This is a genomic window from Nonomuraea sp. NPDC050663 (assembly GCF_044456985.1).
GTDB lineage: Bacteria > Actinomycetota > Actinomycetes > Streptosporangiales > Streptosporangiaceae > Nonomuraea.
Map to the genome: position 1 here is coordinate 821,135 of NZ_JBITGL010000003.1, position 90,395 is coordinate 911,529.

Below are 90,395 nucleotides of genomic sequence, written 5' to 3' on the forward strand. Positions count from 1 at the left end.
GGTGCACGGGGTAACGCTCCGACCCGGAGGAGACGAACGTCGCCGTCAGCCCCGCATCGGCCAGCACCCGCTCGATGACCTCCAGCGCGGCATCGGTCGAGACCGCGCGCTCCCTTCGGGCGCGAACCCCCATCGCCTAGCGGGCGCCGGGCGCGTAGCGGACGGTGAAGGTCGCCTCGAGCAGCGTCTTCTCGCTCAGGGTCAGCGTGAAGTCGTCCTCCAGCAGCCGGCTGCCCGGCTTGGTCAGCAGACCGCCGTCGGAGTTGCTGTTGCCCATGCACGTGCTCCTTTCGAGGGGATGGACGATCTCCACCACAACATCAGTCACGACAAAGGTCAACATCTGGCCGTAATCTTCGCGGACCCCCTGAAAACGCATGCCAGGCGGCCAGCGCGCACACCCCCGCCACCGCCACCAGCAGCACCCGATAGTCGACCAGCGTCACCAGCAACGCCCCCGCCGCCACCGCCACCAGCTGCGCCCCGCCCGAAACCGCGTCGAACGCGGTGGCCACCCGGCCCACCACCTCCTCAGGGCTGCGCCGCTGCAACAACGTCGCCATCGCCACGCTCGTCAGCGTCACCCCGGCACCCGAGGCCGCCATCGTCGCCACCATCACCCCCTCGGCCGCCACCAGCCACAACGCGATCGCCACGCCGTACAGACCGACGCCCGCGCCGATCGCCGCCAGCTCGCCCCACCGGCCGATCGCCGACGCCGCGACCAGCCCGCCGCCGATCGCCCCCACCCCCATCGCCGCCGAGGTCACCGCCGCGAACTCCGGGCTGCGCCCCAGCGCCTCGATCACCGCGAAGATCAACGACTCGGTCGCCCCGCCCACGGCGAACATCACGCTCAGCGCCGTGCCCGCGCGCCGCAACTTCGGATCCAGCCGTAACAGGCGCACCCCGGCGCCGAACTCCTCCCGCCAGCTCGCCCCGCCCCTGACACCCCTGACCCGGCGGGCGTACGGCACCGCCGGCATCAGCGCGAACGCCAGCGCCGCCACCCCGAAGGTCACCATGTCGAAGACCACCACCGCGCCCAGCCCGAACGCGCTGTAGATCGCCACCCCCAGCAGCGGCCCGACCAGCCGCAGCCCCTGCCTGGTCGTCAGCAGCGAGGCGTTGGCCTGCGCCAGCAGCTCCTCGGGCAGCATCGCCTTCAGCAACCCGCCCAGCGCCGCGAACGTCACCGTGTAGGAGCACCCCATCGCCGCCGACACCGCGTACAGCAGCCAGAACGACTCGGCCGACACCGCCGCCAGCGGCAGCAGCGCCAACGCCGAGCACAGGCAGGTCACCACCAGCAGCCGCCGCCGGTCGACCCGGTCGATCAGCACCCCGAACAGCGGCGCGAACAGCAGCGGCAGGGAGAAGAAGAACAACGTCAGCCCGGCCGCGCTGTTGGAACCGGTCAGCTTCTTGGCCAGGATGGCCGGGATCAGCAGCAGCGAGGCGTCGCCCAGCAGGCTGACCGCCATCCCGAAGCAGACCAGCCTGAAGTCCTTGCGCCGAAGGACGGCCCGCATCAGGTGGGCCCGCGCACGAAGCAGCGGGCCCGGCCGAGGTTCCTCAGCGCCCCTCCCCCTAGTGGCGATTTTGTAGTCGAAACCTCACGGAAACACTACAAAGCGGACTGGTCAACCAGCCGGTCTTCTTTACTTTGTAGATTTCCCAGTACGGTCGGCAGCACCCCGCCGTGCGCCACCGCCAGCCTGCGCGTGGCCCTCGTCACCGCCACGTAGAGGTCTCTGGCCCCCTGCGGCTGCGCCAGGATGCCCTCCGGATCGACGACCACCACCGCGTCGAACTCCAGGCCCTTCGACTCGGTGACGGTCAGCACCACCACCGGGCCCTCCACCTCCCTGGCCTGCGGGAACAGCTCGGCCACCGCCTCGAAGGCCCCGTCGGAGACCACCACGCCGACCTGACCCTCGCCGATCGCCGCCGCCTCCTCGGCCACCAGATCCGGCAGCTGCTCCAGACCGCAGCGCACCGCCCGCGGCGCGTCGCCCCCGCTGCGCACCGACTCCGGCGGCTCCAGCGCCGGATCCACCAGATGCAGCACCTCACGCGCCACATCCATGATCTCCACCGGGGTGCGGTAGTTGACCAGCAGCCGCTCCTCGCGCCAGCGGCCCTCCAGATACGGGTCCAGCATCTGACCCCACGCCGAGGCGCCCGCCGCCGAACCGGTCTGCGCGATGTCGCCCACCACCGTCAGCGACTTGGCCGGCACCCGGCGCATCAGCGTGCGCCAGGCCATCGGCGACAACTCCTGCGCCTCGTCGACGATCACGTGACCGTAGGCCCACGAACGGTCGGCCATCGCCCGCGCCGCCGTGCTCAGCACCGCGCCGCCGCCGTCGTTGCGCTCGGCCAGCAAGTCGGCGCTCATCTCCTGATAACCCAGCTCCGCCACCCCCGACACCTCCATGACCTCGCGCGCGAACAGCTCACGCTCGGCCCGCTCGGCCTGCTCACGCCGCTCGGAGCGCTTGCGCGCCGAGTCGTCCTCGCCCAGCAGCTCCGCAGCCTCGTCGAGCAGCGGCACGTCGTCGATCGTCCACGGGAAGGCCGCCCAGTCGGCCTGGCGCCACCCCTCCGGGCCGCGACCGCCGGCCGAACCGGTGAAGGCACGATCCTGCGGCCAGCCGTCGGTGCCGCCCGCCTCGGGCACACGCAGCACATGCCACCAGCGCAACCCCTCCGGCGACAGGCGCTCCAGGGCCTCGGCGTCGCTCAGCAGCTCCCCGATCAGCTGCCCGGGGGTCAGTTCCGGCCACAACGCGTCGAGCGCCCGTCGCACCGGGGCCAGCTCCCACAGGTCACGCGCGTCGGCGGCCACGTCACGCTCACGCTGCTCGGGATCGTCGTCGGCCGGGGCCAGCTCCTCGGCCAGCTCGCGCTCGAACGCGGCGGCCTGCGCCTCCGACATGAAGTTCGTCAGCGCCGTCGCGTCGTCGAACTGCCGCGCCCGGTCGGCCGCCAGCTCGCGCAGCATCTCGGTGACGAACAGCTTGCGCGCCATGTTGTGCGCCAGCCGTACGGCACGCGCCCGCTCCCTGATACGCGCCACCACCTCGCGCGGCACCCGCAGCACCTCACCGTCGAGCACGACCTCCAGCCCATCGCCCTGCGGCAGCCGCTGGCGGTCGGCGACCGCCGCCTCCACCAGCCCGGCCATGAGCAGGTCGCCCTTGACCACCGCGACCTCCGGCGCGTCGTGCGCGACCGCCTTCACCCCCGGGAACAGCTCCCCGACCGTGGCCAGCACCACCTGGGTCTCCCCCAGCGACGGCAGCACCTGGCCGATGTAGCGCAGGAACATCGGGTTGGGCCCCACGACCAGCACGCCCCGCCGCTCCAGCGTGTCGCGGTGGGTGTAGAGAAGGTAGGCCGCCCGGTGCAGCGCCGCGACCGTCTTGCCGGTGCCGGGGCCGCCCTGCACGACCAGCGCGCCGGCCAGTCCCGCGCGGATCACCCGGTCCTGCTCGCTCTGGATCGTGGCCACCACGTCGCTCATGCGGCCCGTGCGGCCCTTGCGCAGCGCCGCCAGCAGCGCCGCCTCCCCCACCAGCGTGCGGCGGTCGCCGTCGCTCATCGCCTCCAGGTCGAACACCTCGTCGTCGAGCCCCACCACCGTGCGCTCGCGGGTGTGGATGTGGCGGCGGCGCACCACCCCGCCCGGATCGCTGGGGGTCGCCACGTAGAACGGCCGGGCCGCCGGCGCGCGCCAGTCGATGAGCACCGACTCGTGATCGTCGTCGCGCAGGCCGATGCGGCCCACGTAGGTGCTCTCGCCGTCGCCGAGATCGATGCATCCGAAGACCAGGCCGTTCTCGACCGCGTGCAGCTGCGCCAGGCGTCTGGCCTGCTCGGCGGCCATGGCCTCGCGCTCCACGCGCTCCCGGGCGATCGTCATCTCCGACCCGGCGGCGTAGGCGGACTTCAGCGCCTGCGAAGCCTTGTCGCGGGCCGCGTCGAGGCGGCCGTAGAGCATCGTCACTTTCGCCTGTTCGAGCTTGACAGCTTGACGGATCGCCATTCTGTGACTAGTCTCCTTCTTAGAGGTTTCGAGGCCTCTATTTCGCGTGCACGCGGGTATGGAAGCGTACCAGCTCCCCGCCGCATCGCCAAACCCGTTCTCCTCAGCACTCCCCCATCGCCGCGCGCACCTCGCCGACCGTCAGGGCAGGCGCCGGAAGCGCATGCGCTCCAGCCGAGCGAAGGCCGTCGAGCGCCAGGGCCAGGTGACGCCGCCACACACCCGGAGCCGTCGCGCGCGTGGCCCTGATCGTCGCCGCCACCCCCCACAGCACGAAGGCCAGGTCGGACAGCTCCACGTCGGCGCGCAGGCCGCCCTCACGCCGCGCCCGCTCCAGGAGCTCGCCCATCAGCGCGAACCCCCGATCCCCTTCCAGCGGCGCGGCGCGCGCGACCAGGTCGTTGTAGCCGAGATCGGCCGACTGCAGCTCGCACACCCCGGTCAGGAACGCGGCGAAGGCTTCCCAGGCGTCGTCCATGACCATTGCCCGCTCGGCCAGCTCAGCCACGGCGCGTACCCGGTCGGCGAACACCGCCTCCACCAGGGCCTGCCGGGCCGGGAAACGGTTGTAGAGCGTGCCGATGCTCACCCCCGCCTCGCGGGCGATCTCCTCCAGCGGCACCTCGAGCCCCCGGTCGGCGAACAGCCGCCGGGCCGCCTCCAGCAGGCGTTCGCGATTGTGCAAAGCGTCCTTGCGCATGACGGCCAGCCTAGCTAACTTGAGGTCACACTCAACTTGAGGAGACCCTCACCTTATGGCGCGCACCATCGTCATCACCGGCGGCACCAGCGGTATCGGCCTGGCCCTCGCCCGCCACCACAGCGAACGCGGCGACCACGTCGTGGCCGTCGGCAGCACCGAAGCGAGCGGTCGGCGGCTGCGCGCCCAGGCGCCACGGGCCCGATTCGTCCAGGCCGACCTCAGCTCGGTGGCCCGCACCCGGGAGCTGACACAACAGCTCGCGGCCGAACACCCCGCGATCGACGCGCTCGTGCTGGCCGCCTTCCGCTACAACCCCGCGCGAGTCCTGACCGCCGAGGGCTTCGAGCACACCTTCGCGCTCTACGTGCTCAACCGCTGGCTCATGGCCTCCGGGCTGCGCGACGCCCTCGACAAGGCCAACGCACCCGTGATCGTCAACCTGTGCGGCGTGGGACAGGGCGGGCGCATCCACTGGGACGACCTCCAGCTGGAACGCCGCTACCGGGCGCTCGACGCCACCCGGCAGGGCGCCAAGGCCGCCGAACTGCTCGGCGCCGGGTATCGCTCGGAACGGATCAGGTACGTGCTGCACAACCCGGTGTTCGTGGACACCACGCTGCACGAGCCGTTCCGGCAGCCCGTGCGGGGGCTCGTGCGCGTCGCGGCAGCGCTGTTCGCCCAGCCGGTCGGCCGGGCCGTACCGCCGATCGTCTCGCACCTCGACCGGCCACCGGCCGCGCCCCTCACCGCCTGGAGGAAGGGGCGACCGATCACGCTCGCGATCGACGCGCGGGAAGCGACACGCCTCGACGAGCGACTCCACGCCCTCACCTCTCCCACCCCGGCCTGACACCCCACCGCCACGCCCCACCCCGCCGCAGCGCCGGTGTGCCACGCCGCCCGGCGCCGCCCGACGCGCCCGACGCCGCGCCTCCACCTCCACGCCCCACCCGAGACCCCGCGCCACGCCTCCGCCTGCCCCGCCCGACCGCCTCCCACCCCCCGCCCGACCGCCTCCCACCCCCCGCCCGACCACCTCCCACCCCGTGATCGGCCGCACGATAGAGTCCCCCACCATGGCCGACTACCTGCACTCGCTGTTCGCCCTCGACGGGCGCACCGCCCTGGTCACCGGCGGCAGCTCCGGCATCGGCTACGCCATCGCCGAGGCTCTCGGCCGGGCTGGCGCCGAGGTGGTCCTGGTCGCCCGCCGCGAACCCCAGCTCGCCCAGGCGGCCGAGCAGCTCCGAGCGCTCGGCGTGCGAGCTCGCTGGATCAGCGGCGACCTCGGCGACAGCGGCGACGTCACCCGCGTGTGCGACACGGCGGGCACCGTCGACATCCTCGTCAACGACGCCGCCAACAACATCCGCAAGCCCATGCACGCCCTCACCGACGACGACTACGCCCAGACCATCGCCCTCAACGTCACCGCCCCCTACCGGCTCGGCCAGCACTTCGGCCCCCGGATGGCCGAGCGGGGATGGGGCCGCATCATCAACATCGGCTCCCAGCAGTCCATCAGCGCCTTCGGCGACAGCGGCGCCTACGGCGTCAGCAAGGCCGCCATCGCCGGGCTCACCCGCTCCCAGGCCGAGGCCTGGTCGAAGCAGGGAGTCCTGGTCAACACCCTCATGCCCGGCTTCGTCCTGACCCCGCTCACCGAGCCCGCCCAGGCCCAGCCGGGACGCGTCGAAGAGCTGGCCGCCCGCCACCTCGTCGGCCGCAACGGCCTGCCCGCCGACTTCGCCGGCGCCGCCGTCTTCCTCGCCTCCGACGCCTCGGCGTTCGTCACCGGCCAGATGCTCTTCGTCGACGGCGGCTTCTCCGTCCACTGAGGCACCCCACTAGCAAGTCCTCACCCTCGGCGCGAATCCCCTCGAAGGGCGCAGAGCCGTACACTGACTCCACTCGTGATCACGTGAAGGGCCGCCCCCATGACCACCGCCGCCTCCCGGCACGACCTCCGCCCGCAGCCGTGAAGGCCACGGCGCTGACCTTCCCGCGCGGGTTCGTCTGGGGCGCGGGCACCTCGGCCTACCAGATCGAGGGCGCCACCAAGGAGGACGGCCGCGGACCGTCGATCTGGGACGGCTTCGCCCCCGCCCACGGCGACACCGGCGAGGTGGCCTGCGACCACTACCACCGCTACCGCGAGGACGTCGCCCTCATGAAGGAGCTGGGCCTGGCGGCCTACCGCTTCTCGGTCGCATGGCCGCGCGTGCAGCCCGACGGGCGCGGCGCGCTCAACACCGGCGGGCTCGACTTCTACGACCGCCTCACCGACGAGCTGCTCGCCGCCGGCATCGCCCCCTACGTCACCCTCTACCACTGGGACCTGCCCAGGGCGCTCGAGGACGACGGCGGCTGGACCAGCCGCGACACCGCCTGGCGTTTCGCCGACTACGCGCGTGCCGTACACGACAGGCTCGGCGACCGCGTCGACACCTGGCTGACCGTCAACGAGCCGTTCGTCCAGGCCAGCCTCGGCTACGGCATCGGCCTGCACGCGCCGGGACGCGTCTCCCCCGCCGAGACCGTCTTCGCCGTCGGCCACCACATGCTGCTCGCCCACGGCCTGGGCGTGCAGGCGCTGCGCGCCGCCGGCGCCCGCCGCATCGGCATCCCGCTCAACCTCTCCCCCGTGCTCACCCCCGACCAGGTCGCCGACCCCTCGGCGACCCTGCCGGAGCCCGACGCCCGCGCCGTCGAGCAGGTCGACGCCGTGCTCAACCGGCAGTTCCTCGACGCGGTCCTGCGCGGCGGGTATCCGGCGGGCCTGCCCGACGCCCATGTACGGCCGGGCGACCTGGAGATCATCAGCGAGCCGATCGACGTGCTCGGCGTCAACTACTACGCCCCCACCATCGTGCGCGCCGAGCCTGGAGCGCCGCCCAACCCCGCCTACCCGGGCGTCGAGGGGGTGCGCTTCTCCGACTCGCACGTCACCGCCACCGCCATGGGCTGGCCGATCGTGCCCAACGGCCTGTCGCTGCTGCTGCGCCAGCTCGCCCGCCGCTACCCGGGCGTCGAGCTCGTCGTGGCCGAGAACGGCGCGGCCTTCTCCGACGTGGTCAGATCGGGCGCCGTCGCCGACGCCGACCGCACCGCCTTCCTCGACGAGCACCTGCGCGCCGTACGGCACGCCATCGCCGACGGGGTGCCCTGCAAGGGCTACTTCGTCTGGTCGCTGATGGACAACTTCGAGTGGGCCGAGGGCTACCGGCGCACCTTCGGCATCATCCACGTCGACTTCGACACCCAGCTGCGCACCGTCAAGGACAGCGGCCGCTGGTATCGCGAGGTCATCCGCCACAACGGGCTGCCGGTCAGCCGCCCCAAACGCCCCACCCTGGAGACGGTGGCGGCACGCGCGGGCGTCTCGCGCGCCACCGTCTCGCGCGTCGTCAACGGCGAGAACTCGGTCAGCCCCGAGATCCGCGAAGCGGTGCTGCACGCCGTCAACCAGCTCGACTACGTGCCCAACGCCGCCGCCCGCAACCTCGTCACCCAGCGCACCGAGACCGTCGCCCTGGTGGTGGCCACCTCGCCCGAACGCGACGAGACGGGCATCGGCACGCTCGTCATGACCGCCGGCCAGGCCATCCAGGCGGCCGGCAAACGCATCACGCTGCTGCTGGCCGACACCGAGCACAACCGCTCCGCCCTCGTCTCGCACGTCGAGTCTGGCCACGTCGACGGCGTTCTGCTGGCCCCGCACGACGGCGCCGACCCCCTCATCTCCCGGCTGTACGGCACGGCGGTGCCGATGGTGCTGCTGGGCAAGCCTGCCTTCTCGTCGCTGGTGCCGTGCGTCGACATCGACAACGCCGGCGGCGGCGCCCTGGCCACCCGGCACCTGATGGAGACGGGACGCACCCGGATCGCGATGGTGTGCGGGCCGATGGAGCAGGCGCGGGTGCGCGACCGGCTGGCCGGCTACCGGGAGGCGATGCGCGAGGCCGGGCTGCAGCCCTTCCTCACCGTCGGCGAGCACACGCAGCACTCGGGCGCCGAGGCCATGCGGCGGGTGCTCGACGACGACCCGGGCGTGCAGGCGGTGTTCGCCTCGTCGGACGTGATGGCCCTCGGAGTGTTGCGTGCCCTGCGGGAGGCGGGTCGTGACGACGTGGCCGTGGTCGGGTTCGGCGATGTGCAGGCGGCCGCCTACGCGGGGCTGAGCACGATCAGCGAGCGCGCGGGCGATCAGGCCCTCACGCTGGCGCGGCTGCTGCTGTCTCGGCTGGAGGGCCGTCCGGTGAGCTCGGCTCTGCTGTCGGCGCAGCTGATCGTGCGCGAATCGAGCCGCGCTTAGCGCCCAACCGACCGCCTTTACTTTGTAGATTACTTACGTCGCACCTGGCGCACGCCCTTGCCCTCGTGCCAGACGTCCATCACCAGCTCGTCACCCTGGACGCGGGTCCAGACGACCTCGGACAGATCGACGCGGAACAGGTGAGGCCCGTCGCCGGGCATCTCGAAGCGGGCCAGGGTCTCGGGGTCGGTGATCTCCTCCGCCCGCCCGCTCAGCTTGACGTCACCCGCCCAGTCGTCGGGTTTGTCCTGATCGGGATCGGGCGAGGTGACGTGCAGCGCCATGCGCGGATCGCGGCGCAGGTCGAGCGCCTTGACCGCGCCCGGCATCGACCCCATCCAGAGCTGACCCTCCTTGATCTCGGTCTCGGTGCCGCTGACACGCGGCGAGCCGTCCTTGCGCAAGGTGGCCATCACCTTGTGCTTGTGCGCGGCCATCAGCCCCCCGACGACGCCCGCGAGCTCCGGAGCCTGCTGTTCGAACTCAGCCCAAGAAGTCATGCCGCCATCCTTCACCACCCCACCGACAAAACCACGACGCCGCGTCAGGCCCGCAGATAGTCGTAGAGCGCCGCCGACCCCGCCAGGCGCAGGAGGCTGAGCCGGTGCAGGTCCTCGCCACGCCGGGCCAGCTCCCTGCGCAGCCGCTGCGGGCTGCCCGCGCTGTCGAGCTCGCGCATCACCGCCTCGACGGCCGGCAGCGGATAGTGCGCCCGCCGCAGCAGCGCGACCGCCTGCGCCTTGCGCACCTCGTGGGCGTCGTAGACGCGGTATCCGGTGACGCGGTCGCGCGAGGGGCGCAGCCACCCCATCGACTCCCACACACGCAGCGCCGACGCGCGCACCCCGACCAGCCCGGCCACCTCCCCCACCCGCATCACCCCAGCCGCTCCCACCCGGCCCGCCCCGGCCCGGCCCGCGCCCACCAGACCCGCGTCGGCCCGACCAGCTCCCGCCCGAGCCGTCTCCACCCGAGCCGAGGTGAGCCCGGCCAGCACCTCGGGCGCCCCCGCATCCGACCGCCCAGCCGGCGCGGCCAGCTCCTCGAAGGCCCCCAGCACCCGCGCCAGATCGGCCCGCTCCCGGCTCAGCTCCGCATGGCTGGCATCCACGAGCGCCAGCGCGTCCTCCAGCCGCCCGGCGTGCACGGCCCGCATGACCTCCCCCGTGCACTGCCACCCGTGCCCCGCCGCCATGCTCCGCACCGTCCGCAACGCGCGCTCGTGCTCGCCGGTGAAGACCCGGTACCCGTTGCCCGCCCGCTCCACGGGCGGCAGCAACCCCTGGTCGGCGTAGTTGCGCACCTGCTGCACGGAGACGCCCGCACGCCTGGCCAGCTCCGACACCCGCACCCTTTCGCCCCGATTGGCGACTTCTGCCTCCACTGATCCAGCCTAGCCCGCGTCCAAGGCGCCAAAAGTCTCACATAGGAGTTCAATGCCACGCTTGAAGGACAGCCCTGACCGAGGAGGAACTCCATGCCCCGCCTGCCGATCCGCGCCCTCGAGGTCACCCGTGTGCGCAGCCTGTCACCCGGCATGGCCCGCGTCACCTTCACCGCCGACGACCTGACCGGCCTGCCGCAGACCGGCCCCGACCAGCAGGTCAAGCTCTACTTCCCGCGCCCGGGCCAGGACGCCCCGACCCTGCCCGACCCCGACGGCGAGCTGATGAGCTGGTACGCCGCCTTCACCGCCATCCCCGAACCGCAACGACCGTGGATGCGCAGCTTCACCCTGCGCGCCCGCGGCCACGACACCGTCGACATCGACTTCGTCCTGCACGGATCCGACGGCCCCGCCTCCCGCTGGGCCATGCGGGCACGGCCCGGCGACCGGCTGGCCATGTTCGGCCCCTCGGCCGACTTCGCCCGCCCCGTCCCCCTCGACCGGGAGCTGGCCGAGTCCGACTGGGTGCTGCTCGCGGGCGACCTGAGCGCCCTGCCCGCCATCGGCACCCTGATGGAGGCCCTGCCGTACGGCAAGCGCGCCGAGGTGTTCGTCGAGGCCGGCGACCCGCGCGACCGGCAGGAGCCGCCCACCCGCGGCGCGGTCACCCTGCACTGGACCGACGGCGGCGCCCTCGTCGACACCGTCACCCGCGCCGAGCTCCCCGGCGGCCGGGTCTTCGCGTGGCTGGCCGGCGAGGCCTCCGCCGTCCGGCGGCTGCGCCGCCACCTGGTCTCCGAGCGCGGGATCGCCAAGTCGGCCGTCGACTTCTCCGGCTACTGGCGCCGCACCCTCACCCAGGACGACGCGCCCACCGGCGAGGACCTGGCCGACGCCCAGGACCTGCTCGCCCGCGCCCAGGAACTGCAGGCCCGCTCGTAGATCACCTGCGGCGGGTGAGGAGTTATCGTGGTCCCACAATGGTTAATGACGCTGTGAACGACCTCGACGCGACGCTGGCCGCCCTGGCCGACCCCACCCGCCGCAAGGTCATCGACCTGCTGCGCGAAGGCCCGCGCCCGGCGGGCGAACTGGCCGCCGCCGTCGACATGAGCGCGCCCGCGCTCAGCCGCCACCTGCGCGTCCTGCGCGCGGGCGGCCTGGTGGAGGCCGAGACCGGCAGCCAGGACGCCCGGCTGCGGCTCTACACCCTGCGCCCTGAACCCTTCGCCGCCCTGCAAGCGTGGCTCGACCAGGTCCAGGCCTTCTGGGCCGAGCAGCTCGGCTCGTTCAAGAACCACGTCGAGCGCACCCGATGAACGCGGTGCAGGCGCGGGTGACGGTCCCGATCGACGTGGCGACCGCCTTCACGGTGTTCACCGACGAGATCGACGCCTGGTACGTGCGCGGCCCGCACAGCTGGGTGGAACCCGCCAAGGCGGTCGGCATCCGCTTCGTCGACGGCTACCTGCGCGAGCTGCACGCCGACGGCGGCCACATCGAGGTCGGCAAGGTGATCGTGTGGGAGCCGCCCAGCCGGCTGGCCTGGGCCGACCTGCTCAACGACGGCTCCATGGAGATCGAGGTCACCTTCGCCGCCACCGGCGAGGGCACCGAGGTGACGCTGGAGCACCGCGGCCTCGACACGCTGCCGAGCGAGGTCGAGCGCCGCATCAGGCGCGGCTACTCGTGGAACATCGCGCTGCGCTGGTTCGCCGACGCCGTGCGCTAGCGCCTGCCGTACTTCTTGTGCACGGCCTGCTTGCTCACCTGCAGCGCGTCGGCGATCTGCGCCCAGGGCAGCCCGGCCACCCGCGCCCGCCGCACGTGCACGGCCTCGATGCGCTCCAGCTCCGCCCGCAGCGCCCGGGTGGCCTGCAGCGCCCGGAGCGGATCTTCGTCCTCGGTCTGCTGGACGAGCGCGGTCAGGTCGTTGCTCATGCGCTAAAGGTAGTCGAGAAGTGCCCTCACCGGGCCTCCACCACCAGGCGCACCCCCAGGCCGATCAGCACGATCCCCGAGACCTGCTCCAGCCTGCGGCGCACGGCCGGGCGGCCGAGGACGGCCTTGGCGCGGGCGACCGCCCAGATGACCAGGCCGTACCACACCGTGTCGACCACGACCCAGATGAGCGCCAGCGCCACCAGCGTCAGCGGCACGTTCTGCCCCTCGGGCACGAACTGCGGCAGGAACGACAGCGCGAACACCGCCGCCTTGGGGTTGGCCAGGCACGTGCCCAGCCCCATGAGGTACGGGCGGCGCCAGCCGGAGGCCACCTCGCCCTGAAGCTCGACGGCGGCGGCGGTGGCGCGGCGAGCCTGCCACAACGCCTGGGCGCCCATGACGAGCAGCACCACCGCGCCCGCGATGCGCATGATGTCGTAGGCCACCTGGGAGGCCAGCAGCAGCGCGGTCAGGCCGAAGGCGGCGGCCAGCGCCCACAGCAGGATGCCGGTCTCGTTGCCGAGCGTGGTGGCCAGCCCCGAGCCGCGTCCCGATCGGATGGTCTGGCGCATGATGATGGCCGTGCTGACGCCGGGCACCATGGCCACCAGCACGCACGCACCGATGAAGGCGAGCAGATACATGCACCCGATCCTGCCGGATCTACTGGTACATCTCCGCTAGTTTTCCGGCCTCCTCGGCCATCAGCGCGCGCAGCTCCGGGGGTCCCAGCACCTCGACCATGGCGCCGAGCCGCAGCAGCACCCAGCGCGCGTGCCTGATCGACTCGATGGGCAGGGTGAGGGTGCGCCAGCCGTCGGCGTCGGGCTCGCTCGCGGCGGCCAGGGCCCGGTGGCCGACCTCCTCGCCGACGGTGTAGCGGAACAGCCCGTCGAGGTCGGGGGCGAGCCTGATCAGCGCCTCCGCGGTGTACATCTTCTGCAGGAACTCGGCGGCGTAGGCCTGCCAGAAGGCGGCCAGGTCGAAGCCGGCGGGCCGTTCGAAGGTGCGCTCCAGCCGTTCGATCTTCAGGATGCGCGAGACCCGGTAGGTGCGCGGCGAGCTGCCCGGGGGCGCGGCCACCAGGTACCAGGAGCCGCCCTTGAGGACGAGCCCGTACGGGTCGATCTCGCGCTCGACCTCCTGCTGGCCCCACCGGCGGTAGATCATGCGCAGCGCCCGCTCCTCCCACAGCGCCTCCGACACCTCGCCCAGGTGCGGGACGTCGTCGGCGCCGCGATACCAGCCGGGCACGTCCATGTGGAAACGTTCGCGCATGCGGGCGGCGTGGGAGCGCGGCTCGGGCGGCAGGGCGGCCAGGAGTTTCAGTTCGGCGTTGGCCGCGAGCCGTCCCAGCCCGAGTTCGGCGGCGGGGCCGGGCAGCGCGGCCAGGAACAGGCCGGAGGCCTCCTCGGCGGTCAGGCCGTTGAGGCGGGTGCGGAAGCCGTCGAGCAGCTGGTAGCCGCCGGCCGGTCCGCGGTCGGCGTAGACGGGGATGCCGGCCGCCGACAGCGCGTCGACGTCGCGGTAGACGGTGCGCACCGACACTTCGAGCTGCTCGGCCAGCTCCGGTGCGGTCATCCGGCCCCGCGTCTGCAACAGCAGCAGGAGGGAGAGCAGGCGGCTGGCTCGCATGAGGTCCATTGTATTTCACACACCGATGATGTTTGTATGAACACATGGAGCGTTTGCTAGCCATCTTGAACACCTTGCGATCCCACGACAGCGTCTCGGTCGCCGAGCTGGCCGCCGAGCACGATGTCTCGGAGATGACGATCCGCCGCGACCTGGACGAGCTGGCCCGCCAGGGCGTGGTGCGCCGCGTGCGCGGCGGCGCGCTGTCGCTGCTGCTGCGCGGCGAGGAGCCGCCGTTCGGCGTGCGCGAGATGGAGGCGGTCGAGGCCAAACGCCGCATCGCCGCCGAGGTCGCCGCACTGATCGCCGACGGGGAGGCCGTCGTGCTCGACGGCGGCACCACCTGCCTGGAGGTCGCCCGCGCCCTCGCCGGGCGGCGGGTGACGGTGATGCCGCTGGCGCTGCAGGCCGTGGGCGTGCTGGCCGGCGCCGAGCGGGTGCGGCTCGTGCTCCCGGGCGGCCAGGTACGGCCCGGCGAGCTCAACGTCACCGGCCCCCTGGCCGAGAGCTCGATCAGGGGGTGCCGCTTCGACACCGCGGTGATCGGCTGCTGCGGGTTGTCGGCCCGTGACGGGCTCACCGCCCACGACCTGCCCGAGGTGGCGGTCAAGCAGGCGGCGATGGCCTCGGCGCGCCGCACGGTCGCCGTGTGCGATTCGGGCAAGTTCTCGCGTGCCTCGTTCGGCTCGGTGTGCGGGCTGTCCGGCCTCGACGTGGTGGTCACCGACGAGGGCGCGCCCCAGGAGGAGCTCGACGCCCTGGTCGCGGCCGGAGTGGCGGTGCGCAGAGTATGAGCGTCTTATCCCGCGAGAGCACCCGCGGCCAGGTGGCCGCCGTCTGCCTGCTGTTCTTGGCCGGGGGCCTGGCGATGGGCGCGTGGACCTCACGCATCCCCGCGATCAAGCACGCCCTGGCCCTGTCGGACCTGCAGCTCAGCGTCGGCCTGCTGGCCATGGCCGCGGGCGGCATGGCGGGCATGCAGGCGACCGGCCCCCTCATCGACCGGCTCGGCAGCCACCGCCTCATGATCCCCTCGGCTCTGGCGCTCGGCCCCGCCCTGCTCGCCCCCTCCCTGGCCGGCGGCCTGCCCATGCTGGTCCTCACGCTGTTCGCCTTCGGCGGCTGCTACGGCGTGCTCAACGTCTCCATGAACGCCAACGCCGTCGCGGTCGAGGCGCTGCGCGGCCGTCCGCTGCTGTCGAAGATGCACGCCGTGTTCAGCATCGGCGGATTCCTCGGCGCCGGATCGGGCGGTCTGCTTGCCGCCGCCGGCGTCACGGTCACCACGACGTTCCTGGCCGCCGGGTCCGTCGTCACCGCGGCGGCGGCCCTGACCGCCCGAGCGGCCCTGCGCACGCCGCCCGCGCCCCGCCGGCAGGGCGGTCCCGCGCCCAGGGGCGTGCTCCTGCTGGGCGTGCTGGCCTTCTGGTGCCTGGTGGGCGAGGGCGCGGCCACCGACTGGAGCTCGGTCTACCTGCACGACACGCTCGGCAGCGGGCCCGGCCTGGCCGCCGCCGGCTACGCCGCGTTCGCGGTGGCCATGACCGCCGGGCGCCTGGCCGGCGACCGGCTCGCCGTACGGCTGGGCCCCGTGCGGCTGGTGGCGGGCTGCGCCCTGCTGGCCGCCACCGGGCTGGGTACGGCCCTGCTGGCCGGTCACCCGGCGGCGGCGGTGGCCGGTTTCGCCCTGTTCGGAGCGGGACTGTCGTGCACCGTGCCGCAGGTCTTCTCCGCCGCCGGGCACCGCGACCCCGCCTTCGCCGGCCGGGCCCTGGCCAGGGTGGTGAGCATCGGCTACCTGGGCTTCCTGGCCGGACCGGTGATCATCGGCGCGATCGCCGAGGTCACCGGCCTGGCCGTGGCGCTGGCCGTACCGGTGGCCGGAAGCCTCGTCGTGGCACTCGCGGCCCCCGCACTGAGGCGGTGACCCGCGCTCAAAAGCTGACCCGCGCTCAGGAGGTGACCGTGAGCAGCCTCTCCAGGGCCGCCAGGTTCGGCAAGTGCGTCAGCAGATGCCGCATGTTGCGCTCGGCGAACCGCAGGTCCTCGCCGATGGACGCCTCCAGCGCCACCCACACCTGCCCGGAGACGTAGTTGTCGAGACTCGTCACCGCCCCCCGGAAGTCGCCGAGCTGTAGCGTTCTGGCGGGGCCGTACCCCTCCACCAGCGCGCGGGCCCCGGCGGCGTTGACGCCGCCGTCGGGGTCGACGCACCAGTTCATCAGCGCCTCGGCCAGCTCCCACGCGGGTGGCTGGCCGCCCGCGTGCTCCCACCCGGTGACCACCAGCCGCCCGTCGCGGCCGTGCCGGGCGTTGCCGGGCCCGAGGCTGTTGTGGGTCAGCACGACCACCTCGGGGGCGGGCTCACCGGCGCCGACCGTCTCCAGCTCGGTCAGGACGGCGACCGCCTTGTCCAGTTCGTCCGACCAGGGCGCGTGCCGGGAGCGCGCCTCGGCGGCCAGGCCCGGCCAGCTCTGACACCGATGACGGTGCAGGTGCCAGGGGCTGACGCGGTCGACCGGCAGTCTCAGCCCGTGCAGGATCGCGAGGATCTCGCCCACCTGACGGCACGCGGCGGCCCCGACCGGCGCCGACAGCGGGGGCCCCGAGTGCGGCCACTCGCACACCCGCCACGAGTGCCCGCCGACCTCCTCGACGAGTGCGCCGGAGCGGCCGCGCACCGGGACGGGCAGCGCCACGCCCCTGTCCAGAGCCGCCTCCTGCAGCGCGACCTCGGTCTCCGCGTCGACGATGGCGTGCCAGGTGTCCATCGTCCGTACGGCCCAGCGGCCCCGCCCGGTGCGCAGCGACCAGCGGCGTCCGCTCTCGTCGGGCCTGGCCAGCGACCGCATGGGCTCGATCACCTCGCCGAGGCCGAAGCGTTCGGCCAGGTCGCGGGCGAGCCGGGGGTCGGCCGTCTCGGCGGTGTCGCGGCGGCGGTCGACCTCCGCCTTCAGCTCGGGCCAGGACGCGAAGCCGTACTGCCCGGCGAGGGAGGCCTGCGCCCGGGCCAGGGTGGTGCCGGGCTCGCTGTCGCGCAGGCCCGACAGGAGGTCCTTGGCCTGACGGCGCAGGTGGTCGAGGTTGGGGTTGTCGGGGAGCGTCTTCATGGGAGCACCTCAGCTCGTCGCCCGGGCTCGCGCGGGCCGGACAGAGCAGGGGCGTGCGTCGCTCAGCCGAGAACATGGACGGGGGTGACTTCGAGCCTTCCGGCGAGCCGCGGCGCGCTCCCCGGCGCGCTGATCCTCACGATAACCGCGCCCGCCGCACCCCTGTCAACCTCCGTGCCGGTTCATCCCCACTGCTGCCAGGCGAGGCGGGCCACCATCGCCACCACGACGCACAGAAGCACGACGCGCACGAACCCGGTGCCCTTGCGCAGCGCCATGCGCGCCCCGAGCTGCGCGCCGCCGATGTTGCACAACGCCATGCCGAGGCCCAGCGCCCACAGGATGTGCCCCTGCCAGGCGAAGACCGCCAGCGCCCCCAGGTTCGTCCCGGTGTTGATGATCTTCGAGGTGGCCGAGGCGGCGACGAAGTCGAGCCCGAGAATCGTGGTGAAGGCGATGATCAGGAACGTGCCCGTGCCCGGCCCGATGACGCCGTCGTAGAAGGCGATCACCACGCCGGTGACGACGATCGCGGCGAACGAACGCCGCGCGGTGCGCAGGTGCGGCTGCGGCACCGCCCCCATCGCCGGGCGGAAGGTGACGAACGCGGCCACGGCCAGCAGCACCACCATCACCAGGGGCCGGAGCACCTCGGCGCTGACCGCGCTCGCCGCCAGCGCGCCCAGCCCGGCGGCGAGGACCGCCGTCGCGCCGGCCGGCACGGCCACCCGGCGGTCGATCTTCGTGGTGAGCGCGTAGGTCACCGCGGCCGAGGCCGTGCCGAAGACCGACGAGAGCTTGTTGGTGGCCATCGCCTGGACCGGCCCGACCCCTGCCACCAGCAGGGCGGGCAGCTGCAGGAGCCCGCCACCGCCCACGACGGCGTCGACCCATCCCGCTCCGGCCGCAGCCACCAGCAGCAACAGGATCTGCTCAAGCGACAGCGACACGCCACTCCCCCGACCCACGGCAAAGAAACCGCAATGAGGGTATAAGGCCACCCGAATCCCACAAAAACGTGGGGCCCGCCACGCCGGAGCGAGGCAGGCCCCACAGGGTCCTACAGGGTCCTCCAGGGCTGAACCGATCAGCTGTAGAAGAGCTTCGAGCCGCGGCTCACGGTCGTGCCGCGCTCACCCCAGTAGGTGCGCACGGTCGCCCGGTAGTAGGTGTCCTCGTAGGCGGTGGCCAGGCTCCGGCAGGTGGAGCCGGAGTGGCCGTAGTAGTTGTTGTTGTCACGGAAGGTGAACGACGGGCCGCCACCGTTGACCGGCGTGACCGTCACCTCGACCCAACGCGCACCCTCCGAGTTGTACGCCTGGGCACAGATGGAGTCGGTGCCGTCGTTGTAGCTGACGGTGCCGTCGCCGACGTTCCACGAGAACGAGGCGGCCGAGGCGGGAGAGGCCAGCAGCATGGTCGCCGCCGCCACGCCGATGCCCGCCACGGCCGTCTTGATCAGGGTCTTCATCACAGCATTCCCTCCGCAGGAACGGATCTCGGTGCCCGTTCGCAGCACTGATCTTGAACCGCGGAGCCGCTCTGACTGAAGACTTTGCGCCCAGTGTTCGCGATCTTGTCATGCTCGCGTCAGAAGGTGAACGCCGCGTGAACCTCAGGAGGCCGCCGCCCGTGCCAGGCTGCGTTTGCGGCTGGCGTAGACGTCGTCGATCACGCCGAAGGAGCGCGCCTCCTCGGCGGTCAGGATGCGGTCACGGGTCAGCTCCTTGCGGATGTCGGCGGCCGGCCGCTCGGTGTGCCGGGCCAGCAACTGCTCCTGCAGGTCGCGCATGCGCAGGATCTCGCGCGCGGCGATCTCCATGTCGCTCGACTGGCCGAAACCGCCCTGGGTGTGCGGCTCGTGCAGCAGGATGCGGGCGTGCGGGAGCGCGGCGCGCTTGCCGGGCGTGCCCGCGGCCAGCAGCACGGCCGCGGCCGAGGCGGCCTGACCGATGCAGACGGTGTGGATCTCGGGCCGGACGAACTGCATGGTGTCGTAGATGGCCGTCATCGCCGTGAACTCCCCGCCGGGGGAGTTGATGTAGAGATTGATGTCGGCGTCGGGATCGATCGACTCCAGCGTGAGCAACTGCGCCATCACGTCGTTGGCCGAGGTCTCGTCGATCGGGACCCCGAGGAAGATCACCCGGTCTTCGAAGAGCTTGGTGTAGGGCGTCATCTCCTTGACGCCGTAGGAGGTGCGCTCGGTGAAGGACGGCACCACGTAACGGGAGTTCATCGCGGCGTCACCCCCGCCGTGACGTCCTTGGCGCTGCGCACGACGTGGTCGACGAAGCCGTACTCCAGAGCCTCCTGGGCGGTGAACCAGCGGTCGCGGTCGGAGTCTTCCTGGATGCGCGACAACGGCTGCCCGGTGTGCCCGGCGATCAGCTCGGCCATCAGCCGCTTGGTGTAGAGCAGGCTCTCGGCCTGGATCTGGATGTCGGTGGCGGTGCCCCTGATGCCGCCCAGCGGCTGGTGCATCACGATGCGGGCGTGCGGCAGCGCGTAACGCTTGCCGGGCGTGCCCGCGGACAACAGGAACTGCCCCATCGAAGCCGCGAAACCCATGGCGACCGTCGCCACGTCGCACGGGATGAACTGCATCATGTCGTAGAGCGCCATCCCGGCGTGCACGGCGCCGCCCGGTGAATTGATGTAAAGCGTGATGTCGCGGTCGGGATCGGCCGCCGCCAGCAAAAGCAACTCGCCGCACAGCCGATTGCAGATGTCGTCGTCGACCTCCTGGCCGAGAACGACGATGCGCTCCTTGAGCAGCCGCTGACCGAGCTGCTCAGGCCAGGCGGCGGTAGGGGTCCCGGACATAATCCGATCCTTTCTCTCGAATTACCTCGACCCTACAGACGGCATTCGAAATGGAAATGCAATTTCGCCGTGCGCGCATTTCTCTAAAAGCACAATATGCCCAGAGTGAATTTCGCTCGACATATGATGGTGAGCGTGAGATGGGGCGAACTGGGCAGGCGCTGGATCTGCCTGATCTTCGGCGGGGCCGTGCTGATGCCGTACATGATGGCCGGCGAGGTGATCACGGCCCTGTACGGCATCGGCGAGGCCGGCAGCCCGCTGCTGGCCGTCCAGCCGCTGGTCTTCCTGGCCGTGCTGCCCCTGGTCTTCGTCACCGGCCTCGTCCTGCCGGTGCGCGCCCTGGCCGCGCCACCCGCCCAGGCGCTGCTCGGCGCCGACATCGCCCCCGTGCCGCGCGGGCAGCGCCGCACCTGGGACGAACGGCGGCGCAGCGCCACCTGGTTCACCGCCCACCTGGGCATCGGCGGCGTGGCCAGCGGCATGACGCTGGCCGTCGTCCCGTTCACGCTGTGGACGCTCGCGGTGCCGTTCGCCGGCGACCGCTGGCGCATGTTCGACCGCCCGATCGGGCCCGGCTGGCACCTGGCCTGGCTGCCCGTGGCCGGCCTGGCCGCCCTGGCGGCGCTCGTGGCGGTCGCCTGGCTGGCCGGAGGGCTGCTGGCCCGCTTCGCCCCCGCCCTGCTCGGGCCCTCGCCCACCGAGCGGCTCAAGGCCGCGGAAGAGCAGACGCGTGTCCTGGCCGAACGCAACCGGCTCGCCGGCGACCTGCACGACTCGGTCGGCCACGCCCTCAGCGTGGTCACCATCCAGTCGGCCGCCGCCGCGCGCATCCTGGACCGCGACCCCGGCGCCGCGCGGCAGTCGCTGGCCGCCATCGAACAGGCCGCCCGCCAGGCGCTGGAGGAGCTCGACCACGTGCTCGGCGTGCTGCGCGCCGACGACACCCGCACCACCCAGCCGCAGCCCGACCTCACCCACCTGCCCGGCCTCATAGCCGGGTCCGGCGCCCGCGTCGAGGCCGACCTCGGCGACCTGACGCACGTGCCCGCCCTGGTCAGCCGCGAGGCCTACCGCATCGTGCAGGAATCGCTCACCAACGCCCTCAAGCACGGCACCGGCCCCGTACGGCTCGCGGCCGCCGTCCACGACGACCACCTCGACCTGCAGGTGAGCAACCCCATCGGCCGCCGCCGCGCGCCCGGCGGCGGACGCGGCCTGCGGGGCATCACCGAGCGCGTCCACCTGCTGCGCGGCAGCGTCGAGGCAGGACCGCACGAGGGCGGCTGGCAGGTCCGGGTCAGCCTGCCGCTACGGTCGACGCCATGACGCTCAAGGTAGTGATCGCCGACGACGAGGACCTCATCAGGACCGGCCTGCGCGTCATCCTCGACTCCGAGCCCGGCCTGACGGTCGTCGGCGAGGCCGCCGACGGCGCCGAGGTCATCGGCGTCGTGCGCCGCGAACGGCCCGACGTCGTCCTCATGGACGTGCGCATGCCCGGCGTCGACGGCATCCAGGCCACCGCCCGGCTGGTCGCCATGGACCGGCCGCCGAAGGTGCTCGTGGTCACCACCTTCGAGAACGACGACTACGTCTACGAGGCGCTGCGCGCGGGGGCCAGCGGCTTCCTGCTCAAGCGCACCAGGCCCGACGACCTCGTGCAGGCGGTGCGCGTGGTGGCGGCCGGCGAGACGCTGCTGTTCCCGGCGGCCATCCGCCGCCTGGCCGGCGCCCATACGGCCCGGCGGCCCGCCCTGACGGGCCTGACCGAACGGGAGGGGGAGGTGCTGCGGCTGGTGGCCAGAGGCCTGTCGAACGCCGAGATCGCCGCCGAGCTGGTCGTCAGCGGCGAGACGGTCAAGACCCACGTCGGCAACGTGCTCGCCAAACTGGGCGCCCGCGACCGCACCCAGGCCGTCATCGCCGCCTACGAGTCCGGCTTCGTCAGCCCCAGCTGAGCCGTGGCTCAGCCGGACTCTGGCGACGATCGCCCCGGTATGGAAGGCTCGGCCACCGTGACCCCTCCAGAAGGACCCGACGAGCGGGCGGCCACCCGGCATCAGCAGGCCGTCGAAGGGCTGCGCAGCCTGGGCAATCTGTGCCTGATCGCCGGCGTGGGCCTGCTGGCCGGAGCCTGGCTGGTCACCAAGGGCGACCCGCCCCTCGGCCTGATCATCGTGTGCTGCACCACGGCGCTGGTGGGAATGGGCTTCCGCATCGAGGCGGTCACCCGCGAGCGACGCTGAGCCGGCGCACCTCCGGGGTGAGGATCCGCGCCGCCGGGAGCACCGAGGCGGCCGCCGCCGACGACCCGCTCTGGGCGAGGTAGAGGTCCACCAGGTGCAGCCCCACCGCGTATCCCGCCATGTCGGGGATGCCGCGCGGCTCCCCGCCGAACCGCGTGATCGCCGAGTCCCCCAGCACGTACGCGGGCGTGTGCATCATGCCCTCCAGGTCGATGGCCGCCATCGTCAGCTCCAGCGCCCGGTCGAACCTCGCCCCGGTCACCATGCCCGACCACGGCCCCATCGCCTCCGGCCCCGACAGCTCACGCACGAACGCCTCCGCCAGCCCCTCGGCCACCAGGTGCTCGCCGACGGTCACCGTCACCGGGTTCCACTCCACGTTCATGTACCGCACCTGATGGTGGAACTCGTGCACCGCGCAGTGCTTGATGCGCTCGCGCACCCCAGGCCCCGGCCAGGCCAGCAGGTACAGCCACCCGGGCGAGGAGCCCATGCCGTAGTAGCCGCCCGAGGTGCGCATCAGGTGCTCGTCGTCCGGGTCGCCCAGGACGAACATCACCTGCAGCTCCTCCGGGTGTTTCACGCCGGGCACCACCGCCTTCAGGTGCTCCAGCGCCCGCCCGATCTCCTCCTCGATCTCGCCCGGCAGCCCCGCCAGGTCCTCGATCGCGGCCAGGTAGCGCGGGTCGTCGCGGTCGACGCGAAAGCCGCCGCCCTGGTGGTGGATGTCGACGTGGTCGCCCGGCATCGGGATCAGCTCCCTGATCGGGGCGAGCATCTCGCGCAGTGCCTGCGGCCGCTCCTCCAGCGGGCGCCGCAGCAGGTCCGCCGTCGCGGACAGGGTGTCGTGAATGATGAGCTTCATGGCGGAGACGCTAGGACCTCACGCCGCGTGAGGCTCAAGCGCTTTCGCTAGATCTCGCCGTCCGGGTCCTCCTCGCCCGGCGGCAGTCCCGGCGAGGTGCCGCCCGGCGTGCTCTGCGAGGGCGTCGGCGACGGTTCGGGCTGCGGCTGCTGCGACTCGGGCGTCGGCGGGGGCGTGGGCTCGAACACCGTCGGCGGCAGCGGACGCCGCACCGGCTCGGTGTCGTCCAGCCCCCGGAACAGCAGGATCGCGATCACCACTCCCAGCAGCAGCAACGCCAGCAGCACCGCCAGCGCCAGCAGCACGCGCCGCCGCGTCTCGGTCGCCGGGCGCGGCGGCCGCCCGGCGCCCGGCAGCGCGGGCGCCCGGTCGGTCAGCCAGTAGGGCACGTAGTCGGGCCCGTGCACCTCCCCCAGCAAGATGCCGCCGACCATGACCGGCTCCAGGTACCGCTCGGCCCCCGGACGGCCTGGCTGGTACGGCGTGGCCGCCCACGGCGCCTCCCCAAGGTCCGACTCCAGCACCGCCGGCCCCGTCAGCACGGTGCCTCGCCGCGGCGAGGCCTCGCGCACCGCGGTGACGAACCGGTCGCGTGCGGCGCCGTCGAGCGCCGCTCCCCTGGTCAGCAGCGCGATCGACACCGCGCGGCCGTCGTCGGCCTGCCCCAGGTAGACGAACCCGGCGGGCATGCTGTGCAGGCGCGCCTGGATGACGAACGGGCCGAGCCGCGGCGGGTCGCCGTACTGCAAGGGGCTTGCCATATCGCCAATGTTCCCAAGGAAAGCTGTGAATACCGTGCAACGGCCGCGCTTCATGCACGAAACGCGCCAACTTGGGGAAGATGGCAATCATGAACGTCGCCGAACAGCTGCCCAGCGAGACCGACGCGACCGTCCTGCGCAAGGCGCTGGACGAAGTCCGCCGGGTCATCGTCGGCCAGGAGCACATGGTGGAGCGGCTGGCGGTGGCGCTGCTGGCCCGCGGCCACTGCCTGCTCGAGGGCGTCCCGGGCGTGGCCAAGACCCTGGCCGCCTCGACGCTGGCCACCGTCGTGGGCGGCACCTTCGCCCGCATCCAGTTCACCCCCGACCTGGTCCCCAGCGACATCGTCGGCACCCGCGTCTACCATCCCTCCTCCGAGCAGTTCGACGTCGAGCTCGGCCCCGTCTTCGTCAACTTCCTGCTGGCCGACGAGATCAACCGCGCCCCGGCCAAGGTGCAGTCGGCGCTGCTGGAGGTCATGGCCGAACGCCAGGTGACCCTGGCGGGCGTCACCCACCCGCTGCCCAGGCCGTTCATCGTGCTGGCCACCCAGAACCCCATCGAGTCCGAGGGCGTCTACCCGCTGCCCGAGGTGCAGCGCGACCGCTTCCTGTTCCGCGTGCGGGTGCCGCACCCCAGCGCCCACGAGGAGCTGGAGATCCTGCACCGGATGAGCGTCACCCCGCCGGTGCCCGAGCGCGTGCTCGACCCCGACACGCTCATGGGGCTGCAGAAGCAGGCCGAGCAGGTCTCTGTCCACCAGCTCGTCGCCGACTACGTCGTGCGCCTGGTCATGGCCACCCGCGCGCCGTCGGAGTACGGCCTGGGCGACCTGGCCGACACGATCGAGATCGGCGTCAGCCCGCGCGCCACGCTCGGGCTGGTCTCGGCCGGGCGCGCCCTCGCGCTGCTGCGCGGGCGCGACTACATGCTCCCCGACGACGTGCGCGACGTGGCGGCCGACGTGATGGGACACCGGCTCATGCTCACCTTCGACGCCCTGGCCGACGGCATCGACCCCGAGCAGGTGGTGCGGCAGATCCTGCACGCCGTGCCCCCGCCCCTGGTCGTGTGGAACCAGCAACGATGACCAACAGGGCGGAGGTGGCGCTGCGGAGGCTGGAGCTGACCATCACCCGCAAGCTCGACGGCCTCATGCACGGCATGCACCAGGGCCTGCTGCCCGGTCCCGGCAGCGAGTCGGGCGACAGCCGCATGTACGTGCCGGGCGAGGACGACGTGCGGCGCATGGACTGGGCCGTCACCGCCCGCACGACGGTGCCGCACGTGCGCGACCTGGTGGCCGACCGCGAGCTGGAGACCTGGGCGCTGGCCGACCTGTCGGCCAGCATGGACTTCGGCACCGCCGACACCGACAAGCGCGACCTGGTCGTCTCGGCCATCGGCGCGATCGGCTTCCTGTCCAGCCGGGTCGGCGACAGGTTCGGCGTGCTGGTCCTGCACGATGAGTACATCCACCGCATGCCCGCCCGCACCGGGCGGCCCGCGTTGTACGGCCTGCTGCACTCCCTCAGCGACGCGCCGCGCGGCCGCACCGTGCCGGACGCCCCCGACCTGGCCGAGGGACTCGAGGTGCTGGCCTCCACGCGCCGGCGCCGCGGCCTGCGGGTGATCGTCTCCGACTTCCTCGACGCCTACCCCAGCCTCGACCCCGAGATGGAGCGCGCCTGGGAGCGGCCCATGCGCCGCCTGGCCGCCCGCCATCAGGTGCTGGCCGTCGAGGTCATCGACCCCCGGGAGCTCGAATTGCCCGACGTGGGCAGAATCGCGTTCAGCGACCCCGAGAGCGGGAACGTACGCGACGTGCACCTCACACCGAGAGTACGGCAGGCGTACGCGGAAGCGGCCGCCCTGCAGCGCGAGGGCACCCGCATCGCACTGCGCCGCGCGGGCGTGGCCCACCTGGTGCTGCGCACCGACCGCGACTGGGTGCACGACATCGCCCACTTCACCCTCCAGCAACGGCGCATGGTGCACTCCCGCAGGCGGCCGTCATGACCTTCCTCGCGCCCGGATGGTTGTGGCTGTTCGCCCTGATCGCCCTGATCATCGGCGCCTACGTCGCCTCCCAGCTGATGCGCCGCCGCTACACCGTGCGCTTCACCAACCTGGCCCTGCTCGACCTGGTCGTGCCCGCCGGACCCGGCTGGCGCAGGCACGTCGCGCCGGCGCTGTTCCTCGTCATGATGAGCCTGCTGGTGATCGGCGCCGCCAAGCCGGCCTTCGAGGTGAAGGTGCCGCGCGACCGCGCCACCATCATGATCGCGCTCGACGTGTCGCTGTCGATGGAGGCCGACGACGTCACCCCCAACCGCATCACCGCCGCCAAGGCCGCCGCCCAGCAGTTCGCGCTGGAGCTGCCCGACCGCTTCAACGTCGGCCTGGTCTCCTTCGCCCGCTCGGCCAACGTGGTCATCTCCCCCACGACCGACCACCAGGCGGTCGCCACCGCCATCGGCAACCTGACCACCCGCCCCGGCACCGCCATCGGCGAGGCGGTCTTCAACTCCCTCGACTCCATCCGCTCCTTCGACCAGCGTGCCGCCACCGACCCGCCGCCTGCCGCGATCGTCCTGCTGTCCGACGGCGACAACACCTCGGGCCGGGGCGTCAACGAGGCCATCCAGGCCGCCACCCAGGCGCGCGTGCCGGTCTCCACGATCGCGTACGGCACGCAGGAGGGCACCGTGGAGATCGACGGCAGGCCGGTGAACGTGCCGGTCAACAAGGCCACCCTGCAGTCGCTGTCCGACGGGACCACCGGCCGCGCCTACTCCGCGGAATCGGGCACGGAGCTGCGCGAGGTCTACGAGCAGATCGGCACCTCGCTCGGCTACAAGCTGGTCAACCAGGAGATCAGCCAGCGATTCATCATCGCGGCGATCCTGGTCGGCGTGCTGGTGGCGGGCGCGGCGGTCCTGCTGGGCTCTCGCATCCCGTAACGTTTTGGCACGTGAGCGCGCACTACTTCGAGGAGCGGCCGGAGGCGGCCAGCAGGCCGGGCACGGTCGACCTGGTCCTGCCCGACCTGCACCTGAAGCTGGAGACCGACCGGGGCGTCTTCTCCCCCGAGAAGATCGACCTGGGCACCCGGATCCTGCTGGAGTCGGTGCCGGCGCCTCCCCAGGAGGGCGACCTGCTCGACCTGGGCTGCGGCTACGGCCCGATCGCGCTGACGATGGCCTCGCGCGCGCCGCAGGCGCGGGTCTGGGCCGTCGACGTCAACAGGCGCAGCCTGGAGCTCACGGGGCGTAACGCCCAGACCGCCCGCCTTTACAAAGTAAGTCCCGTGCATGCCGACGAGATGCCGCCGGAACCCCGGTTCTCGGCCATCTGGTCCAACCCGGCGATCCGCATCGGCAAGCCCGCCCTGCACGCCATGCTCACCCGCTGGCTCGACCGCCTGACCGGCGACGGGGTGGCCTACCTCGTGGTGCAGAAGCACCTCGGCTCCGACTCCCTGCAGCGCTGGCTCGGCGAGCAGGGCTGGCAGGCCACCCGCCACACCTCCCGAGCCGCCTACCGCATCCTGAAGGTGACCCGATGATCCGCAAGCAGCTCCGGCCCACCGACGTCAAGCGGCTCAACCGCACCTGGCGGCGCTCCACCGAGCACCGCCTGGCGCTGATCCTGGAGTCGGTGACCGGGCCGTTCAACGTCGGATCCATCTTCCGCAGCGCCGCGGCGTTCGGCGCCGACCAGATCTGGCTGGCCGGCAACTCCACCCCGCCGACCAACCCCAAGGCGGGCAAGACCGCCCTCGGCACCGACCGGCTGGTCCCCTGGAAGGACGGCCTGACCGCCGTCCAGGCCGTCCAGGAGGCCCGCGCCGACGGCTACACCGTGCTCGCCGTCGAACTCACCGGCGAGGCCAGACCGCTGTTCCGCGCCGACCTCGCCCGCGACGTGTGCCTGGTCGTCGGCAGCGAGGACCACGGCTGCTCCCCCGCCCTGCTCGAAGCCGCCGACGGCGAGATCTACATCCCGCAGGTCGGCAAGGTCGGCTCCTTCAACGTCGCCGTCGCCGCCGCCATCGCCCTGGCCGAGACCCGCCGCCAGGAATGGCAGACCCTCTCCCCCGAAGGCCTGTGATGCTCAGCCGCCGCTTCAGCTTCCTCGACCACCACGGCCCCCTGGCCTTCGCCCACCGGGGCGGCGCCCTTGAAGGGGCCGAGAACTCCATGGCGGCCTTCGAGCACGCCGTGCGCCTGGGCTACACCTACCTCGAGACCGACGCCCACGCCACGAGCGACGGCGTCCTGCTGGCCTTCCACGACCACACCCTCGACCGCGTCACCGACCGGCGCGGCCGCGTCGCCGAGCTTCCCTACTCGGTCGTACGGCAGGCGCGCATCGGCGGCGCCCACCCGATCCCCGTCCTGGAGGAGCTCATCGGCTCCTTCCCCGAGGCCCGCTTCAACATCGACGTCAAGGAGGCCGGCGCGATCCTGCCGCTGGCCCGCGTCGTGCAGCGCACCAACGCCTACGAGCGCGTCTGCCTGACCTCCTTCTCCGACGAGCGCCTGGCCCGCGCCCGCGCCGCGATGGGGCGCGAGGTGTGCACGGCGCTCGGCCCGCGCGGCGTGGCCGCCCTGCGCGCCGCCGCGGCCACCTCGGGCTACGGTCGGCTGTTCGCGCGCCTGTCGCGCGCGCAGATCCCGTGCGCCCAGATCCCGCTCGGCTTCCGGGGCCTTCGGGTCACCACCCGCGCCCTGGTGCGCACCGCCCACGCCCTGGGCATGCAGGTGCACGTGTGGACCATCAACGACCCCGTCCGCATGGAGCGGCTGCTCGACCTGGGCGTCGACGGCATCATGACCGACAACGTGACGGGCCTGCGCGGCGTGCTCGACCGGCGCGGCCTGTGGGAACACCGCGACAACGCCGCCTAGACGCACGAAGGCCGCCCCCTGCACCCAGGAGGCGGCCTCACGCCACGCTCAGCGAACCGCGGGCACCCGCGGGATTCCGGTCAGCCGGTTCTGCTCACGCAGCGTGCGCAGCCGGTCGACCTCGGAGGTCCACATCGCGCCCTTGGGCGTCGCCCTGGCCTTGCGGCGGGCGATCCGGTCGTCGTAGGCCTTGACCCCGAAGGTCGCGCGCTGGCCCGCCTCGGCGGCCCTCAGCGCCTCGGTGAGCGCCTTGTCCAGGGCCAGCCCGGCCTCACGCAGCTCGACCTCGTCGGCGTGCGCCGCCTGCAGCTCGCGCACCCGCTGCTCGGCCGTACGGGCCTTGTCGAGCGACTCGGGGAAGCTCTGCGAGATCTCCTGATCCGCGTGGAAGCGGACCTCGGCCTCGCGGCTGACCCGCGGACGGAAAAACGCCATGGGACTTCCTCTGCCTTTCACCTTGCCGGTACCAGGGCCGGTACCAGACAAAGCCTAGCCCTCCCCGCAGGCGGCACGTGTCGTGCCCCGGGCGAAGAGGTCACCACCGGCGCGGCGCCTTTACAAAGTAATGTCCCGGTTGGCAGGATGATCACCATGCCTGCCAAGCGACCGCCCGTCCCGCTCTCCCGCGAGCGCATCATCGACGCCGCGCTCCACATCGCCGACAGCCAGGGCCTGCGCAGGCTGACCATGCGCAGGCTCGGCGACGCGCTGGAGGTCGAGGCGATGGCCATCTACCACCACCTGCCCCGCGGCAAGGAGGCGCTCATGGACGCCCTGGCCGAGCACGTCACGGCGGTCCAGGTCGAGCGCGCCGCCACCTGGCAGGAGACGGCCAGGGCCTGGTGCCACGCCGGGCGCGAGGCGCTGCGCGAGCATCCCGGCGTGCTCGCGCTGGCGCTCACCAAACCACCCAAAGGGGCTACCGCCCTGGCCATCCGCGAGCAGGTCGACCAGCTCGACGAGCTCGGGCTCGGCGACGCCGCCGACGCCGTACGGTCGCTGCGCGCCTTCGTCTTCGGCAGCGTCGCCGTCGAGGTCCAGGCCTCCGGCTGGGCCGATCCCGAGGTCGACACCTGGACCAGGCGTGACGCGGGCGCCGACGCCGACTTCGAGCGCGGCCTCGACGCCCTCCTGCGCGGGCTCGGCGGCTGAACCGGAGCGAGCGCGGTCCAGCAAGGACTGCCAAAGAAACAGCCCGCTTTGTCGGCGTGTTGCCGTTGGAGCGGGCCTCCGGGATGGGCACTCTGTGTGTTAGGTCACATCCGCCCCGGCAAACCTCCTCCTTCAACCGTCCTAACGGACTATGTCGGGAACTGTGACCTGCGTCGCACACTTGCTAGGACCTATTGTTTCCGGGTCTGGCGCCCGGATCCATCCACGAGATATCGGAGGCACGCCGATGTGCCCGCACGACCCGGCCTGTCCGCCGGCAGACGCGCTCGACCGAGAGGCCGCGCGCACCCTCGCCTGCCATCCCGAACAGGGGTGGAGCCTGCTCTGCAACGGGGTCGTCCTCTTCGAGGACACCGGTGAGCTGTTGCCGAGCGGCGCTGTGATCGCCCCGCATCGGCCCCTGCCAGCCGCCATCTGACGGATCAGCGGGCCCAGGAGTCCATCCGGTCCGCGATCCACCCGGCGACCAGTTCGCCGACTTTTTCGGGGTTCTTCTTGAGATCGTGGCCCTCCCCCGGCAACACCACCAGACGGGTGGCGTCGGCCGGGTCGGGGATGCCGAAGGGGTCACGATCCCCATTGATCACCAGCACCTCCACCCCCGCGCCCCTGAGCTCCTGCGCCCTGGAACGTTCCGGCCTGCCGGGCGGGTGCAGGGGAAAGGCCAGTGCCACCGCTGCCACGGCCCCGACCGCCCTGGCCGTACGGCAGGCGACCCGCGCCCCGTTGCTGCGCCCGCCCTGCACCACCGGCATCCCGGGGAACCGGTCGCGCAGCGCTCCCAGCACCACGGCCCAGGCCTCGTCCTGCCGCTCCGGGCTGCCGGGCGCTCGCGCCCCGGCCAGCCGGAAGGGCTGGGTGACCCGGGCGACGCTCACGCCCGCCTTCAGGGCGGCGTCGCGCACCGCGAGCAGGTCGGGCGCCTCGACGGTGCCGGCGGAGCCGTGCGTCAGCACCAGCAGCAGGCCCGGCTCCGGCGCCTCGTCCAGGTCGACCCGCGCGGGCCCGCGCGGCGTGACGATCTCCATGGTCATCATGCTGTCACAGGGTCCTCCGAAAGAAGGATGACGGCCCGCCGAGCCTCTGCGACATTGAAGGTATGTCTGACATGCGAGGCGAGATCCGCCAGGACCTGCACGCCACCTTGGACGCCCGTCGCGATCTCGGCCCCGACTACGAACACGCCCTCGTGGAGTCCTTCGCCGCCCGCCTCGACGAGGTGATCGCCGCCAAGGTGGCCTCCGAGGTCGCCGGCCAGCGCAAGAAGGGCAAGAAGAAGCAGGGCGGCAACGCGGGGGCGGTGACGCCGGTGGCGATCTGCTCGCTGATCTTCGGCATCCCGATCACCGCGATCGCCTCGGAACAGGCCGGCCTCGTCGGGCTGATGGTGGTCTGGATCGGCATCGCCCTGGTCAACATGGCCGTGGTGTTCGGCACCCGCGACTGAGCCCCCACACCGCCGGCTAGCCGCGCTCGCGGCGCAGCCGTACCTGCTCGGCCAGTTCCTCGTCGTCGTGGTCGAGCCCGTAGCTCCACACCTGCTCGGCCTGCTCCGGGCGGCCCCGCAGCGGCAGGGTGCGCGCCAGCAGCTCGATGGCCAGCGACACGGTCTCGCGGTCGCGGCCGTCCTCGGCCGCCGCGGCGAACTGCGCGCAGGCCAGCTCCAGGTGCGCGATGCCCAGTTGCACGCGCAGCCGGGCCGCGGTGTCGTCGTCGGCGCGTTCCAGCGCCGCCTCGATCAGGTCGGCCGCCTCCCCCGGCTCGCCCCGCTCCAGGAGCAGGTCGGCCAGCCGCTGCGCCGCCGTCATCGGCCCTCCGGCCTCCAGCGCCGCGCGCAGCTGCGTCTCGGCCCCGTCGAGGTCGTTCTCCTCGGCGGCCAGGCGGGCCAGGGCCATGTGCGCCAGCGGCACGTAGTCGTCGTGGCCCACGCCGAGCACGGCCTGCCAGGCTCCGCGTGCCTGCTCGGCAGAGCCCTCGCGCTCGAAGCTCTGCGCCAGCAGGCAGGCCGCCTGGGCGGAGTACTCGGTGGGCCCGGCCGACAGGGCGATGCGCGCCGCGCGCCGGGCGCCGGGGTGGTCGCCCTGCTCCTCCAGCACCACGGCCAGGCCGACCGCGGCCTGGGCGCGCTCGGGCGCCGAGTCGTCGCCGGCCAGCCGGCCGAAGATCTCCGCGGCTCCCTCCAGGTCACCGTTCTCGGCCAGGCGCCGCGCGGTGTCGAGCGGGGAGGTGTCGAGCTCTGGGGGGGTCAAGAGGTCTCCTTCGCGTGGCTGCGAAAAGCCTAACGAAGCGCGGGTGATCATGTCCCGTCTATGCCTCCCGACGCGCGGGCGGGCACGGCGAGCGTGCCCACCCCTGTCGCGTCCGCCCCTCTAGGCCCGCTTGACGCGCAGCCGGTAGAGGGCGGCCGCCGCGGCGACTCCCGCGAGGCCGAGCGCCGCGCACCACACGAACGCCGCCCCCAGCACCGTCGCGGACCCGTCAAGCAGCAGCGCCCGCATCGAGTCGATCACCTGGGTGAGCGGCTGGCCGGCGGCGAAGGCCTGCAGCCAGCCGGGCATCGTCTCCACCGGCACGAACGCGCTCGACGGATACGGCAGGAAGGCGAAGACGAACGCGTAGCCGCTGGCCGCCTCCGGCGTCTTGGCCAGCAGCCCGATGGCCGCCGCCACCCACGACATGGCCGTCACGAACGCGGTGATCAGCGCCGCCGCCAGCAGCCAGTCTCCGGGCGCGGCCACGGGGCGGAAGCCGATCGCGAAGGCGACCGCGAAGACCAGCACGGTGGCGGCCAGGTTGCGGGCCACGCTGGCGGCCACGTGGCCGCCCAGCAGCGCCGTCGCGCTCACGTCCAGCGATCGCAGCCGGTCCATGACCGCCTCGGCCATGTCGTTGGCCACGCTCATCGCCGTGGTGCCCGCGCCGTAGGCGGCGCACAGCACCAGCACGCCCGGCACGACGTGCTGCACGTACGGCCCGCCGGTCTCGATCGCCCCGCCGAAGAAGTACACGAACAGCAGCATCATCATGATCGGCAATGCGAGCGCGGTGATGAGGGCGTCACCGGCGCGCAGGCTGAGCCGTACGGAACGGCGAGCCATGACGAGGACCTCAGACATCGGCGGTCACCTCCAGGAAGACGTCGTCGAGGGTGGCCGAGCGCACGGCGAAGCGCTCGACGAGGGTGCGGCCGGGATCGAGGGCGTCCAGGAGCTCGCGCACGTGGGCGGCGGTCCCGTCGGTGGTGACCTCCAGGGTCGACCTGACCGGGTCGCGCCGGACGATCCGGCCGCCGAGCATGAGCTCGGCGTGCTCGTAGGCGGCGGCGCCGGCCAGCGTCAGCTCCAGGCGCTCGCCCGCGACCCGGTGCTTGAGCTCGGCGGCGGTGCCCTCGGCGACCAGCCGGCCGCGGTGCAGCAGCGCGATGCGGTCGGCGAGGCGGTCGGCCTCCTCAAGGTACTGCGTGGTCAGGAAGATCGTCACCCCGGCCGCGGCCAGCCGGGCGGCCTCCTCCCAGACGGCCTGGCGGCTGCGCGGGTCCAGGCCGGTGGTGGGCTCGTCGAGGAACATCACCTCGGGCTCCCCCACGAGCCCGGCGGCCAGGTCGATGCGGCGTCGCATGCCGCCCGAGTAGGTCTTGACGCGCCGCCCCGCGGCTTCGGTGAGGTCGAAGCGCTCCAGCAGTTGCCCGGCCCGTTCCCTGGCCGCCCGGCGGGACAGGCCGGTCAGGCGGGCGATCATGCGCAGGTTCTCCTCGCCGGTCTGCTGCTCGTCAAGGGCGGCGTGCTGGCCGGTGAGGCTGATGCGCCGCCGTACCTCGGAGCGGTCGTTCACCACGTCGAACCCGGCCACGCTGGCGCGGCCGCTGTCGGGGCGCAGGAGCGTGGCCAGCAGCCGCACGGTGGTGGTCTTGCCCGCTCCGTTGGGCCCGAGCAGGGCGTAGATGGCTCCGCTTGGCACGGTCAGGTCCAGGTGATCGAGGACCGTGTGCCGTCCGTAGGCCTTGGACAGGCCCTCGGCGACGACTGTCATGAGGGGACTCCTTGTTTATGCCATATACATCTTTGTTTAGACCATACACCGCTAGGCGTATGGCGTAAACTGACGGCATGAAGAAGGGTCTGAGCCTGGAGCTGGTCGTCGAGGCCGCCGTCGAGGTGGCCGACGCCGAAGGGCTGGAGAGCGTCTCCATGAGCCGCGTCGCCAAGCAGCTCGACGTCTCGGCGATGGCCCTGTACCGCCACGTGGCGACCAAGGACGAGCTGGTGGCCCTGATGGTCGACACGGCGCTCGGACCGCCGCCGCCTCCGGCCACGGGAGGCGGCTGGCGCGAGGGCCTGGTCTACCTGGCGGAGGCGATGCGCGCCAGGCTGCTGGAGCACCCGTGGACGGCGCTCGCGCCGGTCACCGGCCCGCCCTCCTCGCCCAACCAGCTGACCTGGCTCGACCGGGTGCTGCACGCCATGCGCGACACCGGCCTCGACGAGGCCGAGCAGCTCTTCTGCGCACTCCTGCTGAGCACCCAGGTGCAGTCGGGGGTGGCGCTGGCGGTCACCGTCAACCGCAACCCGTCGGCCGCCGCCCTGGCCGCCGGATACAGCGACTTCCTCGACCGGGCGACCGCCGACGGCCGCCTGCCCGAGGTGCGCCGCCTGGTGCGGGCGGGCATCTTCCAGGGGGCGGAGATGGACATGAGCATGGAGACCGAGTTCCGCTTCGGCCTCGAGCGCATCCTCGACGGGATCGAGGCCCTCGTCAGGGTGCGCTAGTCAACAAATTGAGTAATATACGAGTTGTGCCTTTCCTGAGATATGTGGCGCTCGGCGACTCCCAGACCGAGGGGCTGAACGACGGCGATCCGCTCACCGGATACCGGGGCTGGGCCGACCGCCTGGCCGAGCTGCTCGCCGAGGCCGACGGGCAGGTGCAGTACGCCAACCTGGCCGTGCGCGGCAAGCTCGCCGCCCACGTCCGCGCCGAGCAGCTGCCCGCGGCGCTGGAGCTGCGGCCCGACCTGGTGACCGTGATGGCCGGGATGAACGACCTGATCCGGCCCAGCTTCGACGCCGACGCGGTCACCGGCCACCTGGAAGCCATGTTCGCCGCGCTCAGGGGCACGCCCCCGGCCAGCCTGATGGAGGCGGCCCCCACCGTGGTCACCTTCACCTTCCCCGACATCGGCCGCATCGCGCCCATCGTCAAGCGCCTGCGCCCTCGCCTGCTCGACTTCAACGACCGCGTGCGCGCCGCCGCCGCCCGTCACGGCGTCCTCGTCGTCGACGCCTACCCCCACGACGTGACCTGCGATCCCCGCATGTGGAGCTCCGACCGCATCCACGCCACCCCGCGCGGCCACGCCCTCATCGCCGCGGCCGTCGCCGACACCCTCGCCCTGCCCGGCAGCGACCCCTCCTGGACCCAGCCGCTCATGCCGCTCCCCCTCGTGCCCGCCTGGCGCCGGGCGGCCACCGAGGCGGCCTGGCTGGGCACGTTCGTGGGCCCGTGGATGGTGCGCCGCCTGCGCGGCCGTTCCTCCGCCGACGGCCGTACGGCCAAGCGCCCGCTGCTCCTGCCGGTGCGCGACTAAGCAACCCGCGTTGACTAAACTCGGATTAGTCAACTAAAGTTGCCCACATGCCCGGTGTTGAGATTCCCGAAGTCCAGGACCCCGCCGACGGTCTGGCGGCCGTGGTGGCCCTGCGCCGCCTGGCCGACCGGATGGAGGACGCCGCCGTCGAGCAGGCGATGCGCGAAGGCTGGAGCTGGCCCCAGGTCGCCGAGGCCCTCGGGGTCACCCGCCAGGCCGTCCACAAGAAGCACGCCAAGCGGCTCATCGCCGCCGGCGTCCAGTTGCGGAGGCGCTGATGAAGGCGTTCGACGAGTTCCTGCACCTCACCCTCACCCAGGCCGGTGACGAGGCGCGCCGCGAGGGCTCGGCCACCATCGAGGCCCAGCATGTGCTCCTGGCGATTGCCGCGGGACATGAGAGCGTCACCCTGGAGCTGCTGGCGTCGTCGGGCCTCGACTACCAGGCGCTGCGGGAAGCGCTGCACCGCGAGTTCGAGCACAGCCTGGCCGCCGCCGGCGTCCGGCTGGCGCCCTCGGGACCGCCCGCGGCCAGCCCGCACCCGTCGCGCGGCCTCCAGATGGGCGCCTCCGCCCGGACGGCGCTGGAGCGAGGGGTGTTCGCCCGCCACAAGAAGGACCTGCGGCCGGCGCACCTGCTGATCGGCATCCTCGGCGCCGAGGTCGGCACCGTGCCGCGCGCCCTGGCCCTGGCCGGCGTCGACCGGCACGCCCTGGTCACCCGCGCCCACGCCACCCTGCCCCCGGCCGCCTGACCCACCCTCCGGACTCGCCCTCGGGACACGCTCTCGGAACCCCGCCCTCGGGACCCCGCCCTCCGGACCCGCCCCCAGGCATGCCCTCGGGACACGACGGGACGCGGCGGGGCCCGCACCCCGGGAGGAGTGCGGGCCCCGGCCGAGGCGTGATGGGCCTAGTCCTCGTAGGCCTCCAGCGGCGGGCAGGCGCACACCAGGTTGCGGTCGCCGTAGGCCTGGTCGATGCGGCGCACCGGCACCCAGTACTTCCCGTCACGCAGCGAGTGCAGCGGATAGGCGGCCTCGCTCCGGGTGTACGGGTGGCTCCACTCGTCGGCCGTGACCGCCTCGGCGGTGTGCGGCGCGTTGCGCAGCGGGTTGTCGGTGCGGTCGTAGGACCCGTCGGCCACCTTGGCGATCTCGGCGCGGATGGCGGCCATCGCGTCGACGAACCGGTCGAGCTCGGCCAGGTCCTCCGACTCGGTCGGCTCGATCATCAGCGTGCCCGCGACCGGGAACGACATGGTCGGCGCGTGGAAACCGTAGTCGATGAGGCGCTTGGCCACGTCGTCGACGGTCACGCCCGTCTCCTTGGTGATCTGCCGCAGGTCGATGATGCACTCGTGCGCGACCAGACCGCCCCGGCCGGTGTAGAGCACCGGGTAGTGCGGCGCCAGGCGGCGGGCCAGGTAGTTGGCCGACAGGATCGCCTGCTCGGTGGCGGCGCGCAGGCCGTCGCCGCCCATCATGCGCACGTAGGCCCAGGAGATGGGCAGGATGCCCGCCGAGCCGTACGGCGCCGCGGAGACCGGGCCGACGGGCGCGCCCTCGCGCAGCGGGTGCGACGGCAGGAACTCGGCCAGGTGGCCGCGGACGGCGACCGGGCCGACGCCGGGGCCGCCGCCGCCGTGCGGGATGCAGAAGGTCTTGTGGAGGTTCAGGTGTGACACGTCGGCGCCGAACTCGCCCGGCTTGGCCAGGCCCACCAGGGCGTTGAGGTTGGCGCCGTCGACGTAGACCTGGCCGCCGGCGGCGTGCACCTTGGCGCACACCTCGGTGATGGACTCCTCGTACACGCCGTGGGTCGACGGGTAGGTCACCATGATCGCGGCGAGCCGGTCGGCGTGCTTGTCGATCTTGGCGTCGAGGTCGGCCAGGTCGACGTTGCCGTCGGTGTCGCAGGCCACCACGACCACGCGCATGCCCGCCATGACGGCCGAGGCGGCGTTGGTGCCGTGGGCCGAGGAGGGGATCAGGCACACGTCGCGCTCGGCGTGTCCGTTGGCCTGGTGGTAGGCGCGGATGGCCAGCAGGCCGGCGAACTCGCCCTGGGAGCCGGCGTTGGGCTGGATGGAGACGGCGTCGTAGCCGGTCACCTCGGCCAGCCAGCCCTCGAGGGTCTCGATGAGCTCGCGGTAGCCCTCCGACTGCGCCTCGGGCGCGAACGGGTGGATGCCGGCGAACTCCGGCCAGGTGATGGGCTCCATCTCGGTGGTGGCGTTGAGCTTCATCGTGCACGAGCCGAGGGGGATCATCGAGCGGTCGAGCGCGATGTCCTTGTCCTGCAGCTTGCGCAGGTAACGCAGCATCGAGGTCTCGGAGCGGTGGGTGTGGAAGACCGGGTGGGTCAGGAAGTCGTCGTCGCGCAGGAGCTCCTCGGGCAGGACCGAGAGCTCCTCGCCGTCGTGGGCGGCGATCTCGACGCCCAGGGCGGCGGCGAACGAGGCGAGCACGTCGGCGACATCGCCGGGGGTGGTCTTCTCGTCGCAGGCGATCGTGACCCGGTCGCCGTCGAGCTGCCACAGGTTGATGCCGCGCGCCAGCGCCTCGGCCACGACGGCGGCGGCCTTGCCGGGCACGGAGGCGGTGACGGTGTCGAAGAAGTGCTCGGTGACCGGGATGCCGCTGCCGGACAGGCCCTGGGCCAGGGCCGCGGCGCGGGCGTGCACCCGGCGCGCGATGTGCTTGAGTCCCTCGGGGCCGTGGTAGACGGCGTACATGCCGGCGATGACGGCCAGGAGCACCTGGGCGGTGCAGATGTTGCTGGTGGCCTTCTCGCGGCGGATGTGCTGCTCGCGCGTCTGCAGGGCCAGCCGGTAGGCCGGGTCGCCGTCGACGTCGACCGAGACGCCGACCAGGCGGCCGGGCATCTGGCGCTGCAGGCCCTCGCGCACCGACATGTAGGCGGCGTGCGGGCCGCCGAAGCCGAACGGCACGCCGAACCGCTGCGAGGAGCCGATGGCGATGTCGGCGCCGAGCGAGCCGGGCGAGGCGATCAGGGTCAGCGCGAGCAGGTCGGCGGCGGCCACGACGAGGGCGCCCTTGGCGTGGGCCTGCTCGGCGAGCGAGCGGAAGTCGCGGATCTGGCCGGTGGCACCGGGATACTGCACCAGGACGCCGAAACACTCGGGCAGCTCGGCGTCGAGGCGCTGGAAGACCAGCTCGATGCCGAGCGGCTCGGCGCGGGTGGCCAGCACGGTCTTGGTCTGCGGCAGCACGTCGTGGTCGACGACGAACACGTCTGACTTCGACTTGCCGGCGCGGCGCGCCAGCGTCATCGCCTCGGCGGCGGCGGTGGCCTCGTCGAGCAGGGAGGCGCCGGCCACGTCGAGGCCGGTGAGGTCGGAGACGACGGTCTGGAAGTTGAGCAGCGCCTCCAGGCGGCCCTGCGAGATCTCGGGCTGGTAGGGCGTGTAGGCCGTGTACCAGCCGGGGTTCTCCAGCAGGTTGCGCCGGATCACGGCGGGGGTGATCGTGTCGTGGTAGCCCAGGCCGATCATGCTGGTCAGCACCTGGTTACGGCCGGCCAGGGCGCGCAGCTCGGCGATGACCTCCACCTCGCCGGCCGCGGCGGGCAGCTTCAGGGCGTCCTTGGCCCTGATGGCCTCGGGGACGGCGACGGCGACCAGGTCGGAGACGGATTCGAAGCCCACGGCCTCGAGCATCCGCTGCTGCTCGATGTCGGACGGACCGATGTGTCGACGGGCAAAGGACTCAAACACAGACTCAACCACAGGGAAACCCTTCAGCGCGCAGGCAGGTGCCGGGTCTCCCCCTCTGTCCTCAAACCTGAGAGCTTCACCCCCGAAGGGGCTTTCACCGTCGGTGAGTCACGCCTGGCCGGCGCGCCTGCTTTCCAGAGTTGCCTCGCCCGAGCGGTACCGGGTGCCTGAGAGATTCCGGGGAGGGTTGCTCCTTCGGCGCCCCATCTCATGGATGGGGACTCTCCCGCACGGGGTCGAAAGCTTTCTGTTACCAGGTTACCGCTAGCCGATCCTGCGCGCACGTCGGCGCTGGGCGAGTTCGTCAGCTGGATAGTCGGCCGGGACGCTGGGGTCCTCGACCGACGCTGTTTCCCCCGGCAGCTCCGCGAGCGATCCCTCGACCTCGCGCCACACCCTGCCGAGTGCGATCCCGAAGACGCCCTGCCCGCCCTGCAGGAGGTCGATCACCTCGTCGGCCGAGGTGCACTCGTAGACGCTCACCCCGTCGCTCATGAGCGTGATCTGGGCCAGATCGGCGACCCCGCGGTCGCGCAGGTGCTGCACGGCCGTCCGGATCTGCTGGAGAGAGACGCCGGTGTCGAGCAGCCGTTTGACGACCTTGAGCACCAGGATGTCGCGGAAGCTGTACAGGCGCTGCGAGCCCGAGCCGTGAGCGGCCCGTATGGTCGGCTCGACGAGGCCCGTGCGCGCCCAGTAGTCGAGCTGCCTGTAGGTGATGCCGGCCGCTGCGCAGGCCGTGGGGCCGCGGTAGCCGATGTTGCCAGGCAGGGAAGCCGGCTCTGAGTCGAAGAGCAGACCCTGCTCACCGGCACGCTGGCGCGCGTCCTCGCGCCGCGCCGGATCTTCCTGGCCGGCCCTGTTTCCCTCGCCGCTGCTGACCGCCACGCGGACCTCCGGCTTTCTCTCATCCCGTGGCCTGATCTGGGGGTTCGCATGGCGACCACGGGTTTCACTTGCACCGTAGGACCGTGACCATGCTCAGTCAACGATCCCACTCGGCGAGTCGTGAAGCGTAAATGCTCTTATATGACTACCCCGCGCGGCCGAAGTCTTCCGGGGTGATCTGGTCAAGGAATTCCCTGAACTTCTCCACCTCGTCCTCCTGGTCGTCCGGGATGATCACACCGGCTTCCTGGACGACCTCCTCGCTGGCGTAGATCCTCGCGCCGGTGCGCAGAGCCAGGGCGATCGAGTCGGACGGGCGGGCGCTGACCTCGACTCCGTTGGAGAAGACCAGGTCGGCGAAGTAGATGCCGTCACGCAGCGCGACGATGTTGACCGCGCGAAGGCTGACACCCAGCGCGCTCAGCACGTCACGGAACAGATCGTGGGTGAGCGGGCGCTGCGGGGGCTCCTCGGCCGTCGCCAGGGCGATCGCCTGCGCCTCGGTCATGCCTATCCAAATGGGGAGAAAACGTTCACCACTCGCCTCCTTGAGCAGGACGATCGGCTGATTGGTGGGCATCTCCACACGAACGCCCACTACCTCCATCTGCACCACGGGCTGCTCCGAAATCAGTCACGAGAAAGCGAGCGAAAGCTCCTCCAACGTAACACCAGCCGGGCCGGGAATGTGCCCGATGCCGGGCCTGTACGGCTCAGCCCCGCAGGACGTTGCGCACCCCGGTGCGGAACATCGCGGCGTGGAGCTCCAGCAGCAGACCGGACAACTCGCGCGCGCTCTCGTGCGCCTCGCCGATGGCGCCGGGCGCGCGGCGCTTGAGCACGGGCGCCACGGTCTGCTCGACCAGCGAGCTCTCGCGCTCGGCCGAGGCCTTGACCGCGCGCAGATGGCGGGCGTGCAGCCCGAACGACGCCAGGCGGCCGACCGTGCGCGCGATGGCCAGGGCGTCGTCGTCGTAGCGCCTGGCCACCGGCGCCAGCAGCCCGTAGTCCTCGAGCTCCGCCAGCGTCTCCTCGTCGATCCCGGCGGCCTCCAGGAGCTCCTCGCGGCTGAGCCGTACCTCGTGGGACCCCCCGTGGACCGCACGCGGGCGCGAGAGCTCCTCGTGCATCTTGTCCTTGATCACGCGCAGCGGCAGGTAGTGGTCACGCTGCTCGCGCAGGATGAAGCGCAGTTGCTCGACGTGCAGGTGCGTGAACTTGCGGTAGCCGGAGGGGCTGCGATCGGGTTCGATCAGCCCCTCGCCCTCCAGGAAACGGATCTTGGAGACGGTGACGTCGGGGAACTCGGGCTTCAGCAGCCCGAGCACCTCCCCGATGCTCATGTGAGAGCGCGCGGCCTGTGCACTCATCTAGAGAGGAACACCAACCGGAACTTGCCGATCTGGACCTCGTCCCCCGAGTGGAGCGGAACCTCCTCGATGCGCTCCCTGTTGACGTAGGTGCCGTTGAGCGATCCCACGTCGCGCACGGTGAAGCGGCCGCCGGGGTGGCGGTAGAACTCGACGTGGCGCCGCGAGACGGTGATGTCGTCGAGGAAGATCGTGCTCTCCGGGTGGCGGCCGACCGTCGTCAGGTCCTGGTCGAGCTTGAAGCGGCTGCCCTGGTTGGGCCCGCGCACCACGGTGAGCAGGGCGGCGCCCGGTGGCAGCTGCTCGACGAGCTGACGCTCGGCGAAGAGGAACTCCCCGGTCTCAGCCTCGTACGCCTCGATTCCCGCGACGGAGATCGTCGAGGTGGTGTCGCCCGTGACCTCATGCCGGGTCAGCGGCGATCCACACCGGGAACAGAATCGGGCATCCTCGGGGTTGGCATGCCCGCACTGCGTGCAGTAGACGCTCGGCATCGATCGGCTCGGCCTCCTACCGCGAGAACGCGGCTTTTCGGTGCTCGGGGCGCGCCTCGCTTGCTAACGCTGTCAACATTGCGAATGCCGCAACTTACGCTGATGCGCCGCAAAGGTCAAGGCGAGACGCCGGACGACAAGATTGGACGGAGACAAGTTACCGCTGGACGTACCTCAAGGTCCATCACTGTGGGGTTTCGGAGTCCTGTTGGGAACGATTCGGAGGCGTTCCTGAGGCAATCTTGGCCAAAACTCGATCATGCGCCCGAGGACTCCTCCACGATGCGCGCCCACCGCTCCAGGAGCGCCTGGGCGGAGTCGACGTGGCGCGCCTCGGCCCACAGGTCGGTGACCGGCTCGGTGGCCGCCGGGATGATCAGCACCCAGCTGCGGTCGTCGAGCACCACGCGCACCCCGTCGGTGGTCTCGTAGTGCAGCCCCTCCTCCTCGGCCGCCTCGATGAGCGAGCGCATGACCAGGCCCTTGGCCGCCCACGGGGTGGGTACGGCCCGGCGCAGCAGCCTGGCCTGCGGGATGCGGGCGTCGATCTGACTGAGCGAGAGCCTGGTCCTGGCCACCAGCCCCAGCAGCCGCATGAAGGCCGCCAGGCCGTCGACCGTGGGCGCGAACTCCGGCACCACGAAGCCGCCCCTGCCGTCGCCCGCGAAGATCATCTCCTCCTCGGCCGCGGCGGCGGTCAGCGCGTCCTGAGCGGTGGAGGTCCACTCGACCTGCACGCCGTGGAAACGGCAGACCTGCTCGGCCACCCGCGTGGTGGTGACGGGCAGCGCCACCCGCCCGCCCCGGCGCTCGGCCGCCACCAGGTCGAGCACCACGAGCAGGGCCCGCTCCTCGCTGATCAGCTGGCCCTTCTCGTCGACCAGGGCGATGCGCTCGCCGACCGGGTCGAAGCGCACCCCGAAGTGGGCGCGCGAGGAGCCCACGAGCTCCGACAGGCGCTGCAGGTCGCGCCGCCGCTCGGCCAGGGTCTCGGTGGGCGAGGCCTCGTCCAGGCGGGCGTTGACGGTCAGGACCTCCAGCCCGACGCGGCCCAGCAGCGTCGGCATGACCAGCGAGGAGGTGCCGCCGGCGCAGTCGACCACGACCTTGAGCTCGTCGGCGCCGCTCATGTCGACGCATCGCAGCAGCTCGTGGGCGTAGTCCTCGATGGCGCGCGCCGGGTAGGACAGCTCGGCTATCTCGCCGGGGAAGGCGCGGCGGAACTCCTGGCGCGAGTAGACGCGCTCCAGTTTGCGCTGCGTGGCCGGGGCCAGATCGGCGCCCTCGGAGTCGAGGAAGACGATGTCGACGCTCTGCGGGTCGCCCGCCGTGGTGCGCAGCGCGATGCCGCCGCTCGTGGGCTTGCGGGAGGTGTAGAAGCGCGTAACCGGCAGCGGCGCGGCCTCCAGGTCGATGACGTTGATGGCACTGGCCGTCAGGGCGCTGATGACCGCCCGCTTCAGCGCGCTGGCCGCGCGGGAGGCGTCACGGGAGGTGACGACCGATTCGCCCTTCTTCAGGGTGGTGGCGTAGGCACTGGCCAGCCGTACGCACAGCTCAGGGGTGATCTCGACGTTGACCAGCCCGCTGATGCCCCGCCGGCCGAACAGGCTGGCCTGGCCGCGCGACTCCCAGATGACGCTGGTGTTGACCACCGCGCCCGCCTCGACCGTCTTGAACGGGTAGATCTTGACGCCGCTGGAGACGTACGCCTCGGCGCCGATGACGCACTCGTCGCCGATGACGGCGTTCTCCTCGATGCGGGCGCCCGTCATCACGTCGGTGCTCTTGCCGATGACGCATCCGCGCAGGTTCGTGCCCGGCCCGAGGTAGACGTTGTCGTGGACCACCGCCCGGTGCAGGAACGAGCCCTCGCGCACGACGGCGTTGTCGCCGAGCACGGTGTATTCGCGTAACTCGGCGCCCGCCTCCACCTTGGCGTAGTCGCCGATCAGCAGCGGGCCCTTGAGCACCGCCTCCGGGTCGACGGCGGCCGTCTCGGCCACCCAGACGCCCGGCGACAGCTCGAAGCCGCCGATGTCGAGCTTGACCCGCCCGGCCAGGGCGTCGGCCTGGGCCTTGAGGTAGCTCTCGTGCGTGCCGACGTCCTCCCAGTAGCCGTCGGCGACGTAGCCGTACAGCGGGGCGCCGCGCTCCAGGAGCTTGGGGAAGACGTCGGAGGCCCAGTCGACGGCCTGGCCGTCGGGCACCTCGTCGAGGATCTCCGGCTCCATGACGTAGATGCCGGTGTTGACGGTGTCGGAGAAGACCTGGCCCCAGGTGGGCTTCTCCAGAAAACGCTGGATGCGCCCGGCCTCGTCGACGATGATGATGCCGAACTCCAGCGGGTTGGGCACCCGCTTGAGCCCGATGGTGACCAGCGCGGAGTTCTCGCGGTGGAAGCGGATCATGTCAGACAGGTCGATGTCGGTGAGGGCGTCGCCGGAGATGACCAGGAAGCTGTCGTCGCGTAAGCGGCTGGCGGCGTTCTTCACGCTGCCTGCCGTACCGAGGGGCAGGTCCTCGGTGGCGTAGTGGAGGGTCATGTCCAGCTCGTCGCCGTCGCCGAAGTAGGAGCGCACCAGGGCGGCCAGGAACTGCACGGTGACGACGGTCTCGGTGAGCCCGTGCCGCTTGAGCAGGCGCAGCACGTGTTCCATGATCGGGCGGTTGACGACGGGAAGCAGCGGTTTGGGCTGGTTGGCGGTCATCGGGCGCAGCCGAGTGCCTTCCCCGCCCGCCATGACGACCGCCTTCACCCGATCACTCCTTCGTGTTCTGGACGGCTTTCGCGGCGCCTACGAGCTGTCGTACCTGTACCACATACAGCAGCCCCGCCCACCAGTACAGACCCACGCCCCAGACAGTGAAGGACCAGCCGATGATGCGGGAGAGATCGGCGTACCACGTGCCGGTGTGCGAGGCCAGGAACAGCAGCGGGAAGGCGTACATGAGGTTGGCCATCGCCGCCTTGCCCAGGAAGTGCACCTGGAGGGCGCGGTAGCCGTACTTGCGCAGGATCGGGGCGAAGCTCGCCACGAACAGCTCCCTGCCCAGGATGATCGCCACCAGCCACCACGGGATGACCTCACGCAGCGCCAGCCCCAGGATGGTCGCGAAGACGTAGAGCTTGTCGGCCGCCGGGTCGATGATGCGGCCCAGGCGGCTGGTCTGGTTGAACGCGCGGGCGATCTTGCCGTCGAGCCAGTCGGTGAAGGCCGCGGCGATGAGCAGGGCGATCGCCCAGCCGTCTGCCTTGGGGCCCAGCACCAGCCACAGGAAGACCGGGACGCCGAGCAACCTGAGGAAGCTCAGGATGTTCGGAATGGTCCACACGCGATCCTCGGCCGAAATCTCACTCACGGCTTCGACCCTACTGCGTGGGAACCCCAGGTCGAGGTGGCCGGGGTTGCCTAACCGGCGATCACCACGTTCAATATCACTCGACCGAACGCGGGAGCCCGGCGAACCGGGCTGAGAGGACGGCTGTGACGGCCGCCGACCGCTTGAACCTGATCCGGGTAATGCCGGCGAAGGGAGTTTGCGTGATGGGTGACGCGCGTTCTTCGAAGATCCACATCGATGGGGTGCCCATGCGCCGGGTGAGCCTGTCGGACGGCTCCCACCTCGACCTGTACGACACCTCCGGTCCCCAGGGGCACGACATCCGCTCCGGCCTGCCCCGGCTGCGCGAGGAGTGGATCCTGGAGCGCGGCGACGTGGCCCGCTACGTCGGCCGCCGGACGCGGCCGATCGACGACGGCTTCAAGGACCAGGACGCCTGGGCCCGCCGCGCCACCGAGACCTTCCCGGGCGACCCGCACCGACCGCTCAGGGCGACCGGCCGCCCGGTCACGCAGCTCGCCTACGCCAGGCGCGGGCAGATCACCCGTGAGATGGAGTTCGTGGCGATCCGCGAGGGTTTGACGCCCGAGTTCGTGCGCGAGGAGGTGGCCTCGGGGCGCGCCATCATCCCGGCCAACGTCAACCATCCCGAGTCGGAGCCGATGATCATCGGCAGGAACTTCCTCGTCAAGATCAACGCCAATATCGGCAACTCCGCGGTGACGTCGAGCGTCGCCGAGGAGGTGGAGAAGCTGACCTGGGCCACCCGGTGGGGCGCCGACACCGTGATGGACCTGTCGACCGGCCGCGACATCCACACCACCCGCGAGTGGATCATCCGCAACTCCCCGGTGCCGATCGGCACCGTCCCCCTCTACCAGGCGCTGGAGAAGGCCGGCGGCGACCCGGCGGCCCTGTCGTGGGAGATCTACCGCGACACCCTCGTCGAGCAGTGCGAGCAGGGCGTCGACTACGTCACCGTGCACGCCGGCGTACGGCTCGCGTACGTGCCGCTGACCGCCCGCCGCACGACCGGCATCGTCTCGCGCGGCGGCTCCATCATGGCCGCCTGGTGCCTGGCCCACCACCGCGAATCGTTCCTGTACGAACACTTCGAGGACATGTGCGCGCTGCTCGCCTCCTACGACGTGGCCTTCTCCCTCGGCGACGGCCTGCGGCCCGGCTCCATCGCCGACGCCAACGACGAGGCCCAGTTCGCCGAACTGCGCACCCTCGGCGAGCTCACCGCCATCGCGCACGCCCACGACGTCCAGGTCATGATCGAAGGCCCGGGACACGTGCCGATGCACAAGATCAAGGAGAACGTGGAGCTGCAGCGCGAACTGTGCGCCGACACGCCCTTCTACACGCTTGGCCCCCTGGTCACCGACATCGCGCCGGGCTACGACCACATCACCTCGGGCATCGGCGCGGCCATGATCGGCTGGTACGGCACCGCGATGCTCTGCTACGTCACCCCGAAGGAACACCTGGGCCTGCCCGACAAGGACGACGTCAAGACCGGGGTGATCACCTACAAGATCGCCGCCCATGCGGCCGACCTGGCCAAGGGGCACCCCCGGGCGCAGGCCCGGGACGACGCGCTGTCGCAGGCGCGCTTCGAGTTCCGGTGGCAGGACCAGTTCGACCTGTCGCTCGACCCGGACTCCGCGCGCGCCTTCCACGACGAGACCCTCCCCGCCGAGCCGGCCAAGACGGCCCACTTCTGCTCGATGTGCGGGCCGAAGTTCTGCTCCATGCGGATCACCCAGGACGTGCGCCGCTACGCCGAGGAGCGCGGCCTCACCGACACCGCCGCCCTGGCGGACGGCATGCGCGCCAAGGCGGCACAGTTCACCGACAGCGGCGGCCGACTCTACCTCGCCCTGACACCCGCCGGCGAGGCACACGCGGGTTCGCTGGCCGCGGACCGACCCGCGCCAGACCACGGCGCATTGGACGAGATCACCGCAGACGGGCCTACACGGGACGCGCCCATCGCAGGCGAGCCCACGCCGGACGCACCCACCGCAGGCAGGCCCACGCGGGACGCGCCTATCGCAGGCAGGCCCACGCCGGACGCGCCCACCGCAGACTTGGCAGCCCCGGACCTGGCAGCCCCAAACCCGGCCACCCCGGACCTGGCAGCCCCGGTCCGGCCTCCGCTGGCCTGAGCCTCCCCAAAGCTGGACCCGGCTTCGAACCCTCCCCCAGCGGAGCCGGGTCCTGAAACGCCTGTCCGCGGTGCGGCCGGGGGCCCGACGGGGGCCGGGCTCTCAGGCCGCGCCGCGGGCGGCGGCGACGAAGGCGCGGATCAGCGCACCGTCCTTGATGCCTCTCGACACCTCCACCCCGCTGGAGACGTCCGCACCCCACGGCCGCGCGGCCGCCACGGCCTCGGCCACGTTCGACGGGTTGAGGCCGCCCGCCAGCAGCCACTTCCCTGTGGCGCGGTCGCGGACCGCCGCCCAGTCCCACGGCTCGCCGGATCCCGCCCGCGGGGCGTCGACCAGCAGCATGTCCTCGCCGAACGCGCCGCACCGCAGGTCGGAGTCGAACGGCACCGCTCGCAGCAGGGGCAGGCCGAGGTCCTTCAGGTCGATGAAGTCCTGATGCGGGTGACGGCCGTGGAGCTGGATCGCCCGCACACCCGACGCCCGCGCCGCCTGCCGTACCTCGTCGGGGCTCTCCCCGTGGAAGACGCCGACGGTCAGCACATGGCCGGGCACGAGCGCGGCCAGCTCGGCGGCGCGCTCCGGCTCGACGCGGCGGGGGCTGACGGTCAGCATGAAGCCGATGGCGTCGGCGCCCGCCTCTACGGCGGCCTCGATGTGCTCGGGCTCGCGCAGCCCGCAGATCTTCACGAACACGCTGCCAGCCTATCCGAGCGGCGGTGAGGGATTCAGGGGTCATCAGCGGGGATGCGCAGCGCGAGGGCCGCCTCCGTGGCACGTGAGCCTGACGGCGTTCCCGCCCGGGCCTGGCGCTCCACCCCACGGTCGGGCCCACGCCATCGGGCCCACGCCATCGGGGACGTGCCGCCGGGCCCTGTCGTCGGGTCTGGGCCGTCGGGTCTGGGCCGTCGGATCCGAGCGGGAGGGTCCGAGCGGTCGGGCCCGTGCCGTTCGGGACCCTGCCCCTGGCGCTCAGCGCCTGACTGCGGCCCGGGGGGACCAGGACCACACCAGCAGCACCAGGATGAGGCCGAACAGCAGCACCCCGTTGGGCACGTGCACGTTGAGGCCGATGCCGAGCACGAAGTGCTGGGCGATGCCCAGGAGGAACAGGCCGAGGCTGGCCAGGGCCGGCCAGCCCGCGCCGCGGCCCGGACGCCAGTACAGGATGGCGGCGATGAGCTGCACCAGGCCGACCAGGTGGGCGACCATGCCCACCATCACGTGCGGCTCGGCGGCGGCCTGGTCGACGCTGAGCACGAACTCGGAGTCGTACGTGAGGGCGCGCCCGGCCATCGACGCGGCGACCAGCAGGGTCACGCCGTGGATGAGGATCAGGACGCGCAGGGTGTAGATGAGGCCGCCCGCGACCGGCCTGGCCGCCGCGACAGGGGCAACGGTTTGCATGTGGATCCTTCCGATAGAACGTCAGGTCCACATGGTGATGCGCGCGCCCGCTCATGGTCGTCCGCCTGCCGGGTGAGTGGGGACTACACCGGCAGGCGGATGCCTCAGGCCTGCCTGTGTACGGGGCGGAAGTCGGCGTCGACGAGGCCCATCCGGTAGGCGAGCACGGCGGCCTGGGTGCGGTTGCGCAGGCCGAGCTTGTCCATGGCGGCGCCGACGTGGGACTTGACGGTCGTCACCCCGACGTGGAGCCGGTCGGCGATCTCGGCGTTGGACAGGCCCGCTCCGACGAGAGTCAGCACGTCGACCTCGCGATCGGTCAGCGTGGACGGCACGGCCAAGCTCGCGACCTCCTCGGCGGCCACCGCCCGCTCCACCACCCGTCGCAGCACGCTCGGGGCCAGCAGCTGCTCGCCCATCGCCGCCCGGCGCACGGCCTCGACCATGAGCTCGGGCTCGTCGTCCTTGACGAGGAAGCCGACCGCTCCTATACGTAGCGCGGCGTAGACGTTGGAGTCTTCGGCGAAGGTGGTCAGGACGACGATGCGGGCGCCGGGCCGGGCGGCCAGGATGCGCCGGCTGGCCTCGAGGCCGTCGAGGCGCGGCATGCGCAGGTCCATGAGGATGACGTCGGGCAGGTGCTGCTCGGCGTGCCGTAGGGCCTCGGCTCCGTCCTGGGCTTCGGCGACCACCTCCATGCCGGCGGCTTGGAGCAGCATGCGGACACCGGCGCGCACGAGCGCCTGGTCGTCGGCGATGAGGACGCGGATCATAGGCCGCCCTCCGGTAGCAGGGCACAGGTCATGAGCCACCCTCCGGTAGCAGGGCACAGGTCATGAGCCACCCTCCGGTAGCAGGGCACAGGTCATGGGCCGCTCACCGGGAGGAGGGCCGACAGCCGCCAGCCGCCGTGCTCGTCGGGTCCGGCGGTCAGGGTGCCGCCCAGCGCCCTGGCCCGCTCGCGCATCCCGGCCAGGCCCTGTCCGGAGGAGGGCAGCACCGAGCCGGGTTCGGGTGCCGCGCCCGCCCCGACGGCCGCAAGCCGTACGGAGGACGGCGACCGGTCCTCGGGGGCCTCTGGGGCGGGGCCACCCGACGGTACGGCTACGGCGGAACGGTCGCGGGCTGCCTCTGTCTCCAGCCGCGCGGAGGCGGAGCGGTCGCGGGCGGCCTCCGCGGCGGGGCGGGCCGTGGGTGGGCGGTCGTTGGCGACTTCCACGTCGAGGCCCTTGTCCGTGGCGGCGACCCTGACGCGGACGCGGGTGCCCGGTCCGGCGTGTTTGAGCACGTTGGTGAGTCCCTCCTGCACGATGCGTGCCGCCGAGGCGCGGGTGACGAGCGGCGCAGCGGCGGTGGCGGGGTCGAGGTGGAGTTCGACGAGCAGGCCGGCGGCGCCGACCCGTTCGGCGGACTCGCGCACCACCTCGGCCGGGTCGGCGGTGAGTTCGGGCGCCCCGCCGGGGTCGCGCAGCAGCGCGAGCAGCCCGCGCAGGTCCTGGAGCACCTGGTGGCCGGTGTCGCGGATGTCGGTGAGGGCCTCGCCGACCGGCCCGTCGGGCATGGCGTAGCGGGCGGCGTTGGCGCGCAGCACCATCGCCCCGACGTGGTGGGCGACGATGTCGTGCACCTCGCGGGCGATGCGTTCGCGCTCGGCGAGCTGGTCGGCGCGCAGCCGGGCGACGGCCAGCTGTTCGCTCTCGCGCACGCGGGCGCGTTCGGAGTCGGCGGCCACCTGGCGGGCGGCCAGGTAGCGGCCGATGGCGATGGGCGCGACGCTCAGCGCCATCAGGGTGAAGACGCGCGTGGGCGTGATGTCGGTGTTCTGGCTGACGACGCTGACGGCCGCGAGTCCCGAGCCTGCCAGGTAGACCAGGACGGTCCAGGTCCAGGAGGTGACGCGCATCGCGAAGATCGCGATGGAGACCTCGACGAGGATGGTGAGCGTGCTGGTGGCGGCGGGGAAGGAGTCGTCGGAGACGACGAGCAGTGCCCCTTCGACCATGAAGATCAGCCCGGGCAGCCGCCTGGCCAGTCCGAGCGCGGATCCGGCGACGACGACGAACATGCCGCTGATCCACACGTGGGAGAAGCCGTCGTGCCAGTAGCGCCAGGTGCCCAGGACGGCGAGGGCGACGCCGCCTCCGGCCAGCAGGGCGTCGGCGGTGAAGTCGAGCTCGCGCAGGCGCGCGGCGGGGCGGCGGAGGTAGAGGCCGACGAGGGCGGGCAGCAGCGGGATGCCGACGGTGAAGATCCACGTGCCGGGGGTGAGCGCCAGCCCGGGATCGGCCAGGTTCGTCGCGGTCGCCACGAAGGCGGGGGGCAGCACGACGGCCAGGCCGCGCCATCCGCGCAGGTGGCCGGTCATGACGATGGCGACGCACAGCAGGAGCTGGGCGGTGTTGGCGGTGAACGAGCCGATCTGGTCGGTGAAGATCGCCAGCCCGGCGAGATACAGGCCGACGGGGGTAGGAAAATGTCGCAGCAACGCCATAGGCGCGCCCACCAGGACCGCGAAGAGCACGACGATCCAGGTCTGGCCAGGCACGGCGGACTTGCCCGACAGCAGGAGGTCGAGGCCGATCGCGGCCGCTCCGAGCAGCAGGTCAAGCCGCCGTCCACGCCATTTCACGCACCCAAGGTAGCGGGATCGGCGAACCGATCCGATCCTTCGACCGGACGAGCGTGCCTCCTCCTTTTGGCCGGAAAAAAGGCCGGAAGACAGATCAACAACCACAGGAGGCCCCTCTACTCTCTTGCCATGGCAAACGACGCAGGGCTGTTCTTCGGGGAGTTCGTTCGCTCCCCCGCGACGATCGGCGCCCTCGCGCCGAGCTCCCCCCGCCTGGCCGACGCCGTCTGCAAGCCCGTCCCGGAGCGTGGCGAGCCCGTGGTGGTGGAGCTGGGGCCGGGAACGGGCGCCTTCACCGCCGAGATCCAGCGGCGTCTGGGCGGTCGCGGCCACCATGTGGCCGTCGAGCTGAACGAGCGCCTGGCGGGTCGCCTGGCCGACCGTTATCCGTCCGTCGATCTGGTGCAGGGTGACGCCGCCGAGCTGCCTTCGGTCCTGGCCGCGCGCGGGCTGCCGCACGCCGATGTGATCGTCAGCGGCCTGCCGTGGGCGTCTTTCCCCCTGGAGGTGCAGCACCGTCTGATGGAGGCGGTGACGACCTGCCTGGTGCCGGGCGGGGCCTTCACGACCTTCTCCTACGTCCACGCCATCCCGCTCCCGTCGGCCAAGCGGTTCCGCACGCTGCTGGCCGAGCGCTTCGAGGAGGTCGTGGCCAGCAGGACGGTGTGGGGCAACCCGCCGCCCGCGTTCGTCTTCCACGCGCGAAGGCCCAGAATATCGTTCTAGTATGCGCGCATGGACTTCACACTCCCGGACAGCGCGCTGGCCGTCCAGCGCGGCATAGCCGACATCTGCTCCCGTTACGACCTGGAGTACTGGCAACGCTGCGAGTCCGACAAGCGCTGGCCCGAGGAGGTCTGGGCCGACCTGGCCAAGGGCGGCTGGCTGGGCCTGGCCGTCCCCGAGGAGTACGGCGGCGGCGGGCAGGGACTGCTGGAGCTGGCCGTGGCGACCGAGACCCTCTCCGCCTCCGGCGCGGCGGGCGGCTCGGCCTTCACCTACGTGCTCACGCCGGGTTTCGGCGCCATGACCTTGGCCAGGCACGGTACGGCGGAGCAGAAGGCGTCGCTGCTGCCGCACCTGGCGACCGGCGAGATGGAGACCTGCTTCGCCCTGACCGAGCCCGACGCGGGCTCCAACTCTTTGGCGATCACCACCCACGCGCGCCGTGACGGCTCCGACTACGTGATCAACGGCCAGAAGATCTGGATCACCGGCGTGCAGCGCGCCACCTGGATGCTCCTGGTCACCAGGACCGTCCCGGCCGCCGAGGCCAAGCCCCGCACGCACGGCATGACGGTCTTCCTGGTCAACGTCCCTGAGGCGGTCGCCGCCGGGCAGCTGTCGTTCCAGCCGATCCCCAAGATGGGCGCCAACACCACGCCCTCCAACATGGTCTTCCTCGACGACATGCGCGTGCCGGCCGCGAACGTCGTCGGCGAGGTCGACCAGGGCGCCGTGGTGTTGTGGGACATCCTCAACCCCGAGCGGGTCCTGCTGGCCGCCTCCGCCCTGGGAGGGGCCGAGGTGGCGCTGCGGGTGGCGGTCGCCTACGCCAAGGAGCGCGAGGTCTTCGGCCGCCCGATCGGCGCCAACCAGGCGGTCTCCTTCCCGCTCGCCCAGGTCAAGGCCAAGATCGAGCTGGCCAGGCTGATGCTGTACAAGGCCGCCTGGTCCTTCGACCGGCAGCTGCCCTGCGGCACCGAGGCCAACATCGCCAAGCTCACCGCCTCGCAGGCGGCCTGGGAGGCGGCCGACGCGGCCTTCCAGACGCACGGCGGGATGGCGTACTCCCTGGAGTACCCCGTCGCGCGCCTGCTGGCCGACGCCCGCATCGGCAAGGTGGCGCCGGTGACGGAGGAACTGCTGCTGAACTACCTGGCCACCCAGGTGCTGGGGTTGCCGCGCAGCTTCTAGCGGCCCATCGCCTTGCGGATCGCGTCACGGGCGCGATCCATGATCATCAGAGGCGGTCCCGCCAGCAGGTTGGCCGTGGCCGTCTCGGTGCCGGCGTGCGGGTGGGTCGGGGCCAGCGCCTCGGCCGCCTGCACGCCCAGCGTCATGGCACGGCGCTCGGCGTCACCCGTGTGCAGGCGCAGCTGCGGGAACTCCTCGCGCTCCTCGGCCTGCGCGTGCTCCAGCACCATGGCCTTGAGCGTGCCCAGGTTCAGCAGGAACTGCGCGTCGTCCACCCCGGCCTTCTCGAGCTGGGTGAGCATGTCCTTGGCGGCGTTCTCCTCGGCCAGGCGCTCGTCGACCACGGCGTCGCCGGTGGCCAGCAGGCGCCGGGCGTAGGGGTGCACGATCTCCTCCTCGGCCGTCTCGTGCACCGCCAGCAGCCGCACCAGCCGGCGGAACGGCTCGCCGCGCGCGTCGGCGGGCGCCGCCTCGACCTCGCCGAACAGCTGCCTGATCTGCTCGTGCTGCCTGAGCAGGTATTCGATGACGTCCATGTGCCCTCCCTGGGAACGGTGGGAGGGCCTCCTACCCGGCGACCGCGTCAGAACCGCGGCGGGCGCTTCTCGCGGAGCGCGCGCACGCCTTCGGCGACGTCGGGGCCGGTGAATCCGAGGAACTCCATCGCCAGGGAGGCGTCGAAGCTCGGCCCGGCCAGCCGCAGCCAGTTGTTGAGCGCGTACTTCGTCAGCCTGATCGCCTCGGCCGAGCCCTGCGCCAGCCGTACGGCCAGCTCCAGGGCCCTGGCGTCGACCTGGTCGTCGTCGACGCACACGCTCACCAGGCCCATCGCCTCGGCCTGCTCGCCGGTGACGGGCTCGCACAGCAGCAGGTGGTACTTGGCCTTGGCCATGCCGCACAGCAGCGGCCAGATGATCGCCGCGTGGTCGCCCGCCGCCACGCCGAGGCGGGTGTGGCCGTCGATGACGCGTGCCGTACGGCCCGCCACGGAGATGTCGGCGAGGAGCGCGACCGCCAGGCCCGCGCCCACCGCGGGGCCCTCGATGGCCGAGACGATCGGCTTGGAGCAGTTGAGCACGTTGTAGACGATGTCGCGCGCCTCGGTGAAGATGCGCATGCGGACCGCGTGGTCGCGCATCATCTCCTCGATCATCGCCAGGTCGCCGCCCGCGGAGAAGGCGCCGCCCTCGCCGCGGATCACCACGGCGCGCACGGAGTCGTCGGCGTCGACCTCGCGCCAGATCTCGGCCAGTTCGCGGTGGCCGTCCATGTCGACCGCGTTGAGCTTGCCCGGGGTGCTCAGGGTCAGGCGCAGCACGCCCTCGGCGGGCGTGTCGCGCTTCACAGCGCCTCCTGAAGGCGGGCGGCCACGTATTCGCGGGCCTGCGCCGCCTGGTCGAAGAATCCGGGCAGGGCGTAGAAGCTGTGCACCGCGCCCTCGAACCTGCGCACCTCGACGGGCACACCCGCCTCGGCCAGCCGCGCGCCGTACAGCTCGCCCTCGTCGCGCAGCACGTCGCACTCGGCGGTCACCACCGTGGCGGGTGGCAGCCCCGCGAAGTCCTTCAGCCGCAGCGGCGACAGGCGCGGGTCGTCGGGGTCGGCGCCGGCGGCGTACTGCCTGGCGAACCAGGCCATCTCGGCCGCGTCGAGGCCGAAGCCGCTGGAGTATTCGCGGTAGCTGGCGGTCTCCATGGCGACGTCGGCGACCGGGTAGATCAGCACCTGGTGGGCCAGCTGCAGGCCCGCGTCGCGCGCCTGCCAGGCGGCGACGGCCGCCAGGTTGCCGCCCGCGCTGTCGCCCACCACGGCCACGCTGCCGTTGCCCTGGTAGAAGGCGGGACGGGCGAAGATGTCGCGCACCACGCTCCACGCGTCGTCGGCCGCCGCGGGGAAGGGATGCTCGGGGGCCAGCCGGTAGTCGACGGAGACCACCACCGCCCCGGTGCGCAGCGCCAGGTCGCGGCCGAGCGCGTCGTTGCGTTTGACGCTGCCGAACACCCAGCCGCCGCCGTGGAAGTAGACCACCACGGGACGGGCGTCCTGCTCGGCGTCGGCGCGGTAGATGCGGATCGGCACCTGCTCGGCCACCTCGTCGCGCACCGAGAAGATCCTGGGCTTGGGTCCGCGCTGGAGGGCGAACCCGTCCTGCGCGCGCATCCGCCGGATGGCGTCGAGATCGAGCGTGGCCGGATCGACACCCAGATCCGACGGGTAGCTCGCGACGAAGGCCGCTGCCTGTGGGTGCATGGCGACGAATCTAGCGGGCGGCTTCGACGAGGTGCTCCACCAGCCTGTCGCCGGGGGCGCGCTCCGGGTGCCACTGCACGCCCACGCCGAAGCGGTGGCCCTGCAGCTCGATGCCCTCGACGATCTGGTCGTCGGCCCAGGCCACCGCCAGCAGGCCGTTGCCCAGGCGCTTGACCGACTGGTCGTGCGGGGAGACGACCTCGATGCGGTCGCCCACCGCCTTGCCCAGCTTGCTGGAGACGCTCACCTGGATGACGTGCGCCTGGCCGGACTCGGCGTGCCGGTCGTGGTCGACCACGTCGGGCAGCCACGGGATCAGCGAGCCGCCCTGCGCCACGTTGAGCACGTGCATGCCGCGCCCGACGGCCAGGATCGGCACGTCGGCCTGGACGGCGGCGCGGGCCAGGGCGAGCTCGAAACGGTCGCGCAGCGGCTGCGGCTCGGGCACCCGCTCGTCGGGTTCCTCACCGTAGGCGTCGGGGCCGACCTCGACGCCTCCGGCCAGGATGAGGCCGCGCAGGCCGCGCACGTAGTCGTCGACGGCGTTCACGTTGATCGGCGGCAGGATCACCGGCGCGCCGCCGGCACGCTCGACCGCCTTGGCGTAGGCGGGTGGAGACAGGACCGCCTCGCGCACCCAGGTGTCCCACCTGGCTGCTTCGAAATAGGCGGTGATTCCGATCAACGGTCGGGACATGCGCTCTCCAGAGGACCATGGCTGGGGCCACCGGTCCCCATCATGTCGCACTCTATTTCTGTTATGTCATCAAACCCAGGTATCACTTCCGTTCCGCACTGCCGATCGCGTGTAGACCTGGCGTTGACCGTGCCGCGGATGCTGGGTTCATGGAACGGATCGCCGCCCTGGTGGGCTTCGCGACCGGCGGGCCCTTCGACACCGCCGTCAAGGTGACCGGCTGGGGAGGGTTCGTCCAGGTCTTCGGCGACTTCAGCGCGGGCTGCCACCTCGCGCACGCCGTCTACGGCTACTTCCTCAACGGCGGATCCAGCTGCTACGTCGTCAGGGTCGGCTCGGAGGGCGCCGTGCGGGCCCTGGACGCCGCCCCCGAGGCGCAGACGGTGGCCGCGCCCGACCTGGCGCGGATGCGCGGCGCTCAGGAGGCCATCGCCGCGCACTGCGCGGCCACCGGCCGCACCGCCCTGCTCGACCCGCCGCGCGGCCTGCCGCCCGCCAGGCTCGGCCAGTGGCGGGCGGGGCTCGACGACGACCGGGTGCGGGTGTGCTACCCGTGGATCTCGGTGCTCGACCCCGCCTCGGGCACGGGGCGCTCCATGCCCTCCAGCGGGCACGTGGCGGGCGTCATGGCCCGGACCGGGACGCTGCGGCCGGGAGCGGCCGTGCGCGGCGCGATCTCCGTCGAGCACGTGGCCGGCCCGGCCGAGCAGGAGCGGCTGGCCGCCGAAGGGGTGATCTGCCTGGGCCCGCTGCCGGGGCGCGGCATCAGGATCACCAACCCTCCAGCGACGCCAGCGCCCTCTCGTAACGACGGCGAGCCGCGGCCAGCCCCAGGTGGTCGCCACGGCGCCGGTTCCCCTCGATGAGCAGCCGCCAGGCGCCGTCGTGGTACTGGTCGAGCTCCAGGCTGCGGGTGGCGGCCTCCACCGCCGCCGCCAGCTCGCCCCGCTCCAGCTCGGCCGCCGCGAGCCGGACCGCGGCCGTGGCCGCCTGGTGGCGCAGCATCGAACGTTCCTCCACCACCCACTCGGCGGGGCCGTCCTCCGGCAGCAGGTCGCCGCCGTACAGCTCCACGGCCACCCGGTGGTGCCCTGCCTTGACCGCGGCGCGGAACAGCGCCACGTCGCAGCCGCCGCCCTCGGGCAGGACCAGCCGGTAGGCCTCCCCCACCCGTTCCACCAGCGGGTGCCCGGTGTGCGCGGTCAGGTAGCCGCGCAGGCTGGACAGCGCGACGTGCAGCCCGCGCCGCGCGGTCGCGACGCGCTCCTGCGGCCACAGCGCGTCGACCACGCTCTCGCGGTGCACCGGCCGCCCCGCGTGCATGGCCAGCAGCCGCAACAAGGTCCTGGCCCGGCGGCGTAGCGGCGACAACTCCACCGGCTCGCCGTCGAGCTCGATCGTGAAATCAGCGAAGCACCTGACGAACAGTGTCATGCTGCCTGAGATCCACGGGCGGCCCATTTGATACACGCCAGGACTCAGGCGGCGCCGATCGCGGAGAACGACCAGCCCACCGCCTGGTGCAGCCGGTCGCCCGGCAGCTCGGCCCGCGCCCTGGCGAGCGCCTGCGCGGTGTCCATCCCGCCGCGCACCCCCTCGTGCAGGGCGAGCATGAGCGGCACCACCGCCTCGTCGTGCACCGGCACCGTGCTGGCCACGATCCCGGCCGTGCCCAGCGGCATCAGCGCCGCCGACAACCCCAGCAGCTCGTCGCCGCCGACCGGCTCCATGCGCCCCGAGTCGCAGCTCGACAGCACGATCCGGTACGGCGCGCGCTCCAGCCGCTCGACGTCGTGCACGATCAGCGGGCCGTCGGCCAGCTGCAGGGCGGAGAACATGGGGCTGTCGGCGCGGAAGGAGCCGTGCGCGGCGATGTGCGCCAGGCGGCTGCCGTCGATCTGCTTGAGCACCCGCTGGGCGTCGGCCTCGCCGCCCTCCAGCACCGTGGCGTCGCCGTACCTGCCCGCCAGGATCGGGACCTCGGCCCCTCCCCCGCCCAGGCCGGGCCCGCGCACCAGCACGACGGGGCCGTCAGGCGGCGTGATGCGCGCCGCCCGCAACCACGCCGACGCCGACGGCGCGACGCTCAGCACCTTGCCGCGCAGCGCGGGCAGCAGCGCCCACGGCACGTCGTGCAGGTGGCCGGGCGGCACCACGACCAGCCGCTCCGCGGTCAGGTGAGGTACGGCGGAGCCGAGCAGCAGGTGCTGCAGCCGCTCCGCTCCGGCGTCCAGGCCGGGCGCCGGGGCGCCGTAGGCCAGGCGGCGCAGGCCGGCGTTGGCGTGCTCCGCCTCGGCGGCCGCGCCGGCCAGCGTGCCCGCCTCGAAGGCGCGCACCCGCCCGCGCCGGCACAGCAGCACGGTCAGCCGGCCGTCGATGACGACGATCTCGGCCAGCATCCGGTCACCGAGCCCCGCCAGCAGGTCCCGCACCTCGAACGCCGGGCCGGGACCTCCCGCGGCGCCCGCCCGGATCGCCAGCAGGCGGTCCCTGATCGCCTTCTCCAGCCGCTGGCGCTCCCGCTCCAGCTGGGGGACGGCCCGGCCGCTCGCCCTGGCCTCCTGGGCGCGGCCGGCGATCTCGCGGAAGGCGGTCAGGTCGCGCAGCAGGTCGGGGTCGTCGGGCGGCCGGGCGGGAGGGACCGCCAGCGCGGTGGCCCGCCAGCGTTCGCTCCAGGCCAGCAGCCTGCGCGGGTCGCCGCGCACCTCACGTTGCGCCATCGTGGCCAGCTCGGCGCCCTGCCCCGCGGCCCTGGCGCGCAGCTCGGTGGCGCCCAGGGTCATGCGGTGCTCGTCGATCAGGTCGAGGCCGCGGCGGCAGGCGGCCAGCACGCCGCGTGGGCGCCCGGCGGCCTTGGCGAGCAGGGCTTGGGCCAGCCAGCCGTCGATGCGCGCGAAGGCCGGACCCCGGTCGCGGGCGCGGGCGGCAAGGGACAGATGGCGCTCGGCCCTGGTTGCGCCGCCCCCGTTGCCGCCGGGCGTACGCCCGGGCTCAAAGCCTGCCGTACGCCCTGGGTCGGAGGCGGCGGTGCGGCCCGCGAGCAACCACGCGCGGGCCGCGTCCGGGGACCCGAGCCCCGCCAGCTCCCTGGCCACCGACACGGCCTCGCGCTCCGGCGCCGGATCGCCCGCCGCGAACCGCGCCTGGAGCAGCACGAACCGCGCGTGTGTCGCCCACCACTGCCGCCGCTGCCCCGCGAAGGAACGCGCCGCCGCCGTGGCACGGAAGGCGGCCTGCTCGACCTGCCCGGCCGCCAGCGCCGCACGGGCGCCGACCAGGAGCAGCTCCGAGCGCCGCGACGGCGGCCCGCCGACCCGGTCCAGCCGCTCGACGGCACCGTCGGCCTCGCGCAGCGCATCGCGGGCGAGCCCCGCGGCCAGCAGCACCTCGCACCGCACCACCGGCAGCACCCACGCGGGCGTGCCCAGCTCGGTGTAGCGCCGCTCCGCCTGGTCGAAGTGGCGCAGCGCGGCGGGCAGGTCGCCGACGCGGAAGGCCGCCTGGCCGCGGTTCTGCACGGCGACGGCCTTGTCGTAGTCCTGGCTGGTCTCCTGCCACAGCGCCTCGGCCCGTTCGAGGTCGGCGATGGCACGCTCCACCTGCCCGAGCGCCAGGTACAGGGTGCCGCGCGCGCTGATCGCCCTGGCCAGCCATAACACGTCGCCCGCCCGCCGCAGCAGCGGCACGGCGACCCGCAGGTCCTCCAGGGCCTCACGGTGGCGGCCGAGCACCCACATCACGTAGGCGCGCCGGTGAAGCACGCGGGCCAGGGTGTGGCCGGTGGCGAGGGCGGCGGCGCGGTCGAAGGCGGCCACGGCCCGGCCGCTGCGGCCCGCGTGCACGTAGGCGCCGCCCATGCTGGCCAGCACGTCGGCCTCGCGCTCGGCCGAGCCGGAGCGGGCGGCCAGCCGCCTGGCCCTGCGCAGGTGTCCGATACCGGTCATCAGGTCGCCGAAGTCGCGCTCCCACAGGCCGATCACCTGGTGGGCGATGGACGCGTCGTGGCTGGCGGGCTGCGTGGCCAGCAGCGCCCTGGCCCGTTCCAGGGCCTCGCGGGGGCGCGCGAAGACCAGCGGGAGGAGGTCCGCCGCGGTTTCCGCGATCACGGATCGATGCTAGATGTGGGACGGCGCGTGCATCAACCGGCGCGCGCTCGGCTCCTTACTCACATCCACGCTGAGGAGCGCATCATGCCCGACAGGTTCAAGGAACAGTTCGACGCGATCAACGAGGCGAGCCCGCGCCCCCTGGCGTACATCCCGGGGGATGACCCGCGGTTCATCTACGAGAAGGGCACGATCCTGGCTCGCGGCGAGGACGCCGCCGAGGTGGCCGAGGCGATCGGCGCCCGTTTCGAGCGTACGGCGACCCGCGAACGCGCGGGGCTGGTGCGTTTCCAGACCAGTGATCCCGGCCGGCATCCCACCCAGGACCACCAGGTCGACGACGCGCTGGCCGCGGTGGGCGGGCGGCGCAACGGCCGCACCGGCGCCATGATGGCCACCCGCAACCACGTCATCAGCATCACCGACACCGTGTGCTGCCCCGGCGACGAGCCCGATCCGGTGCCCGACGGCACCCCGCTCAACCCCGCGCCGTCGGCGCCGCGGCTCGTGGAGGGTCTGCCGGTCAGGGTGCTGGTCGTCGACACCGGCCTGGTGAAGGACATCGACAAGACCTTCTCGTGGCTGACGGGTGTCACCACCGACGACCCGCTGGAGCCGGAGCGCGGCCTCATCGACCTGTACGTCGGGCACGGCACCTTCATCGCCAGCCTGATCAAGACCGTCGCGCCCGACGCCACCGTCGAGGTCGACAACCTGCTGCCCGCCCAGCTGTCGGGCGCGCGCCCCGAGGACGAGTTCGGCGACGACCTCCTCGCGGTGCTCGACGCCCTGCCGGGCGGCTGGCCCGACATCCTGAGCCTGTCGGCCGGCACCGACTCCGCCGACGGCGACACGCTCATGGGCCTGGAGCGGTTCATCGACCGGCTGGCGCTGGAGCGCACGCTGCTGGTCGCCGCGGCCGGCAACAACGGCTCCACCCAGCGGTTCTACCCGGCGGCGTGGGCCGACCGCGGCGACCACGTCCTCTCGGTGGGAGCGCTGCGCAGCGCTCCCGGCCTGCTCGACGCCTGCTTCACCAACCACGGCTCCTGGGTGAAGGTGTACGCGCCGGGCGAGCGCGTCACCGCGGCCTTCACGCCCATGGACGACAGCCCGCCCGTCTACCGCTACCAGCACTCCAGCTATCCCGGCCGATGCCGGTGGCTGACGCCGCAGGACGCCTACGGCACCTGCACCTGCCAGTCGCCCCGCCGTACGGGACGGCGCACGCTCAAGGACAGCGGCATGTCGCCCGCCAACGCCGACTTCCAGGCGGACCTGCGCACCTTCACCGGCCTGGCCCGCTGGAGCGGCACGTCCTTCGCCACGCCGATCGTCGCCGCGATGGTGGTCAACGAGATGATCGACACCGGCAACCGCGACCCGCGCGAAGCCGCCCGCACCCTGATCGGCAAGCAGGCGCTCAACGCGACCGTGCGTGGCATGCCCGCCAGGGCGCTGGTGCCGAGCGGATGGCAGTTCTTCACCTACCAGGCGCCCTGAGCCCGGACGTACGATGACGCCGTGGATTCCGAGTCGATCGGCCGGCTCTTCCAGGCGGCCGCCAAAGGAGACGCCGACGCCTGGAAGTCCCTCGTGGAACGGCTGAGCCCGCTCGTGTGGTCGGTGGCCAGGGCGCACGGCCTGTCCGACGCCGACGCGTCCGAGGCCTACCAGACCACCTGGTTCCGGCTCGCCCAGCACCTCGACCGCATCCGCGACCCGGAGCGGGTCTCCACCTGGCTGGCCACCACGGCGCGCAACGAGTGTCTGAAGCTCATCCGCTCGGGCCGCAAGCTCGTCGCCTCCGACACCGAGTCCTTCGAACGCATCCCCGACGACCGCACCCCGGAGTCGGCGTTCATCGAGGACGAGGAGGCGCGGAACGAGGCCGAGCGCCACCGTCAGCTGTGGCAGGCCTTTCGCCGGCTCGGCGACAAGTGCCAGCAGCTGCTGCGCGTGCTGATCGGCTCCCCGCCGCACAGTTACCAGGAGGCCGCCGAGGCGCTGGGCCTTGCCATCGGCAGCATCGGGCCGATGCGCCAGCGGTGCCTGCGCCAGTTGCGCCTGCTGATGACCGGCGGGGGGAACTCGTGACCGAGGACGACGACATGCTCGAAAACGATCTCCGCCGCGCCGCGGACCTGATGGACCCGGTCCCCGCCGCGCTGCTGCAGTCGGCCGTCGAGGCCTTCACCCTGCGCTCGCTCGCCGCCGAGCTGGCCGCGCTCAGTTTCGACTCGCTCGCCGAGACCACGACCGTCAGGTCCGGGTACGGCACGCGCCTGCTCTCCTTCGACGGCGCGACCCACACGCTCGACGTGGAGCTGAGCTTCACCGACGGCTCAGGCCGCCTGCTCGGCTCGATCCACCCGCCGGAGGAGACCGAGGTGTCGGTGGAGCGGCCCGGGCACACCCTGGTGCTGCGCACCGACCCGTTCGGGCGCTTCTCCTGCCGCGATCTGACCCCCGGGCCGCTGAGCCTGCGCTGCCGGGTCGGGGGCGCAGAACTCGTCACCGAGTGGATCACCGTGTAGGGCCGTTGACGCCACCGACCTCCAAAAGTGTTATCTTGCGGCCCATAACGCGAGGAACGGGCAGGTCGTATGGCATCCGAAGATCGTCTCGCCGAGGCGTTCCTGGGTGAGCCCCGACGCTATACCAGCCACCAGGTCGCCGAGATGGCCGGCGTGCCCGTCTACCGGGCCCGCCGCTACTGGCGCGCCCTGGGTTTCGCCAACGTCGCCGACGACGCGGTGGAGTTCACCGAGTCCGACGTGACCGCGCTCAAGACGATGCTCACTCTCGTCGAGGACGGCGTCTACGACGAGGAGCACGTGCTGCTCATGGCGCGCTCGCTGGGGCGCGCCACGGCCCGGCTGGCCGAGTCGCAGGCGGAGCTCGGCGCCGAGGCGCTCGACCACGCGGGCGTGCCGATCAAGCAGCGGCCCGCCGCCTGGCGCAAGCGGGCGATGCGCGTGGTGCCCGATCTGGAGCGGCTGATGACCTACGCCTGGCGGCGCAACCTGGCCGTGTCGGCCGGGCGCCTGGCCGACCAGGACACGCATGCCGTACGGCTCGCGGTCGGTTTCGCCGACCTCGTCGGCTTCACCCGGCTCAGCCGCCAGCTGACGGAGACGGAGCTGGCCGGTCTGGTGGAACGATTCGAGAGCCGCTCGGCCGACGTCGTCACCCTGTACGGCGGGCGGGTGGTCAAGACGCTGGGCGACTCGGTGCTGTTCGTCGCCGACAAGGCGCACGACGTCGCCGAGGTGGGGCTGCGCCTGGTCGAGTCGCACCGGCGGGTCAAGAACATGCCGCAGCTGCGCGTGGGCCTGGCGATCGGGCCGGTGATCCTGCGCATGGGCGACGTCTTCGGCACGACCGTCAACCTGGCCAGCCGGCTGACCGCGCTGGCCAACCCCGGCACGATCCTGGCCGGTCCGATGCTGGCCGAGGAGCTGGCCGACGACGCGTCCTTCCAGGTCATCCCGGTCAACCGGCTGACCGTGCGGGGCCTGGGAGAGCTGGTGCCGAGCGCGATCCAGAGATCGTAGGGTGCTGTCATGACATATCAGGACCTGGCGAAGGTTTCCGAGCGTTACTTCGAGCAGAAGATGGCCGCGGAACCCTTCACCGCGACCATGTTCGGCGTGCCCGGATTCGACGACCAGGTGGGCGACCCCAGCCGCGCGGGCGACGAGCGCCGCCTGGCCGAGCTGGAGGAGACCGCGCGGGCGCTGTCGGCGATCGACCCGTCGGGCCTGACCGGCCAGGACCGCATCTCCTACTCGATGCTGGGCCTCCTGATCAAGAACGAGCGCGCCGACATCGCCGGCCGCACCCACGAGCTGGCCGTCTCCGCGGGCATCACCGGCGTGCACACCGGCATCCTCAGCTCGATGCCCGCCACGCCGCTCACCACGCCCCGGCGCGCCGCCGACTACCTGACCCGCCTGCGAGCCCTCGAAGGCTTCTTCGACGCGGTGCTGGAGCGTTACCGCCAGGCCGGCCGCGAAGGCCGCCACCAGGTCGCCCGCAGCGTGCGCCAGGCGATCGAGCAGCTCGACGGCTACCTGGCCACCGACGTCGCCGCCGACCCGCTGCTGCAGCCCGGCCCCGACGACGCCTGGCGCGCCGAGGCCGGGCGGATCGTCGCCGAGCACGTCCGCCCCGCGCTGGCCCGCTGGCGTACGGCCTTCGCCGAGGAGTTCCTGCCCGTCGCCCGCGACGACGCCAGGGTCGGCATCTGCCACGTCCCCGGCGGCACCGAGGCCTACCTGGCCGCCGCCCGCTCGCACACCACCACCGACCTGACCCCCGAGGAGATCCACCAGATCGGCCTCGACGTGATCACCCGCCTGCGCGAGGAGTTCTCCGAGATCGGCGGGCGCGCCCTCGGCACCAGCGACGCCGACGAGGTGATGGCCGCCCTGCGCACCGACCTGGCGCTGCGCTTCGAGACCGCCGGCGAGATCGTCGCCAGCGCCACCGAGGCGCTCGACCGGGCCAACGCCGCCCTGGCCGGCTGGTTCCTGCCCTACGACATCGCGCCCTGCGAGGTGCGCGAGATCCCCGCGCTGGCCGCCAAGGACTCCGTGCTGGCCTACTACTCCCCGCCCGCCGCCGACGGCTCCCGCCCCGGCATCCACTGGATCAACACCTACGACCCGCCCTCGCGGGCCCGCTACGAGTACGAGGCGCTCGCCTTCCACGAGAGCGTGCCCGGCCACCACCTGCAGTTCGCCGTCAGCCAGACCCTCGACGACCTGCCCGCCTTCCGCCGCTTCGGCCACGTCACCGCCTTCGGCGAAGGCTGGGGCCTGTACACCGAGCGGCTGACCGACGAGATGGGCCTCTACTCGGGCGACCTGACGCGGCTGGGCATGCTCTCCTTCGACGCCTGGCGCGCCTGCCGCCTGGTCGTCGACACCGGCATGCACCACCTGGGGTGGTCCCGCGAGCGCGCGGTGCAGTTCATGCGCGACAACAGCGCGGCGTCGGAGTCGAACATCAACAACGAGATCGACCGGTACATCGCGTGGCCGGGGCAGGCGCTGGCCTACATGATCGGGCGGCTGCGGATCCTGGAGCTGCGCTCGTACGCGGAGGCTGAGCTCGGGGAGCGGTTCGACGTCAAGGAGTTCCACCACCGGGTGCTGTCGAGCGGGTCGGTGCCGCTCGACACGCTGGGGCAGATCATCGAGGAGTGGGTGGCCGCAGGGGGTGTCAAGCCCGCATCGCAGGCATAGAGTGACGTGAGAGGCTCCGGCCGCGACAGCGACGGGGCCTGGCGAGCCGGGCACTCCCAGTGATCGTCGCCCCGAGCTGGGAGTGCCGGCCACTCCCGGCCGAGCTGGACGCGTCATTGCGTCCAGCTCGCGAATTCACTGTCCGCCGCCCATGAGCGCCTGGGCTATGAGCGTGACGAAGGCGACCAGGCACAGCCCGGTCACCACGAGGAAGCAGACCAGCCGGACCAGCAGCTTGGCCGTCTCGGCTATCTGCCGCAACGCCTTCGGCAGCAGCCAGAAGCAGATCGCGGTGACCGCGAGGAGGACGCCGCGAGCGGCGAGTTCGCCCTCCATGCTGATGGGTGGGGCCTCTAAGATGACGCTGAGCACCAATGTGTTCACAGTGACTCCCGATGCGACGCGGTGGGTTGGGGCCTGGCGAGCGCGCACTCCACTCTGATCGTCTTGCCCTTTCGCCCCGATCACGGAGTGCCGCGGAGGATGCTGCCCCTATTTCACCTCCCCTAGAGAACGGCTGAACTTTTCAGCGATTACACTAGGAGATTCCCGACTAAACGCCGGTGCAACCTGGGGTTCGTCCCCTTAGGATGAGGGCTTTCAACGGCCGGACGCTCTAGCAGGAGAATTGCAGGAGCGAACTGAATTTCTACTAGAATTTCTAGTATTCAAGGCAAGGTGGACATCATGCCTGGGCAGGAACTCGCGGTACGCCTGCGACTCTTGCGCACGAAGCGATGGCCGGGATACAAGCTCACGCTCAAGGAACTGGCCAAGGTGTTCGGGACGAGCATCTCGCTCATCGCCTCGTGGGAGTCGACGACGAAGCTCACCGTGCCCACCGTCGCCAGGCTCGACGACTACGCGCGATTCTTCTGCACCCGCCGCTCGGTCGCCGACGGCGTCCACCGGTTCATCCCGTTCGACGAGCTGAACGAGGCCGAGCGGGCCGAGATGGAACTGCTGAAGGGCGAACTGCTCTCCCTGCGAGGCAAGGCCCTCGGCGCCTCCCCCGACCCGGGGTCGATGGAGGAGCTCCTGCGCTTCCCCGACGGCAACGCCGTCGCGGTGATCGTCGCCGAGGTGCCCGACGCCGTAGGGCTTCCACCGCTCTACAGCGATCCCCAGAGCCCCGACTACATCGAGGCCTACCGCTACGCCGACCTCGACTCCCTCATCGAGCTCTACGCCTACCTGCGCGCGGCCAATCCCTCGACCGCCGTCAACCGCCGCACCCACAAGATGATCGGCCCGAACGATCTGACCGACCACATCGTGCTGCTCGGGGGCAGCGACTGGAACGACGTCACCAAGGTCACGCTCGACCAGCTCGCGATGCCGATCGTCCTCGTCAACGACTGGGACACCCCTGAGGGCCCCTACTTCGAGGTCGAGGGCCGGCGGTATCACCGCAAGCTCGACGACGCCGACGCCCTCGTCGCCGACGTGGTGCTCCTCTACCGGGGACCCAATCCGCACAACCGCAAGCGCACGGTCACGATCATCGCCGGCATGTACGGCCGGGGAAACCTGGGCACGATCCAGGCGTTCACCGATCGCAAGTTCAGGGACCGCAACAACCAGTACCTCTCCGAGCGCTTCAAGAGCGACGCGGCCTTCTGCCTGCTGCTGCGGGTGACCGTGGTCAACAACATGGTCGTCACCCCCGACCTGACGCTGGAGGCCTCGCGGCTGTACGAATGGCCGCCGCGGCCATGACACTCCACCACCCCTCACATCGCAAGCTGCTGCAGCGGGCGACCGAGGCGACGCCGCCCACGACGCCCGACGCCCTTGTGGTGCCGACGATCCGCAGCCCGCATCGGTTGGAACACGCGGTCAAGCTCGCGGCGAAGCTCGAGTGCCGGCTCGTCCTGCTGTGCAGCCGACGCTGGTCGTCCGCGAGCGCGGCCGAGGCGCTCTACCGCCGTTCAGGCGCGCGGATCCTGGCCGTGGACGTGCCGGAACCCGACCAGCTCGCCCTCCCCCGCTTCCGGACCGACGCCCTGCTCCGCGGCACCGTCTTCGAGCGTCGCAGCGACCTGTCGGCCAAGCGCAATCTCGCGCTCCTGCTGGCCAAGCAGCTCGGCTGGAGGAACGTCGTCTTCCTCGACGACGACATCCACGTGCCGCGAAGCCACGACCTGCGCCTCGCCACGGGCCTGCTGAGCCGGTACGAGGTCGTCGGCCTCGACAACACCGGCTACCCGGACAACTCCGTCGTGTGCCACGCCTTCCGGGCGGTCGGCGGGGCGCAGGACAGCTTCGTCGGCGGCGGCGCGATGGCGGTCAGGACGACGAGGGTGCGCTCGTTCTTCCCCAACATCTACAACGAGGACTGGTTCTACCTCCTCAAGGACCGCGGCCTGCGCCAGGTGGGGGTCGCCGGCAAGGTCGAGCAGCAGCCCTACGATCCCTTCCGCACCGACGAGCGTGCCCGTGCGGAGGAGTTCGGCGACCTTCTCGCCGAGGGCCTCTACTGGCTTCTCGACGAGGGCAACGATCTGATCAGGGCCGACCACGGCTACTGGACGGAGGCGATCAACCGCCGCCGCGGGTTCATCGACCACATTCTCGCCAGCGACCACGGGCAGCGCCCCGGACTGGCCGACGCGCTACTGGCCGCCCGCGGCAGGCTGACCAGGCATATCACCGCCGAATTGTGCGTGTCCTACCTGGACGCCTGGCGCCGGGATCGCGAAACCTGGCGCAAATTCGTCCATACGGTCCATCGGACGGATTCACCCGATGAAGCGCTCAGCCGATGGAATATCACGACACCTGACAATAAGAGGGTGCTAACTTCGCATTAATTGACAACATTGTCATTCCCCGCTTGTTACAGACACCCCAGCGCCTGGATCGTGAATGTCATGTCGCATGTCCGCGTTCTGCAGGCCCACGACAGTCACCTAGAGGACCTGATCACGGCATTCGGCAAGAGGCACTACTTCGTCCGGCAGCTGAAGCGGCAGTACGCCGGACACGGCAAGCTCCTGGTCGCCTGGACCGACTTCACCACCCCGGCCGGCGCGGTCTACCTGTGGCTGGCCCCGGCCCAGGAGCCCGAGCTGCGCGCGGGCCTGGAAGGGGTCCCCCTCCTCACCGACCTCGAGGTACGGCCCGCGTTCCGGCGTCAGGGCATCGCCACCCGGCTCGTGAAGGAAGCCGAGTCGCTCGCGGCGGCCCGCAGCCACCGGCTCGCTTTGGGAGTCAGCCCGGACAAGAGCGAGCTGCACCGCTTCTGGCGCAACCGCGACTACCAGCCCTGGCGCCTGTGGCTCGAGACGACCCGCGACATCTTCCAGGACGACGGGACGGTCGACCGCGAGATCGACTACTGCCACGTCCTCGTCAAGGACCTGGTCGCCCAGCCCCTCGAGGGCGTGCTCTGACCGCCGCCAGCCCGTCCCCCGCGACGACCCGCGCCTCGAACCCGTGCTCGCCGGCAGCCCGCGCCACCTGCTCCGCCACCGACCCCGCCCCACCGGGCGAGTCGTACACCAGCAGCAGCTCCCCGCCCGGCTCCAGCAGCCCCGCGATGAGCTCCAGCTCGTGAGCCGGTGACCGGGTCCAGAACAGGTTCACGTTCACCGCGAGCACCTTCGTGAACCGCTCGTCGCAGCGGTAGTCCTCGATCGCCGCCGCCTCCCACCGCGCCCCCGGCACCCGCCTGCGCGCCCGCTCGATCTGCGTCGCCGACCGGTCGATCCCCGTGTAGGAGCCGCCGTCGAGCCGCCCGCAGATCAGCTCGGCGGCCACGCCCCCTCCTGGCCCGATCTCCAGGATGCGGTCGTCCGGCCGCACGTCGAGCAGCTCCACCGCCCACTCCAGCCGCCTGGGCACCGCCACGGGCAACCTCCCTGCCTTCTCGATGCGTCTGTACGGTCAACGGTTTGGAGGAACACTTGCCTGATCGCTCGATATACCCGGATTTCGTCGCCACCCGGTCCGACCGGTTACTGCGCACCGCGTTCATGCTGACCCAGGACTGGGCGCTCGCGGAAGACCTGCTGCAGGAGTCCCTGGCCAAGGCCTGGTTCGCGTGGAAGCGCATCGACGATCCCGAGGCGTACGTGCGGCGTGTCCTGGTCACCACCCACACCTCGTGGTGGAGGCGCCGGTGGCGCCGCGAACTGCCCAGCGACGCCCTGCCCGACCACGGCACCCCGGACGCGGCCGGCGGCCTCGACCGGCGCGACGCCCTGTGGCGCGCCCTGGGCCGCCTGCCCGCCCGGCAGCGCGCGGTGGTGGTGCTGCGGTTCTACGAGGACCTGCCGGCGGCCGAGGTCGCCGAGATCCTGGGCTGCCAGATCGGGACGGTCAAGAGCCAGAGCGCCAAGGCCCTGGCCAAGCTGCGGGTGGACGAGACGATCGTGAAGGAGCTGCACCCATGAGCGACCTGCGCGCCCTCCTCGACGACCACGCGGGCCCCTCGCCCGCCAACCCGGCGCGGCTCGCCGCCGTGATGACCCGTGTGCGCCGCCGCCGCGTGCGCCGCGCCGCGGCCCTGTCCGGTACAGCAGGCATGGCGGCTGTCCTGCTCGCCCTGCCGTACATCCTGAGCCCGGCCCAGGACACCGAGATCGCCACGGCGCCCGCCTCCCCCTTCCCCGAGCGCTACACCGCCGAGGACGGGGTCGACCACACCCGCCTCGAAACGGCCCGCCTGGCCGTACCGGACGACACGAAACTGTCGATCACCATCCCCCTGTCGGGAAAGCCCCTGGAAGTCGCCGTGAAATGCCGCAAGGCCGTGAAGGGCGCGCGGGTGAGCCTCGCCGTCGCCCTCGACCGGCGGCCCGTGCCGCCCGGCTTCCCTCCCTGCACGACGACCGACGTGCTCCGCTGGCCGCTGCCCGACACCCGCCCCGGCGCCACCACGGCCACGCTCACCCTCACGGCCCAGGCCATCGCCAAGCCCAACTGCGCACCGGGCAAGGGCTGCAGACCCTCGACCGCACCCCCCACCCTCGATCCGGCCGCCTGGGACATCGCCGTCTACGAATGGACCCCACCCGCCGAACCGATCATCCCCGCCCCTCCCCGCGCCTTCCCGCCGAACGCGAGCGACTGGAAACTCCTGCGCACCGACAGCGGCGTCTACCCGCGCGACAAGGAGGTGTCGTTCACCTACACCGGCAAGGGCCGGTTCGCCTTCGACAAGCTGTGCAGCGGCGCATTGTCCAGGCAACTGCGCTTCCGTGTCTTCCGCGACGGCCGTGACACGGGCAGCGCGGGCGACTGCGCGATCTGGGAGGAGGGCCGGCCGTTCCGCATGGCGATGGCCGTGGAACGAGGCCCGGCGAGGATCACCTTGAGGCTGGACAGCCCCGTGTCGCCGAACAACAGGTTCGTCAGCTGGTCGGTGGGCTGGTACGACTAGACCCCAGCATCTCCGGCGATCTTTGTGACACCCTTGCCCCCATGACGGACTTCTCCCCCACCGACCCCGCCCCCCTCTACGAGCTCGTCACAGACGTCAAAGCCAGGGCGTTCCTCCAGGCGATGGGCCGCCCCGACGGCCGCGACATGCTCTACCGCATGTCCGGCTCCGTCTACGCCCGTGTCCCCGCCGACGCCCTGGCCCCGGCGATCCGCCACGGGCAGAAGCTGTTCGGCATGGAGGGTTACAACATCCGCAGGTTGCACCGCGTGCCGGACACCAATCTCCTGCACGTGCTCACCCGGGAGTTCGTCTGCTATACCGATCCCGCCGATCCCTCCACGCCGCTGCGCGAGTGGGCCAATCCGCTCGACGGCAGGGTCTACCCGGTGGTCCCGATCAACAACGACGCGGTGAATCTGGGCCCGTTCCCCATTACCCCCGACTTCAGGGGCTTCCCGTGCCGCGAGATCCACGAGGACTGGGTGTGGAGCATGGACATCCCGCCCCGCACCGATCTGCTGGAGACGCTGGCCGACGATTTCGGGCTCAGCGAGGGCGTCTACACGACGATGGAGATGTTCGACTTCTACGTGAACCAGCAGGAGGCGCGCAGCCGGGCGGAGGGGATCCCGCAGGGCGCGATGCGGGTGCGCAACAGCTGGACGCGGAGCGGGCCGTGGGCGCCGTTCATGGGGCTGGCCGAGCGTGACACGAACGGCGGGCATCTGGTCTACCACGCCCGCGCCTGGACGCTCGACGGTGTCGACGATCTGGAGCCCTGGCTGCGCAAGGAGGCGGGGGCGTTCTTCGCGACGGCGCCCTCGGCGCCCGGCCCGAACCAGACGTCGTGGAGTTCCTTCCACGCCAAGGAGCTCGACGGCGGGCGCCTGACGTGGGCGCAGTGGTGCGAGGCGAACGGTCAGCCGGCCAGCTCGTAGCCCGCTTCCTCGACGGCGGCGCGTACGGCGTCGGCGGGCAGGGGGGCCGTGCTCTCGACGGTCAGGGTGCCGCTGGACAGGTCGACGTCCACGGCGGTGACGCCGGCGATCTCGCCGACCTCTTCCTTGACGGAGCTGACGCAGTGGCCGCAGGTCATGCCCTTGACGGTGCCGGAAAACGTGTGCATGAGCCCTTACTGTACCCCCCATCCGTATGGGAGTCCGACGTAGTTCTCCGCCAGCGTGGTGGCGGCGGCCTCGGAGGAGGTGACGTAGTCGAGGTAGGAGGTCTGCAGGCGCTGGGCGTAGGGGTCGTCGGTGTCGAAGGTGTGCAGCAGGGTGGTCATCCACCAGGAGAAGTGCTGGGCGCGCCAGACCCGTTGGAGGCAGCCGTCGGAGTAGGCGTCGAGCGCGTCGGAGGAGCCTTCACCATAGAAGCGGTCCAGTGCCGCGGTGAGGACGCGGACGTCGGCGACGGCGAGGTTGAGTCCCTTGGCGCCGGTCGGGGGCACGATGTGCGCGGCGTCACCGGCCAGGAAGAGCTTGCCGTACTGCATGGGTTCGGTCACGAAGCTGCGCATGGGGGTGATGCCGGACTCGATGATCTCGCCGGTCTCCAGCGAGAAGCCGGGCACGGTCTCGAGGCGGGCGCGCAGTTCCGACCAGATGCGGTCGGCGGGCCACGCCTGCATCGAGTCGGTCGACGAGACCTGCAGGTAGAAGCGGCTGATCGTGGGTGAGCGCATGGAGTGCAGCGCGAAGCCGCGCGGGGTGGCGGCGTAGATGAGCTCCTCGGCCGACGGCGGGACCCTGGCCAGGATGCCGAGCCACGAGAAGGGGTAGTCGCGCTCGAAGGTCGTCAGCACGCCCTCGGGGACCGACGGGCGGGTGACGCCGTGGAAGCCGTCGCAGCCGGCGATGAAGTCGCAGTCGACGCGCCCGCCGTCGAAGGTGATGGACGGCGAGTCCTCCAGGGAGTGCACGGCGACTCCGGAGACCTCGAAGCGGACGCGGGAGGGGTCGAGGGCGATGAGGTCCTTGACCACCTCCTGCTGGCCGTACACCGTGATCGCGCGGCCGGGCACGAGCTTCTCGAAGGCGATGCGGTGCCCCGCTCCGCCGTAGCGCAGTTCGATGCCGTGGTGGACCAGGCCCTCGCGCAGCAGCCGCTCCCCCGCCCCGGCCGCCACGAGGGTGTCGACGGTGCCCTGTTCGAGGACCCCGGCCCGCACGCGGCTCTCGACGTGGGAGCGGCTGTGCTTCTCGAGCACGACCGAGGAGATGCCCCGCTGGGCGAGCAGGTGGGACAGCAGCAGCCCGGCGGGGCCGGCTCCCACGATTCCGACTTGAGTGCGCATGAGGGAGAGCATCGTCCCGGAGTGGCGCGTTACAGTAGGGCGGACTTCTACTGAGTGGAAACCGATGGCAGGCGGGGCGAGAGAGGGCGGCCGGACGGTCACCTCCAAGGTGCTGGCGATCCTGGGCGCCTTCGACGGCGATCACCCGACGCTCACCCTGACCGAGCTGGCCAGGCGCAGCGAGCTGCCGCTGAGCACGGTGCATCGGCTGGTGGCCGAGCTCGAGGCGTGGAAGGCGCTGACGAGGGGGCCCGACGGCCGCTATCACGTCGGCCTGCGGTTGTGGGAGCTGGGCCGGCTGGCCCCCGGCCACCTGCAGCAGGTCGCCCATCCCTGGCTGCAGGAGCTGTTCACGGTCAGCGGGGAGAACGTGCACCTGGCCGTCCGCGACGGCATGGAGGTGCTCTACGTGCACCACCTGTACGGCAGGCGTGCCGTGCCCCTGGCCTCGCGCGAGGGCGGGCGGCTGCCGATGCACCCGACGGGGGTCGGCAAGGCGCTGCTGGCCTTCGAGCCGGAGTGGTTCGTCCAGGCCTATCTCCGGCGCGAGCTGGAGCGGCCCACCCGCCACACGGTCACCGAGCCTGGCCGGCTCATGCGCGAGCTGCAGCAGGTCAGGCGCCAGGGCTACGCGCTGACCTACGAGGAGATGACGCTCGGATCGTGCTCGGTCGCGGCCCCGGTCGTCATCGACGGCCGCCCGCTCGCGGCGGTCGGGATCGTGCTCTCCTCGCATCGTGCCAAGGAGCTTCCGCGGCTGGCCGAGCTGCTGATGGCCACCGCTCGGCAGATCGCTCAGGTCTTTCCGGGATTTCCCGGAAAACAGTGACCTCCTCCCCTTATCGTTGCGGAGTTAGCCAGCCACGCAGCGTGATCAGGGGAGGATCCGTGGGAGGGCGGCACAGTTATGCCGGTTTAGCGCAGGACAGACGCTTTCGCCTATTAAAAACACGATTCAAACGTTTGGCGATCAGCATCGTCGTGTCGTTTTTGGGCTGGTATTTCGTCTATATCATCCTTTCGGCATTCGCCCGTGACTTCATGGCGCGTCCCGCCTTCGGCAACATCAACGTCGCGCTCCTGCTCGGCATCCTGCAATTCGTCTCGACCTTCTACCTGGCCTGGCGCTACACCCGCTACGCCCGCCGCAGGCTCGACCCGCTCTCGCAGCAACTGCGCGACGAGGCCGAGCAGCACCGCGCCGAGATGGAGAACATCGAGCGCATCATGGCCGAGCGCCGCAGGATCGAGACCTGGGCCGCGCCGCCGCGCCCCGCCCGCCACCGCCGCAGCCCCGGAGGACTTCGATGACCGGCGGCCACCTGCTGACCTTCGGGCTGTTCGTGGTGTTCATCCTGATCACCCTGGGCGTCACCTTCTGGGCACGCGCCAACACCCGCAACGCCACCGACTTCTACGCCGGCGGCCGGGCCTTCTCCGGGCCGCAGAACGGCCTGGCGCTGGCGGGCGACTACATGTCGGCCGCCTCGTTCCTGGGCATCGCCGGCATCATCGCGCTGTCGGGCTACGACGGCTTCCTGTACTCCATCGGCTTCCTCGTCGCCTGGCTGCTGACGCTGCTGCTGGTCGAGCTGATGCGCAACGCGGGCCGCTTCACCATGGCCGACGTGCTGTCGCACCGGGTGCGCAGGCAGCCCAAGGTCCGCACCGCCGCGGTGGTCTCGACCGTGACCGTGAGCGTCTTCTACCTGCTGGCCCAGATGGTGGGCGCGGGCGCGCTCGTCTCGCTCCTGCTGGGCCTGGAGGGAGGCACGGCCAGGGCCGTCACGATCATCGTGGTCGGCGCGATGATGGTCTTCTACGTCAGCTTCGGCGGCATGAAGGGCACCACCTGGGTGCAGATCATCAAGGCCGTGCTGCTGATGGGCGGCACGATCGTGCTGACCGCCCTGGTCCTGGGCCGGTTCGGCTTCAACCTCAGCGACATGCTGGGCGAGGCGGCCAGGGCCAGCGGCCAGGAGAACTTCCTCAACGCGGGCAACCGCTACGGACGCGAGATCGAGGGCGACCCGGTCGCCACCATCATCAACAAGCTCGACTTCATCAGCCTGGCCCTGGCCCTGGTCCTCGGTACGGCGGGCCTGCCGCACATCGTCAGCCGCTTCTTCACCGTCCCCGACGCCCGCGCCGCCCGCACGAGCGTCAACTGGGCGATCGGCCTGGTCGGCGTGTTCTACCTGATGACCCTGGCCCTGGGCTTCGGCGCCACCGCGCTGGTCGGCCACGAGCGCATCACCGCCCAGGACCCCAGCGGCAACACCGCGGCACTGCAGCTGGCGCACGTGCTCGGCGAGCACATCGGCGGGCCGGTCGGCGGCGACCTGCTGCTGGCCTTCATCGGCGCGGTCGCCTTCGCCACCATCCTGGCGGTCGTCTCCGGCCTGGTGATGGCGGCCTCGACCTCGCTGGCCCACGACTACTTCGGCCACGTGCTGATGTTCGGCCGTCCCCGCGAGTCGCAGGAGGTCGGCGTGGCCCGCGTGTCCGCCTTCGTGATCGGCCTGTTCGCGGTGGTGCTCGCGGTGGTGGCGCGCAACCAGAACGTGGCCTTCCTGGTCGCCCTGGCCTTCGCGATGGCCGCCTCGGCCAACCTGCCGGCGATCGTGCTGTCGCTGTTCTGGAAGCGGTTCAACTCCACCGGCGTGGTCGCGGGCATCTACGGCGGGCTGTCCAGCTCGCTGCTGCTGGTCTTCCTCTCCCCCGTGGTCTCGGGCAAGGTCGACGCCAAGGGCAACAGCCTGTCGTTGTTCCCCGCGGGGATCGACTTCCACCTGTTCCCGATGGAGAACCCCGGCCTGTTCTCCATCCCGATCGGCTTCCTGTGCGCCTATCTCGGCACCAGGCTCAGCACGGAGAAGGCCGATCAGGAGCGCTACGACGACCTGGCCGTGCGCTCGCTGACCGGCACCGGTTCTCACACGGCCGAGGGGACGGGCCGCCACGCCGGCCAGAACGGCGTGCCGTCCGGCAACTCCAACGGCTCGCGGCCCTGGTAGTTGTGCGGCCCCGCCGCGGCCGCCTGCCGTACGGGGATCAACGAGCGGACTCCTTGGCGGTGGCGGCCTTGGCCCCCATGCCCACCAGGGCGTAGACGCCCGGCTGGGTCGAGCGCAGGATCAGCGCCCAGACCACGCCGATGACGGCGACGGCGGCGTAGACGAGCGGGATGATCATGGCCAGCGGGTCGCCCTCGGGCACGCCGAGCAGCGCCTCGAAGTTGGTGAAGGCGATGAAGGCCATGACGGCCAGGATCACCGCGGCCGGGACCGGGGCGATCACCCGGTGCCAGAGGCTCTCGCCGCTGGGTTCGCGGGCGAAGAAGGCGATGACGGCGACGGCGGTCACGAACAGCAGCAGGAGCACGCCCGCGCCGCCGGTCGCGCCGCCGACGAAGAAGGCCTGGATCGGGTCGGCGCCCAGCAGCCAGACCGCCAGGATGACCACGAGCGCCAGCGTGCTCTGGGCGATGGAGGCGGTGCGCGGCGCGCCGGTCCGCAGGCTGGTGCGGCCGAAGGCGGCCGGGATGATGCGCTCGCGGCCGAGGGCGAACAGGTAGCGGGCGATGGTGTTGTGGAAGGAGATGCAGGCGGCCAGCAGGCTGGTGATGAACAGCACGCGGGCGATGTCGACGACGACGCTCCCGAAGTGCGCGCCGCCCAGAACGAAGATCATCTCTGGGCCGTCCTTCTGGGCGGCCGCCACCAGGTTGGCCGGTCCGGTGGCCACCGACAGCGCCCAGGCCGACAGGGCGTACAGGCCCGCGATGATGGCGACGGAAGCGTACGTCGCGAGGGGCACCGTACGGCGCGGCTCGCGGCTCTCCTCGGAGAAGACCACGGCGGCCTCGAAGCCGACAAAGCCGAGCGTGGCGATGACGATCAGCGGCGCGACGCCCTCGGTGAACAGCAGGCCGGGCGAGAGCGTCTCCAGCGTCAGCCCGGCGGGCGAGGGGTTGATCAGGTCGCCCAGGTTGAACAGCAGGATGATGGCGACCTCGGCGGTGAGCAGGACGGCCAGCAGCCTGCCGTTGACGTCGACGCGCAGCACGCCGAGCGCGGCGACCACGGCCCAGGCCAGCAGGGCGAAGACCCACCACGGGACGGCGGTGCCGAGCCAGCCCTCCAGCAGTGCCGAGGTCTGCACGCCGAGCATGAAGAAGGCGCCGACGGCCAGGCCGTTGTAGGCGAGGATGGCGACCCAGGCGGCGGGCACGCCGGCGGGCCGGCCCAGGCCGCGGCTGATGTAGGTGTAGAAGGCGCCGGCGTTGGCCATGTGGCGGGCCATGGCGACGTAGCCGACGGAGAACAGCGCCAGCACCAGGCCGATGGCGATGAAGGCGATGGGCAGGCCGGTGATGCCGGTGGCGGCGATGGCCGTGGGCAGCACACCCGCGACGACGGTGAGCGGCGCGGCGGCCGACATGACGAAGTAGACGACCGAGGGCGCGCCTAACCGGTTGGCTGCGAGCGCGCCGGCGATGCGGTCCGGGCCTTGGCCTGAACCGCCGGATTCACGGGTGAGCATGGGTGAACGTCTCCTTGGGGGGTTTCAGGAGCGATAGGTGAGGACGGCGTCGCCCACCGCGGCGCTGACGTGCCTGCCGAGGTCGCTGAGCGGCTGCGGCAGCGCCGCCAGCACGGTCGTCAGGTAGCGCCGGGCGATCTTCCGTTCGGTGGGGTCGTCGACCACGATCTCGGTCATGCCGCAGGAGTCGACGAGCACGGCCAGGGCCATGTCGTGCGCCGCCAGCGGCTGGCCGCGGACCAGGGCCATGTGGAGCCGGGTTCTGGGCCACATGGCGTGCCCGAAATCCGGGGAGTAGTAGCGGCTGGTGCGCCGTTTGAGCAGCTTGGGCGCCTCGCGCTCCAGCCGGCTCTCGCGGATGAGGCGGCCGCTCACCTCGGTGACGGAGCGTTGGGCCAGGTAGGCCAGCCAGGTGCGGACATCGGTGTGCTGCGGCGATTCGGCCATGTCGGCCAGGACCCTGTCGCTGACGCGTTCATCGACCGGCCGCCCGTCGATGACCTTGACGAGGGCGTCCTGTACGGCGACGCGCCCGCGCATGACGAGTTCCGCCAGGAGCGCGCCGGCGAGTCCGAGGGCGATTCCCTGGACGTGCAGCCGTGGCTTACCCGAACCGGTGGTGTCCCAGGCGATCAGGAAAAGTTCATCGGCTAGCATTTATTCGCCCTTAAGGAATGACCATTAATAGGGGTGCATTCTGATCAGCGCGAAATATCTACCAGACACATCATGAAATATCTAGATTCATTAGTCTGCGGCACTCAACGAGCAATCGCTCTCTCAATGGCGCGGCCCGCTCGGCGAACGCCCGCTGGGTCGCGGCGTATTCTGTCCGGCCCTCGGCGCTCTCGATCGCGATCGGCCGGTAGCCGAGCGCCGCCAGGTCGTAGGGGCTGGCCCGCATGTCGACCTCGCGGATCTCCCGGGCCAGCGCGAAGCAGTCGGCCACCAGGTCGCTGGAGATCAGCGGCGAGAGCTTGTAGGCCCACTTGTACAGGTCCATGTTGGCGTGCAGGCAGCCCGGCTGCTCCAGCTCCACCTGCGCCTCCCTGGTGGGCTGCAGCACGTTGAGCGGGCGGGCGGGCTCGGTGAAGAAGCGGAAGGCGTCGAAGTGGCTGCAGCGCACTCCCCTGCGCTCCACCACCTCGGCGATGCGCTCGGGCGGCAGGCGCAGCGGCTGGGAGGAGTGCCGGACCTCCTCGGCGCGGTAGACCATGGCCCATTCGTGCAGGCCGAAACAGCCGAGCTGGGCGGGACGCGAGGCGGTGGCGGCCAGCAGCGCGGTGGCGTACTCCAGCAGGGCCGTGCGCTTGGGCAGGATCGCGGCCACGTCCAGGATGGCGCCCCCGGGCACGTTCACGTAGCCGGGACCGTAGTCGCTCGCCTCCAGGAGGAGCACGCCCGCGCCCGGATGCCACTGGCGCAGCCGTCCCGGGCGCTGGCCGTAATAGGTGAACAGGAAGTCCTCGACCGGGTGGGCACGTCCGGCCTTGCGGCGCTGGAGGTGTCCGGCGGTCCACCCGTCGACCCGGCGCTCGTGCGCGGCGGCCCGGTCCTGCCACTCCTGACGGTCAAGCGTTCTCACCGCACCATGGTAGGAAGCCGCAAAGGCAGCGTGTGCCATCGCGAGCCCCGCCGGGCGCGCGGGCACAGTGACCGCATGGCGATTGTGGTGGCGCTGATCGCGTGCTGCTCCACGCTCGCAGGCGGGCTGATCGCGCTGCGCGTGGGCACCCACCGGCAGGTCGTGCTGGGTCTGGCGGCCGGGGTGATGCTCGGCGTCGTGGGCTTCGACCTGCTGCCGGAGGCGCTGGAGGCGGCGGGGCAGGAGATCTTCGGCGTGCCCGCCGCGACGCTCACCCTGGTCGGCGGATTCCTCACGCTGCACATCATCGAGCGGTCGCTGGCCATCCACCGCGGCCAGGAGGACCGCTTCGGCGCCCACCGCCACGGGCTGGAGTCGGTGGGTCTGCTGACCGCCTCGGGGCTGGTCGGGCACAGCTTCCTCGACGGGCTCGGCATCGGCCTGGGCTTCCAGGCCGGCCCGGCGCTGGGGCTCTCGGTGGCCATCGCGGTGATCGCGCACGACTTCGCCGACGGGTTCAACACCTTCACGATCACCACCCTGTACGGCAACGCGCGCCACCGGGCCCTCCTCCTGCTCGCCATGGACGCCGTGGCGCCCGTGGCGGGGGCGGTGGTCGGCACCTTGATCGTGCTGCCGCCCGAGGTCATCGGGCTCTACCTGGGGTATTTCGCCGGGTTCCTGCTGTACCTGGCGACGGCCGACATCCTGCCGCAGGCGCACGCGGGCAGTTCCTCCGGGCGGACCCTGCTGGCGACCGTGGCAGGGGCGGCGTTCATGTGGCTGGTGGTGGGGCTGGCATGATCGAGAAGCGCCCAAGGGGCGTGTTCGCGCAACGGCTCAGGCGGCTCGCTGTCCGGTTCGCCGGGCCGTACGCCCTGCCGGACGTCACCGAGGAGGTGCCGGGAGCGGCCCGCGCCGCCGACTGGAACCGCGGCCTGGCCGACCTGCTGTGCCGGCTGGGCGGCGCGCTGCTGCAGGGTGGCGAGCTGACCTCCGAGGTGATGGCGACGCTCGGCGACGTCGCCGCCCGCTACGGCGTCAGGGCGCGCTGCTTCGTGGTGCCCACCGGCCTGTTCGTGCGCGTCGGCGAGGGCGACACGGCCGCGATGGACTTCGTGCCCGTCACCGGCGACCAGCTCAGGCTGGACCAGGTGCAGGAGCTGTACTCCCTGGTCCGCAGGCTGCGCGCCAGGACGGTGCCGATCGATGAGGCACGCGAGGCGCTGGCCAGGGTGGTGAACCTGCCCACCCGTCTGAGCCCTGTGACCTCCGTGGCGGGGTACGCGATCCTGACCGTGGGCCTCGGCCTGCTCCAGCATCCGACACCGGTGGCGGTGCTGGGCTGGGCCGCCCTGGGCGCGGTCGTCGGAGTGCTGCAGCTGCTCGGGGCCCGTTTCCGGGCCCTGGCCACGGCGATGCCGGTGGTCGCCGCGGCGGCGGTGACATGGACGGCCATGCGCTGGGCCGGGCCGCTGCTCGACATGAACCCCGAGGACCTGCTCATCCCGCCGCTGATCGCCTTCCTGCCGGGCGCGGCCCTGACGATGGGCACGATCGAGCTGGCCACCGGCGCGATCATCTCGGGCATGGCCAGGCTGGCCTCGGCGGCCAACGTCCTGCTCCTGCTGGCCTTCGGCATCCTCGTCGGCAGCACGCTGGCCAGCGGCGACCGCACCGCGCCGCTGCCCGCCCAGGACGGGCTCGGCGGCTGGGCGCCCTGGATCGGGGTGCTCCTGCTCGGGCTCGGCTTCCTGATCTTCTACTCGGCCCGGCCCAGAGTGCTGCCGTGGCTGCTGGCCTGCCTGCTGCTGGAGCGTGCCGTCCAGGTGGCCGGCGCCGGGGTGGCGGGCGGCTTCTTCGGCGCCTTCGCGGCGGGCCTGATCATCCCCGTCGTCACGATGCTGGTGGAGCGCCGCACCGATACCCCGTCGCAGGTGCTGTATCTGCCGTCGTTCTGGATGCTGGTGCCGGGGGCGACCGGGCTGGCCGGCGTGAGCGAGCTGATCAGTGGCCAGGACGCCACGGGGCTGGCCAACCTGCTCGAGACGGTCATCACGATGGTCTCGATCGCCCTGGGCATCATGGTCGGCGCGAGCCTGCTGCCCCGGACGAGGGTGACGGTGGCCGACGTTTCAGGTGATCAACTTCGGGGAACCTCTGACAACGCGTGATCCCCCTGCGCACCGACCGTTCCGACAGGGGGGCACATGTGGTCGTGGTTCGTTGACGCGTTGCGGCAGCACGCCGAACTCGCGATCTTCCTCACCATGGCGCTCGGCTTCTTCATCGGCCGCATCGGCGTCAAGGGGATCGTGCTGGGATCGGTGACCGGTACCCTGCTGGCCGGGGTCCTGATCGGGCAGCTCGACATCACCATCCCCGACCTGGTCAAGACGGTCGCCTTCATCGGCTTCCTGTTCGCACTGGGCTTCAAGGTCGGGCCGCAGTTCTTCGCCGGGCTGAAGAAGACCGGCATCCCGCAGGTGATCATCTCGGTGGTCGGCTGCGTGATCGGCCTCCTGATCGCCTGGGGCATGGCGGTCCTGATGGGCTACGGGCCCGGCTGGGGCGCGGGACTGCTCGCGGGCGGGCTCACCCAGTCGGCGGTGATCGGCGTGGCGACCGACGCCATCAACGCCTCCACCACCATCCCCGACGACATGAAGCAGACCTACGTCAACCAGATCCCGGTCGGCTACGCGGTCTGCTACCTGTTCGGCACGGCCGCGGCGGCCTACTTCCTGTCGCAGCTGGCCTGGCGGTTCCTGGGCTCCAAGAGCCTCGTCGGCGACTCCAAGGCATTGGAGAAGGAGCTCGGCACCTCCTTCGACCCCGACGACGCCCCCGCCTACCGCCGGCTGGAGCGGCGCACCTACCGCATCACCGCCGGCTCTGAGCTGGCCGGGACAGCGGTCAAGGACTTCGAGGCGCTGGCCGCCTCCCGCGGGCGGCGCATCTTCCTGCACCGCTACCGCCACGGCGACACGGCGGCCTTCACCACGCCGGAGACCGTGCTGCAGGCGGGCGACGTGGTGACGGTCACCGCCAACCACGCCGACTTCATCCGCGGCGAGATGACCGCCGCGGGCACCGAGGTCGACGACCCCCAGCTGCTCGACTACGACATCGAGACGCTCGACGTGGCCATCACCCGCAAGGAGGCCGACGGGCTCACGCCGTCGCAGCTGGCCGAGCACGCCGAGGCGCGCGACCTGTTCATCACCAGGATCATGCGGGCGGGCATCGAGATGCCGCTGGGCCGCAACACCCCGATCAGGGTGGGCGACACGGTCACCGTCCAGGGGCCGCGCGAGCTGGTCGAGCGTGCCGTACCCAAGGTCGGAGAGCCGCTGCGCACCAGCGACGAGACCGACTTCTCCTTCGTCGGCCTGGGCATCTTCCTGGGCGGCCTGATCGGCATCCCGACCATCGCGATCGCGGGCGCCGACATCGGCCTGACCACCAGCGGCGGCGCGCTCATCATGGGCCTGATCTTCGGCTGGCTGCGCGCCAAGCACCCGACGTGGGGCCGCTTCCCCCCGGCCGCCGAGTGGCTGATGAACACCGGCGGCCTGTGCCTGTTCGTCGGCATCACCGGCATCACCGCCGGGCCGAACTTCATCTCCGGGCTCAAGCAGGAGGGCGTCAGCCTCCTGCTGGCCGGCCTGGTCGTCACCCTGGTGCCGATGTTCGTCACGCTCGCCCTCGGCAAGCTGATCTACAAGTGGCCCTCCCCCATCAACCTGGGCGTGACCGCGGGGACCTTCACCACCACCGCGTCGATCGGCGCCATCACGGACGCGGCCAAGAGCCAGGTCCCGGTGCTCGGCTACACGGTGCCCTACGCCATCGGCAACACACTGCTCACCATCTGGGGCACGATCATCGTCGCCCTATTGTCTTAGGGGGAACTCATGGCCGACCGCGCGACCGAGACCAAGTGGGAAGCGCTCAGCCCGTTCGAGCTGAAGAACGAGCTCATCGACCTGGCCAAGGACAACAAGGCCGCGCACACCATGCTGAACGCCGGGCGCGGCAACCCGAACTGGATCGCCACCGAGCCACGCGAGGCGTTCTTCCTGCTCGGCTCCTTCGGCCTGGCCGAGTCGCGGCGCACCTGGTCGGAGTTCGACGGCCTGGGCGGCATGCCCGCGCAGGAGGGCATCGCCGGCCGCTTCAGCGCCTTCCTCGACGACAACCGGGACAGGCCCGGCGCCGAGTTGTTGCGCAAGTCCGTGGAGTACGGTACGAGCACGCTGGGCTTCGAGCCCGACGCCTTCGTGTGGGAGCTGGCCGACGCGATCATCGGCGACCACTACCCGGAGCCCGACCGCATGCTCCACCACGCCGAGCGGATCGTCCACGCCTACCTCGTGCAGGAGATGTGTGCCGGGCAGGCGCCGGCCAGGCCGTACGACCTGTTCGCGGTCGAGGGCGGCACGGCGGCCATGTGCTACATCTTCGACACCTGCGTCATCAACGGCATCCTCCGCCCGGAGGACACCATCGCGATCATGACGCCGATCTTCACGCCGTACCTGGAGATCCCGCACCTGGAGCGCTACCAGTTCAAGACGGTCGAGATCGCCGCCTCCAAGATGAACAAGGACGGCCTGCACACCTGGCAGTACGACCAGGCCGAGCTCGACAAGCTGGCCGATCCGAACGTCAAGGCGCTGTTCCTGGTCAACCCGTCGAACCCGCCCTCGGTGATGCTGGCCCAGGAGTCGCTGGACCACATCGAGAACATCATCGCCACCAGCAACCCCGACCTGACGATCATCACCGACGACGTCTACGGCACCTTCGTCAACGGCTTCCGCTCGCTGATGTCGACCGCGCCGCGCAACACCATCGGCGTCTACTCCTTCAGCAAGTACTTCGGCTGCACCGGCTGGCGCCTGGGCGTCATCGCGGTCAACCAGGACAACATCTTCGAGGGCAAGCTGGCCGGCCTGCCGCAGTCCGACAAGGACCGGCTCAGCGACCGCTACAGCACCATCAGCCTGGACCCGGCCGGCATCAAGTTCATCGACCGGCTCGTCGCCGACTCCCGCCAGGTGGCGCTCAACCACACCGCGGGGCTGTCGCTGCCGCAGCAGGTGCAGATGTCGCTGTTCTCGCTCGCCGCGCTGCTCGACACCGACGACACCTACAAGAAGACCTGCCAGGCCGTCATCGCCCGCCGGCTCAAGGCGCTGACCGAGGGCATGGGCGTGCCGCTGCCCGACGACCCGCTGGCCGCCCGCTACTACGTCGAGCTCGACATCCTCAACTACGTCGAGAAGACGTGGGGCAAGGAGTTCGCCGGCTGGCTGGAGCAGAACTTCGAGCCGGTCGACCCGGTCTTCCGCCTGGCCGAGAAGGGCTCGGTCGTGCTGCTCAACGGCGGCGGCTTCGACGGGCCCGAGTGGAGCGTCCGGGTCAGCCTGGCCAACCTCGCCCAGGACGACTACGCCCAGATCGGCACCTGGCTGCGCGAGGTCGTCGAAGGGTACAAGGCGGAGTTCGACAAGTCATGAACTGGTTCAAGGATCTCCTGCAGAGCACGCCGGAGATCGCCCTGTTCATCTGCCTGGCGCTGGGGTACGCCATCGGCAAGGTCAAGGTGAAGGGGCTGTCGCTCGGCGGCATCGCGGGCACGCTGATCGTCGCGATCTTCGTCGGCATGCTCGGCGGGATCACGCTCAACGACCAGGTGAAGAACATCGCCTTCGCGATGTTCATCTTCACCCTCGGCTACATGAGCGGCCCGTCGTTCTTCGCCAGCCTCAACAAGAAGAGCCTGCGCTACGGCTGGTTCACGCTGATCGAGGTGATCACCGTGCTGGCGATCACCGCGATCGCCATCGTCGTGCTCAACCTCGACATCGGCACCGCGGCCGGCCTCATGGCCGGCGGCGCCACCGAGTCCGCCGTGGTCGGCACCGCGACCGACGCCATCGCCAAGCTCAACCTGCCGCCCGACCAGATCGCGGCGCTGCAGGCCAACGTCGGCACCGCCTACTCCATCTCCTACATCTGCGGCCTGATCACCATCGTGCTGCTGACCTCGCAGATCGCGCCCGCCGTGCTGCGCTTCAACCTGCGCGACGAGGCCGCCAAGCTGTGGCAGCAGCTCAGCAAGGGCCACGTCGACGAGGACGCGACCACGGCGCTGCCCAGCGTCGTGGGCCGCGCCCACGAGGTCTCCCTCGCCGCCGGGCAGACGATCTCGCAGGTGGAGAGCGCGCTCGGCGGGCGGGCCACCGTCGAGCGGCTGCGCCGCGCCGGGCGGTTCGTCGACGCCACGCCTGACACCGCCCTGGACGCGGGCGACGTGGTGGTGCTGTACGGCCTGCGCTCGGACCTGGTGCAGGCCTACGCGGTCATCGGGCCCGAGGTGGCCGACCCCGCGGGCCTGGACCTGGAGCTCGACATCGCCGAAGTACTGCTGACCGGCAAGGACGTCAACGGCGTCACCCTGAGCCAGGTTCGCGCCCAGGCCGCGCAGGAGCACACCGGCGTCTACCTGACCGGCCTGACCCGCATGGAGCAGGGGCTGCCGCTCCAGCCTGGCACCACCGTCAACGCGGGCGACGTGGCCCGCATCTCGGGCGCCAAGAAGGACGTCGACGCCGCCGCCAGACGTTTCGGCGTGCGGCTGGACTCCGCGGTGAAGGCCGACTTCATCTTCATCGCCGTCGGCGTCATCCTGGGCATGCTCATCGGCAAGATCGTCATCCCGCTGGGCGACATCCCGCTGTCGCTGGGCACCGGCGGCGGCTGCCTGCTGTCGGGCCTGCTGTTCGGCTGGATCAGGGCGAAGAACCCGAAGATCGGCCAGTACGACCCGGCGGCGGCCTCCGTCATCAAGGACCTGGGCCTGGCCACGTTCATCTGCGCGGTGGGCCTGTCGTCCGGTCCCGCCGCGGTGCAGCTGATCCAGAAGTTCGGCTTCGCGCTGCCGATCACCGGCATCCTCATCACCCTGATCCCCGCCTGCATCTCGCTGTTCGTGGCGTTCAAGGTGATGAAGCTGCCCGCGCCGCTGGCCCTCGGGTCGGTCGCGGGCCAGCAGTGCTCCACACCCGCGATCACCGCGGTGCAGCAGCAGGCGGGCAACACCACGCCGCTGATGTCGTACACGATCGTGTACGCGCTCTCCAACGTGGTGCTGCCGCTGCTCGGCCCGATCGTGGTGGCGATGGCCAACGCGCTGAGCTGACAAGGGGCCGATCAGGGGCTGATCAGGGGCCGCCCAGTGCGGTTCGCAGGGCCCGGGCCACCGTTTCCGCAGTGGCTCCGGGCAGGATCGCGGCGATGTGCGCGTCCGGGCGCAGCAGCCACGCCTCGCCCGGCGCCGGGCCCTCCACCCCGTCGAGAACCGTCACCGGCTCCCGCGCCAGGTCCGGCGGGCAACCGGGGCCGCGCAGCAGCGTGAAGCCGGTGCGCGCCACCTTCCTCAGCCTCGCGTCGCGCAGCGGCATGAGCACGCCGGGAGCGGGCGGCGGCATCGCACCCTTGGGCGGCCTGCCCTCGAAGGGCCTGCTCGGCTCCGGTGTCGTCAGGGGCGAGCCGACATACCAGTACGGCTCGGCCAGCCGTCCCGAGTCGACCTGGCTCGGGTCCTCGGCCGCCCCTTCGAGGATCGTGTGCCGCCGGGCGATCTCCTCATCGGTACGCGGCACCAGGAAGCGCATGGTCGCGGCGGTGATCTCCAGGTTCTCCAGGGCGGCGGCGTGCCGTTCGGCGTGGTAGCTCTCCAGCAGGCCCTCCCCCGCCAGGCCGCGCCGTACGAACGCGATCTTCCAGGCGGCGTTCTCGGCGTCGGCCACGCCGGAGTTCAGGCCACGCGCGCCGAACGGCGCGAACAGGTGGGCCGCGTCGCCCGCCAGCAACACCCGTCCGGCACGCAGCCGGTCGGCCACGCGGGACTGGAAACGGTAGACCGAGTGCCAGAGCAGCTCGTACGGCGCGGCGCCGATGACCTGGCGGATCCTGGCGTCGAGGTCGTCGGCGGCGGGATCGTAGCCGGGCGGGACCTGCCAGTCGATCCTGAACGTGCCGCCGGGGCAGGGATGGATGAGCACCTGGCGGCCGGGGTTCCAGGGCGGGTCGAAGTAGAAGCGGCGCTCGCTCGCCCAGCGGGGCAGGTCGGCGCGGATGTCGCAGATCAGGAACTCGTCGTCGTAGGTCTCGCCGGGAAAGGCGACGCCCAGGCCGCGCCGCAACCCGTCGGCCCGGCCACCCGCGCACAGGACGACGTGGCCGGCCCTGACCGGGCCGCCCGTCCGGGTCATGACGGTCACACCGTCGTCGTCCTGCTCCAGGCCGACGACCTCGTGCCCCCACCGCACCCGGATCGCGGAGCTCTTCGCGATCTCCTCGTCGAGCAGTTCCTCGGTCCGCGTCTGCGAGATATTGACGAACGGCGGCAGGTGGCCCTCGTCGACGAAACTCCACGAGAACAGCTCGCGGTCGCGGTGGTAGGTGCGCGCCGTGGTCCAGGTCAGCCCCTCGCGCGCGATCGCCTCGCAGCCCACCGACGCCCAGACGTCGAGCACGTCGCGCTGCTGGCAGATCGACTTCGAACCGACCGCCTCACGGGCGTGGCGGCGCTCCAGCACCACGACCGGCAGCCCCCAGCGGGCCAGCAGCAGCGCGGCCGTCTGCCCCACCGGGCCCGCCCCGACGACCACCACCGGCTCGTTCATGACTGGAGTTGTTCCCACACCTCGCGATCACGCTGCGCGGTCCAGATGCGCGGCCGCTCGACACCCTCCAGCTCGTCCCACAATCGGGAGACGTCGAACGGCAGGCAGTGCTCGAAGATCGGCCATCGGCCGTAGCGGGGCTCCAGCAGGGTGTGCACGCGCTCGAACGCCTGCTTGAGCGTGCCACCGGCGCGCTGCACCGCCCCCACCTCGGTGATCATGACGTGCAGGAAGTCTCGGGTCTGCGCGATGGCCGCCTCCACCGCCTCGGCGCCGCGCGCGACCGCTCCCCGGCCGCCGACCAGCGTCTCGGCTCCCAGCTGCGCCACCCGGTCGAGCGTCGCGCCCGCCCAGTCGCGATGGAAGGCGTCGCCGGTGTAGAGCGCCGCCTGCGACTCGACCAGATCGCCCGCGAAGAGGATCCTCTCGCGCGGCAGCCAGGCGACCAGGTCGCCCTCGGTGTGGCCGCGCCCGCAGTGGCGCAGCACGAGGGGGCCGCGCTCGCCCAGGTCGATCGTCAGGCTGTCGCTGAAGGTCAGCGTGGGCCACGTCAGGCCGGGGATGGACGCGGGCTCCTTGAACAGGCGCGGCATCCTGCCGTACTCCGACTCCCAGTCCTGCTGCCCGCGCTCGGCGATCAGCGCGCGGGTCCGGTCGTGGGCGACGATCACGTCGGCGTCGAACGCGCTCGCGCCCAGCACCCGCACCGCGTGATAGTGCGACAACACCAGGTAGCGCACCGGCTTGCGCGTGTGCTGCCGCAGCACCGCCAGCCAGTCGCGGGCCGCGGCCGGGGTGGCCAGCGCCTCGAAGCAGACCAGGAAGTCGTCGCCCTCGACGGCGCCCACGTTCGGGTCGCCCTCGGCGGTGAGCGCGTAGACGCCGTCCGCGAGGATCTCCAGGGTCTGCTGCTTGGCCTCGAGATCTGCCGATGAGGCGAACGCCTTGACCATGCTCCCAGCGTAAGCCCTGGGACACTGGGGGCATGGACCTCACCCTCGTCCTGGGCGACATCACCGAGCAGGACTCCGACGCGATCGTCAACGCGGCCAACTCCTCGCTCATGGGCGGCGGCGGCGTCGATGGCGCCATCCACCGTAAGGGCGGGCCCGCCATCCTGGAGGAGTGCCGCGCGCTGCGCGCCTCCCGCTACGGGAGCGGGCTGCCGACCGGGCAGGCGGTCGCCACCACGGCGGGCGCGCTGCCCGCCCGGTGGGTGATCCACACGGTGGGGCCCGTCTACTCGGCGGCCGAGGACCGCTCGGCGCTGCTGGCCTCGTGTCACACGGAGGCGCTGCGGGTCGCCGACTCGCTGGGCGCCGCCTCCGTGGCCTTTCCCGCGATCTCGACGGGGATCTTCGGCTGGCCCGTGGACGACGCGGCCCGCATCGCCGTGCACGCCGTCCGGTCGGCGTCGACGCAGGTCGCGGAACTGCGGTTCGTGCTGTTCTCGCCGGAGGCGTACGCGGCCTTCGCCCGCGCCCTCGGGTGAGCGGCCGGGGTCGTCAGACGGTCGTGGCCTTGCGCGCTCCGGCGACCGGCGGAGCCTTCAGACGGTCGCGGCCTTGCGCGCTCCGGCGACCGGCGGAGCCTTCAGACGGTCGTGGTGCTTGCGGCGTGGCCCAGGTCCAGCAGGCCGATGGCGCGCTCGCGCATCTCGACCTTGCGGATCTTGCCGGTCACCGTCATCGGGAAACCGTCGACCACATGCACATAACGCGGGATCTTGTAGTGGGCGAGCTTGCCGGCGCAGAACTCCCTGACCGCCTCCACCGTCAACGGGGCGGCGCCCTCCCGCATCACGATCCACGCCATCAGCTCCTCGCCGTACCTGGCGTCCGGCACCCCGATCACCTGCACATCAGCGACGTCGGGGTGCCGGTAGAGGAACTCCTCGATCTCACGCGGGTAGATGTTCTCCCCGCCCCGGATCACCATGTCCTTGATCCGGCCCACCACGTTGACGTACCCGTCGGCGTCCATGGTGGCCAGATCACCGGTGTGCATCCAGCGGGCCGCATCGATCGCCTCGCCGGTCTTGTCCGGCTCGTTCCAGTAGCCGAGCATCACCGAGTAGCCGCGCGTGCACAACTCGCC

General features: G+C 71.6%; 96 protein-coding genes, 1 pseudogene and 2 riboswitches (1 of these 99 cut by a window edge). Of the genes and pseudogenes, 48 read left to right on the top strand and 49 right to left on the bottom strand.

Annotation, left to right across the window (positions count from 1 at the left end; genetic code table 11):
• The 5 genes from ACIBH1_RS12700 to ACIBH1_RS12720 form a co-directional block, all read right to left on the bottom strand.
• On the bottom strand, positions 1–133 hold the 5' portion of the coding sequence (locus ACIBH1_RS12700; RefSeq protein WP_397313827.1) for a YcaO-like family protein. The gene continues 1,103 nt to the left of window position 1, outside the view; the window shows 133 of its 1,236 coding nt (coding positions 1–133); the start codon lies at positions 131–133; its stop codon lies off the left edge, out of view.
• Positions 134–136: 3 nt separating this feature from the next.
• The gene (locus ACIBH1_RS12705; protein WP_397313829.1) at positions 137–277 is read right to left on the bottom strand and encodes a hypothetical protein; all 141 of its coding nucleotides are present in this window, start codon (positions 275–277) and stop codon (positions 137–139) included.
• A gap of 43 nt (positions 278–320) precedes the next feature.
• Positions 321–1,532, bottom strand: coding sequence for an MFS transporter (locus ACIBH1_RS12710; RefSeq protein ID WP_397313830.1), 1,212 nt, complete (start codon positions 1,530–1,532; stop codon positions 321–323).
• A gap of 95 nt (positions 1,533–1,627) precedes the next feature.
• Complete coding sequence (locus tag ACIBH1_RS12715) at positions 1,628–4,051, bottom strand: HelD family protein (RefSeq protein ID WP_397313831.1); 2,424 nt, start codon at positions 4,049–4,051, stop codon at positions 1,628–1,630.
• Between the two features lie 103 nt (positions 4,052–4,154).
• Positions 4,155–4,751: a TetR/AcrR family transcriptional regulator gene (locus tag ACIBH1_RS12720; protein ID WP_397313832.1), complete on the bottom strand. Its 597-nt coding sequence runs from the start codon at positions 4,749–4,751 to the stop codon at positions 4,155–4,157.
• 55 nt (positions 4,752–4,806) lie between these two features.
• On the opposite strand from ACIBH1_RS12720, the gene ACIBH1_RS12725 reads away from it, so the two are divergent.
• The 3 genes from ACIBH1_RS12725 (at position 4,807) to ACIBH1_RS12735 (ending at position 9,069) form a co-directional block, all read left to right on the top strand.
• Entirely contained in the window at positions 4,807–5,604 is a 798-nt protein-coding gene (locus ACIBH1_RS12725) for an SDR family NAD(P)-dependent oxidoreductase (RefSeq protein ID WP_397313833.1), read from the top strand.
• A 226-nt stretch (positions 5,605–5,830) separates the two neighbouring features.
• The gene (locus ACIBH1_RS12730; protein ID WP_397313834.1) at positions 5,831–6,592 is read left to right on the top strand and encodes an SDR family NAD(P)-dependent oxidoreductase; all 762 of its coding nucleotides are present in this window, start codon (positions 5,831–5,833) and stop codon (positions 6,590–6,592) included.
• 140 nt (positions 6,593–6,732) lie between these two features.
• Positions 6,733–9,069, top strand: coding sequence for a GH1 family beta-glucosidase (locus ACIBH1_RS12735; RefSeq protein WP_397313835.1), 2,337 nt, complete (start codon positions 6,733–6,735; stop codon positions 9,067–9,069).
• A gap of 29 nt (positions 9,070–9,098) precedes the next feature.
• Here ACIBH1_RS12735 and ACIBH1_RS12740 read toward each other — a convergent pair whose 3' ends face one another.
• Positions 9,099–9,569, bottom strand: a complete 471-nt coding sequence (locus ACIBH1_RS12740; RefSeq protein ID WP_397313836.1) for a pyridoxamine 5'-phosphate oxidase family protein — start codon at positions 9,567–9,569, stop codon at positions 9,099–9,101.
• Between the two features lie 44 nt (positions 9,570–9,613).
• A complete protein-coding gene (locus ACIBH1_RS12745) occupies positions 9,614–10,453 on the bottom strand; it encodes a MerR family transcriptional regulator (protein ID WP_397313837.1) in 840 nt (279 codons plus the stop codon).
• A gap of 93 nt (positions 10,454–10,546) precedes the next feature.
• Here ACIBH1_RS12745 and ACIBH1_RS12750 point away from each other — a divergent pair, with 93 nt between their 5' ends.
• Genes ACIBH1_RS12750 through ACIBH1_RS12760 form a run of 3 tightly spaced genes read left to right on the top strand, consistent with a single transcriptional unit; the run spans position 10,547 to position 12,188 of the window.
• Complete coding sequence (locus tag ACIBH1_RS12750; protein WP_397313838.1) at positions 10,547–11,398, top strand: siderophore-interacting protein; 852 nt, start codon at positions 10,547–10,549, stop codon at positions 11,396–11,398.
• Between the two features lie 53 nt (positions 11,399–11,451).
• Positions 11,452–11,775: an ArsR/SmtB family transcription factor gene (locus ACIBH1_RS12755; protein WP_397313839.1), complete on the top strand. Its 324-nt coding sequence runs from the start codon at positions 11,452–11,454 to the stop codon at positions 11,773–11,775.
• Positions 11,772–12,188 (top strand): SRPBCC domain-containing protein, encoded by a 417-nt coding sequence (locus ACIBH1_RS12760; RefSeq protein WP_397313840.1) that lies wholly within the window; start codon positions 11,772–11,774, stop codon positions 12,186–12,188. The genes ACIBH1_RS12755 and ACIBH1_RS12760 overlap by 4 nt, the downstream gene beginning before the upstream one ends.
• Here ACIBH1_RS12760 and ACIBH1_RS12765 read toward each other — a convergent pair.
• Genes ACIBH1_RS12765 through ACIBH1_RS12775 form a run of 3 tightly spaced genes read right to left on the bottom strand, consistent with a single transcriptional unit; the run spans position 12,185 to position 14,035 of the window.
• Positions 12,185–12,397 (bottom strand): hypothetical protein, encoded by a 213-nt coding sequence (locus ACIBH1_RS12765; RefSeq protein ID WP_181609853.1) that lies wholly within the window; start codon positions 12,395–12,397, stop codon positions 12,185–12,187. The two genes, ACIBH1_RS12760 and ACIBH1_RS12765, sit on opposite strands and share 4 nt — an antisense overlap.
• Before the next feature lie 26 nt (positions 12,398–12,423).
• Positions 12,424–13,044, bottom strand: a complete 621-nt coding sequence (locus ACIBH1_RS12770; RefSeq protein WP_397313841.1) for a LysE family translocator — start codon at positions 13,042–13,044, stop codon at positions 12,424–12,426.
• A gap of 19 nt (positions 13,045–13,063) precedes the next feature.
• Entirely contained in the window at positions 13,064–14,035 is a 972-nt protein-coding gene (locus ACIBH1_RS12775) for a helix-turn-helix transcriptional regulator (protein WP_397313842.1), read from the bottom strand.
• Positions 14,036–14,079: 44 nt separating this feature from the next.
• Here ACIBH1_RS12775 and ACIBH1_RS12780 point away from each other — a divergent pair, with 44 nt between their 5' ends.
• Together ACIBH1_RS12780 and ACIBH1_RS12785 are read left to right on the top strand one after the other, a co-directional pair.
• Entirely contained in the window at positions 14,080–14,829 is a 750-nt protein-coding gene (locus tag ACIBH1_RS12780) for a DeoR/GlpR family DNA-binding transcription regulator (protein WP_397313843.1), read from the top strand.
• Entirely contained in the window at positions 14,826–15,962 is a 1,137-nt protein-coding gene (locus ACIBH1_RS12785; protein ID WP_397313844.1) for an MFS transporter, read from the top strand. Before ACIBH1_RS12780 ends, ACIBH1_RS12785 begins: the two co-directional genes overlap by 4 nt.
• A 25-nt stretch (positions 15,963–15,987) precedes the next feature.
• Here ACIBH1_RS12785 and ACIBH1_RS12790 read toward each other — a convergent pair whose 3' ends face one another.
• The 5 genes from ACIBH1_RS12790 to ACIBH1_RS12810 all read right to left on the bottom strand — a co-directional run bounded on the left by ACIBH1_RS12790 (position 15,988) and on the right by ACIBH1_RS12810 (position 19,971).
• Positions 15,988–17,145 (bottom strand): phosphotransferase, encoded by a 1,158-nt coding sequence (locus tag ACIBH1_RS12790; protein WP_397313845.1) that lies wholly within the window; start codon positions 17,143–17,145, stop codon positions 15,988–15,990.
• Positions 17,146–17,327: 182 nt separating this feature from the next.
• Complete coding sequence (locus tag ACIBH1_RS12795; RefSeq protein ID WP_397313942.1) at positions 17,328–18,089, bottom strand: TSUP family transporter; 762 nt, start codon at positions 18,087–18,089, stop codon at positions 17,328–17,330.
• A gap of 143 nt (positions 18,090–18,232) precedes the next feature.
• Entirely contained in the window at positions 18,233–18,616 is a 384-nt protein-coding gene (locus ACIBH1_RS12800) for a hypothetical protein (RefSeq protein WP_397313846.1), read from the bottom strand.
• Between the two features lie 144 nt (positions 18,617–18,760).
• On the bottom strand, positions 18,761–19,384 hold the full coding sequence (locus tag ACIBH1_RS12805) for an ATP-dependent Clp protease proteolytic subunit (RefSeq protein ID WP_397313847.1): 624 nt from the start codon (positions 19,382–19,384) through the stop codon (positions 18,761–18,763).
• On the bottom strand, positions 19,381–19,971 hold the full coding sequence (locus ACIBH1_RS12810; protein WP_397313848.1) for a ClpP family protease: 591 nt from the start codon (positions 19,969–19,971) through the stop codon (positions 19,381–19,383). The genes ACIBH1_RS12805 and ACIBH1_RS12810 overlap by 4 nt, the downstream gene beginning before the upstream one ends.
• 135 nt (positions 19,972–20,106) lie before the next feature.
• On the opposite strand from ACIBH1_RS12810, the gene ACIBH1_RS12815 reads away from it, so the two are divergent.
• From ACIBH1_RS12815 to ACIBH1_RS12825, 3 genes are read left to right on the top strand one after another with little or no spacing between them, the layout of a single operon-like run.
• Positions 20,107–21,300: a sensor histidine kinase gene (locus ACIBH1_RS12815; RefSeq protein ID WP_397313849.1), complete on the top strand. Its 1,194-nt coding sequence runs from the start codon at positions 20,107–20,109 to the stop codon at positions 21,298–21,300.
• Positions 21,297–21,932 (top strand): response regulator, encoded by a 636-nt coding sequence (locus ACIBH1_RS12820; RefSeq protein WP_397313850.1) that lies wholly within the window; start codon positions 21,297–21,299, stop codon positions 21,930–21,932. The genes ACIBH1_RS12815 and ACIBH1_RS12820 overlap by 4 nt, the downstream gene beginning before the upstream one ends.
• A 57-nt stretch (positions 21,933–21,989) precedes the next feature.
• The gene (locus ACIBH1_RS12825) at positions 21,990–22,220 is read left to right on the top strand and encodes a hypothetical protein (protein WP_397313851.1); all 231 of its coding nucleotides are present in this window, start codon (positions 21,990–21,992) and stop codon (positions 22,218–22,220) included.
• Here ACIBH1_RS12825 and ACIBH1_RS12830 read toward each other — a convergent pair.
• Together ACIBH1_RS12830 and ACIBH1_RS12835 are read right to left on the bottom strand one after the other, a co-directional pair.
• Positions 22,201–23,085: a DUF2268 domain-containing protein gene (locus ACIBH1_RS12830; protein WP_397313852.1), complete on the bottom strand. Its 885-nt coding sequence runs from the start codon at positions 23,083–23,085 to the stop codon at positions 22,201–22,203. The two genes, ACIBH1_RS12825 and ACIBH1_RS12830, sit on opposite strands and share 20 nt — an antisense overlap.
• A gap of 47 nt (positions 23,086–23,132) precedes the next feature.
• Positions 23,133–23,846 carry a hypothetical protein gene (locus ACIBH1_RS12835; protein WP_397313853.1) on the bottom strand — a complete coding sequence of 238 codons (714 nt, stop codon included), beginning with the start codon at positions 23,844–23,846 and terminating at the stop codon, positions 23,133–23,135.
• An 89-nt stretch (positions 23,847–23,935) separates the two neighbouring features.
• On the opposite strand from ACIBH1_RS12835, the gene ACIBH1_RS12840 reads away from it, so the two are divergent.
• Genes ACIBH1_RS12840 through ACIBH1_RS12865 form a run of 6 tightly spaced genes read left to right on the top strand, consistent with a single transcriptional unit; the run spans position 23,936 to position 28,760 of the window.
• The gene (locus tag ACIBH1_RS12840) at positions 23,936–24,937 is read left to right on the top strand and encodes an AAA family ATPase (protein WP_397313854.1); all 1,002 of its coding nucleotides are present in this window, start codon (positions 23,936–23,938) and stop codon (positions 24,935–24,937) included.
• Entirely contained in the window at positions 24,934–25,866 is a 933-nt protein-coding gene (locus ACIBH1_RS12845) for a DUF58 domain-containing protein (protein WP_397313855.1), read from the top strand. The genes ACIBH1_RS12840 and ACIBH1_RS12845 overlap by 4 nt, the downstream gene beginning before the upstream one ends.
• Positions 25,863–26,810 (top strand): VWA domain-containing protein, encoded by a 948-nt coding sequence (locus ACIBH1_RS12850; protein ID WP_397313856.1) that lies wholly within the window; start codon positions 25,863–25,865, stop codon positions 26,808–26,810. The genes ACIBH1_RS12845 and ACIBH1_RS12850 overlap by 4 nt, the downstream gene beginning before the upstream one ends.
• Before the next feature lie 11 nt (positions 26,811–26,821).
• Positions 26,822–27,415, top strand: a complete 594-nt coding sequence (locus tag ACIBH1_RS12855) for a class I SAM-dependent methyltransferase (protein WP_397313857.1) — start codon at positions 26,822–26,824, stop codon at positions 27,413–27,415.
• The gene (locus ACIBH1_RS12860; RefSeq protein ID WP_397313858.1) at positions 27,412–27,960 is read left to right on the top strand and encodes a TrmH family RNA methyltransferase; all 549 of its coding nucleotides are present in this window, start codon (positions 27,412–27,414) and stop codon (positions 27,958–27,960) included. Before ACIBH1_RS12855 ends, ACIBH1_RS12860 begins: the two co-directional genes overlap by 4 nt.
• Complete coding sequence (locus ACIBH1_RS12865; RefSeq protein ID WP_397313859.1) at positions 27,960–28,760, top strand: glycerophosphodiester phosphodiesterase; 801 nt, start codon at positions 27,960–27,962, stop codon at positions 28,758–28,760. The genes ACIBH1_RS12860 and ACIBH1_RS12865 overlap by 1 nt, the downstream gene beginning before the upstream one ends.
• 48 nt (positions 28,761–28,808) lie before the next feature.
• On the opposite strand, the gene ACIBH1_RS12870 is transcribed toward ACIBH1_RS12865, so the two are convergent.
• Positions 28,809–29,195, bottom strand: coding sequence for a hypothetical protein (locus tag ACIBH1_RS12870; RefSeq protein ID WP_397313860.1), 387 nt, complete (start codon positions 29,193–29,195; stop codon positions 28,809–28,811).
• 156 nt (positions 29,196–29,351) lie between these two features.
• Here ACIBH1_RS12870 and ACIBH1_RS12875 point away from each other — a divergent pair, with 156 nt between their 5' ends.
• Together ACIBH1_RS12875 and ACIBH1_RS12880 are read left to right on the top strand one after the other, a co-directional pair.
• The gene (locus ACIBH1_RS12875) at positions 29,352–29,912 is read left to right on the top strand and encodes a TetR/AcrR family transcriptional regulator C-terminal domain-containing protein (protein ID WP_397313861.1); all 561 of its coding nucleotides are present in this window, start codon (positions 29,352–29,354) and stop codon (positions 29,910–29,912) included.
• 247 nt (positions 29,913–30,159) lie between these two features.
• Complete coding sequence (locus tag ACIBH1_RS12880) at positions 30,160–30,351, top strand: DUF5999 family protein (protein WP_220133418.1); 192 nt, start codon at positions 30,160–30,162, stop codon at positions 30,349–30,351.
• A gap of 4 nt (positions 30,352–30,355) precedes the next feature.
• Here the strand turns inward: ACIBH1_RS12880 and ACIBH1_RS12885 are convergent, their stop codons facing one another.
• Positions 30,356–30,967 (bottom strand): alpha/beta family hydrolase, encoded by a 612-nt coding sequence (locus tag ACIBH1_RS12885; RefSeq protein WP_397313943.1) that lies wholly within the window; start codon positions 30,965–30,967, stop codon positions 30,356–30,358.
• 65 nt (positions 30,968–31,032) lie between these two features.
• On the opposite strand from ACIBH1_RS12885, the gene ACIBH1_RS12890 reads away from it, so the two are divergent.
• Positions 31,033–31,380 (top strand): hypothetical protein, encoded by a 348-nt coding sequence (locus ACIBH1_RS12890; protein ID WP_397313862.1) that lies wholly within the window; start codon positions 31,033–31,035, stop codon positions 31,378–31,380.
• Between the two features lie 16 nt (positions 31,381–31,396).
• Here ACIBH1_RS12890 and ACIBH1_RS12895 read toward each other — a convergent pair whose 3' ends face one another.
• The 3 genes from ACIBH1_RS12895 to ACIBH1_RS12905 all read right to left on the bottom strand — a co-directional run bounded on the left by ACIBH1_RS12895 (position 31,397) and on the right by ACIBH1_RS12905 (position 33,962).
• Complete coding sequence (locus tag ACIBH1_RS12895; protein ID WP_397313863.1) at positions 31,397–32,182, bottom strand: tetratricopeptide repeat protein; 786 nt, start codon at positions 32,180–32,182, stop codon at positions 31,397–31,399.
• Positions 32,183–32,302: 120 nt separating this feature from the next.
• Entirely contained in the window at positions 32,303–33,049 is a 747-nt protein-coding gene (locus ACIBH1_RS12900) for an ABC transporter permease (protein ID WP_397313864.1), read from the bottom strand.
• Complete coding sequence (locus tag ACIBH1_RS12905; protein ID WP_397313865.1) at positions 33,042–33,962, bottom strand: ATP-binding cassette domain-containing protein; 921 nt, start codon at positions 33,960–33,962, stop codon at positions 33,042–33,044. The genes ACIBH1_RS12900 and ACIBH1_RS12905 overlap by 8 nt, the downstream gene beginning before the upstream one ends.
• Before the next feature lie 77 nt (positions 33,963–34,039).
• Between ACIBH1_RS12905 and ACIBH1_RS12910 the strand changes: the two genes are divergently transcribed.
• Genes ACIBH1_RS12910 through ACIBH1_RS12925 form a run of 4 tightly spaced genes read left to right on the top strand, consistent with a single transcriptional unit; the run spans position 34,040 to position 36,271 of the window.
• A complete protein-coding gene (locus ACIBH1_RS12910) occupies positions 34,040–34,699 on the top strand; it encodes a TetR/AcrR family transcriptional regulator (protein WP_397313866.1) in 660 nt (219 codons plus the stop codon).
• A gap of 26 nt (positions 34,700–34,725) precedes the next feature.
• Positions 34,726–35,517, top strand: coding sequence for an SGNH/GDSL hydrolase family protein (locus ACIBH1_RS12915; protein WP_397313867.1), 792 nt, complete (start codon positions 34,726–34,728; stop codon positions 35,515–35,517).
• A gap of 47 nt (positions 35,518–35,564) precedes the next feature.
• Positions 35,565–35,795 (top strand): hypothetical protein, encoded by a 231-nt coding sequence (locus tag ACIBH1_RS12920; protein WP_181609812.1) that lies wholly within the window; start codon positions 35,565–35,567, stop codon positions 35,793–35,795.
• Positions 35,795–36,271 carry a Clp protease N-terminal domain-containing protein gene (locus ACIBH1_RS12925; protein ID WP_397313868.1) on the top strand — a complete coding sequence of 159 codons (477 nt, stop codon included), beginning with the start codon at positions 35,795–35,797 and terminating at the stop codon, positions 36,269–36,271. The genes ACIBH1_RS12920 and ACIBH1_RS12925 overlap by 1 nt, the downstream gene beginning before the upstream one ends.
• A gap of 158 nt (positions 36,272–36,429) precedes the next feature.
• Here ACIBH1_RS12925 and gcvP read toward each other — a convergent pair whose 3' ends face one another.
• The 7 genes from gcvP to ACIBH1_RS12960 all read right to left on the bottom strand — a co-directional run bounded on the left by gcvP (position 36,430) and on the right by ACIBH1_RS12960 (position 45,370).
• Positions 36,430–39,198: an aminomethyl-transferring glycine dehydrogenase gene (gcvP, locus tag ACIBH1_RS12930; protein ID WP_397313869.1), complete on the bottom strand. Its 2,769-nt coding sequence runs from the start codon at positions 39,196–39,198 to the stop codon at positions 36,430–36,432.
• A 201-nt stretch (positions 39,199–39,399) separates the two neighbouring features.
• Positions 39,400–39,494: riboswitch (glycine riboswitch) on the bottom strand.
• A gap of 25 nt (positions 39,495–39,519) precedes the next feature.
• Complete coding sequence (locus ACIBH1_RS12935) at positions 39,520–40,143, bottom strand: MerR family transcriptional regulator (RefSeq protein ID WP_181609810.1); 624 nt, start codon at positions 40,141–40,143, stop codon at positions 39,520–39,522.
• A 145-nt stretch (positions 40,144–40,288) separates the two neighbouring features.
• On the bottom strand, positions 40,289–40,759 hold the full coding sequence (locus ACIBH1_RS12940; protein WP_181609809.1) for a bifunctional nuclease family protein: 471 nt from the start codon (positions 40,757–40,759) through the stop codon (positions 40,289–40,291).
• Between the two features lie 97 nt (positions 40,760–40,856).
• Entirely contained in the window at positions 40,857–41,513 is a 657-nt protein-coding gene (locus ACIBH1_RS12945; protein WP_397313870.1) for a MerR family transcriptional regulator, read from the bottom strand.
• Positions 41,510–42,007, bottom strand: a complete 498-nt coding sequence (locus ACIBH1_RS12950) for an FHA domain-containing protein (protein WP_181609807.1) — start codon at positions 42,005–42,007, stop codon at positions 41,510–41,512. The genes ACIBH1_RS12945 and ACIBH1_RS12950 overlap by 4 nt, the downstream gene beginning before the upstream one ends.
• 257 nt (positions 42,008–42,264) lie before the next feature.
• The gene (locus ACIBH1_RS12955; protein WP_397313871.1) at positions 42,265–44,766 is read right to left on the bottom strand and encodes a sugar phosphate nucleotidyltransferase; all 2,502 of its coding nucleotides are present in this window, start codon (positions 44,764–44,766) and stop codon (positions 42,265–42,267) included.
• 4 nt (positions 44,767–44,770) lie between these two features.
• Entirely contained in the window at positions 44,771–45,370 is a 600-nt protein-coding gene (locus ACIBH1_RS12960; RefSeq protein WP_397313872.1) for a CDP-alcohol phosphatidyltransferase family protein, read from the bottom strand.
• A gap of 80 nt (positions 45,371–45,450) precedes the next feature.
• A riboswitch (TPP riboswitch) is annotated at positions 45,451–45,563 on the top strand.
• On the opposite strand from ACIBH1_RS12960, the gene thiC reads away from it, so the two are divergent.
• Entirely contained in the window at positions 45,556–47,526 is a 1,971-nt protein-coding gene (gene thiC, locus ACIBH1_RS12965; protein ID WP_397313873.1) for a phosphomethylpyrimidine synthase ThiC, read from the top strand. (Overlaps the previous riboswitch by 8 nt.)
• 102 nt (positions 47,527–47,628) lie before the next feature.
• On the opposite strand, the gene ACIBH1_RS12970 is transcribed toward thiC, so the two are convergent.
• From ACIBH1_RS12970 to ACIBH1_RS12985, 4 genes are all read right to left on the bottom strand, one after another.
• A complete protein-coding gene (locus ACIBH1_RS12970) occupies positions 47,629–48,222 on the bottom strand; it encodes a phosphoribosylanthranilate isomerase (protein WP_397313874.1) in 594 nt (197 codons plus the stop codon).
• Positions 48,223–48,498: 276 nt separating this feature from the next.
• Positions 48,499–48,933 carry a hypothetical protein gene (locus tag ACIBH1_RS12975; RefSeq protein ID WP_397313875.1) on the bottom strand — a complete coding sequence of 145 codons (435 nt, stop codon included), beginning with the start codon at positions 48,931–48,933 and terminating at the stop codon, positions 48,499–48,501.
• A gap of 104 nt (positions 48,934–49,037) precedes the next feature.
• Positions 49,038–49,706, bottom strand: coding sequence for a response regulator (locus tag ACIBH1_RS12980; protein ID WP_397313876.1), 669 nt, complete (start codon positions 49,704–49,706; stop codon positions 49,038–49,040).
• Positions 49,707–49,798: 92 nt separating this feature from the next.
• Positions 49,799–51,562: a sensor histidine kinase gene (locus ACIBH1_RS12985; protein ID WP_397313877.1), complete on the bottom strand. Its 1,764-nt coding sequence runs from the start codon at positions 51,560–51,562 to the stop codon at positions 49,799–49,801.
• A gap of 129 nt (positions 51,563–51,691) precedes the next feature.
• Between ACIBH1_RS12985 and ACIBH1_RS12990 the strand changes: the two genes are divergently transcribed.
• Together ACIBH1_RS12990 and ACIBH1_RS12995 are read left to right on the top strand one after the other, a co-directional pair.
• Positions 51,692–52,288 (top strand): class I SAM-dependent methyltransferase, encoded by a 597-nt coding sequence (locus ACIBH1_RS12990; protein WP_397313879.1) that lies wholly within the window; start codon positions 51,692–51,694, stop codon positions 52,286–52,288.
• Positions 52,289–52,297: 9 nt separating this feature from the next.
• A complete protein-coding gene (locus ACIBH1_RS12995; protein ID WP_397313880.1) occupies positions 52,298–53,479 on the top strand; it encodes an acyl-CoA dehydrogenase family protein in 1,182 nt (393 codons plus the stop codon).
• On the opposite strand, the gene ACIBH1_RS13000 is transcribed toward ACIBH1_RS12995, so the two are convergent.
• Genes ACIBH1_RS13000 through ACIBH1_RS13015 form a run of 4 tightly spaced genes read right to left on the bottom strand, consistent with a single transcriptional unit; the run spans position 53,476 to position 56,426 of the window.
• Positions 53,476–54,015 (bottom strand): hemerythrin domain-containing protein, encoded by a 540-nt coding sequence (locus ACIBH1_RS13000; protein WP_397313881.1) that lies wholly within the window; start codon positions 54,013–54,015, stop codon positions 53,476–53,478. The two genes, ACIBH1_RS12995 and ACIBH1_RS13000, sit on opposite strands and share 4 nt — an antisense overlap.
• Positions 54,016–54,062: 47 nt before the next feature.
• Positions 54,063–54,824 carry an enoyl-CoA hydratase/isomerase family protein gene (locus ACIBH1_RS13005; protein WP_397313882.1) on the bottom strand — a complete coding sequence of 254 codons (762 nt, stop codon included), beginning with the start codon at positions 54,822–54,824 and terminating at the stop codon, positions 54,063–54,065.
• Positions 54,821–55,729 carry an alpha/beta hydrolase gene (locus ACIBH1_RS13010; RefSeq protein ID WP_397313883.1) on the bottom strand — a complete coding sequence of 303 codons (909 nt, stop codon included), beginning with the start codon at positions 55,727–55,729 and terminating at the stop codon, positions 54,821–54,823. Before ACIBH1_RS13010 ends, ACIBH1_RS13005 begins: the two co-directional genes overlap by 4 nt.
• A gap of 10 nt (positions 55,730–55,739) precedes the next feature.
• Positions 55,740–56,426 carry a gamma-glutamyl-gamma-aminobutyrate hydrolase family protein gene (locus ACIBH1_RS13015; RefSeq protein WP_397313884.1) on the bottom strand — a complete coding sequence of 229 codons (687 nt, stop codon included), beginning with the start codon at positions 56,424–56,426 and terminating at the stop codon, positions 55,740–55,742.
• Positions 56,427–56,575: 149 nt separating this feature from the next.
• Here ACIBH1_RS13015 and ACIBH1_RS13020 point away from each other — a divergent pair, with 149 nt between their 5' ends.
• Positions 56,576–57,292: a hypothetical protein gene (locus tag ACIBH1_RS13020; protein ID WP_397313885.1), complete on the top strand. Its 717-nt coding sequence runs from the start codon at positions 56,576–56,578 to the stop codon at positions 57,290–57,292.
• Here ACIBH1_RS13020 and ACIBH1_RS13025 read toward each other — a convergent pair.
• Both ACIBH1_RS13025 and ACIBH1_RS13030 read right to left on the bottom strand, forming a co-directional pair.
• The gene (locus tag ACIBH1_RS13025) at positions 57,198–57,860 is read right to left on the bottom strand and encodes a winged helix-turn-helix domain-containing protein (RefSeq protein ID WP_397313886.1); all 663 of its coding nucleotides are present in this window, start codon (positions 57,858–57,860) and stop codon (positions 57,198–57,200) included. The two genes, ACIBH1_RS13020 and ACIBH1_RS13025, sit on opposite strands and share 95 nt — an antisense overlap.
• Positions 57,861–57,904: 44 nt before the next feature.
• Positions 57,905–60,532 carry a CHAT domain-containing protein gene (locus ACIBH1_RS13030; protein WP_397313887.1) on the bottom strand — a complete coding sequence of 876 codons (2,628 nt, stop codon included), beginning with the start codon at positions 60,530–60,532 and terminating at the stop codon, positions 57,905–57,907.
• 84 nt (positions 60,533–60,616) lie between these two features.
• Here ACIBH1_RS13030 and ACIBH1_RS13035 point away from each other — a divergent pair, with 84 nt between their 5' ends.
• The 5 genes from ACIBH1_RS13035 to ACIBH1_RS13055 all read left to right on the top strand — a co-directional run bounded on the left by ACIBH1_RS13035 (position 60,617) and on the right by ACIBH1_RS13055 (position 65,784).
• Entirely contained in the window at positions 60,617–62,035 is a 1,419-nt protein-coding gene (locus ACIBH1_RS13035; RefSeq protein ID WP_397313888.1) for a S8/S53 family peptidase, read from the top strand.
• A 21-nt stretch (positions 62,036–62,056) separates the two neighbouring features.
• Positions 62,057–62,629 (top strand): RNA polymerase sigma factor, encoded by a 573-nt coding sequence (locus ACIBH1_RS13040; RefSeq protein WP_397313889.1) that lies wholly within the window; start codon positions 62,057–62,059, stop codon positions 62,627–62,629.
• A complete protein-coding gene (locus tag ACIBH1_RS13045; protein ID WP_397313890.1) occupies positions 62,626–63,069 on the top strand; it encodes a hypothetical protein in 444 nt (147 codons plus the stop codon). Before ACIBH1_RS13040 ends, ACIBH1_RS13045 begins: the two co-directional genes overlap by 4 nt.
• A 69-nt stretch (positions 63,070–63,138) precedes the next feature.
• Positions 63,139–64,089 (top strand): adenylate/guanylate cyclase domain-containing protein, encoded by a 951-nt coding sequence (locus ACIBH1_RS13050; protein ID WP_397313891.1) that lies wholly within the window; start codon positions 63,139–63,141, stop codon positions 64,087–64,089.
• Positions 64,090–64,098: 9 nt separating this feature from the next.
• Complete coding sequence (locus tag ACIBH1_RS13055; RefSeq protein ID WP_397313892.1) at positions 64,099–65,784, top strand: DUF885 domain-containing protein; 1,686 nt, start codon at positions 64,099–64,101, stop codon at positions 65,782–65,784.
• A 135-nt stretch (positions 65,785–65,919) separates the two neighbouring features.
• Here the strand turns inward: ACIBH1_RS13055 and ACIBH1_RS13060 are convergent, their stop codons facing one another.
• Positions 65,920–66,120, bottom strand: a complete 201-nt coding sequence (locus ACIBH1_RS13060) for a hypothetical protein (protein ID WP_397313893.1) — start codon at positions 66,118–66,120, stop codon at positions 65,920–65,922.
• A 351-nt stretch (positions 66,121–66,471) separates the two neighbouring features.
• On the opposite strand from ACIBH1_RS13060, the gene ACIBH1_RS13065 reads away from it, so the two are divergent.
• The 3 genes from ACIBH1_RS13065 to ACIBH1_RS13075 are packed head-to-tail and all read left to right on the top strand — an operon-like array spanning position 66,472 to position 69,179.
• Positions 66,472–67,503 (top strand): helix-turn-helix domain-containing protein, encoded by a 1,032-nt coding sequence (locus tag ACIBH1_RS13065; protein WP_397313894.1) that lies wholly within the window; start codon positions 66,472–66,474, stop codon positions 67,501–67,503.
• Positions 67,500–68,597, top strand: coding sequence for a hypothetical protein (locus ACIBH1_RS13070; protein WP_397313895.1), 1,098 nt, complete (start codon positions 67,500–67,502; stop codon positions 68,595–68,597). The genes ACIBH1_RS13065 and ACIBH1_RS13070 overlap by 4 nt, the downstream gene beginning before the upstream one ends.
• 60 nt (positions 68,598–68,657) lie before the next feature.
• Positions 68,658–69,179, top strand: coding sequence for a GNAT family N-acetyltransferase (locus ACIBH1_RS13075; protein WP_397313896.1), 522 nt, complete (start codon positions 68,658–68,660; stop codon positions 69,177–69,179).
• Here ACIBH1_RS13075 and ACIBH1_RS13080 read toward each other — a convergent pair.
• Positions 69,139–69,636, bottom strand: a complete 498-nt coding sequence (locus tag ACIBH1_RS13080; RefSeq protein ID WP_397313897.1) for a class I SAM-dependent methyltransferase — start codon at positions 69,634–69,636, stop codon at positions 69,139–69,141. The genes ACIBH1_RS13075 and ACIBH1_RS13080 overlap by 41 nt on opposite strands.
• A 56-nt stretch (positions 69,637–69,692) precedes the next feature.
• Between ACIBH1_RS13080 and ACIBH1_RS13085 the strand changes: the two genes are divergently transcribed.
• The 3 genes from ACIBH1_RS13085 to ACIBH1_RS13095 are packed head-to-tail and all read left to right on the top strand — an operon-like array spanning position 69,693 to position 72,111.
• Positions 69,693–70,181, top strand: a complete 489-nt coding sequence (locus ACIBH1_RS13085) for a SigE family RNA polymerase sigma factor (protein ID WP_397313898.1) — start codon at positions 69,693–69,695, stop codon at positions 70,179–70,181.
• The gene (locus tag ACIBH1_RS13090) at positions 70,178–71,170 is read left to right on the top strand and encodes a hypothetical protein (RefSeq protein WP_397313899.1); all 993 of its coding nucleotides are present in this window, start codon (positions 70,178–70,180) and stop codon (positions 71,168–71,170) included. Before ACIBH1_RS13085 ends, ACIBH1_RS13090 begins: the two co-directional genes overlap by 4 nt.
• Before the next feature lie 41 nt (positions 71,171–71,211).
• On the top strand, positions 71,212–72,111 hold the full coding sequence (locus tag ACIBH1_RS13095) for a DUF1838 family protein (RefSeq protein WP_397313900.1): 900 nt from the start codon (positions 71,212–71,214) through the stop codon (positions 72,109–72,111).
• On the opposite strand, the gene ACIBH1_RS13100 is transcribed toward ACIBH1_RS13095, so the two are convergent.
• Positions 72,093–72,299: a heavy-metal-associated domain-containing protein gene (locus ACIBH1_RS13100; RefSeq protein ID WP_397313901.1), complete on the bottom strand. Its 207-nt coding sequence runs from the start codon at positions 72,297–72,299 to the stop codon at positions 72,093–72,095. The genes ACIBH1_RS13095 and ACIBH1_RS13100 overlap by 19 nt on opposite strands.
• A gap of 6 nt (positions 72,300–72,305) precedes the next feature.
• Entirely contained in the window at positions 72,306–73,469 is a 1,164-nt protein-coding gene (locus ACIBH1_RS13105) for a 4-hydroxybenzoate 3-monooxygenase (protein WP_397313903.1), read from the bottom strand.
• A gap of 64 nt (positions 73,470–73,533) precedes the next feature.
• On the opposite strand from ACIBH1_RS13105, the gene ACIBH1_RS13110 reads away from it, so the two are divergent.
• From ACIBH1_RS13110 to ACIBH1_RS13120, 3 genes are all read left to right on the top strand, one after another.
• Positions 73,534–74,298, top strand: coding sequence for an IclR family transcriptional regulator (locus tag ACIBH1_RS13110; RefSeq protein WP_397313904.1), 765 nt, complete (start codon positions 73,534–73,536; stop codon positions 74,296–74,298).
• Between the two features lie 134 nt (positions 74,299–74,432).
• Complete coding sequence (locus ACIBH1_RS13115; protein WP_397313905.1) at positions 74,433–74,780, top strand: DUF485 domain-containing protein; 348 nt, start codon at positions 74,433–74,435, stop codon at positions 74,778–74,780.
• Positions 74,777–76,486 (top strand): cation acetate symporter, encoded by a 1,710-nt coding sequence (locus tag ACIBH1_RS13120; RefSeq protein ID WP_397313906.1) that lies wholly within the window; start codon positions 74,777–74,779, stop codon positions 76,484–76,486. The genes ACIBH1_RS13115 and ACIBH1_RS13120 overlap by 4 nt, the downstream gene beginning before the upstream one ends.
• A 37-nt stretch (positions 76,487–76,523) precedes the next feature.
• Here the strand turns inward: ACIBH1_RS13120 and ACIBH1_RS13125 are convergent, their stop codons facing one another.
• From ACIBH1_RS13125 to ACIBH1_RS13135, 3 genes are all read right to left on the bottom strand, one after another.
• On the bottom strand, positions 76,524–78,014 hold the full coding sequence (locus ACIBH1_RS13125; protein ID WP_397313907.1) for an APC family permease: 1,491 nt from the start codon (positions 78,012–78,014) through the stop codon (positions 76,524–76,526).
• 24 nt (positions 78,015–78,038) lie between these two features.
• Positions 78,039–78,671 (bottom strand): GPP34 family phosphoprotein, encoded by a 633-nt coding sequence (locus ACIBH1_RS13130; protein ID WP_397313908.1) that lies wholly within the window; start codon positions 78,669–78,671, stop codon positions 78,039–78,041.
• A 70-nt stretch (positions 78,672–78,741) separates the two neighbouring features.
• On the bottom strand, positions 78,742–79,638 hold the full coding sequence (locus tag ACIBH1_RS13135; RefSeq protein WP_397313909.1) for a 3-methyladenine DNA glycosylase: 897 nt from the start codon (positions 79,636–79,638) through the stop codon (positions 78,742–78,744).
• A 36-nt stretch (positions 79,639–79,674) separates the two neighbouring features.
• On the opposite strand from ACIBH1_RS13135, the gene ACIBH1_RS13140 reads away from it, so the two are divergent.
• From ACIBH1_RS13140 to aspT (ACIBH1_RS13160), 5 genes are read left to right on the top strand one after another with little or no spacing between them, the layout of a single operon-like run.
• Positions 79,675–80,403 (top strand): ZIP family metal transporter, encoded by a 729-nt coding sequence (locus ACIBH1_RS13140; protein ID WP_397313910.1) that lies wholly within the window; start codon positions 79,675–79,677, stop codon positions 80,401–80,403.
• Complete coding sequence (locus ACIBH1_RS13145) at positions 80,400–81,773, top strand: threonine/serine exporter ThrE family protein (protein ID WP_397313911.1); 1,374 nt, start codon at positions 80,400–80,402, stop codon at positions 81,771–81,773. The genes ACIBH1_RS13140 and ACIBH1_RS13145 overlap by 4 nt, the downstream gene beginning before the upstream one ends.
• 36 nt (positions 81,774–81,809) lie before the next feature.
• Positions 81,810–83,507 (top strand): aspartate-alanine antiporter, encoded by a 1,698-nt coding sequence (aspT, locus tag ACIBH1_RS13150; RefSeq protein ID WP_397313912.1) that lies wholly within the window; start codon positions 81,810–81,812, stop codon positions 83,505–83,507.
• Positions 83,508–83,516: 9 nt separating this feature from the next.
• The gene (locus tag ACIBH1_RS13155; protein WP_397313913.1) at positions 83,517–85,124 is read left to right on the top strand and encodes a bifunctional aspartate transaminase/aspartate 4-decarboxylase; all 1,608 of its coding nucleotides are present in this window, start codon (positions 83,517–83,519) and stop codon (positions 85,122–85,124) included.
• Positions 85,121–86,809, top strand: a complete 1,689-nt coding sequence (gene aspT, locus ACIBH1_RS13160; RefSeq protein ID WP_397313914.1) for an aspartate-alanine antiporter — start codon at positions 85,121–85,123, stop codon at positions 86,807–86,809. Before ACIBH1_RS13155 ends, aspT (ACIBH1_RS13160) begins: the two co-directional genes overlap by 4 nt.
• 22 nt (positions 86,810–86,831) lie before the next feature.
• Here the strand turns inward: aspT (ACIBH1_RS13160) and ACIBH1_RS13165 are convergent, their stop codons facing one another.
• Positions 86,832–88,298, bottom strand: coding sequence for an FAD-dependent monooxygenase (locus ACIBH1_RS13165; protein WP_397313915.1), 1,467 nt, complete (start codon positions 88,296–88,298; stop codon positions 86,832–86,834).
• Entirely contained in the window at positions 88,295–89,251 is a 957-nt protein-coding gene (locus ACIBH1_RS13170; protein WP_397313916.1) for an MBL fold metallo-hydrolase, read from the bottom strand. Before ACIBH1_RS13170 ends, ACIBH1_RS13165 begins: the two co-directional genes overlap by 4 nt.
• A gap of 32 nt (positions 89,252–89,283) precedes the next feature.
• Here ACIBH1_RS13170 and ACIBH1_RS13175 point away from each other — a divergent pair, with 32 nt between their 5' ends.
• Positions 89,284–89,790 carry an O-acetyl-ADP-ribose deacetylase gene (locus ACIBH1_RS13175; protein WP_397313917.1) on the top strand — a complete coding sequence of 169 codons (507 nt, stop codon included), beginning with the start codon at positions 89,284–89,286 and terminating at the stop codon, positions 89,788–89,790.
• A 101-nt stretch (positions 89,791–89,891) separates the two neighbouring features.
• Here the strand turns inward: ACIBH1_RS13175 and ACIBH1_RS13180 are convergent.
• Positions 89,892–90,395, bottom strand: a pseudogene (locus ACIBH1_RS13180) (AMP-binding protein); the annotation flags it as partial.

Excerpts from the sequence above, each read along its gene's own strand:
- ACIBH1_RS12880 (WP_220133418.1), top strand. The coding sequence starts at position 30,160 with ATGTGCCCGCACGACCCGGCCTGTCCGCCGGCAGACGCGCTCGACCGA.
- ACIBH1_RS13165 (WP_397313915.1), bottom strand. The coding sequence starts at position 88,298 with ATGAACGAGCCGGTGGTGGTCGTCGGGGCGGGCCCGGTGGGGCAGACG.
- ACIBH1_RS12765 (WP_181609853.1), bottom strand. The coding sequence starts at position 12,397 with ATGAGCAACGACCTGACCGCGCTCGTCCAGCAGACCGAGGACGAAGAT.
- ACIBH1_RS12905 (WP_397313865.1), bottom strand. The coding sequence starts at position 33,962 with ATGACAGTCGTCGCCGAGGGCCTGTCCAAGGCCTACGGACGGCACACG.
- ACIBH1_RS12850 (WP_397313856.1), top strand. The coding sequence starts at position 25,863 with ATGACCTTCCTCGCGCCCGGATGGTTGTGGCTGTTCGCCCTGATCGCC.
- ACIBH1_RS12730 (WP_397313834.1), top strand. The coding sequence starts at position 5,831 with ATGGCCGACTACCTGCACTCGCTGTTCGCCCTCGACGGGCGCACCGCC.
- ACIBH1_RS12980 (WP_397313876.1), bottom strand. The coding sequence starts at position 49,706 with ATGATCCGCGTCCTCATCGCCGACGACCAGGCGCTCGTGCGCGCCGGT.
- ACIBH1_RS13110 (WP_397313904.1), top strand. The coding sequence starts at position 73,534 with ATGGCAGGCGGGGCGAGAGAGGGCGGCCGGACGGTCACCTCCAAGGTG.
- ACIBH1_RS12840 (WP_397313854.1), top strand. The coding sequence starts at position 23,936 with ATGAACGTCGCCGAACAGCTGCCCAGCGAGACCGACGCGACCGTCCTG.
- ACIBH1_RS13000 (WP_397313881.1), bottom strand. The coding sequence starts at position 54,015 with ATGGACGTCATCGAATACCTGCTCAGGCAGCACGAGCAGATCAGGCAG.
- ACIBH1_RS12900 (WP_397313864.1), bottom strand. The coding sequence starts at position 33,049 with ATGTCTGAGGTCCTCGTCATGGCTCGCCGTTCCGTACGGCTCAGCCTG.
- ACIBH1_RS12920 (WP_181609812.1), top strand. The coding sequence starts at position 35,565 with ATGCCCGGTGTTGAGATTCCCGAAGTCCAGGACCCCGCCGACGGTCTG.
- ACIBH1_RS12990 (WP_397313879.1), top strand. The coding sequence starts at position 51,692 with ATGGCAAACGACGCAGGGCTGTTCTTCGGGGAGTTCGTTCGCTCCCCC.
- ACIBH1_RS12725 (WP_397313833.1), top strand. The coding sequence starts at position 4,807 with ATGGCGCGCACCATCGTCATCACCGGCGGCACCAGCGGTATCGGCCTG.
- ACIBH1_RS13135 (WP_397313909.1), bottom strand. The coding sequence starts at position 79,638 with ATGGCACACGCTGCCTTTGCGGCTTCCTACCATGGTGCGGTGAGAACG.
- ACIBH1_RS12705 (WP_397313829.1), bottom strand. The coding sequence starts at position 277 with ATGGGCAACAGCAACTCCGACGGCGGTCTGCTGACCAAGCCGGGCAGC.
- ACIBH1_RS12910 (WP_397313866.1), top strand. The coding sequence starts at position 34,040 with ATGAAGAAGGGTCTGAGCCTGGAGCTGGTCGTCGAGGCCGCCGTCGAG.
- ACIBH1_RS13170 (WP_397313916.1), bottom strand. The coding sequence starts at position 89,251 with ATGGTCAAGGCGTTCGCCTCATCGGCAGATCTCGAGGCCAAGCAGCAG.
- ACIBH1_RS13090 (WP_397313899.1), top strand. The coding sequence starts at position 70,178 with ATGAGCGACCTGCGCGCCCTCCTCGACGACCACGCGGGCCCCTCGCCC.
- ACIBH1_RS12760 (WP_397313840.1), top strand. The coding sequence starts at position 11,772 with ATGAACGCGGTGCAGGCGCGGGTGACGGTCCCGATCGACGTGGCGACC.
- ACIBH1_RS12800 (WP_397313846.1), bottom strand. The coding sequence starts at position 18,616 with ATGAAGACCCTGATCAAGACGGCCGTGGCGGGCATCGGCGTGGCGGCG.
- ACIBH1_RS12750 (WP_397313838.1), top strand. The coding sequence starts at position 10,547 with ATGCCCCGCCTGCCGATCCGCGCCCTCGAGGTCACCCGTGTGCGCAGC.
- ACIBH1_RS12720 (WP_397313832.1), bottom strand. The coding sequence starts at position 4,751 with ATGCGCAAGGACGCTTTGCACAATCGCGAACGCCTGCTGGAGGCGGCC.
- ACIBH1_RS12805 (WP_397313847.1), bottom strand. The coding sequence starts at position 19,384 with ATGAACTCCCGTTACGTGGTGCCGTCCTTCACCGAGCGCACCTCCTAC.
- ACIBH1_RS12945 (WP_397313870.1), bottom strand. The coding sequence starts at position 41,513 with ATGAGTGCACAGGCCGCGCGCTCTCACATGAGCATCGGGGAGGTGCTC.
- aspT (WP_397313914.1), top strand. The coding sequence starts at position 85,121 with ATGAACTGGTTCAAGGATCTCCTGCAGAGCACGCCGGAGATCGCCCTG.
- ACIBH1_RS13105 (WP_397313903.1), bottom strand. The coding sequence starts at position 73,469 with ATGCGCACTCAAGTCGGAATCGTGGGAGCCGGCCCCGCCGGGCTGCTG.
- ACIBH1_RS12790 (WP_397313845.1), bottom strand. The coding sequence starts at position 17,145 with ATGAAGACGCTCCCCGACAACCCCAACCTCGACCACCTGCGCCGTCAG.
- ACIBH1_RS13050 (WP_397313891.1), top strand. The coding sequence starts at position 63,139 with ATGGCATCCGAAGATCGTCTCGCCGAGGCGTTCCTGGGTGAGCCCCGA.
- ACIBH1_RS12845 (WP_397313855.1), top strand. The coding sequence starts at position 24,934 with ATGACCAACAGGGCGGAGGTGGCGCTGCGGAGGCTGGAGCTGACCATC.
- ACIBH1_RS13070 (WP_397313895.1), top strand. The coding sequence starts at position 67,500 with ATGACACTCCACCACCCCTCACATCGCAAGCTGCTGCAGCGGGCGACC.
- ACIBH1_RS12885 (WP_397313943.1), bottom strand. The coding sequence starts at position 30,967 with ATGACCATGGAGATCGTCACGCCGCGCGGGCCCGCGCGGGTCGACCTG.
- ACIBH1_RS13145 (WP_397313911.1), top strand. The coding sequence starts at position 80,400 with ATGATCGAGAAGCGCCCAAGGGGCGTGTTCGCGCAACGGCTCAGGCGG.
- thiC (WP_397313873.1), top strand. The coding sequence starts at position 45,556 with ATGGGTGACGCGCGTTCTTCGAAGATCCACATCGATGGGGTGCCCATG.
- ACIBH1_RS13020 (WP_397313885.1), top strand. The coding sequence starts at position 56,576 with ATGGAACGGATCGCCGCCCTGGTGGGCTTCGCGACCGGCGGGCCCTTC.
- ACIBH1_RS12865 (WP_397313859.1), top strand. The coding sequence starts at position 27,960 with ATGCTCAGCCGCCGCTTCAGCTTCCTCGACCACCACGGCCCCCTGGCC.
- ACIBH1_RS12775 (WP_397313842.1), bottom strand. The coding sequence starts at position 14,035 with ATGCGAGCCAGCCGCCTGCTCTCCCTCCTGCTGCTGTTGCAGACGCGG.
- ACIBH1_RS12780 (WP_397313843.1), top strand. The coding sequence starts at position 14,080 with ATGGAGCGTTTGCTAGCCATCTTGAACACCTTGCGATCCCACGACAGC.
- ACIBH1_RS13055 (WP_397313892.1), top strand. The coding sequence starts at position 64,099 with ATGACATATCAGGACCTGGCGAAGGTTTCCGAGCGTTACTTCGAGCAG.
- ACIBH1_RS13140 (WP_397313910.1), top strand. The coding sequence starts at position 79,675 with ATGGCGATTGTGGTGGCGCTGATCGCGTGCTGCTCCACGCTCGCAGGC.
- ACIBH1_RS13095 (WP_397313900.1), top strand. The coding sequence starts at position 71,212 with ATGACGGACTTCTCCCCCACCGACCCCGCCCCCCTCTACGAGCTCGTC.
- ACIBH1_RS12890 (WP_397313862.1), top strand. The coding sequence starts at position 31,033 with ATGTCTGACATGCGAGGCGAGATCCGCCAGGACCTGCACGCCACCTTG.
- ACIBH1_RS13010 (WP_397313883.1), bottom strand. The coding sequence starts at position 55,729 with ATGCACCCACAGGCAGCGGCCTTCGTCGCGAGCTACCCGTCGGATCTG.
- ACIBH1_RS12925 (WP_397313868.1), top strand. The coding sequence starts at position 35,795 with ATGAAGGCGTTCGACGAGTTCCTGCACCTCACCCTCACCCAGGCCGGT.
- ACIBH1_RS13075 (WP_397313896.1), top strand. The coding sequence starts at position 68,658 with ATGTCGCATGTCCGCGTTCTGCAGGCCCACGACAGTCACCTAGAGGAC.
- ACIBH1_RS12830 (WP_397313852.1), bottom strand. The coding sequence starts at position 23,085 with ATGAAGCTCATCATTCACGACACCCTGTCCGCGACGGCGGACCTGCTG.
- ACIBH1_RS12785 (WP_397313844.1), top strand. The coding sequence starts at position 14,826 with ATGAGCGTCTTATCCCGCGAGAGCACCCGCGGCCAGGTGGCCGCCGTC.
- ACIBH1_RS12740 (WP_397313836.1), bottom strand. The coding sequence starts at position 9,569 with ATGACTTCTTGGGCTGAGTTCGAACAGCAGGCTCCGGAGCTCGCGGGC.
- ACIBH1_RS13175 (WP_397313917.1), top strand. The coding sequence starts at position 89,284 with ATGGACCTCACCCTCGTCCTGGGCGACATCACCGAGCAGGACTCCGAC.
- ACIBH1_RS12710 (WP_397313830.1), bottom strand. The coding sequence starts at position 1,532 with ATGCGGGCCGTCCTTCGGCGCAAGGACTTCAGGCTGGTCTGCTTCGGG.
- ACIBH1_RS13025 (WP_397313886.1), bottom strand. The coding sequence starts at position 57,860 with ATGACACTGTTCGTCAGGTGCTTCGCTGATTTCACGATCGAGCTCGAC.
- ACIBH1_RS12770 (WP_397313841.1), bottom strand. The coding sequence starts at position 13,044 with ATGTATCTGCTCGCCTTCATCGGTGCGTGCGTGCTGGTGGCCATGGTG.
- ACIBH1_RS12875 (WP_397313861.1), top strand. The coding sequence starts at position 29,352 with ATGCCTGCCAAGCGACCGCCCGTCCCGCTCTCCCGCGAGCGCATCATC.
- ACIBH1_RS12950 (WP_181609807.1), bottom strand. The coding sequence starts at position 42,007 with ATGCCGAGCGTCTACTGCACGCAGTGCGGGCATGCCAACCCCGAGGAT.
- ACIBH1_RS13100 (WP_397313901.1), bottom strand. The coding sequence starts at position 72,299 with ATGCACACGTTTTCCGGCACCGTCAAGGGCATGACCTGCGGCCACTGC.
- ACIBH1_RS13130 (WP_397313908.1), bottom strand. The coding sequence starts at position 78,671 with ATGCTAGCCGATGAACTTTTCCTGATCGCCTGGGACACCACCGGTTCG.
- ACIBH1_RS12995 (WP_397313880.1), top strand. The coding sequence starts at position 52,298 with ATGGACTTCACACTCCCGGACAGCGCGCTGGCCGTCCAGCGCGGCATA.
- ACIBH1_RS12860 (WP_397313858.1), top strand. The coding sequence starts at position 27,412 with ATGATCCGCAAGCAGCTCCGGCCCACCGACGTCAAGCGGCTCAACCGC.
- ACIBH1_RS13065 (WP_397313894.1), top strand. The coding sequence starts at position 66,472 with ATGCCTGGGCAGGAACTCGCGGTACGCCTGCGACTCTTGCGCACGAAG.
- ACIBH1_RS12810 (WP_397313848.1), bottom strand. The coding sequence starts at position 19,971 with ATGTCCGGGACCCCTACCGCCGCCTGGCCTGAGCAGCTCGGTCAGCGG.
- ACIBH1_RS13120 (WP_397313906.1), top strand. The coding sequence starts at position 74,777 with ATGACCGGCGGCCACCTGCTGACCTTCGGGCTGTTCGTGGTGTTCATC.
- ACIBH1_RS13015 (WP_397313884.1), bottom strand. The coding sequence starts at position 56,426 with ATGTCCCGACCGTTGATCGGAATCACCGCCTATTTCGAAGCAGCCAGG.
- ACIBH1_RS13125 (WP_397313907.1), bottom strand. The coding sequence starts at position 78,014 with ATGCTCACCCGTGAATCCGGCGGTTCAGGCCAAGGCCCGGACCGCATC.
- ACIBH1_RS13035 (WP_397313888.1), top strand. The coding sequence starts at position 60,617 with ATGCCCGACAGGTTCAAGGAACAGTTCGACGCGATCAACGAGGCGAGC.
- ACIBH1_RS12870 (WP_397313860.1), bottom strand. The coding sequence starts at position 29,195 with ATGGCGTTTTTCCGTCCGCGGGTCAGCCGCGAGGCCGAGGTCCGCTTC.
- ACIBH1_RS12820 (WP_397313850.1), top strand. The coding sequence starts at position 21,297 with ATGACGCTCAAGGTAGTGATCGCCGACGACGAGGACCTCATCAGGACC.
- ACIBH1_RS13155 (WP_397313913.1), top strand. The coding sequence starts at position 83,517 with ATGGCCGACCGCGCGACCGAGACCAAGTGGGAAGCGCTCAGCCCGTTC.
- ACIBH1_RS12835 (WP_397313853.1), bottom strand. The coding sequence starts at position 23,846 with ATGGCAAGCCCCTTGCAGTACGGCGACCCGCCGCGGCTCGGCCCGTTC.
- ACIBH1_RS12715 (WP_397313831.1), bottom strand. The coding sequence starts at position 4,051 with ATGGCGATCCGTCAAGCTGTCAAGCTCGAACAGGCGAAAGTGACGATG.
- gcvP (WP_397313869.1), bottom strand. The coding sequence starts at position 39,198 with ATGCTCGAGGCCGTGGGCTTCGAATCCGTCTCCGACCTGGTCGCCGTC.
- ACIBH1_RS12975 (WP_397313875.1), bottom strand. The coding sequence starts at position 48,933 with ATGCAAACCGTTGCCCCTGTCGCGGCGGCCAGGCCGGTCGCGGGCGGC.
- aspT (WP_397313912.1), top strand. The coding sequence starts at position 81,810 with ATGTGGTCGTGGTTCGTTGACGCGTTGCGGCAGCACGCCGAACTCGCG.
- ACIBH1_RS13060 (WP_397313893.1), bottom strand. The coding sequence starts at position 66,120 with ATGGAGGGCGAACTCGCCGCTCGCGGCGTCCTCCTCGCGGTCACCGCG.